Source organism: Aestuariivirga sp. (genome assembly GCF_047600585.1).
Lineage (GTDB): Bacteria > Pseudomonadota > Alphaproteobacteria > Rhizobiales > Aestuariivirgaceae > Aestuariivirga.
This window is the reverse complement of sequence record NZ_JASGKP010000001.1, coordinates 1-115,343: the sequence shown is the minus strand read 5'-3', so window position 1 is coordinate 115,343 and position 115,343 is coordinate 1. Positions and strand designations below refer to the sequence as shown.

The following is a 115,343-nucleotide window of genomic DNA, read 5'->3' as shown; positions in this document are numbered from 1 at the left end:
ACGCCGCAATAGGTCAGCACCACGTCGTCGCGGCTCACCGGCACGCCGGGCAGGATCTGGCGCACGGCATCGAGAAGGTAGTCGGCCTCTTCGGTCGAACAATGGGCGAGGTCCGGATCCTTGCAGGGGATATCGGTCGAACCCACCAGCACGTTGCCGAAGAAGGGATAGATGAGGTTGAAGCGGCCGTCGCTGGTGCCGAAGTAGAGCATGCGGCCCTTGAGTGCCTCGTAGAGCGCGGCATTCTTCACGATGAGGTGCGCGCCCTTGGAGCCGCCCATGTGCTGCGAATTGATGCCCATGCCGGCATTGACCTTGTCGATCCAGGCACCGCCGGCATTGATCACCACATCCGCCGTGACGGCGTGGGTTTCGCCGCTGATCTGGTCCTTGAGGGTGAGCACCTTGCCGTTGGGCCGGCCATCGACAGCCATGTAGGTGCGGAGTGCGCTCGCCGGGTTCGCAGCAAGACCATCCTGCACCAGTTCCATGCCGAGGCGTTCGGCGTGGCTGACGCGGCCCTCGCAATAGACGCCCGCCGCCATCAGGTCCGGCGCCAGCGCGGGATACTCCTGGCGGAGCCGCGCGGTGTTCATGGAATAATGATCCGGCAGCACCTGCACCTTGCGGCTGTAGAAATCATAGATGCGCAAACCGAGTTCGATCAGGATGGCGCCGCGCTTGCGGATCGGCGGGTTGAATCCGAGGAAACCAAGCGCTGCAGGCACAAGCCCCGCGAACCACGAGCGTGACGGGAACACCGTCTCAAGCGCCTTCACGTAATGCGGCGCGTTGCGGAGCAGGCGGTTGCGCTCCATGGCCGATTCCTTCACCAGGCGGAACTCGCGCGTCTCGAGATACTTGATGCCGCCATGGATCAGGCGGGAGGGTGCCGCACTCGCACCCTGGCAAATGTCGCCCTTGTCAATGAGCAGGCAGTCCACGCCTTGCAGGCTGAGATCGCGGAAGGTGCCACAGCCGTTGATGCCGGCCCCGATGATGAGAACGGAGTAATGCTGTTTCAGTGAGGGTGTCTTGGCCATGTCTGCTGCTTCACGTGCTGGTAATGGCCACCTTGATGGCGGAGCCCTGCTCGGCGGTGGCGACGGCGGCCGTAAAGTCTTCGAGCGGGAAGCGGTGGCTGATGAGGGAGGGTGCGTTGATCTTGCCGCTGGCAATGAGATCAAGCGCGAGACCGAACTGGCGGCGGGTGAGGCCGAAAGCCCCCGTCACCACCAGTTCGCTGTAGTGGATGGCGTTGACATCAAGCTCGGCCTGCAGGCCCTTCACGAAGCCGGCGAAGAGCGACACGCGTCCGCGGGGACGAACCATGCGGATGGCATCATTGGCAAGGCCGGGATCACCGATGGCGCAGATCGCCACGTCGACGCCGGCACCACCCGTGAGGGCGCGGACGCGTTCGACGACATTTTCGTCCTGCGGATTGATGACGTGATCGGCGCCCGCTGCGAGGGCAGCCTCGCGGCGGAGCGCGCTCCGCTGGCTGACGATGATCTTGCTGGCGCCCGAGAGCTTGGCGAGCTGCACGTGGAGGAGACCGATCGGCCCTGCCCCCAGCACCGCCACGGTATCGCCCAGCGCAACGCCCACACGCTCCTGCCCGTTGATCACGCAGGAGAGCGGTTCGGCCAGTGCTGCTGCCTCGAAGGAGAGGCCCTGCGGCAGCGGAAAGACATTGCCCGAGGCCACGCCTTGGGCGGGCACGCGCACATAATCGGCGAAGGCGCCGTCGATCTCGTAACCCATGGCGACGAGGTTGCGGCAAAGGTTCTCGGCCCCCCGCGTGCAGGCATCGCAGGAGCCGCAGGCGAAGGCCGGACACACTGCCACGGCCTCGCCCACATGGAACTGGGAATGGCCGCCGGTGTCAGCGATCTCGCCCGAAAATTCGTGGCCGAGGACGGAAGGGTAACGCACGCCGGCGGTCTTGCGGCCGCGCAGGATGCGGATATCGGTGCCGCAGATCGTGGCGGCACGGACCTTGATGAGGAGGTCGCCGGGCGCGAGCGTGGGGGCTGCGACGGTCTCGCAGCCGATCTCGTTCACAGCCTTCAGAACAGCGGCTTTCACAGCATTCTTCCCTGCCAGCAGGCCCCATTATGCCATGACTCGCAATGAACATTTGTATCCTGAAAAGTCAATATGTTTCAGAATAAGGCAGGCCTGCGATCAGCTCATTTCAGCTTGGGAAGCTTCTGTTTCACACGCGTGATCCCTGCCCAGGGATCGGCCGGAAGCTTGCCCGCCTTGAGGATGGCGGGAACCGTGAAGAGCGGGCGTTCACCCTTCAGGTCCGACCACGGAATGGGCATCGCCACAGGTGCGCCGGGCCGTGCCCGCGTCGAATAGGGAGCAACCGCCGTCGCCCCGCGCCCGTTGCGCAGATAGTCGATCAGGATCTTGCCCTTGCGCCGCGCCTTCGAAATCACCGCGGTGTAGTTCTTGGGCGCATCATGGACCATGGCCATGGCGAAGGCCTTGGAGAAATCCTTGACCTCATCCCATGACGCATCTGGCGTGAGCGGCGTCACCACGTGCAATCCCTTGCCGCCCGTGCTCTTCACGAAACTTTCCATGCCGAGGCGCTGCAGGCGGTCCTTCACCTCGAGTGCCGCATCCCGCAACACCGCCCAGGGGATCGAAGGCTCCGGATCGAGATCGAAGATCATCCAGTCCGGCTTTTCCAGATGCGCCACATGCGAACCCCACACATGGATTTCGAGCACATTCATCTGCGCGAGGTGGATGAGGCCGGCGAGATCGTCGATTGCCAGCATCGGCTTCTCGCTCCCCACATCGACGAAGCGCATGTGGTCACTCGTGCCCATCCAGGCGTGCTTGGCGAAGAAGCATTGTCCGCTGGTGCCTTCGGGGCAGCGGAGCAACGCGAGCACGCGGTCCGCCACGTGGGGCAGCATGCGCTCCGCCACGAGCGTGTAGTAGTCGGCCAGCATCTGCTTCGAGACGTTGACGTCGGCCCAGAGCTTCTTGTCAGGATGCGACAGCTTCACATCGGTCACGGCGGCACCCCCTTTCTTCGCCGGGGCCGAGCTTGCCACCGTGGGCTTCGCCTTGGAAGGGAGGGCGGGCTTTGCAGCGGGCTTGCTGGATGTCTTCGGGGCGGGCTCTTCCTCCGGCACATCATGGGGCGGCGCGGCCTGCTCGAGCACGATTTCGGCTGCGGGCTTGTCCTCGCGCAGGCCCTTGATCGCCGCCTGCCGCAGCAACCCTTGTGATGACCAGCCGCGATACTCGATCTCGGCGGCGAGCGTGGGCTTCACCCACACAACACTCTTCCGTGAGGCAGGCGGCACCGTGTTGGAGAAGGCCGGCATCTCGGCGCGCAATCCCTCCAAACGCTCGGCGAGCAAAGCCGCTTCCTTCGCATTCAAGCCCGTTCCGGCGCGGCCCGCGTGAACGAGCTTGCCATTCTCCAGATAGCCGAGCACCAGCGACCCCACGGCGCGCGGCTGCGCTTCCGAGCGCACGAAGCCCACGATGATGAACTCCTGCCGCAGGCTGCACTTGGATTTCTGCCAGTGATCGCCCCGGCCAGAGACGTAAGGCAGATCGGCGCGCTTCGAGACGATGCCCTCAAGGCCCAGGCGGCAGGCTTCCGAGAGAATGTTGCGGCTGGTCTCCTCGCCGATGTGATCGCTGAAGCGGAGCGCGAAGGATGCCGGTGCCGCAGCGATGATCTCCTGCAACACGCGCTTGCGCTCTTCCAGCGTGGCACCCCGCAGGTCCACGCCGTTGCAATGGAGAAGATCGAACATGCAGTAGCTCATGCGGTCGTGGCGTCCGGCCTTGAGGTCGTCCTGCAGGCCGCTGAAGCTGGAATGACCTGACGCATCCTGCACGATGATCTCGCCGTCGATCAGGGCCGCACCCACGGGCAGTTCCTTGAGCCGCCGCACGATCGGCGGGAAGCGGTGCGTCCAGTCCAGACCCTTGCGGGTGAGCAACTGCACCTCGCCACCCTCGAGCCGCGCCTGCATGCGATAGCCGTCGAACTTGATCTCGTGAATCCAGCCCTGACCCTTGGGCGGTGCCGTCACGCTCATGGCAAGGCTCGGGTTGACGAAAGGCGGGAGAATGCCGCCCTTGGCGCCCGCGATGCGCTTCAGGCTCGCGGTACTGGCGACGCTCACGGTTTTCGTCTTGGCGGCGCGGGCCTTGTGGTCGGGGCGCAACTCGCCCTTCGCGAGATCGCTGTTGGCAAGGCCCGATTTCAGCGAGGCGGTTTCCGTCTCGGCGGGCTCGGCCTCGCCTTCGGTGAGCGCGAATTCATCGTTGCCCTTGATGAGAAGCCAGTTGTGGCGCTTGCCCTCGTCCTTCATGCGCACAAGGTTGAAGCGGCCCTTGAGGCGCGTGCCCTCGAGGTTGAACACCAGCTTGCCCGCAGCGAGGTCTTTCGCCGCATCGCCCTCGGGTGTCCAAGTGCCCTGGTCCCAGACGATCATTGTGCCGCCGCCATATTGCCCCTTGGGGATCACCCCCTCCCAGTCGATGTAGCCCGTGGGGTGGTCCTCGGTTTCGACCGCAAGCCGCCGCACGCCGGAGCGCATGCTCGGTCCCTTGGTGACGGCCCAGCTCTTCAGCACACCGCCCAGTTCAAGCCGCAAGTCGAAATGCAGACGCCGCGCATCATGCTTCTGCACAACGAAGCGGTTGCCCGTCTTGTCGCCCGGTGCGGCCGGCGGCTCGGCGGTACGCGAAAAGTCGCGCTTGCGCTGGTAGGTCTTGAGCTCCGCCTTGACGCGTTTCGTCTTCGCGGCCGCCTTCCGCACAGGCTTCTTTGCCGTCTTGCGCGCCGTCACTGCCATGGCTGCTATCCTGCCTTGCGGCTGTGGCTGCGGGCGGGTTTCTTCCGCGCCGGAGAAGACTTGCGCGAGCGCGTCTCGCGCGGTGCATCGTCATCGTCACCCTCAGCCTCTCGCTCCCGCGCACTCTCCTTGGAGCCAAGGCTCTTGCGCAGCGCATCCATGAGATTGATGACATTGCTCGACGCCGGTTCCGGCTCCGGCGTGGCGACAATGCGCTCGCCCTTCGCCTTGCGGGCGATGAGCTTCTTCAATTCGGTTGCGTATTTGTCGGCATAGTCTTCCGGATCGAAGTCACCCGATTTCCGCTCGATCAGTTCGCTGGCAAGATCGACCATCTCCTTGTCCAGCTTGCCGCGCGGCAGATCGGAGAAGAACTCATCGGCTGCCTTCACCTCGTTGGCGTAGCGGAGGCGGTAGAGCACCAAACCGTCACCCAGCGCATTGACGGCAATGAGATGCTCCTTGCCGCCGTGCGTCATCTGGCCCAGGCCGACACGGCCCGTCTTCGCCAGCGCCTCGCGGATCACCATGTAGCCTTCGGCGGAATACTCGTCCGCCGGCACTACATAGTAAGGCTGCTCCACGAACCGGGCGTCCACATCTTCCATGGGCGCGAAGCGGTTGAGCTCGATGGTGCGCTTGCTTTCCAGCTTCACCGCATCGAGTTCCTCGGGGTCGAGGGTGACATAGCGGTCCTTGTCGATCTCGTAGCCTGAGACGATGTCGTCCTTGTCGACCGGCCCCACGCCCTGCACGCTCTTCACGTAGTTGATGCGGCGCCCGGTGGGCTTGTGGATCTGGTTGAAACTGATCTGGGCCTTCTTCTCTTCGGCGTCGAAGAGCTCGATCCCCACGGAGACCAGCGACAACCGCAGGTATCCTTTCCAATAGGCGCGACGTCCTGCCGGCATGGCTTTCCTCACTCGAACGGAATCACAGGTTGAGACCACAGGGAAACGCGGACCCGCTGCGCGAGGTTCCGGAACCCCTGCGCTGTCCGGCTCGTTGTTTGCCAGAGCCGACGTGCCTGCAAGCAAGCCCAACCACGAGGATGCGCGAATGACGGACGGGAAGAACGAAACCCCTGCGGATGAACCGAAGACGGCCCGCGAGGAACGCGCCGACCCGGAGAACCGCGTCCGCCAGGGCGTGACCGGCCACAACGTGCGCTACGTGCTGCTGATCAGCCTCGTCTTGCTGCTGGCCTGCTACTTCATGATCGCCACGTTCTTCGCGGGCGGCTAGCCGTAGAGCGGCGGGCGGGCCGGAATCGCGATGGCTGTGCGCTGCCCGGAGGCGAGCGCCTTCACCCCCGCCTCGGCAATAAGTGTGGCGCACAGGCCATCCCATGCGCTCGCTCCCACCGGCTGCCCCGAAACAATGCTGTTCACCCAGGCCTGGTTCTGGCGGCGGTAGGCCTCCGCGAAGCGTGGCCGCCAGTCGGCGGCATAGGCCGTGCTGTGGCTGAGACGAAGATCAAGCGTGCTGTGGGCCGGTGCCGCCATGGAGACGGCACCCTCCTCGCCCACGATTTCGCCGCGCACGTCGTAGCCGTAGGTGGCGTTGTTGTTGACCTCGATGTTGACGAGCTGCCCCGCCGCCGTTTCGCAGACCATGAAGACGGGCGCCACGCCTCCTTCGGCGCGCGCCACGGCAGGCTGGAAGGCGGTCACGGCGACCAGTTCTTCGCCCAATAGAAATCTTGCAATATCAAACTCATGCGGGGCAGAGTTGGTAATCGCCATGGAGCCCGTGAACCAGGCAGGCGCCGAAACATTGCGGTGGAAGCAGTGGAGCATCATCGCCTTGCCGATGGTGCCCCCGCTGACCGCGTTCCGCATCTCCATGTACGAAGGATCGAAGCGCCGCATGAAGCCCACCTGCACCAGGCGCTTCCCCGCCTTCACCTCGGCAGCGACGATTGTCCGGCATTCCTCGGCCGAAGGTGAGAGCGGCTTTTCGCACAGCACCGGTTTTCCGGCCGAGATGCAGGCGAGCGTCAGGGGACCATGGGTCTGGTCCGGGCTGGCAATCAGTATAGCGTCCACATCATGTGACGCGATCACGGCAAACGGATCGGTTTCAACGCGGCTGCATCCCGCCTTGTCGGCAGCGGCTTTCGCCCGGGCCGGGTCGGCGTCGCAGACCACGGCCAGCTCCGCGCCGTGAAGCTCCCGGCCGATGATCAGGGCGTGATCCGTTCCCATCACCCCTGCCCCGATCAATCCGACGCGAACCGTCATGCCCGTTTCTCCCTTTGCCAAGCAGTTCGCACCGCCGCGTGAAGGGCGTCAAGGCAGGCCCCTTGCCAAGGCAATCGTAATAGTTCAAAAACAATAACGAATGGCAAAACAAGGAAGAGGCACCATGAACCGCAGAACACTCATCTCCCGGATTTCGCGCATCGCTGCCGCAGGCACCCTCTTGCTGACCGCAAGCACCGCCTCCTTCGCCGCCGACAAGGTGACCGTCTTCGCCGCGGCCAGCCTCAAGAACGCCCTCGATGCGGTGAGCGCCCAGTGGACCGCCGACACCAAGAAGGAAACGGCCGTTTCCTATGCGGCAAGCTCGGCGCTCGCCAAGCAGATCCAGGAAGGCGCCCCCGCCGACATCTTCATTTCCGCCGACATGGACTGGATGAACAAGCTCTCCGAGGGCAAGCTCATTGCCGAGGGTTCGGTGGTGAAGCTGCTCGGCAACCAGATCGTTCTCGTCGCTACAGCCGATTCCAAGGCCGAAGCCAAGATCGCCAAGGGCTTCGACCTTGCAGGGCTGCTGGGCGATGGTAAGCTCGCCATGGGTGACGTGAAGGCCGTTCCCGCGGGCAAGTACGGCAAGGCCGCGCTTGAAACGCTGGGGGTATGGTCTTCCGTCGAAGGAAAGGTTGCCATGGCCGAAAACGTGCGGGCCGCATTGAAGCTTGTCGCCACGGGCGAGGCGAAGCTCGGCATCGTCTACACGACCGATGCCAAGGCGGAGAAGGGCGTGAAGGTGCTCGACACCTTCCCGGCGGACTCGCACCCAGAGATCGTCTATCCGGTCGGCCTTGTTGCCGCGTCCAAGAGCGCCGACGCCAAGGACTTCGTCGCCTATCTGCAGGGCGCCAAGGCCCAGGCCATCTTCAAGGATCAGGGCTTCGCGGTTCTGGTGCCTGCCACCAACTGAGCGATGGACTGGCTTTCGCTCAGCCCGGAGGAATGGACTGCCGTCCGGCTCAGCCTGAAAGTCGCCACCGTCGCCATGCTTGCAAGCCTGCCCGTGGCCATTGCGGTGGCCATGCTGCTGGCCCGCCGCGATTTCTGGGGCAAGGCGCTGCTCAACAGCCTCGTGCACCTGCCGCTGGTGCTGCCGCCCGTGGTGACGGGCTATCTCCTGCTCCTCACCTTCGGCAAGCGCGGGATGGTAGGAAGCTTCCTCGCCGAGACGGTGGGCCTTGTCTTCTCCTTCCGCTGGGCGGGTGCAGCACTCGCCTGCGCCGTGATGGGCTTTCCGCTCATGGTGCGGGCGATCCGGCTTTCCATCGAAGCGGTGGACCGCAGGTTGGAAGATGCCGCCGCCACCATGGGTGCAAGCCCGGCCTGGGTCTTCCTCACCGTTACCCTGCCGCTCTCGCTGCCGGGCATCGTCGCGGGCATGATCCTCTGCTTCGCCAAGGCCATGGGCGAATTCGGCGCCACCATCACCTTCGTCTCCAACATTCCGGGTGAAACCCAGACGCTCCCCTCCGCCATCTACTCCTACACGCAAGTGCCGGGCGGCGATGCGAACGCGCTCCGCCTCACGCTCGTCTCGGTGGTGATTTCGGTGGGCGCGCTCATCGTTTCGGAAGTGCTCGCCCGCCGCGTGGCCTCACGGGTTGCGGAATGACGCTTTCGGTTTCCCTGCAGCACCGCTTTCCGGACATGGCGCTTGATGTGGCCTTCACGAGCAGCGGCCGGCTGACCGCGCTCTTCGGTCCCTCCGGCTGCGGCAAGACCTCCGTCGTCAATGCCATCGCCGGCCTGCTGCACCCCGATCAGGCGCGCGTCGCTCTCGACGGGCATGACTTTGCCGATACCGCATCGGGCACATGGGTGCCGCCGCACCGCCGACGCATCGGCTATGTCTTCCAGGATGCGCGCCTCCTCCCCCACCTCACGGTGAAGCAGAACCTGCGCTATGGCCTCTGGTTCACACCTGCCGCGGACCGCTACGCCGACGAGAGCGCCGTCGTCTCGCTGCTCGGCCTTGCGCCCCTGCTCACACGAAAGCCTGCGCATCTCTCGGGTGGCGAGCGCCAGCGCGTCGCCATCGGCCGCGCCCTGTTGCAATCGCCCAGGCTGCTGTTGATGGACGAGCCGCTCGCCTCCCTCGATGAGGCGCGCAAGCTCGAAATCCTGCCCTATATCGAGCGCCTGCGCGACGAGATCAAGGTGCCCATCGTCTATGTGAGCCACGGCGTGAACGAGGTGGCGCGCCTTGCCACCGATGTCGTCCTGATGGCGAAGGGCCGCGTGGTGCAGGCGGGACCGGTGGCCGAGGTGCTGCCGCTTCTTGCAGAGGCTGGAGGAGAGCTGGCACAGGACGCCGGCGTTCTGCTCGAGGCCAGCTTCAAGGCCTATGACGCGGCGAACGATCTCACCACACTCGCCTCTCCTGCAGGCGACATCCGCATTGCGGGCCGCATGGCCGCCTCGGACGGATCATACCGGGTGCATATCCGCGCCGCCGATGTGATGCTGGCAACGGCGCGCCCACAGGACGTGAGCGCCCTCAACATCTTCGAAGGCGTGGTGACCGCCGTCACGGACCTGCCGGGTGCCGCACTGGAGGTCCGGATCAATGCCGGCGGCAGCGTACTCTCGTCCCGCATCACCCGCTTCTCCGGCAACCGCCTGGGAATTGTGCCCGGCAAGGCGGTTTATGCCGTGGTCAAGACCATGTCGGTGCGGCCGCCGGGAAAATAATTCTTGGTCAATCTTTCGCCTTCACGTTGGCGATCTCCTGGCGGAGCGCCTCCATCTGTGCAGATGCAGCACCGGTCGCCGCGAGTTCGATGGCGCGATAGCGCGAGATCAGGGCAAGGCCGAGTGGCGTGAGCGCCGCCCCGCCGCCCTGCTTGCCGCCTGATTTCGGCGTGACGACGGGCTTGCCGAAAATGCCGTTCAGTTCATCGATCAGTTCCCAGGCGCGGCGGTAGGACATGCCGAGCGCCCGGCCGCCCGCGGCAATCGAGCCCAGTGCCGCGATGTGCTCGAGCAATTGGATCTTGCCCGGTCCGATCCTCTGGTCCGGTCCGAAATCGATGCGGATGCTCAGTCGTGCCATGCGTTTCTCCCCCAGCGATGATGCCTCCGTTTCAATTCCCGTGCAAAGCCAACGAAAGACGCAAATTCGGACTGTTTCCGCGTCGCGCTGCATGGACTCGCTTATGCACTTATGAAATAATCTCGCACCAAAGAAAATGACGCGGGAGGAATTGATGAAGACGCGTGCTGCCGTGGCCTTTGCCGCAGGCAAACCCCTTGAGATTGTCGAAGTCGATCTGGAAGGCCCGAAGGCGGGCGAAGTCCTCATCGAGGTGAAGGCGACCGGCATCTGCCACACCGACGAATTCACCCTCTCGGGCGCTGACCCGGAAGGCCTGTTCCCCGCCATTCTCGGCCATGAAGGTGCAGGCGTGGTGATCGACGTCGGCCCCGGCGTCACCTCGGTGAAGAAAGGCGACCACGTCATTCCGCTCTACACCCCGGAATGCCGCCAGTGCCCCTCCTGCCTGTCGCGCAAGACCAATCTCTGCACGGCGATCCGCGCCACCCAGGGCCAGGGCGTGATGCCCGATGGCACCTCGCGTTTCTCCTACAAGGGCCAGAAGATCCACCACTACATGGGCTGCTCCACCTTCGCCAACCACACGGTGCTGCCGGAAATCGCCGTGGCCAAGGTGAACCCCGCCGCCCCCTTCGACAAGATCTGCTACATCGGCTGCGGCGTCACCACCGGCATCGGCGCCGTCATCAACACCGCCAAAGTTGAACAGGGCGCAACGGCCGCGGTCTTCGGCCTGGGCGGCATCGGCCTCAACGTCATCCAGGGCCTGAAGCTGGCGGGCGCCGACATGATCATCGGTGTCGACGTCAACAACAGCAAGAAGGAGTGGGGCACGCGCTTCGGCATGACCCATTTCGTCAATCCGAAGGAGATCGACGGCGACGTCGTTCCCCACATCGTCAACATGACGAAGCGCGGTGCCGACCAGATCGGCGGCGCCGACTACACCTTCGACTGCACCGGCAACGTGAAGGTCATGCGGCAGGCGCTGGAATGCGCCCATCGCGGCTGGGGCCAGTCGATCATCATCGGGGTGGCGGGCGCCGGACAGGAAATCTCGACCCGTCCCTTCCAGCTTGTCACCGGGCGCACCTGGAAAGGCACCGCCTTCGGCGGCGCCCGCGGGCGCACCGATGTTCCCCGCATCGTCGATTGGTACATGGACGGCAAGATCCAGATCGATCCGATGATCACCCACACCATGCCGCTCGAAGACATCAACAAGGCATTCGACCTGATGCACGAGGGCAAGTCGATCAGGAGTGTCGTCATATTCTAACGCATCGTGCGAGCAAGTGGATTCCACTTGCGAAGTAAAGATGCGCACTATCTGGCGCAACTTTTCTCTCTCAAATCGTTCCGATTTGATCGTCCGTTGCGCGAGCTGAGGCCAGTTCAAACCCAGGGAGGTACACATGGCACGCAAGGCGAAGAAGGCAAAGAAGACCGCCAAGAAGGCGGTGAAGAAGGCATCGGCAAAGAAGAGCGCGCCTGCGATTGCGCTCCACCCCGGCATCGACAAGGGCTTCGCCAAGTCGGCGAAGAAGGGTTTTGCCGGCGGCACCCTCACCTGCAATTGCGCCACCGATCCCGTGACGGTGGAAATCTCCTCGCAGAGCGCCCACAACCATGCCTGTGGCTGCACCAAGTGCTGGAAGCCCGAGGGTGCAATCTTCTCGGTCGTGGCTGTGGTGCCGAGCGACAAGGTTGTCGTCACCCAGAACGAGCACAAGCTGAAGGTGGTCGATCCCTCCGCGCTCATCCAGCGACATGCCTGCACCGGCTGCGGCGCCCATCTCCACGGACCGGTGCAGCGCGCCGGCCATCCCTTCAACGGGCTCACCTTCATCCACACCGAACTCTCCAAGGAAAAGGGCTGGTCGCCGCCGGGCTTCGCCGCCTTCGTCTCCTCTGTGATCGAGGGTGGCGTGCCGCCGTCCAAGATGCCGGCAATCCGCAAGCGCCTGAAGCAGCTCGGCCTCGAGCCCTATGACTGCCTCTCGCCCGGCCTGATGGATTATCTGGCGACGGAAGCCGCCAAGAAGTCGGGCGCCTACCGCGAAAGCTGAGCGGGCATCCCGATCGCGCAGTCTTCAGGGGGCGTCATGCCCCCTGATTTCTTTGAGGAAAGACCCGCTTTGGCAAGGCGTCTGGCGCGGTTCTTGCGTAGCACTGTCGGGTAAAACAGTCTGGGGCCGGGGATGGTATCGATCCTTTCGAAGTGTGATGAAAAGCTGAAGCGCAGCTATGGCGCGGGCGAGGTGTTGCTGGGCGAGCGCCAGAGGACGGGGCGGCTCTACGTCCTTGCCTCGGGCACGGTCGAAGTGCTGCGCGGCGAGACGCGCGTGGCCATGATCAGCGATCCCGGCGCCGTCTTCGGCGAGATGTCGATCCTGCTCGACACACCGCACACGGCGACCGTGCGCACCCTCACCCCGTGCGAACTCTACTTCTATGAGGATGCCAGCGCCTTCATGCGCTCTGACCCCGAGATCACCTTTGCCATTGCGGCGCTTCTGGCCCAGCGGCTCAACACCGCCACCACCTATCTCGCTGACCTGAAGCAGCAGTATGCGGGCGCTGGCTCCGGCCTTGCCATGGTGAGCGACGTGCTGGCGAGCCTCGTCAACCAGCCGGCGCGGGCCTATGACCCCGGCTCCGACCGCGAGCCCAACGCCTCATAGCATCATCCATTCCGGCGGGCGCTGCTGGGCGTGCACCGGATGCTTGATCTCACCATCGAGCTTCACCGTCTGGATGCCGGCCATGGAAAGCCACACCGCCTCGTTCACGTCCGTGTTGATGGCGATATGCGCAGGCGGCGCGCCGGCATATTGACCGACATTGAAAACCCATGTTTTTCCGATGCGATCGACCCATGAGCCCGCCCGCGTGAAGGGCGATTGGTGGATGTGGCCCGAGAACACCATGTCGGGCTGGTAGGTGTTGATCCACTCCTGCACCGTCTTGTCGCCGAGCGAGCGCGAGCCCGACCAGCTTGTGGGTGAATCGAACGACGGGGCGTGGTGCACCCAGAACCACTTGCCGCGCACCGCGGCCTTGTCGCGCGCCAGCTGTTCAGCCAGCCGCGCCTGCGCCAAAGGACCATCCCACCAGCGGCAGACACTGAACAGGATGTCGTCAATCTCGAGTGTGCTGTCATCGGCGGGAATGCCGGTGGCGTTCAGGTCTTCCAGCCACTTCGCCGTCTTCTCGCCATGCGCATCACGGCCGTCGAGATCATGATTGCCCGAGCATGTGATGATCCGTGTCTTCTCGCGCAGCATGTCGAGATATTTCGAGATCACCAGGATCTGGGCGCGGCCATCCACCGCCGAGGAAAGATCGATGTGATCGCCGGCAATGATGACGAGATCGTAGCGCGGCGCTTCCGCCAGCAGCCAGTCATACTGCGGGAGCGAGTAGTGAAGATCGGCAACGACGAGAATGCGCATGAAATCCGTCCCCTGCCCCCGCGCGCAGACTGCGAGAGCGGCCCTCTGCGGTCAAGACCGCATGTTGGGCGATCTGGCGGGAAGCGGGCAGGAAGCGCCTGTGTTTTAGGCAATCTGCCTCATTTCGGCGCGCTCCCCCGCATGCGGGCGGCAATCGCCACCAGCATGAGGCCGGGGATGAATACCACCGTGGCGATGGCGGGATAGAGCGGCGAGGAACCGACAGCGATGCCGCTGAAGATGAAGGTGGGCACGGTACGGGTGGAGCCTGCAAGGCTGTAGGTGATGTAGAAATTGCCCCAGCTCAGCAGGAAGGCGAAGATCGCGGCGGAGAAGATGCCGGGCCACAGCAGCGGGATCGTCACATGGCGATAGACCTCCCAGGTGGTGGCGCCGCAATCGCGCGCGGCATCTTCGAGCTGCGCATCGAAATTGTAGACCTGCACCGCCACGATCACCATGACGAAGGGCGTGATGTAGACGATGTGGCCGATGATGGCCGTGACGATACCGGTGTTGAAACCGAACCAGCGCCCCAGCACCGAGAACCACAGCAGAAGCACGATGCCGAGAAGCAGTTGCGGGAAGGCGAGCGGTGCGCCCGTCAGTGCCTGGAAGATGGCCTTGCCGCTGAAGCGGTAGCGCACGGCGACGATCGCCGCCGTCGTTCCCACTGCTGTGGCAATGAGTGTGGCGAAGAAGGCGATCAGCGTGGAGTTCTTGAGGGCCGTGAGGGCGGGCGCGCTGTTCAGCAGTTCGCCATACCATTTGATCGAGATGCCCTCGAAGGGCAGCGTGAGATAGCGCCCTTCCTGCAGCGAGAAGGCGATGAGGGTGAAGATCGGGATGTAGAAGAACAGCAGCACCGCCGCCATCACGCCATAGAGCATGATGTTGATGAGCTTGTCCTGGGCGTGCGCGCTCATCCGCCGAACCCCGAACGCTTCATGTTGAGGACACGGGTGAAGAGCAGGACGAGGAAGACCGAGACGACCATGAGCACGAAGGTGAGTGCCGCCCCCAGCGGCCAGTTCACGCGCGTCTCGAAGGTCTGGCGGATCAGTTCCGCGGTCATCGGCGAGGTGCCGCCGCCAAGCACCTTGGGCTCGAGGAAGACGCCGACACCGAGCAGGAAGATCAGCACGCTTCCCGCCCACAGGCCGGGCTTGCACAGCGGCAGTGTCACTTCCCAGTGAGCCCGCCACTTGCTGGCACCCGCATCATAGGCGGCGAAGATCAGGTTGCGGTCGATGTTGTCGATCGAGAGGTAGAGCGTGAAGATGGCGAAGGGCAGCAGGTTGTAGACCATGCCGAGCAGCGTCGCCCAGTCGGTGAAGAGGAAGGCCACCATTTCCGGCGGAAAACCGAGTGACGAAAGCACGTAGTTGGCGGCGCCCTTCTTGTCGAGAAAGAGCACCCAGCCGAAGGTCTTGAGGGTGGCGTCGGTGATGAAGGCGAAGGTGATGAGGATCTTGATCTCGTTCTCGATCCGCTTGAAGCGCGTGGCAAGCCCGTAGGCGATGGGAAAGGCCAGCACGAGGCAGATCACCACGCAGGCGACCGCCATCACCAGCGTGTGGCCGAGAATGGTCCAGTAGTGCGGCTTCGAGAACACCTCCGTCCAGGTCGCCAGGTCCCAGGTCCAGCGCAGCTGGAAATCCCGCGTGCGCTGGAAGGTGAGGATGAATGTCATGATCAGGGGGGCAACGAAGCACGTCGTCTGCAGCAGCACGCTGGGCAGCGCCTTCCAGAGAAGCTGCGGGTCGCTCCAGGTCCTGCTGACGCCCTGATCCATCAGGCCTCTCCGGCGGGCAGGATCCAGATGTCCTTCTTGCTCCAGCCGAGCCGCACATTCTCGCCCACCTGCATGGGGAGTTGCGATGTGCCCTGGATCTCGATGGCGAGATCCATGCCCTGCGGCGTGTGGGCGCGATACTGCACCGTGCCGCCCTTGGTGAAGACTTCCGTCACCTTGGCATTCACGGCGCAATCGGCCGTGTCCTTGGGGCCGATGCGGCGGATAAGTTCGGGCCGCACGTTCATGAGCGCAGCACCGCTTGCATTTTCCGCAGCAGCATCGGCCGGCAGCGTGCCGGTCGCATCCTCGAACGCGGTGCTGCTGTAGTGAACGGAGCCCACCTTGCGGCCCGTCACCTCCACCGGGAAAAGATTGGTCTCGCCGATGAAGCCCGCAACGAAGGCATCGGCCGGGCGGTAATAGATGTCGGACGGCTCGCCCAATTGCAGGATGCGCCCGGCCCGCATCACGCAGATGCGGTCGGCCAGCATCATCGCTTCTTCGAGGTCGTGGGTCACATGCACGAAGGTGACGCCGAGCGAGCGGTGCAGGCGCTTCAGTTCCGATTGCAGAACCTTCTTCAGCTTCACGTCCAGCGCCGAGAGCGGCTCGTCGAGGAGGAGCAGCTTGGGCGAAGAGATCATCGAGCGGGCCAGCGCCACGCGCTGCTGCTCGCCGCCCGAGAGGGCGCGGGGGAAACGGTCGAGGTAGATGGGCTTCAGTTCCATCAGCGTGAGCATCTCGTTCACGCGGCTGGCGATCTCACCGGGCGCCACCTTGCGGAGCTTCAGGGGAAAACCGATGTTCTCGGCCACCGTCATGTGCGGAAAGAGCGCCAGCTTCTGGAACACCATGCTGGTGGGGCGCTGGGCTGCGGGCACGCCCGCCATGTCGCGGCCGTCGATGCTGATCGTGCCCGAGGTGGCATCCTCGAAGCCTGCGATCTGCTTCAGGAGCGTGGTCTTGCCGCAGCCCGAGGGCCCCACGAGGGCGATGAATTCCCCCTGCCGCACGCTGAGCGACACGCCCTTCAGCGCCTGGTAGGTGCCGTAGTCCTTGTGGATGTCCCGGATATCGAGGATCGGGGCGCTGGTCATCGCTGGTGTCAACCGCCGTTCGAAAATGCAAAGGGGCGGCACGGATGTCGCCCCTCATGCATATTGCACTTACTTGGCCGCAGCCAGTTCTTCCTGCCAGATCGCCAGCATCTCGTCGATGTTGGGGGCGATGCGGTGCATCTGGGAATTGTCCCAGGCGTGCCACATGTAGTCGACCTGCAGGATGTCCTTTTCGTCGGCGGAATAAAGCTCTTCCACCGCCTTGTTGGTGACCACGTTGCAGGTGGAATCGAGGAGCGAGAGGATCTTGCCCGAGTCCTTCGAGACCACATGCTTGAGCAGCTTCTGGGCCAGTTCCGGCTGGTCCGTTTCCTTGAGGATGGCGGTTGCCTCCACCCAGATGATGCCCTGCTTCAGGCCGTTCTTGGGTTCGGGAACGAGGCCCATGATGTTGCGGTGGCCCTGCTTGCGCACCGCCGAGGTGAGGTAGGAACCGGCGCCGATGCAGCCCAGCAGCGAACCATCGAGCAGGCCCTTCTGCGCCTGGGTGAGATCGCCCACGATGGTGCGGGTGTTCTTGAACATGGCGCGCAGCACCTTGCGCACTTCGTCGAGCGCCGCCTGGTCCAGTTCCTCGTACGGATTGATGCCGGCATGGAGCGCCATGGGCAGGATCGGCCAGTCGCCCCAGTCCATCACGCAGATCTTGTCCTTGTTGGCGGGATCGAAGACCGGGTCATAGGTCTTCCACACCTCGGGCTTGGTCACGTCGGTGTTGACGCAGGGTCCCACCCAGCCCCAGCGCGTGGCCACGCCGATGGTCTGGCCGTTGTTGATCAGCGGCTCGAAGGGCGGCTTGAACTGGTCGTAGAAGGTTGCATAGACGTCGGCGTAGTCGTCCGGGTTCAGCTCCATGGCGAGGCCTGCCGGGCCCATGCGGGTGATCCACGGCATGTCGCTCGAGACGAGATCGACCTCGCGCGAGGCGCCCGCCTGCAGCTTGGCGAAGCCGCCGGGGCTGTCGACGATGAGGTCGAAGCCGATCTCGGTGTCGTTCGCCTTGTTGAAGGGATCGATGATGCGCGGGTCGTTGTAGCCTTCCCAGCACATGTAGGTCATTTGCGTGGCGGCACTCGCCTGCCGCGAGTGGGCACCGAGCATGGCAACGCCCGCAGCTGCGGCAGCACCCTTCATGAAGCGGCGGCGGGCAAGGCCTGCCTCGTCCAGCCCCATGGCCTTGATCTGGTTCTGATAATACTTCGGCAGATCGCTGTACCAGGTTTTTGTCATGTCTTTCCTCCCGCGATGATCTTCACCCGAGATTGCGGGATATCCGTCGCACCCGGAATATCCCTTGGGATATATGGCTGGTGGGCGGGCGAAAGCCCCATGAAGGCCGCGAAGAGTTCGCCCTGCGACGAGACCTTGAGCTTGCGGTAGATGTTCTTGCGGTGAACCTTCACCGTGCCCGGGCTGATGTCGAGGCGGAGCGCCACGGACTCTGTCGAATGCCCCTGCAGGATCATGCTGACGATTTCGCGCTCGCGGACCGAGAGGGTCTGGAAGCCGCGCTGGTGCAGGCCGGGAAGCGAGGTGGGAAGCGGCTGCCCCTCTGTTTCCGTTCCGGCATGGTACCAGTGCCTTGAGGACAGGGCCGAAATGGCGGGGCCGATGGCCCGCAGCACCTCCATCTCGCCCCGCGTCACCGGCGGCGAGTCCGTCCAGCGGGCAAAGGAGGTGACGCCGGTGAACCCGCCCGCCATGGGGAAGGCAAAGCCGATCTCCTCGCCGATGCCGGTGCGGCCATAGTGCAGTCGGAAGTACTCGCTGCGGCGGAAGTGGTCGGGCGCAATGTCATGCAGGCGGTGGCAGCCGTCGTGCACGCCGCTGCTCACCAGCTGGTAGAAGGGATCGAGCATGAAGGGCCCCGCCGAATAGTCGACGGCGATCACCTGATGGCGGGGCGCGGTGAGCGTGTCAGCCAGCATCAGTGGCTGTTCGCGGCCCCGGTAGGCGAAGGCCATGATGAAATCGAAGTCGACGAGGCGGCGCACCGCCTCGAGCAGCGCCGGGGGAAATTCCGGTTCCCCCACGGTTCCCGCAAGCAGCGCAATGCCCTTGCTCCATTGTTCCAGCAAAACGAGACGTGCACCCATGGTCCCCGACCTTATCGCTTTGGAGATATGGCCGCAATCGCGCCAGACCCGCTAAGCAGGGTGACGACAACCGGGAGACGACCATGGCCGCCACGATGAAAGCCGCAGTTCTGCATGCCCTCAAGACGCCGCTCACGATCGAGCAGGTGCCGGTGCCGGAACCCGGCCATGGCGACCTTCTGATCAAGGTGACCGCCTGCGGCGTCTGCCACAGCGACTTGCACGCCGTGGACGGCGACTGGACGCCGCCGCCCGTCATTCCCCTCATTCCCGGCCACGAGGTGGCAGGCCGCATCGCCAGGATCGGCGAAGGCGTCACGGGCTTCAAGGTCGGCGACCATGTGGGCGTGCCGTGGATGTATTCCTCCTGCGGCACCTGCGAATTCTGCCTGGGCGGTATGGAAACCATCTGCAAGCAGGCGGAAGCCACGGGCTACACCAAGCCCGGCGGTTATGCGGAATACCTGGTGGCGCCCGCCGCCTATGTGGGCCGCCTGCCGGACGATGCCGATCCTTATGCGCTCGCTCCCATTCTCTGCGCCGGCGTCACCACCTATCGCGGCCTGAAGCGCACGGGCGCGCGCCCCGGCCAGTGGGTGACGATCCTGGGGATCGGCGGCCTCGGCCACATCGCCGTGCAATATGCCAAGGCCATGGGGCTTCGCGTCGCCGCTGTCGATGTGGCAACCGAGAAACTGTCCCTCGCCAAGGCGCTGGGCGCCGAAGTCCTGGTGAACGGCGCCGCCGTCGATGCCGTCGCAGCGATCCAGGAGCAGATCGGCGGCTCCCACGCCGCCGTCGTCACCGCCGTGGCGAGCAAGGCCTTCGAACAGGCGATCCTCATGCTGCGGCCGGGCGGCACGGTGGCCTACATCGGCCTTCCCGGCGGCAAGGCCGACGAGATCCGCACCTCGATCTCGGCCATCACCAACTGGGAGCTTTCGGTGCGCGGCTCCAACGTCGGCACGCGGCAGGACCTGAACGAGGCCATCGCCTTCGCCACCAATGATCAGGTGCGGGCAACGATCCGCAAGATCAAGCTCGAGGACATCAACGCCACGCTGGACGAAATGCGCAAGGGCAAGATCGTCGGCCGTGTCGTCATCGACATGGCAGGCTGAGATCAGTCTTTCAGGGCAGACGAGAGCTTCGCGGCAGCAAGCGACTCGCTGCGGATGGCATCGAGCACCGCCCGGTGCAGATCCTGGAAGGCTTGCGTCGCCACCATGCCGTAGTGGCGCGGGCGCGGCAGATCGACGGGGATCACCGTCTTGATGCGGCCCGGGCGGTTGGTCATGACAGCCACCCGGTCGGAGAGATAGACCGCCTCCTCCACATCATGGGTGATGAACAGCACGGTGAGGCGGTGCTTCTCCCAGATGCCGGTGAGCAGTTCCTGCATGTGATGGCGGGTAAGCGCATCGAGCGCCCCGAAGGGCTCGTCCATCAGCAGCATCTTGGGGCGGTAGCTCAGCGCCCGCGCGATCGCCACGCGCTGCTTCATGCCGCCCGAAAGCTCCGCCGGAAAGGCGTTCTCGAAGCCCTGCAGCCCGACAAGTTCGAGATGTTCCTGTGCCGCATCCCTGAGGGCGGCACCCGCCTGCCCCGCCGCCCGGAGCGCGAATTCCACGTTCTGCTTCGCGGTGAGCCAGGGCAGCAGCGTGTAGCTCTGGAAGACGACGCCGCGGTCGAGGCCGGGGGACGTGATGTCTTCGCCGTCGATGGTGATGCGGCCCTCGCTCTGCTCCTCGAGGCCCGCCGCAATCGAGAGAAGCGTGGACTTGCCGCAGCCTGACGTGCCTACAAGCGAAACGAACTCGTTCTCGCCCACGGTGAGGTCGACGCCCTTCAGCGCCACCGTCTCACCCTGCGAAGAGCGGAAGGTCTTGCCCAGTCCGGCGATCACCAGCTTGTCAGCGGACATCGAGATACCGGAAGAGCTTGCGGCCCGCCCACTTCATCACCTGGTCTGTGGCAAGACCGAGCAGGCCGAGAATGAGGAGATAACCGAAGATGAGATCGGTCTGGAAAAAGCGCTGCGCCGTGGTGATGCGGTAGCCGAGGCCTGACGTCGCGGCGACAAGTTCCGCCACCACCAGCCAGGTCCAGGCCCAGCCGAGGGAAATGCGGAGCGAGTCCCAGATGGCGGGCCAGGCGCTGGGCAACACGATCCGCTGCAGGATGCGCCATTGCGGCATTTGCAGGGTGCGGCCGAGGTTGATGAAGTCGCGCGGCACCGACTTCACATTGTCCATGATGAGCAGCACCTGCTGGAAGAAGGTGCCGATGAAGATGATGAGCAGCTTCTGCACGTCGCCCGTGCCGGCCCAGAGAATGGTGAGCGGCACGAAGGCCACCACGGGCATATAGCGGATGAAATCGACGAAGGGCTCGATCGCCGCTTCCCAGCGCCGGTAACTGCCGATCAGGATGCCGATGGGCATGGCGACGATGGTCGACACGATGAAGCCGAAGGTGATGCGGTAGATGCTCACACCCATGTCGGTCATGAGCTGCCCCGAGTTCCACAATTCGCCGAGCCTTGCCAGCACCTGCAGCGGTGAGGGGAGGAAGAGCGCCCGGATGAGCCCGCCTTCGGTGACGAGCGTCCAAAGAATGGCAAGCCCCGCGAAGACGAGGCCCGCAATCCCGAGGAATTCGGCGGTGGAGATGCGGCGGCCCAGCGCGAAGGCGGGCCGCCTCACCGGTTTGCTTGCCGGCTTACTTGGTTGCGGCATCCACGAACCGGGCGTCGATGGCGGTCGAGAGGTCCACATCCTTCTGCAGGATGCCCGCGGTACGCGCCGCGGCGTGCACTTCCGGCACCACCTTTGTGGTGAAATTTCCGCCCAACTCGCTCTTGTTCTCGGCGAGCGAGTAGTAGACGACGCCGTCGAAGGCGGTCGCCAGTTCTTCCGGCTTGGCGCCCACCGCTTCCGAGATGATGGCGCGGCCACCCGCCGTATCCTTGCGGTAGTCGGCAAGGGCCGCATCCCAGGCCTTGAGCAGCGCCACGATCTGGCCCGGCTTTTCCTTGAGGAATTCCTCGCGCACCACGAAGACGTCGGAGATGAGGCCCGGGTTCTCGCCCGCGCTGTAGATCATCTTCACCGCCTTGTTCTGCTGCATGGCGAGCGTGAGGTAGGGCTCGTAGGTGACGGCCACAGGCACCTTGCCGCCGATGAGAGCGGAGCCGGCGTCGGAGGCAGGCATCGGCACCTTCTCGATGTCGGCGATGGTCATGCCGTTCTGGGTGAGGGCATAGTTGAGGAGGATGTCGCTGGTGGTGCCTTCCTCATAGGCCACCTGCTTGCCCTTGAGGCCCTTGATGTCGGTGACCGAGCCGTCGGAGATCATCGCGTCAGCCGTCTTGGAGACGTCGAGCAGCGCCACGATCTTGAGCGGCAGGCCGGCGGCGATGAAGTTCACGGCCGTGTGGGTGGCGATGTTGCCGCATTGCAGCTGGCCTGCCGCAAGGGCGGCGTTGATGTCGGCGTCGGTGTTGAAGTTGACGATCTCGACATTGCCGAGGCCCTGCGCCTTGAAGAGGTCCTTCTTGGCGGCGATGTGCCACTGGCCGTAACCCAGCCAAGGCTCGATGCCCATCTTGATATCGCCGGCCTCGGGTGCCGTGGGAATGTCGTCGGCGAAGGCCACGCGGGCAAAGGGTGTTGCGGCGGCAAGCGCGGCGGTGCCCTTGAGGAGCGAGCGGCGGGTGGGGGTCCAGTTCATCATGTGCTTCCCTTTTTGGTCTTGCGGTTGAGGTTATCGCTTGAGGATCTTGTCGCGGAGCGGCGAGACGGCATTGGCATGGGCCTCGAAGCCTTCGTAGGTCGCGAGGGCATGGGCGTGGCGCGCAAGCTCGGGATAGCCCTTGCTGGTGACATAGGCGATCGAGTTGCGCTTGAGGAAATCGAACACAGAGACGGCCGACGCCGTCTTGGCCCAGCCGCTCGTGGGCAGCACATGGTTGGGGCCGATGACGAAGTTGCCGAGCGTGGTGGGCGTATGTTCGCCAAGCAGAATCTCGCCCGCATTGGTGATGCGGCCGAGATAGGCGAAGGGTTCCTTCGCAAGGATCTCGAGATGCTCGGCTGCATATTCGTTGCAGAAGGCGATGGCGTCGTCTTCATCACGGGCGAGCACGATGCCGCCGATGGGGCCGCCCAGAACGGTGGAGGAATAGGAGACGCGCTGCTCGCCCATCTTTGCCCAATAGGTGGGAATGGCGGCAAGCGCCTCTTCTGCCACACGGCGGCTCCAGGTGACGAGATAGGCCGAGCTGTCCGGCCCGTGTTCCGCTTCGATCAGAAGATCGAGGCCGGCGAGTGCACCATCAACGGTGTCATCGGCGAAGATGATCACTTCACTCGGGCCCGCGGGCGAGCCCGTGTCGATCACATGCGAGACGAGACGCTTGGCGGCCGCAACCCAGGGGCTGCCGGGGCCGATCACCTTGGCAACCTTCGGCACCGCCTGCGTGCCATAGGCCACAGCGGCAATGCCTTGCGCGCCACCCGCCTTGTAGACGCCCTGCACCCCCGCCATGCGGGCGGCAACGAGCGTGGCATCATCGATCTTTCCGTTGTGGCCGGGCGGGGTGATGATGATCACGTCCTTCACGCCCGCCACCTTTGCCGGAATGGACGTCATCAGGGCGACCGAGGGAAACGCCCCCTTGCCGCGCGGCACGTAGCAGGCGACCGACGGGATCGGCAGCGAGCGGTCACCCGCGAAGGCGCCGGGGCGCACCTCGTGCAGCCACATCTCCTCCGGCATCTGGTCTTCATGGAACTTGCGGATGGAATGCGCGGCAAATTCCATCGCCTCCCGCACGTTGGGGTCGAGCGCCTTTTCGGCGGCCGCGAAATCGGCTTCCGTCGCGGCAATCTCACCCGCCTTCACCGGCGCCTTGTCGAAGTCACGGGCAAAGCGGGCCAGCGCCTCGTCGCCCTCGTTGCGCACCGCCTGGATGATGGGGCGCACCTTGGCTTCGAAATCCGTGAGGTCCGTTTCAGTGCGCTGCTGCAGCTTGCGGCGCTGCTCCGGCGAGAGCTTCGCCAATTCGTGGAAATTGATGGGGCGGGTCATTCAGGGTCCATAATCAAGGCATCCGCCAGCGGGCACCCGGGGAAGGCGCGAGGGCGGACGGATATTGCACTGCATCACAGCACAGGAAAACGCCTGCGCCAAGACCGCATGGGAAGGGGAGCGTTGCGCGCCGTTCGGATCAGGCGACGGCGCGGCTGAGGGCGCAGTGGTTCCAGAGGTCCGAGAGCGCGTGGGCGAGCTTGGCAATGTCCTCATCCGTATGGAACGGCGAGGGCGTGATGCGCAGGCGCTCGGTGCCCTTGGGCACGGTCGGATAGTTGATCGGCTGGATGTAGATCCCGTACTTGTCGGCCAGGATGTCGCTGATCATCTTGCACTTGGCGGCATTGCCCACCATCACCGGCACGATGTGGCTTTCGTTCTCCATCACGGGAATGCCGATGGTGCGGAGCGCGGCGCGCACCTTGGCGACAGCACGGCGCTGGCGCTGGCGCTCCATGTCGCTCTGCTTGAGGTGGGCGACGGCCACGCGCGCACCCACGGCAATTGCCGGCGGCAGTGCTGTGGTGAAGATGAAGCCCGACGCGAAGCTGCGGATGTAGTCGCAGAGTTCCTTGGACGCAGCGATATACCCACCGACCACGCCGAAGGCCTTGCCGAGGGTTGCCTCGATCACGGTGATGCGGTGCATCAGGCCTTCGCGCTCGGCAATGCCGCCGCCGCGCGGGCCATACATGCCCACGGCGTGCACTTCGTCGAGATAGGTCATGGCGCCATACTTGTCGGCGAGATCGCAGATGCCCTTGATGTTGCCGATGTCGCCATCCATCGAATAGACGGATTCGAAGGCAATGAGCTTGGGACGCTCCGGCGGGATTTCCTTGAGGTGGCGCTCAAGGTCGACAAGGTCATTGTGCTTGAAGATGCGGCGCTCGGCGCGGCTATGGCGGATGCCTTCGATCATCGAGGCGTGGTTGCCGGCGTCGGAGAGAACGACGCAATCGGGAATGCCGCTCGCCAGCGTGCCGAGGGCGGCCCAGTTCGAAACGTAGCCCGAGGTGAAGAGCAAGGCGCTCTCCTTGCCGTGGAGGTCGGCGAGTTCCTGCTCGAGCAGCACATGCTCGTGGCTGGTGCCGGAAATGTTGCGGGTGCCGCCGGCGCCGGTGCCGTAGGCGCGCATGGCGGTGCAGATGGCGTCGATCACCTTGGGGTGCTGGCCCATGCCGAGGTAGTCGTTGGCGCACCAGATGGTGACGTCGCGGACCTCGCCGTTCACGTGCTGCTTGGCATGGGGAAAATCACCCGCCTTGCGTTCCAGTTCGGCGAAGACCCGGTAGCGGCCCTCGTCCTTCAGGTGATCCAGTTGAGATGAGAAATAGGCCTGGTGGTCAAAGAAGGTCTTGCTCATGTCAACGTTCCCAGAAGTGGATGGTTGTGATTCTTGTGACGCCCGGCGTCCTTAGACGGGTGCGTCACGGCAGATTTATGGCTGTCCGACAGGGACCAGCGGAACAGCTTTTCGATGGGGAGTGGCAGCATGAGCAGGACGTGCTCAAGGAGGCCAATTGCCGCAAGGGTGGCGGCCATGGTGGCCTCGAAACCCGAGAAGCGGGTAAGAAGAATGTAGATCAGCCCGACCAGTCCGGCCATGGAAAACGGGAACAGCCAGTTCATGTTGCGGCGGCGGAGGAAACCCTTCAGCACATCCATGGAATCCGGCACAAATTCCTCGCTGACGTTGCGAACACCCAGGAATACGTTGAGCCTTGCACTGAGGTGCATCAGCCATAGCATGACAAAACACCACAGGGCCGTCTGGTTGTCTGTGACCCAGATCAAGCCTGCAAGCCCGACGACCAGCAGCTCGTGCCAGAGGTTGGCGGCCACCGCATGGCCGAAATGGGCGGGCCCGGAACAGCCGGCCGGGCAGCGCTGCTTCCGGGGGCCGGTGACATAGCCCATGTAGAGCGCCATCTCCGTCCAGCCCCAGATGAGGAGGCCCGCGGCGAAGCTCATGCCCACCGCCAGCACGGTGGCATCGTCCTGCCACCACCAGACCGCGACAAGCCCGAGCCCGACAAGAAGTGTGGCCGCCGTCATGCTGTACGGGAAGGTGCGGGGCGGCAGGCTGTCGAGAAAGAAGATGACAGCCGTGGAGATGCCCCACAGCAGAACCACAAACAGGATGGCGGCGGCAGTGATCATGGCGTCAATAGCTCGGCGCCAGCCGGATGTTTTCGGGAAGATCGTTCTTCTTTGCCGGGATCATCATCAGCCGCGCGAAGACGAAGCCTGCCTTGAGGCTGGTGCCCAGCTTGGCGAGCTTGCCGGAGAGGCCACCCTTGGCAGCCGCCGCGGCACCCTTGTCCGAAATCTCCAGCAACTGCTCGAGCAGTGCAAAGAACTTCGGATTGTCGATGTCGATCTCCAGCGGGAAGACCTGGCGGGCGATCTCCGAGGTGGTGCGGAAGACCGTGCGCCCGTACTCCTTGGGATCGACGCCGAGCGCCTCGTGGAAATAGGGCCGCTGGTGATCGCGCACATACATGGTGGCGAAAACAGCGAGCAGGAAGAACTTCACCCAGTACTTGTTGATGCCTTCCAGCAGGTGCGGGTTGGCGCGCATCAGCAGGGCAAAGGCCTCGCCATGGCGGAACTCGTCGTTGCACCACTTCTCGAACCACTTGAAGATCGGATGGAAGCGCCGGTCGGGATGCTTCTGCAGGTGGCGGTAGATGGTGATGTAGCGGGCGTAGCCGATCTTCTCCGAGAGATAGGTCGCGTAGAAGATGAATTTGGGCTGGAAGTAGGTGTACTTCTTTGCCTTCGTCAGGAAGCCCAGGTCGACGCCGATGTCGAAGTCCTTCAGCGTGTCGTTGATGAAGCCGGCATGGCGGGATTCATCGCGGCTCATGAACTTGAAGAGTTCGACCATATCGGGGTTGGTGCCGCGCTTGCGCATCTCCGCATAGAGCACGCAGCCCGAAAACTCCGCCGTGAGCGAGCTCACCAGGAAGTCGACGAACTCCTTGCGCAGGCCCGGCTCGAGGTCATCGAGCGAGACCTTGTCCCATTCCTCCGTGCGGCGGAAATGGGTCTTGTTGGGATCGTCGCGCATTTCCTGCAGCAGGCGGTCCCATTCCTCGCGCACCGAAGAGACGTCGATGCGGTCGAGGGCGGCGTAATCGGTGGTGTAGAAGCGCGGGCTGAGAACGGTGCTCGCCGCGGCCATTTCGGTGGTGCTCTTCGCCTTGATGCCGAGTTTCTCGATGGTCATGACAGGCGCTCCTCTGAGAAGGAGAATTCGAGCAGTTCCATGTATTCCAGGTCACCGGTGAGTTCGGTCCACTTGCGTTCCAGCCAGTTGGCCCGGGTGATGGTTGCCTCGCGGCGTTCGCTCCGCGTTTCGCCATAGGGCACGCGGATTTCAGGACCGTGGACGAGAACCTCGTCCCCCGGATTGATCTTCACATCGCCATCCAGCACCACATGGGCTGCAAGGCTCTCGAACGTATTGACGACATTGACGGTGCACATGACGTGTTCGCTCGATTTTACGGCGAAGGGATTCATCATTGACCCTCTCCTTTCTGGTTGGACATGAATGCGGCGAAGACCGCGCTATTGTCGGGGCCATAGGCGTTGAGGACGAGCCTCTTGCCGGTGACCGCGTCAATCAGGTTGAGCTGGCCGGCGCTGTCGGCCTCCAGCCTGAAATCTCCTTGTTCCGGCAGCCCCTTGTGGCGCCGGTCATTGATCAGTGCACGGAACGTCGCGCGGAGGAATGCGCCCTCGCCCGCCTTGAAGACCTGGATGACCTGGCCGGACGTGGCGTTCTTCACGATCACGCTGCCGGCACTTCCGTCTTCCACCTTGATGTCCAGCGAGGACTGCGGAGCACCGGCAGGAACGGTCTCCCCGCCGGTGCTCCCCAGCCGCATCACCGCCACGAGGGCCACGACACCGACGAGCCCCGCGACGATCGCCGCAAAGACCCGTGAGGGAATGATGTCCTGGCTTGTGGTGGAGACGCTCATGATCCTTACTCCGCTGGGACCAGCCGGCCGCCGGCATCGGCAGCCTGCTTGGTTTCACTCGGCATGTGGCCGCCGATCACCTGGGCAAGGCGCGTTGCCACCGCTTCGACATTGGGAATGTCGCGGAAGCAGGGCTGCGGCTTGCTGAAGGCCCAAGGCCTGGCATGGGGCCAGAGCATCAGGTAGGCGAGGCGGACCTTGCCGCCGAGCTTGAAGACGATGTTGCCACGGTTGCCCCCCGTCAGGGCGAAGGACACTCCATCGACCTGGCTGTAGGGAATGTTGATGATGACGGGGAGCGCGATGCCCACCTTCATGATGACCCGCTTGGTGGTCATGGTGTAGTGCGTGGTCCGGGCGCTGATGTAGGACAGCACCAGGATGATGGCGCAGGCCGCAACGGCAAGCCCCACCAGTACCGGCACAGCCTTCAGCGCCTCGTTCCAGCTTGAACCGGAAGCAAGACGCAAACCTGCCTGGCCGGCAATGACCACGGCAAAGTAGATCGCCACCTTGTTGACGTGGAAGGCGTCACGGGCAAGCCGGAACCAGTCCGGCCTGCCTTGCCACACCAGCGTCTCGCCCTCCGGAAGATAATCCGGAAGGCCGGCGGGGATGATGTCGCTCTCGTGGGTCACAGCATCGGTTCCGCACGCTGCGGCGTGGCATAGAGCGTGCCCGCGCCATAGAAGCCGAAGATCTTCTCTTCTTCGAGGCGGGTGACCACATCCGGCTTCTTCGACACCGGAACGGAAGCGAACTGGCTGCCCAGGATCGACTTCACACGCACTTCGCGGGCCGCACCCACCACACGCGCGAGGTTGGCGGGGAGAAGCACATTGCGCTTCTGGCCCTTCTCGCCCGTTTCCACTTCATAGTAGCGGATGAGGTGCTCGGACTGGTCGACCCAGATATCGCAGATCACGCCGCCCTTGGCGCCATCGGCGCCGACGACCGCCATGCCCACCGGATTCGGATCTTCCGGATCGACATAGAAGCCGGGTGCTGCACGCAGCGGCACGAGCTTCGGTGCGCCGCCCAGCGTGAGGTCGGGAACGTCGCGGCGCTCGGCATAGGCGCCGGGGCCGACGCCCGCCGTCATCGGATTGCCGTTGGGAACCAGCGGCGCGCCGGGGAAGTTGGCGGCAGGGGTTGCATTCACGGGACGCAGGTCACGGGGTTCGGCGCGGGGCGCCTGCACCGTGGTGCCATCCTGCAGGAGGAAGCTCTTGGGCGCGGGCACGGGCGGGAAACCCTGGACCGTGATGTGCTGCGAGCGCTCGCTTTCCAGCGGATAGCCCTCGCGCTTGTTTTCGCGGTGGAGGTAGTACACCAGGATCGCGAAGAAGCCGATGAACAGGTAAAGCACCACCTGCGCAAGATCGATGTAGGACGTGAATTGTGTAGTCATGGGTATTCTCCCTTTCAGATCACCCTGGATGTTGAGCGAGGCCGAACTTCCCGGTCCGCAGGTTCAGATTGGTAATGCCACTCACGCGCACCAGCGGTCCCAGTGCGACGAGCGTCACGAAGAGCATCAGGATCTCGGTGTGATAGACGAAGCTGTATCCGGTGGCGGTCTGCTGCAGGGTGTGGCCGAGGTCACCCGCCATGGCGAGTTCGCTGACCGCATCGCGCATGGCGCCGCTGGTGGCGACGGCAAGGCCCGCCGCCGTGGCCTGCACCGCGCCCCAGGCGCCGAGCACAAGTCCTGAGGCCGCCTTGTCGGCGAGTTCCATGGCCGCCGTCAGCATGCCGACGGCGAAGAGGCCGCTGCCGAGGCCGATCGAGGCGGTTGCAAGCCGGAAGAGATTGATGGAGCCCGTGGCCGGCGAGAAGATCACTGCGGCAAAGGCGAAGATGCCGATCACCGCACCCGCCGAGGCGATGCGGCAGGGATCGCTGCCCTGCGACAGCATGCGGGCCGAGAGCGCAAAGCCGATCAGCGTGCCGCAGGCGAGGAGTGCGGTCAGCCACGTCGTCTGGCCGACATTGAGGCCGAAGACTTCACCGCCGAAAGGTTCGAGCAAAATGTCCTGCATGGCAAAGCCGGCGGTGCCGAAGCCCAGCGCCACGAGAAGGCGCATGACGCGCGGCGTGCGCACGAACTGGCCGAAGGCTTCAGAGAATGAGGTGCGCGGATTCTCGGCCGAGGTAACGGTCGGGTTGCGCGGTTCCTGCTTCCACATGGCGATGCAGTTCAGCACCATGGTGGTGAGCGCCACGCCCTGGATGATCTGGATGAGGTGAACCTGGCGGAATTCGCGGAGCAGTACGCCGAAGACGGCGGCACTGCCCATCATGCCAAGAAGCAGCGTGACATAGAGAAGAGCCACCACACGCGGACGGGCCTCTTCGGGGGCGAGATCGTTGGCAAGCGCCAGACCCGCCGTTTGGGTGGTGTGGATGCCCGCACCGACCAGCAGGAAGGCGAGAGCCGCACCCGCATGGCTGATCCAGGCGGGACCGTGGGTGTCACCCGAGAGCAGAATGAGGGCGAAGGGCATGATGGCGAAGCCACCGAACTGCATCATGCTGCCGAACCAGATATAGGGCACGCGCCGCCAGCCCAGCACCGAGCGATGCTCGTCCGACTTGTGGCCGATCAGGGCGCGGAAGGGGGCAAAGAGAAGCGGCAGCGACACCATGATGCCGACGAGCCAGGCGGGCACGCCAAGCTCCACGATCATCACCCGGTTGAGGGTGCCCGTGAGCAGCACCATGGCCATGCCGACCGACACCTGGAAGAGCGAGAGGCGAAGCAGCCGCCCCAAGGGCAACTGGTCCGTCGCGGCATCTGCGAAGGGCAGGAAGCGCGGTCCAAGCTGAATCCAGATGTTGGAGAACTTCTTCATGGCCGGATCAACTCCTGCGCATGGGAAATGTAGAAGCCCGACGAGATGCGGCGGTTGCGGCGCGGCACCATGCCGGTCGCCTTGTGGAGCAGATGGCGGAAGCTTTCGGCCTTCTGCGGCACGATGGCCGGCGAACGGTTGCCGCGCGGGAAGAGCTTACCCACCTTGTGCATGGCTTCGAGCAGCGTGGTGCTGGGCGCGAAAGTGAAGGCGATGGCCGTCTCGGTGCGCTCGGCAAGCTTGGCGAGGCAGGCCACCATGTCGTGCTGTTCGTAGTGGATGACCGAGTCCATCGCCACGCAGAAGTCGAAGCGGCCCAGCTGCGGGCTCGTCATGTCGCCCGCCCGGTAATGGATGCGGGAGAGAAGATGCTGCGGCGTGCGGTCTTCCGCCACCTTCACCAGTTGTGGCGAGAGATCGACCGCCACCACCTCGGCGCCACGCTCGGCAAGTGCCTGCGACATCGCACCCGTGCCGCACCCGGCATCGAGCACGCGTGCACCCTTCAAATCCTCGGGCAGGTAGGAGAGCAACTCGCTCCGCATGGCGTCGCGCCCCGCCCGCACGGTGGCGCGGATCCGCCCCACCGGCATGTCGGAGGTCAGCCGCTTCCAGGCCTCGGCCGCGGTGCGGTCGAAATAGGCCCCGATTTCGGAGCGGCGCTGGTGGTAGGATTCACTCATCAATCAAATCCCAGGAAGTCGAAGATTTCGCGGTCCTTCATCGGCTTGGCATCGAGCGGCTCGACGCCGGCCCAGAGCTGTGCCGCAAGGCGCATGTATTCGTTCTGCACCGCCACGATTTCCGGCGCGTCGCCCATCTCGAAGAGCGTTGCCTTCTTCAGGCGGCTCAGGCGGATGGCATCGAGGTCCGGCAGATGGGCAAGACGCTTCAGTCCCACCACTTCTGCGAAGCGGTCGATCTGGTCGGTGTCCTTGCTGCGGTTGGCGATGAGGCCACCCACACGCACACCGTAGTTCTTGGCCTTTGCCTGGATGGCAGCCACGATGCGGTTCATGGCGAAGATCGAGTCGAAGTCGTTGGCGGTGACGATCACCGAGCGGTGCGAATGCATGAGCGGGGCCGCAAAGCCGCCGCAGACCACGTCGCCCAGCACGTCGAAGATGACGACATCGGTGTCATCAAGAAGGTGATGCTCCTTGAGCAGCTTCACCGTCTGGCCCACGACGTAGCCGCCGCAGCCGGTACCGGCGGGCGGGCCACCCGCTTCGACGCACATCACTCCGTTGTAGCCTTCGAAGACATAGTCTTCCGGGCGGAGTTCTTCCGAATGGAAGTCCACGCCCTCGAGAATGTCGATCACCGTGGGCACGAGCCGCTTGGTGAGGGTGAAGGTCGAGTCATGCTTGGGATCGCAACCGATCTGCAGCACGCGCTTGCCGAGCTTCGAGAAGGCAACGGAGAGATTGGAAGAGGTCGTGCTCTTACCAATGCCGCCCTTGCCGTAAACGGAAAAGACCTTCGCGGTCGAGAGCATCGTTGCCGGGTCCATGTGGACCTGAACGCTGCCTTCACCATCGGGTCGTGTGCGCCGCGTGGGCGTCCGGTCGAGTACCAGTGTCATGCCGCGGCCTCCATGCCGATTCCTTCGAGTTTGTCTTCAAGTTCCTCGCCCGCCCGTTCGAGGGCTTCGAGGGTTGCTGCGTCCGGCTTCCAGTAGTCGCGCCGGTGGGCTTCGAGGAGCCGGTGCACCACCTTCGCTGCCGCCTTCGGATTGAGGTCGGCGAGACGCTGGCGCATCTTCTCGTCAAGAACATATGTCTGGGTGAACTGCTGGTAGACCCACGGTGCCACCTGCCCGGTCGTTGCCGACCAGCCCATGGTGTTGGTGAGATGGCATTCGATGTGGCGCACGCCTTCGTGGCCGTGCTTCAGCATGCCTTCGTACCATTTCGGATTGAGGGCGCGGGTGCGGGTTTCCAGCGCCACCTGATCGGCGAGCGTGCGCACCTGGCCTTTGCCGCGCGTCTGGTCACCGATGTAGACGGGAATGTCCTGGCCGCCCGCCTGCTTGGCGGCGCGGGTGATGCCGCCCAGCGAGTCGAAGTAATGATCGACCGTGGTGATGCCGAGTTCGATTGACTCGAGGTTCTGGTAGGCGAAGTCGACGCCCTTCAGCACCGACTTCATGACACCGGCGTGCGCCTTGGCATGACCGTTACGGCCATGGGCAAAACACTTGCGGGTGGTGAACATGTTGGCCAGCTCTTCCTCCTCGGTCCATGCGCCCGAGTCGATGAGCTGGTTCACGTGGCTGCCATAGGCGCCGTCGGCATTGCTGAAGACGCGGAGGGCCGCCTCTTCCAGCGGAATGTTCGTTTCCGCGGCGAGCGCCAGCGCATGCTTGCGGATGTAGTTGAGCTCGACCGGCTCGTCGGCGCTGGCGGCAAGATAGGCGGCTTCCGCCAGCATCTTGGTCTGCAGCGGCAGGAGATCGCGGAAGATGCCGGAGAGCGTCACCATCACGTCGATGCGCGGGCGGCCGAGATCGGCAAGCGGCAGGAGGCGGGCGCCCGCAAGACGGCCGAAGGAGTCGAAGCGCGGGGCCGCACCCATGAGCGCGAGCGCCTGGGCGATGGGTCCGCCCTCGCTCTTGAGATTGTCGGTGCCCCACAGAACCATGGCCACTGTCTCGGGCATGCTGCCGCCCTGGGCCGCGTGCGTGTCGAGCACGAGGGCCGCCTGACGGGCGCCATCCATCACTGCAAAGGCAGAGGGAATGCGGAAGGGATCGAAGCCGTGGATGTTGCGGCCGGTGGGCAGGATTTCCGGCGTGCGGATCAGGTCGCCGCCGCAGACCGGGCGGATGAAGCGGCCGTCGAGCGCACGGAGGAGTGCCGGCACTTCGTGGTCTTCACGCAGCAGGTCTTCGAGTGCGGCGAGATCGACCTCACGGTCTTCCGAGGCTTCGGCCACATGCTGCAGCAGTTCCTTTCGCTCCTCATCGGAGACCGCTTTGCCCACCACGTGGAGGCCGTGGGGAATGAGCGTGTATTCCAGTTCATGCACCGCATTCACCAGCTTGGAGATGTCGGTTTCGGCGAGATCGACGGCCTTCGCCTGGGAGAGAATGATCTCTTCCAGCACAGGGCGTTCGTGCGAGTTCTCCTCCAGCTGCCGCCAGCGCGTCAGCGAGGACTTGAGTTCCATGAGGCCGCGATAGAGGCCGGCACTCGTCACCGGCGGTGAGAGATAGCTGATCAGCGTTGCGCCGCTGCGCCGCTTGGCGATGGTGCCTTCCGACGGATTGTTGGCGGCATAGAGATAGAAGTTCGGTGTCGAGCCGATCAGGCGGTCCGGCCAACAGGCCGCCGACATACCCACCTGCTTGCCCGGCATGAATTCCAGCGCACCGTGGGTGCCCCAGTGCAGAATGGCATGGGCGCCGAAGTCTTCTCGCACATAGCGGTAGAAAGCAGAGAACGCATGCGTCGGGGCGAAGTCGCGCTCGAAGAGCAGCCGCATCGGGTCGCCCTCGTAGCCGAAGGCGGGCTGGATGCCGACCAGCACGTTGCCGAATTTCTGGCCGAGCACGAGGATGTGCGAGCCGTCGGTCTGCTTGCGGCCGGGGGCAGCGCCCCACTGCTTCTCGATCTCGTCCAGGTATTTCTCGCGGCGCACGTGGTCATCCGCCGAGATGCGAGCGATGACATTGGCGTCCGAGCCGAAATTGCCGGAGTTGCCTTCGAGAATGGAGCGGCGCAGCGCATCGACGTTTTCGGGCAGGTCCACTTGATAGCCCGCCTGCTTCATCGCCTTCAGGGTGTTGAAGAGCGATTCATAAACGGCGAGGAAGGCCGCCGTTCCGGTGGCGCCGGCGTTCGGCGGGAAATTGAAAAGGACCACCGCAACCTTGCGGTCCTTGAGGGCGGTGCGGCGGAGCGCCACCATGTCGGTGAGGCGCGACGCAAGCATTGCGGCCCGTTCCTTGTGCGCCGCCATGGGGCGTTCGCCCCCTGCCCCTTCCTGACGGCCGCCGAAGACCATGGGCGAAATGGCGCCGTCGATCTCGGGCACGGCCACCATCATGGTGGCTTCGATCGGATGAAGGCCGCGCTCCGAGGCTTCCCAGGCGTCGATGCTCTGGAATTCCACGGGCTGGGCGGCGCAATAGGGCACGTCGAGTTCGACGAGCATGTCTTCCGCCGCCTTGGCGTCGTTGTAGGCGGGGCCGCCCACCAGCGAGAAGCCGGTGAGGGAGAGCACGGCATCGACCGCAGCCTTGCCGTCCTTCATGAAGAACTTGCGGATGGCGGGGCGGGCATCGAGGCCTGTGGCAAAGGCGGGCAGAACCGTGAGGCCCTTGGCCTCGAGCGCGGCGATCACGCCATCATAATGTCCGGTATCCTGCGAGAGCACGTAGGAGCGCATGAGCAGCAGGCCCACCGTGCCGGCCTGGCCGGTGCTCTTCGGCAGCGCGGAGACCTGCTCCACCACCTTGCTCTTGCCGCGCGGATGATAAAGCCCGGTCTCGGGATAGCTGCGCGGCGGTTCGTGGGCGAGAGTGTTACGGCCCGGCACATAGCGCGCCACGAGATAGCGGATCAGGTTCTCGACATTCTCTTCCGAGCCTGCGAGCCAGTATTGCATCGAGATGAAGTAGGCGCGCACATCCTGGGCAGGGCCGGGGATGAAGCGGAGGATCTGCGGCACGCGCTTCAGCATCGCCATCTGGCGTTCGCCTGAGGACGCGTTCTCGGACTTGGAGCCCTTCAGCTTCTTGAGCAGCGCCATGAAGCCGCTCTGCTTGGCGCCCATGTCGAAGCGGCCCATGCGCGTGAGGCGGATCGCTTCGCCCGCCGACATGAAGACGGCGAGGGCATCGAGCGAGTCACGCTTGGCTTGCAGGGCCGGAAGCACCGCATTCACATGCTCTTCCATGAACAGCATGTTGGCGATCACGACCTGGGCCGAGGCAATGTCTTCACGGCAGAGCTGCAGGGTTTCGGGCCGCGTCGACCATTCGGACGCAGCATGGAGCGCAAGCTTCACGCCCACCTTGGCGAGGCGCGCATTGATGCGGGAGACGGCGCCGGCCAGGTGATGGTCCAGCGTCACGATCACCACCTTGGTGATGCTACCGGCTGAAGTGGGCTTTGGCATCGTACAGTGTCTCGACAGTGATGTGCGCAAGGCCACGCTCCGCGGCATAGGCCTCGGTGTTGCGGCGCGCCTTCTTGCGCACGAAGAACGGGATCTTCTTCAATTCGTCTTCCGCATCGGGAAGCCAGCTCACCGTGGCGGGAGCAGCCGCAGCGGTGGGCGCGTCCTCCTGCTTGCGGTGGCCCAGGTGCGAAGGGGCAGCCTGTTCATGGAATTCGAAATCATCGCGGAACATGTGGAGCAAGTGCTCCTCAAGCCCCATCATCAGGGGATGGACCCAGGTGTCGAAGATCACGTTGGCGCCTTCGAAGCCCATCTGCGGCGAATAGCGCGCCGGGAAATCCTGCACATGCACGGGTGCGGAAATGACGGCACAGGGCACGCCCAGGCGCTTGGCGATGTGGCGTTCCATCTGCGAGCCCAGCACGAGGTCCGGATGAAGCTCGGCCACCTGCTTTTCCACCTCGAGGTAATCGTCGGTGATCAGGGCTTCGAGGCCGAATTCCTTGGCGAGCTCGCGCATCGGCCGCGCCAGTTCGCGGGAATAGGTGCCGAGACCCACGACGTTGAAGGCGAGTTCGTCGCGGGCGACCTTGGCGGCGGCCATGGCATGGGTGGCATCGCCGAAGATGAAGACGCGCTTGCCGGTGAGATAGGTGGAGTCGACCGAGCGCGAATACCACGGCAGCCGCGCGTTCTGCGCCGAGAGCACCGCCGTTGCATCAACACCGGCGAGAGCAGCCACTTCCGCGATGAAGGCGCGGGTGGCGCCGACACCGATCGGGATCACGGTCGTGAACTTCTGGCCGAAGCTCTTTTCAAGGTAGCGGGCCGCCTGTTCCGAGATTTCAGGATAGAGCGAGACGTTGAACTCCGCTTCGGGGAGACGCGCGATATCGGCGGGGGTGGCGTCCATCGGGGCGGTGACGAGCACGTCGATGCCGAGAGAGGCCAGGATCTTCTTCACTTCCACCACGTCATCGCGGTTGCGGAAGCCGAGTGCCGTGGGGCCAAGGATGTTGCAGGTGCGGGGGCGGCGCGCCTCGACCGGCTTGGCGAGGCCGCGCACCAGGCGATAGAGCGTTTCCGCGGCACCCCAGTTCTCTTTCTTCTGGTAGGCCGGAAGCTCGAGCGGAATGACCGGAATGGGAAGGCCGAGGGCTGCCGCAAGGCCACCGGGGTCGTCCTGGATCAGCTCGGCAGTGCAGCTTGCACCCACGATCATCGCCTGCGGCTTGAAGCGCTCATGGGCGGAAGCGACGCTCATCTTGAAGAGTTCGGCCGTATCGGTGCCGAGGTCGCGGGCCTGAAAGGTGGTGTAGGTGACCGGCGGACGCTGGCCCCGGCGCTCGATCATGGTGAAGAGCAGGTCGGCGTAGGTGTCGCCTTGCGGCGCATGCAGCACATAGTGAAGGCCCTTCATGCCGGTTGCCACGCGCATGGCACCGATGTGGGGCGGTCCTTCATATGTCCAGAGGGTGAGCTGCATGACTTACACCATCAGCCTTTCCCGGCGGTTGAGCGGGCGGGTGAAGAGGCCTGCCAGATCGGCAGCCTGTTCGAAGCCATGCACCGGCGAGAACACCAGTTCGATCGACCACTTGGTGGTGAGGCCCTCGGCTTCCAGCGGGTTGGCAAGGCCGAGACCGCAAACGGTGATGTCGGGGCGGACGGCGCGGCAGCGGTCAAGCTGGAGTTCCACGTCCTGTCCTTCATAAAGCGGCGTGTTGGCCGGAAGCAGCGCCAGTTCCTGCGCCATGTGCTGGGCATGGAGATAGGGCGTGCCCACTTCTTCCAGCACCATGCCGAGTTCGCGCGCCGCGAAACGGGCGAGCGGCACTTCAAGCTGTGAGTCGGGGAAGAAGAAGATGCGCTTGCCCTGCATGCGGGCGCGATGTTCGGCGAGTGCCGCTTCGGCGCGGCGGAAGGCCGGGCCCGTCACCGCTTCAAACAGCTGTTGCGACACGCCAAATTCGGCGGCTGCGGACTGCAGCCAAAGGCGCGTGCCCTCTGCACCGAAGGGGAAAGGTGCAGCAATGATGGCTGCGCCGCGATCTGTCAGCGCTCTTGCCGTATCGCCAAGGAACGGCTGCGCCATAAGGACGCGGGAATTTGCCCCAACTTTAGGCAGCGAGGTGGATTTGCGGCCCGGAAGGAAGGCGCACGGGATGTTCAGCTCACGGAACATGCGCGCGAACTGGTCCTCGACCACATCGGGCAGCGAGCCGGCGATGAGCAGCGATTTCTGCGCGCCCGCATCCGGCAATTCCGCGACGAGGCTGGTGAGGCAGGCGTCCTCGCCCTGCGTGAATGTCGTCTCGATGCCGCTGCCCGAATAATTCAATACACGGACGTTTGGCATGTGCTCGCGGTTGAGGCGCGCGGCCGCCCGCTTGAGGTCGAGCTTGATCACTTCCGAGGGGCAGGAGCCGACGAGGAAGAGCATCTTGATCTCGGGGCGGCGCTCCAGCAGCCGGCCCACCACGCGGTCGAGTTCCTGGTCGACATCGGCGAGGCCCGCGAGGTCGCGCTCCTCGATGATGGCGGTGGCGAAGCGGGGTTCGGCGAAGATCATCACGCCCGCCGCCGACTGGATGAGATGGGCGCAGGTGCGCGAGCCGATGACGAGGAAGAAGGCGTCCTGGATCTTGCGGTGCAGCCAGACGATGCTGGTGAGGCCACAGAACACTTCGCGCTGGCCGCGCTCACGCTTCACCTGGGGAGCGTCGCAGGAGCCGGTCTTGGATTCGGCAAGGATAACAGGACTATTCATGCGCGCACTCCCTGGCGGCCATCGGCCATGGCGGGCTTGGCGCCAAGACGGGCCCGCCGGAGCTTCCACAGGAACTGGGCGGCGTTGATGGCGTAGAGTCCGTAGGCGGAGAGGGCGAGCAGCATGAGTTCATGCTGGCTGAGCGAACCGGTGAGGAGCGCCAGCACATAGGCAGTATGGAGCGCGATCACCACGAAGCTCACCACGTCTTCCCAGAAGAAGGCGGGGGCGAAGAGATATTGTCCGAAGACGTCCTTCTCCCACAGCGAGCCCGTCACCATGATGGTGTAGAGGACGAGGGTCTTGAACAGCACCGAGGCGTTGGCGAAGAAGGCGCCTTCGCCGGTGATCAGTGTACGGACGACAAGGCCGAGACTCGCAAGGAAGACCAGGAACTGGAAGGCGGCAAGGAACCCCTGCACGGCCGTCCATGGCGATGAATCGCGGCGCTGCCGTTGCTCGATCGTATAGAGAGCCTTGCCTTCGGATGATGGTGACAGCCTTCCCATCTTGCCTCCGGGGCCCGCCCTTGTTTCTGGACGTTTCTGCGGACCACGGAGGGAGGTTAACCCCACCCCCGTCCAAGTGTCAACTTTTCTTGACGTCTAACTTACTTGACAGTAGTGTCGTCCCCGGGTTGCAGGTGGCCTGCCTTTTATTCGCTTGACGGTGGAAGTGTCAGGGTGTTCTGTCCGTAACGACATGTGAGAGTGTGGAGACCCGCAAAGGGCCAAGCACTCCGGGAGGTTCAGGCGTTGTCCAACGATCTGCAATGGACCCCGCTCCAGCACCACGATCAGGCCATGGAACGTCTGAAGCCGTTCACTGAGCCCCTTTCGCCCGCTGTTGCCGCTCCAACCGAAAGCCACCTCGAGGAATTTGCCTCGGTCATCGAGAACATCATCGTGCCGCGGCTCCTCATGAGCCACGTCCACAACGCCAATCGCATCACCCTGAAGCGCGCCCGCCTCGACGGCGAAGGCGTCAAGGATTTCATCGAACTGACCATGGACGAAGAGCCCGATGCGGCGATCGGCTTCGTCCAGGGCCTCCTCGACAATGGCGTCGCGTTCCAGGACGTGCTCCTGAAACTGATGGCGCCTGCCGCCCGCGAACTGGGCGAGCGCTGGGCCCATGACTCGACCAATTTTGTGGAAGTGACCCTGGGCGTCGCCCGCATGCACCGCATCCTGCGGGAGTTCGACGGCGTGCCCGAACACATGTGGAGCCAGGTCGGAGCCGGCCGCAGCGTGCTGTTGATGCCGGTGCCGGGCGAACAGCACACCTTCGGCTTGCGCCTCGTCCAGGAATTCCTGCTGCGCGAGAGCTGGTCGGTGATCACCCGCTCCGTACCCAAGGTCGCGGACATCCACAAAATCGTCGCAAAAGGCGAGTTCGATGTGATCGGACTTTCTTTGAGCGGCGAGACCTTGATCGACTCCCTGCGCTCGTCTATCGCAGAAATACGCGACATTACGAAGTCTTCCGGAACGAAGATCCTCATCGGTGGCCAATTGTTCTCGGAACGGCCGGACCTGGTGGAAAGCCTGGGCGCAGATGCATATGCCCCCGACGCTCCATCGACTGTTACCTTGCTTAATCGTTGGGCCTACGAAGCAGCGGCCCCAAGATAAAAAGGAAGTTCGTTCATCATGTCTCTCGGGATCGGCACCCCAGAACTGAAAGGCGAAGCCCTCGCCCAGCAGGATCCGGCAGTGGTTGCCGCCATTTTGGCCGCCGCCGTCGACGTGACAGTTCTGATGACTCCCGATGGCGTGATCTGCGATCACGTGCACACCGGCCCCGAGATGCCGCAGCATCTCTTCACCGGCTGGCCCGGCAAGGCGCTGCGCGACACCGTCACGGTGGAAAGCCGCATCAAGGTCGAGCAGATCATCGACGAAGCCAACACCGGCAAGGCCTCGCGCTGGCGGCAGGTCAATCACCCCATGCGCGACGGCGCGGACGTTCCGGTGATGTACAGCGCCATCAAGGCGGGCCCCAAGGGCCACATCATCGCCATCGGCCGCGACATGAGCACCATGGCGCAGCTTCAGCAGCGCCTGCTCTCCGCCGAACAGGCGGTCGAGGCCGAATACCAGCGCCTGCGCAATGCCGAAACGCGTTTCCGCATGCTGCTGCAATCCGCCTCCGACGCGATCATGATCGCCGAGGCGCGGACCGGAAAGATTGCCGAATACAACGCCAAGGCCGCTTCGCTGCTCGGCCGTTCGGGCAAGCGCATGCAGGGGGCCGAGCTTCTCGAGATGTTCCCCGAAGCCGACCGCGAACCGGTTCGTATTGCGATCGAGAACCTCCGCAATGTCGGCCGCACCGACGACATCGTGCTGCATCCGGATGCGAACCGCCAGCAGGCGCTCGTCTCGCTCAGCATCTTCCGCCAGGAAAACACCCAGTACGTGCTGCTCCGCATGGTGCCCCACATGGTGGGCGATGCCGCGGTGGTGCTGCCCAAGACCCAGTCGAAGGTCGTCAAGATCATCAGCGAAATGCCCGATGGTTTCGTCGTCACCGACACCAACCTCAACATCCTCACGGCCAATGCGGCTTTCCTCGATCTGGTGCAGCTCGGCTCCGAGGAACAGGCGCGCGGCATCTCGCTCGAACGCTGGCTCGGCCGTCAGGGCGTCGATCTCGGCATCGTCGTGGGCCAGCTTCAGGAACGGGGCGAGATCCGCAACTTCCACACCATCGTGCGCGGGCAATACGGCTCGATCGATGACGTGGAGATTTCCGCCGTCGCCGTCATGGACAGCGACTCCCCCTGCTTCGGCTTCTCGCTGCACCGCTTCAGCCGCCAGCGGGTGACCGCCGGCAAGTCCGAAACCGGCCTGCTCCGCTCGGTGGACGAGTTCACCCGTTTGGTGGGCAAGGTGCCGCTCAAGGAACTGGTGCGGGAATCGACCGACATCATCGAGCGCCTGTGCATCGAAGCAGCCCTGCAGATGAACGGCGACAACCGCGCCGGCGCGGCAGAAATGCTCGGCCTGTCGCGGCAGAGCCTCTACATGAAGTTGCACCGCTACGGGATCGATGATCCGTCCTCTGCCGATTAGCGTACTGACAGCTGAAACTGTAAATCTTCGTTGACACTTCGAGGGGCCGGGTCCAATCTTTCCCCATGGACCGTTCTGTGCCCGTTCCTCGTTCGGTGTCGGCTCCGGCGCCGCGGGCCGTACTCGAACTTTTGAAGCCCGTGACCTGGTTTGCCCCCATGTGGGCCTATGGCTGCGGCATCGTTTCCTCAGGCGTTCCCCTCACCAGCCATTTCTGGACCTTTGCCGCGGGCGTGCTGCTCTGCGGCCCCCTCGTCTGCGGCACCTCGCAAGCCGCCAATGACTGGTTCGACCGCCATGTGGATGCGATCAACGAACCGCACCGCCCCATTCCGTCGGGCCGCGTGCCGGGGCAATGGGGCCTGTGGATCGCGATCGGCTGGACGCTGCTGTCGCTCGCCGTCGCGGCAACGCTTGGCACCTGGGTGCTGGTGGCAACCGCCTTCGGACTGATCGCCGCTTGGGCCTACAGCGCGCCGCCCTTCCGCCTGAAGATCAACGGCTGGTGGGGAAACAGCGCCGTCGGCCTTTGCTACGAAGGCCTGCCGTGGTTCACCGCCGTGGCCGCCATGCAGGGCGGCATGCCGCCTGCGGAAATCCTTTGGCTTGCGCTTCTCTATTCGGTGGGTGCGCACGGCATCATGACGCTGAACGACTTCAAGGCCGTCGAAGGCGACCGCCAGATGGGCATCGGGTCGCTTCCCGTCCGCCTCGGCGAACGCCGCGCCGCCCTCCTCGCCTGCGTAGTGATGGCGGTGCCGCAGGTCGTCGTCGCCGCACTCCTCGTGTCTTGGCAACGGCCGCTCTACGCCGGCTTCATCGTGCTCTCGCTTGTGCTGCAGGGCCTCTGCATGATCCGCCTGCTCAAGGACCCCAAGGCCTATGCGCCCTGGTACAACGGCACCGGCGTCACGCTTTATGTTCTCGGCATGATGGCAGCGGCAATCGCCGTGCGTGGAGGTGTGGCATGAGCAAGAATCCGGAAGCAGGCCTAGGCTGGCTCGGCATTGCCCGCCTCGGCCTCGTGCAATCCTCGCTCGGCGCAATCGTTGTTTTGACCACATCAACAATCAACCGCGTGATGATCGTGGAGCTCTCGCTCCTGGCCGTCATTCCGGGCGTTCTGGTGGCCTGGCACTACGCGCTGCAGGTACTCCGCCCACGCTGGGGCCATGGCTCCGATACGGGCGGCACGCGCACCCCCTGGATCATCGGCGGCATGGCGACCCTGGCTGCTGGCGGATTTCTGGCTGCCGCTGCGGTGTGGCTGACCGCACAGAATTTCTGGGCGGGCATGGCCCTTGCCGCAACCGCATTCACACTGATCGGCATCGGTGTGGGTGCTGCCGGCACATCGCTTCTCGTGCTGATGGCCGAAACCGTGGCGCAGACGAGGCGCCCCGCCGCCGCAACCATCGTCTGGACCATGATGATCGTGGGCTTCATCATCACCTCGATCGTCGCCGGAAAGCTGCTCGATCCGTTCAGCCTCACCCGCCTCGTGTGGGTGGCCGGCGCCATCACCGCAACGGCTTTCGTGGTGAGCACGCTCGCCGTCCTCGGCATAGAGAAGAGCCACGCCAAGCCGCGCGCCGCCAAGGCCACGGACACCGCCTTCCGCGAGGCCATCGCCGGCGTGTGGAGCGATGCCGACGCCCGGCGCTTCGCCATCTTCATCTTCATGTCCATGCTGGGCTACAGCGCGCAGGACCTGATCCTCGAACCCTTCGCCGGCCTCGTTTTCCAGATGACGCCGGGTGAAACCACGTCCCTCTCCGGCACGCAGAACAGCGGCGTGCTCACCGGCATGCTGCTGGTGGGCTTTGCCGCAACGCTCTTTGGCAAGGCCAAGGGCCTTGCACTCCGCAACTGGACCATCGCCGGCTGTCTGGGCTCGGCACTCGCCCTGATCGGCCTCGTGGCCGCCGCCCAGGCCGGGCCGGGCTGGCCGCTGAAGCCCACCGTCTTTGCACTGGGCTTCACCAACGGCGTCTTTGCGGTCGCTGCTATCGGTTCGATGTTCAGCGCCGCCGTGGGCGAAAATGCCCGCGAAGGCGTACGCATGGGCCTCTTCGGTGCAGCGCAGGCCATCGCCTTCGGGGCCGGTGGCTTTGCCGGAACGGTTTCCGCCGACATTCTCAAGAGCCTCACCGGATCGAACGCCATCAGCTACGGCAGCGTCTTTGCTGCGGAGGCGGCGCTCTTCATCATCTCCGCCTTCCTCGCCATGAGCATCGGGCAGGCGCGGAGCAAAGCCAATCCGCTGGTGCTTTCGGCCCAGCATGACCTCGGTGGCTGACATGGCATACGACACGAGCAAGAACGCGAACGAGACTTTCGACATCATTGTGGTGGGCGGCGGACCTTCGGGCTCCACGGCCGCGCAGAAGGCAGCCGAAGGCGGCGCCAGGGTGCTGCTGCTCGACCGGGCCGGACGCATCAAGCCCTGCGGCGGCGCCATTCCGCCCCGCCTCATCCGCGACTACGCGATCCCTTCGCACCTGATCGTTGCCCGCATCGATGCGGCCCGCATCGTCTCGCCGTCGGGCCGCCTCGCCCACATGCCTGTCGACGGCAGCTATGTCGGCATGGTGGACCGCGCCGACTTCGATGAATACCTGCGCAGCCGCGCCGCGGAAGCCGGCGCCACGCGGGCGACCGGCACCTACAGCCATTCGAGCCGCGACAGCGACGGCATGCTCCGCATCCACTACACCCTGAAGGACGGCAGCGAGGCCTCACACCGCACCCGCCTTGCCATCGGCGCCGACGGCGCGCTCTCCAAACTCGGCAAGGATCACATCGCAGGCTCGGACCGCACCAATCTCGTCTTCGCCTATCACGAGATCATCGAGCAGCCGGAGACCACCGACACCTATTCACCGGCGCGCTGCGACGTCTATTACAACAGCCGCTATTCCCCCGATTTCTATGCCTGGGTTTTTCCGCACGGGAAGACGGCGAGCATCGGAACCGGCAGTGCCCACAAGGGCTTCGCGCTTCGCGAGGCAGTCGCCCACCTCCGCCACGACATGCACCTCGACGGCACGAAGACAATCCGCAAGGAGGGTGCGCCCATTCCACTGAAGCCGCTGAAGCGCTGGGACAACGGCCGCGATGTTCTGCTCGCCGGCGATGCTGCAGGCGTCGTGGCGCCCGCCTCCGGCGAAGGGATCTACTATGCCATGCTGGGCGGCGAGCTTGCCGCCGAAACGGGGCTTGCCTTCCTGAAGACCGGCGACGCCCGCGTGCTGAAGCAGGCCCGCAAGACCTTCATGCGCGCCCACGGCGTGATCTTCCGCATTCTCGGCATGATGCAGTACTTCTGGTACGGCCACGACAAGCGCCTCGAGCGCTTCGTTACCATGTGCCGCGACAAGGACGTGCAGCGCCTGACCTGGGCCGCCTACACCGAAAAGAAGATGGTGCGCTCCAACCCGCTCGCCCATGTCCGCATCTTCGTCAAGGATGTGGCGCATTTGCTGGGTATCGTGGCGCCATGATCCCACAGGACCCATTCTATGCCGGACTGCTGGGGGGCGCCCTTTTCTGCGTGGTGCTGGCCATCGCCGGCGGCGTGCTGACGCGGATCGGCGACTGGTACCATGCGCTCCGCAAGCCCGCCTGGAAGCCGCCCGACTGGGCCTTCGGACCCATCTGGACCATCGTCTTCTTCTGCCTCACCTTTGCCATTGCCCATTCCTGGGCGGCTGCCTCCCTCACCCAACGCCCGCTCCTGCTCGTTGCGCTTGCCGCCAACGGCCTTCTCAACATCGCCTGGAGCGGCATCTTCTTCATGATGCGCAATCCGCCGCTCGCCTTCATTGAGCTCGTGATTTTCTGGGTCAGCATCGTCACGGTGATCCTGGTGATGAGCGGTATCAGCCGCACCGCCGTGCTCCTCACCCTGCCCTATCTCGCCTGGGTGACCACGGCGGGCGTCCTCAACTACCAGATCGTCAGGTTGAACCGGCCATGAGCATTGCCACGCTGTTCAGTTCCGGTCTTGTCACGCTGGTGATCCTCATCGTCATGGCGGCGGAGCTCTTCATCCTCCGCGACCACCTGAAACAGCTTCCGATGATTGCGACCGGGCTTGGCGCCGGCGCCTCGCTCGTCATGGCGCTGGGGTCGAGCCTGCTCGGCTACACCTGGCACATCATCGCCCTTTTCCTTGCCATCAGCTTCGTCTTTCACATCTTGGAAATCCAGCAATGTCTGCGCCTCGCAAAACGCCTGCCGCACTGACGCCGCTCCGGGGCGGCGCCCACGACATCGAGCAGCGCAAGAAGGACCACATCGACATCATCCTGTCGGGGCAGGCGAAGCATGCGCGGCCCGCAGGCTTCGACGACATCGACTTCGAGCACAACGCCCTTCCCGAGATCAATTTCGCCGAGATTGATCTCTCCACAGAGTTTCTCGGCAAGCCCTTGCGCCTTCCCTTCCTCGCTTCCTCCATGACCGGTGGTCCGCAGCTTGGCGGGCGCATCAACATGTCGATCGCCGAGGCGGCGCAGGAGCTGGGCTTCGCCATGGGCGTGGGCTCGCAGCGGATTGCACTGGGCGGCGGCGTGAACCATGGCCTCGACAAGTCGATCCGCCGGGTGGCGCCGGATATCGCGCTCTATGCCAATCTCGGGGCCGTGCAGCTCGTGCACGGCATGACCGTGGACGATGCCCGCCGCGCCGTGGACCTGATCGAGGCGGATGCCCTGATCCTGCATCTCAACCCCCTGCAGGAAGCCCTGCAGCCGGGCGGTGACCGCAATTGGGCCGGCGTCTCGGCGGCGATTGCCCAATTGTGCGCGGCACTGCCCGTTCCCGTCATCGCCAAGGAAGTGGGGGCGGGCATTTCCGTTCCCGTGGCCCAGCGCCTCTCCGACTATGGCGTGGCGGCCATCGATGTGGCGGGGGCTGGCGGCTCCAGCTGGGCGGCGGTCGAGGGCCGCCGCACCTCGTCCCAGGAAGGCCAGCACCTGGGGGAACTGTTCCGCGACTGGGGGATTCCGACGGCGGCGGCGCTTCACGACATCAGTGAAGTTTTGCCGGACATGCCGCTCATTGCCTCGGGCGGCATCCGTCACGGGCTGGACGGCGCCAAGGCCATCCGCCTGGGGGCAACCCTGGTCGGGCAGGCGGCCGCCCTCTTGCCGGCGGCAACCCAGGGCACCGAGCAGGTGATCCAGCATGTCCGGGAATGGGCGGAAGCCCTCCGGATTGCCTGTTTCGCCACGGGCTCGGCCAGGCTGGACGACCTCCGGCGCGCCCGGCTGCGATGACTTGAGACATTTTTCCCCGAAGACAAAACCTTTGGGACATGCTTTCGTAATGAAATCGGGGTTCTACCCCGTAATGGAGGATTTCAAGAATGAAGAAACTTGCGTTTATGTGCGCAGCCCTGGTGGCCATGGCTGCGCCCGCCTGGGCTGATGGCGATGCCGAAGCCGGGGCGAAGGTCTTCCTCAAGTGCAAGACCTGCCACGAAAACGAAAAGGGCGTGAACCGCGTCGGCCCGACGCTCAAGGGCGTTGTCGGCCGCAAGACCGCTACGGTCGAGGGCTTCAAGTATTCCGACGCCATGGCCAAGAAGGGCGCCGACGGCCAGGTCTGGGATGAACCCACGCTGACCGTGTACCTCAAGGATCCGAAGGCCATGGTGCCCGGCACCAAGATGTCCTTCCCCGGCCTGAAGGATGACGCCGACATTGCCAACGTGATTGCCTACCTCAAGGCCCATCCCTGATCGGATCGGCTTCCGAACGGATAAACGCCCGGTGGTGACACCGGGCGTTTTTGTTTGCCGCGCGAAGCGGGGTACGGCGCACCAAGAAAAAACCTGGCGGACAGAACGAGCGCCAGGTTGCCTGAATTGGGGCAGTTGGGGAGGCCCCGCAGGAGGGTAACGATAACGCTGCGGGGCCGACTTGGGGTGGGTCCGGGGACGTCTAGCGCAACGGGCGATCAAATCGGAACGATTTGAGAGCGGAAAGTTGCGCCAGATACTTGCTTTAACGCATCTCTCGCTTCGCAAGTGGAGCCCACTTGCTCGCACGATGCGTTAGGGCAGCGTGCTCGGAACCGTCATTTCGTAGGGCGCACCGGTGGTGAGGCCGTGCTTGATGCCCCATTCGTACCAGTTGTCGACCACCGTGCCGGTGAGAAGGATGCCGATGCCGCCGGCGATGGGGCAGAGCACCGCGAACCACCAGGCCCAGCGATGGATCGATTCAGCCGTGGCGTTGAAGCCCATGGTCCAGCGCCAGAAGAGGGCGGCGCGTTCCGAGGCGGTGCCACGGTCGACGATCTGTTCGATTTCACGCTCGCCGCCGTAGCGCGACACCGCAAGGATGGTGGCGCCGTGCATGGCGAAGAGGAGAGCCGAGCCATAGAGGAAGGCAATCGAGATCATGTGGAAGGGGTTGTAGAACAGGTTCCCGTAGTTGACCGAGAAGTTGTTCGTCCATTCCAGGTGCGAGAAGATGCCGAAGGGAACCGCTTCGCTGAAGTTGCCCATGAGCAGCGGGCGGATGAAGCCCAGCACCAGGTAAAGCCAGATGGCGGCCGCGAAGGCGTAGGACACATGCGTGCCCATGCCGAGCGCGCGGGCACGGCGATAGGTGCGCGCCCACCACAGCAGGATCGAGGCGGTCAGGAAGAAGCCGGCCATCTGCCACCAGCCGCCCTCCTTCAGGGGGGCAAGGCGGAGGCCGTACTTGGCTTCCGGCGGATTGAGCGTCAGCCAGAAGAAGTTCTTCATGAAGGCCTGCGGCGACCAGTTCACCGAGGCGAGCATGTTCAGGCCGATGATCTCGATCGCAACGAAGCCGCACATGAGGGATGCGACCCCGAGGAAGCCCAGATAGATCGGGCCGATCTGCGCGTCACCGAAGATGCCGAACAGGTGGCTGAAGCGGGGATTGCCCTGGCGGCTGAAGTTGGTGTGCCGCATGGGCACACCCATATCGGCAGGTCCGTGGACCTGTACCCGGGTAAATATGTTCTGATATTCATACATGACGATTGCTCCCGTCAGGACCAGATTGGAATTTGCTGCCACCAGGTCCACCACTCAGGCCAGGAACCGGCGTAGAGAGGTCCGCTGATGATGATGCAGACGATGCTCCAGAACACGGCACTGAGCGCCAGGAAGAGGCCGAGGCGATGGATGCCAAGCGCGCCGATCGAGTAGCCCACGATGTCGCGGAAATACGCGTTCTCGTGTTCGGCGTTCTTCACGGGCTCGCCCTGCTGCGGATTGGTGACCGAGAGGATGAGCGAACCGTGCAGCGCCAGCGCCAGACAGTTCGTGAAGAAGAAGCTGATGGCGATCATGTGCGCCGGGTTATAGTGGAAGTTGGCGTAGGTGTAGCCGGTGTTGGACACCCACTCGAGGTGGCTCATGAAGCCGTAGGGGAAGCCATATCCCCAGGCGCCCATGAGCATCGGGCGGATCACCACCAGGGTAACATAGGCTGCAATCGCAACACCGAAGGCGATGGGAACGTGATAGCCCATGCCAAGTTTGCGGCAGATTTCCACTTCGCGCATCATCCAGGACACGAATGAGCCGATGGCGCAGAAGGTGATGATTTGCCAAAAGCCGCCTTCCTGCATCGGCGCCAGCGCAAGGCCGTACTTGATGTCAGGAGGTGCAATGTTGATTTGCCAGAAGTTCCACGTCGGCCCTTGCGACGCGGCATAGGCGATCAGGGCAACACCGATAAGCGTGAAGAACGCACCGATGACACCGAAGAATCCGACATAGAACGGGCCAACCCAGAAGTCGAAAAGGTCCCCACCGAGCAACGTTCCACCACGGACACGATATTTTCTTTCAAAGCTGAGCATAGCCATGGCCAGTCTCCGGTCTCGTTATCATTATGAATTGGTCACCTGCGGGTGGACCCGCCACCCGCAGGCCATGAGACTCCGCCGTTAGGCGACCATCTCTGATGTTTGCACTTCCAAAGCTGCCGCCTTGCGGGGTCCGTCCAACCAGTTGAAACGGTCCGTAGACAACAGAATGAAATGGATCACGAGAGCCAAGACGAACAGGAAGGTGAACAAAGCCACCAGAGTACGCCTCGGGTCGAACAGAAGCCAAATGCGCCACATGTTCTTTCTCCTTAACCCAGTTCAACCGGGGACTTCATGGTCCCGGGGAGAACGTTTTCAATTTGTGAAGTGGTGTAGCCATTGGGTCCGGGCAGCCACGGACGCCATTGCCATGCGAGGATGTGCGCAATAATCGCAATCACCGTAAAGACAATGAAGCTCGTGACGAAAATGCCATGGAATTCCCTGGCTTCCGCTTCGGTTAAGCCTGACGCGCTGCCAGACCGGTTAGTGTCAGCCATGTGTGTTACCTCCGGCTGGGATCCTTTGAGGGACCCATTCACCTCGGAACTCCCCGAGGCAGGATTTCACGGAGTCTCCCCCGTGAAAGTCGGACCGATCGCGCTTCACATGAAGGCGAACGGAAGACTGTTGTGCGCAGCCGACATGGTCGCGGCGAACACGGAGCGCTTGTCGCGTCCCCAGTTCCACGGCATGGCGCGCTTGAAAACGGTGGCGGCAAAGAAGAAGGGCACTGTCACGGCCATCAGGAGCCTGAACTCCATCTCGCCTTCCCTGTGTTTGTGCTTGCTGCTCATTCTTGTTTTCTCCCATTACTCCACACCCGCCAGGACCTTGCTCGCCTGGCGGACATCTGGTTCTTCCACCCGTGCTGCTGCGGCATTGCGGGCGAAACGTTCGGCGTTGTCGCGAAGCCGCTTGGCGGCGGAAATGCGCACCAGCACAGGCTGCTTCTCGACGAGTTCCTCAAGGGCGGCACGGGCCGCATCGCTCCAGTCCATCATCTTGAGATGAGTGGCGGGCGTCGCCTCGGTCTTGTCCAGCTCGGTGCCGAGCGGAATGATGTTGAACAGCATGTCGAAGAGGCCGTTGCAGACCTCCTGCACGAGATAGGTGGCGCCGGCGTAGCCCATGAAGGGCGTGCCGGTGTGGCGGCGGATGATGGCCCCCGGGAAGGAGGCGGGCACATAGGCGCACTTGGCGCCGGCTTCCGCGGCATACATGCGCTCATTGAAGGAGCCGAACAGCACAAGCGGCGGCTTTTCCTTCACCATCTTGCGGACGGCGGCGTTATCGGTCTTCTTGCCGGCCTCGCGCGAGACGGCGAAATTGCAAGGCAGGCCCATCTCTTCTTCAAGGAAGTGGCGCACGCCGCGGGTGTAGGTCTCGCTCGCCACGATGCCGAAGCTCGCGGTGCCGAAGAAATCCTGGGTGACCGAGCGCCACAGGTCCCACAGCGGCTTGATGGTGGTGTGCTTCTCGCGCTCGATAAACGGTTCGGGATCGATGCCGAGCAGTTCGCCGAGGCTGCGCAGGAACTTCGTCGTGGAGTGAAGTCCGATCGGCGCCTGCAGATAGGGACGGTCGAGGGCTTCGCAGAGCTTGCGGCCGAATTCGCGGTAGAGACAGATGTTCACGTCCGCATTCGCGAGCTTCGGCACTTCGGCGAGGTGGCTGCCGAGCGGGAAGGCCATATTGACCTCGGCCCCGATGCCTTCGACCAAACGGATGATTTCGGCGAGATCGGACGCCGTGTTGAAGGTGCCGTAGATGGGTCCGATGATGTTGACCCGCGGCTTCTCGCCCTCCACCCGCGGCTTGCGCTGGGTGGCGTTCTTCTTCTTGGCGCCGAATTCCGTCCACAGCCACATCAGGGCGCGGTCGGCACTCTGCCACTGGTCCTCGTCGATGGTGCGCGGCAGGAAGCGCTGGATGCCGGTGCCCTGCGGGGTGACGCCGCCGCCGATCATCTCGGCAATCGAGCCCGTCACGACGACGCTGGGAAGGCCGGGATCAAGCGCCTTGTGGGCGCGGCGCATGGCGCCTTCGGTGCCGAGCTTGCCGAGTTCTTCTTCACCGAGGCCGGTGACGACGATCGGAAGTTCGTGCGGCGGCAGCGCATCGGTGTAATGCAGCACGGAAGTCACGGGGAGGTTTTCACAGCCGACCGGACCATCGATGATCACCTGCAGGCCCTTGATCGCGGTGAAGACATACACCGAGCCCCAGTAACCCCCTGCCCTGTCATGATCGAGAACCAGCATGGTCAGGTCCCCACCGATTCTTCGGCCTTGGCCTTGGCGGCCAGCATGCCTGCGTATTTCTTCTTGAAGTCGGGACGGTCGACCGGCACTTCGCGCCAGATGCCTGCCGCATGGCCCGAGCCCACGCCCTCGAAGAAGGCGCTCATCTCGTCGAAGCGATGCTTGTTGCGGATGGCGGCCATCACGACCTGCGCCAGCGAACCGGCACCGGCCGGACCCATCAGGGGCCGCGCCGAAATCAGGTTGGTGAAATAGAGCGCGGGGATCGACAGCGCCTTGGCCTTCTGCACAACGGGTGTCGTGCCGATGGCAAGATCGGGCCGCACGTCGAGGACGGCTTCGATGTCCTGCTCCAGCGAGGCGCGGTACTGCACGTGAGTACCACGCGCTTCGAGCCAGACGCGATCCGCTTCCGACCACGGCGTGCGCGGACAGGCGGTGCCGACGTAAGGCACATCGGCGCCGCTCTCGATCAGCAGGCGTGCCACCAGAAGCTCGGAGCCCTCGTAGCCCGAGACGGTGATGCGGCCCTGGATCGGCTTCTGGGCGAGGGCGCCCTTGATTGCAGGAAGAATGAGGTTCTGCGCCTCGGCGCGCTTTTCACCTGCAACACCGCAGGCCTGGCCGATGGCCTCAAGCCAGGCGGCCGTGCCGTCGTAGCCGACGGGTGCAGAGCCCACCACGCTGCGGCCCGCGGTTTCGAACTCGCGGATGCTGGCGGTGTAGAAGGGATGGATGGCGGCAACAGTGGCGCAATCGAAGGCGGCGAAGAGTTCGCGCCACTCGCGGGTCGGCACCACGGGGCCCGCCGCAAGGCCCATGGGGGCGAGCATGCGGCCGATGATCACCGGATCGGCGGGGAACATCTCGCCCAGCAGCGTGACGGTGGGAAGATCGGATGTGGTCTTGGGCCGCGCCACGGGACCGGTGCGGATCTCGCCCGCCGCATAGCGCAGCATGGCGCCTGCAAGCACGTCTTTGGCTTCTGCGTGGGTCGGCACGCCGAAGCCCGGCACATCGATGCCGATGACGCGGACGCCGTTGATCTCTTTGGGCAAGATCTGCAGCGGCACGCCCGAGGCTGTCGGCACGCAGAGATTGGTGACGATCACCGCATCATAGTCTTCGGGCTTCGCCACCTCGTAGACGGCGTCGCGGATGTCCTCGAAGAGCTTGCCGGTGACGAGTGTTTCCGAGTTGAAGGGCACATAGCCCACGCTCCGCTTCGCACCATAGAAATGCGAGGTGAAGGTGAGGCCGTAAACGCAGCAGGCCGAACCCGAGAGAATGGTGGCGGTGCGGCGCATACGGAGGCCAACGCGCAGGCTGCCGAAGGCCGGGCACATGCTCTGCGGCTGGTCGTGAGGACCGACGGGATAATCTCGCGCGAACTGGTCGAGCACGCCGGCCTTGCCAGCCTTTTCGGCGGCGGCCTTCAGCTCGTCCTTGTTGCTGCAGGCGCCGTCGGCAGGAACAGCCGCAGCAGCTTCGCTGCTTGCGCCCTGCACTTTTCCGGTCCTGTTGAAGATCGTCGCCATCTTTATACCTGGTCGTAAACCACTTCGAGAGACGCCTTCTGGGTGATGACGCCGCCACACATGTCTTCAGCTGTTGCCGGCTGCAGCACCACGTTGCGGCCCACCACGTCGCCCGAGAACAGGCCGAGGAGGCCGTCCTGGCTGAGGGGCTTCGGACGCTGGGGCGGGGCTTCCGCCACGTTCTTTGCAAGTTCCTCGAAGAGCGAACCCCACTCGCCACCGGGCTTGCCGATGATTTCGTAGTTGGCGCTCTTGCGGCGGATGTCGTCGTGCGCCGGGATGGAAGCGAGAACGGGAATGCCCGCTGCTTCGGCGAAGGCATGGGCCTCGCCCGTGCCGTCGTCCTTGTTGACGACGATGCCGGCGACGCCGACGTTGCCGCCCAACTTGCGGAAATATTCGACCGCCGAGCAGACGTTGTTCGCCACATAGAGCGACTGCAGGTCGTTCGAGCCGACGATGATCACCTTCTGGCACATGTCGCGGGCGATCGGCAGGCCGAAGCCGCCGCAGACCACGTCGCCCAGGAAGTCGAGCAGCACGAAGTCGAAGCCCCACTCATGGAAGCCCAGCTTCTCCAGCAGTTCGAAGCCATGGATGATGCCGCGACCGCCGCAGCCGCGGCCCACTTCCGGGCCGCCCAGCTCCATGGCGAAGACGCCGTCGCGCTTGAAGCAGACGTCGCCGATCTTCACGTCTTCACCGGCGAGCTTCTTCTTCGAGGAGGTCTCGATGATGGTGGGGCAGGCCTTGCCGCCGAAGAGCAGCGAGGTGGTGTCGCTCTTGGGATCGCAGCCGATGAGCAGCACGCGCTTGCCCTGCTGCGCCATCATGTAGGAGAGGTTGGCGAGCGTGAAGCTCTTGCCGATGCCGCCCTTGCCATAGATGGCGATGATCTGGGTTTCCTTCTTCACCTCGCCTGTGTGGACGGGATCGGGCTCCTTGGCCGCTTCCGACTTGAGGCGTGCATCAAGCAGCAACTGTGTGTCGACAGCGTTCATTGGAACGTCCTCCAATCGAGCACCATCTTCAGGCAGCCCGGGTGAGTGAATGCGGTTTCATAGGCCACCGGTGCATCGGCAGCGGGGCTGCGGTGCGTGACGAGGCCGTCGAGGGAGAGCTTGCCGGCCGACACGAGGTCCAGCACGGCGGTGAGGTCTGCCTGGTCCCACTGCGCGGCGATGCGGAGCGTTGCCTCGCGCATGAAGGCGGGCGGGAAGACGAAATGCAGCGGCTCGGAATAGAAGCCGGCGAGAACGATTTCGCCGTGGCGGGCGAGATGCTTCATGGCACGGTCGATGATCTGGGTGTCGCCGCTGGCATCGAGGATGCAGCCATAATCGCGGCGCTCGTCGAGGTTCGGCTGCACCACGCGATAGGACTTGGCGCCGCCCATGCGCTGGTCGTCGGTCTCCCAGACGGTGGGCGAACCGCCGAGCGCGATCACGATGCGGGCGGCAAGACGGCCCAGCGCTCCATGGCCGACGATGAGGTCGGGCAGGCGTGCAAGCTTGACGGCGTGATGGGCCGTGGCGGCAAGCGCCAGCATGGTGCCGGACTCGAGCAGGCTCTCATCGATCTTGACGAGCTTGGCCGGGGCCGTTGCGATGCGGCTGGCGGCACCGCCGAAGAGGCCGCGCACCGCGCCATAGCAGCTGGCGCCGGGAACAAAGACGAGATCGCCTTCATGGAGACCCGAATGGCTCGGGGCCCTGCTCACGCGGCCGACGGTTTCGTAGCCGGGGACCAGCGGATAACCCATGCCGGGAAACGCCGGCATGTCTCCTGTCCAGAGCAGACGTTCGGTGCCTGTGCTGATGCCTGAAAAGCAGACGTCCACCAACGCTGACGCCCCATCTGGTGGAATCAGAGGCAGAACCTCGAGAGCTAATCGCCCAGGAGCTGCAAAGACCACTGCAGTGGTATCCATCGCCAGCCTCCGCCCTGTTGACGCTTGTCACTGTGGCAAGACATCTTGGGTGTCAGCTTAACTAGACATTACCTATTGTCAATCTTCTTTTACGCTTTTGATCAGTGGGCGAGCAGGGTCAGGACGCCCGCGATGAGGGGGTTTGGAGTGTCCCATTGCCGCAGCGCGCCAAAGCCGGATTGGGCAGCGATTTGAGCGATTTCTGCCGGGGTGCGCGTACGTCCCTGGGCCATCGCGGTGAAATAGAAATTGAAGTACGCATCAGCGACTTTGCCGCTGCCAGATTGTCCTGACAAAGGTTCAGCGATGAGCAGTGTGGTGCCTGGTTCGACCGCCCGGCGGATGTTGCGGAAGAGGGCCAGCACTGCATCGTCGTCATGGTCGTGGACCACGCGGATGAGGGTCACAAGGTCCATGCCGGCGGGAAGTGAGTCGCTGCGAAAATCACCACCATGCGCCTGAATTAAAGGCAGTGACGATGTGTCAGGGGACCGCGTCACAAGGGCCGCGACGGCGGGCAGATCGAAGAGGTTGAGCGCGAGTTTGGGATACTGTGCCCCGACCGCGCGGAGGAAGGCCCCTGCCCCGCCGCCTACATCCAGCATGCGGCTGTGACGGCTGAAGTCGTAGGCGGCGAGCACCTGTTCCGAGACCGCCCGTTGTGACGCCGCCATGAGCGCCGAGTAGCGCGCCTTGTCGCCGCCGCTGTCGTCATAGGCCCAGTAGCGCTGAAGGTCGCCTGCGGGCTTCGGCGTCTTCAGCAGCGCCACCGGATCGGACAGGTCACGATAGAAATGCTCGTGATGTTCGATGAGCCGCATGATCCAGGGCTGGGCGAAAAGGGCAGCCCCCATCTCTCCGAGGTGAACGGTGCCGCCCGCGCGTTGCAAAAGGCCAAGCGCCTCCGCCCCCTTCACCAGCATCAGGCAGCGATCAGTGGTGAGCCCCGTGGCGCGGGTGAGTTCGGCAAGGCTCGTGCCCTCGCGGCCGACGCGCTCGAAGACCTTCAGCGAGACGCAGGCCGAGAGGATTTGAGAGTATGTGAAACCAGCTACAATATCAAAGAGTTGCTGGGACTTCCTGCGGGCAATCGAGCGCCCGACCGGAAGCTTCTGCACGGCGGAGATGAAGCGCGGATCGGTGAGCAGCCGGTTGCGGAGCCGGATCAGGAACTCAGGCAGCGCCACGATGCAGTTGCTTGGGAACGAGCGCGCGCGACACCGCAACGATCTGGCTGTTGAGCGCATCGCGTCCGGGGCACTCCGGCGTGCTCTGCGTCACCCGCGCCAGAAGATTTTCGAGATGGTGCATGGCGCCCTCGAAGCCGAGCGTGGAGACCATGTTGGGCAGGCCGTTCGCCGCATCCTGTCCGGTGGGCTTGCCGATCTCGCCGGAGATGCCACCCACGTCGCGCAGGTCGTCGGCCACCTGGAAGGCTTCGCCGATCAGCATGCCGCACTGGCGCCAGGGCGCTGCCTCGCGTCCCGCTGCCACCGCGCCCAGCATGGTGCAGGCGGCAAAGAGCGCACCCGTCTTGGCCCGCTGGTAGCGGACGAGATCCATCTTGTCTTCGCACTCCCACGCCTGGCCGGCGCAGATGCCGTTGGGGGCGCCCACCGACTGGGCGATGATGCGGACCATGTCGGGATAGGCCGCCACCACATTGAAGGCTTCCACGATGAGCGCGTCGCCCGCCAGCACCGCAAGGCGCTCGCCATATGCAACGTGTACGGAGGGTTTTCCGCGCCGGTAGGCAGCACCGTCGAAGCAGGGCAGATCATCGTGCACGAGGGAGGCGCAATGCAGCATCTCGATCGCACAGGCGCCGGCAAGGGCCGCGGCCATGTCCGCCTTGCCGCAGGCCTGCGCCACCGCAAGGACGAGCTTCGGACGAACACGCGCACCGCCCGGAAAGATGGCGTACTGCAGCACCTCTGCAAGCCGGGGCGGACAGTCTGAAGAACAGGGAGAAGCCAGCGCACGCGCCAAGGCTTTCTCGAGGGGGTTTTCGGCATCCATGGTGGCGCCTCCCAAATCGACAATTGTCATTGTCATTCGCAAGTGTCATCTTAACCTGACACAATCGAAAGGCCTTGGCAACCACCATGGCAACCGTAGTCATCGGCGCAGGTGCCGGCGGACTGGCCGCCGCAATCGCCCTCGCAGCAGCAGGCGAGGATGTGCTTGTGCTCGAGCGCCAGGCCGGACCGGGCGGCAAGCTGCTGCCCGTGACGCTCGATGGCAGCGCCACCGACACGGGCCCCACGGTCTTCACCATGATGTGGGTGTTCGAACATCTCTTCGGCCTCGCGGGCAAAGACGCGCGTGCGGTCCTGAAGCCTGAGCCGCTCCAAACCCTCGCCCGTCATTTCTGGCAGGGCGGCGCCAATCTCGATCTCTTTGCCGACCGGGAGGAAAGCGCCGATGCCATCGGCCGCTTCGCAGGGGCAACCGAGGCCAAGGGCTATCTCGCCTTCTCCGCCGCCGCGAAGGCCATGCACGACTCGCTGCTTCAACCCTTCCTCAACAGCCAGCGTCCCACACCGTGGGGATTGTCGGCTGCGATGCCGCTCGGCGATCTCTTCAAGATCAATCCCTTCGAGAGCCTGTGGCACGCGCTTGGCCGCTACTTCAAGGACGAGCGCCTGCGGCAGCTCTTCGGCCGTTACGCCACCTATTGCGGCTCGTCGCCCTTCAAGGCCCCGGCAACGCTGATGCTGGTCGCGGATGTGGAGGCAAGTGGCGTCTGGCGCCTGCCCGGCGGCATGGCGGACCTCGCGCGCGCACTGCACGAGACGGCAGTCGCACTTGGCGTCCGCTTTCTGTTCGGCACCGCCGCTGCAAAAATCGAAGCGACGCGGAGCGGCGTCACGGCGGTGATCGACTCAGGCGCAACCCGCCACGCCTGCGATGCCGTGGTGGTGAATGCCGATGCCGCGGCGCTGGCCACCGGCCTCCTGGGTGATGCGATGAAGCCCGCAGCGAAGGTCCTGCAGGCGAAGGAGCGGTCTCTCTCCGCCGTCACCTGGGCGGGCAGGATCGCCCATGACGGCCTTCCCCTCCACCATCACAACGTTTTCTTCTCCGCCGACTACCCGGCTGAATTTGCAGCTCTTTCCACAGGGCCGGCAGCTGATCCCACCATCTATCTCTGCGATCAGGGCGAAGGCCGCAAGCTGGTGCTGGTGAATGCGCCCGCAAACGGCATGGCTGCACCCTCTGATCTCGAAGCCACCGTGCTCCGCAGGCTTCAGGCACAGGGGCTTGGTCTCGATCTTTCTCACGGCGAGATCCTGCGGCGGAGCCCGAAGGACTTTGCCGCGCTTTATCCCGCCACCCACGGCGCGCTTTACGGAAGGGCCTCACACGGATGGATGTCGACGTTCCTCAGGCCTCAGGCCCGCACACATCTTCCCAACCTCTATCTCGCGGGCGGCAGCGTCCATCCGGGGCCGGGCGTGCCGATGGCGACGCTCTCGGGGCTGCGGGCCGCGGAAGCGCTGCTCAGCGACCACGCTTCGACGCGCAGGTTCCGCAGAACGGCTATCGCTGGTGGTACGTCGATGCCCTGAGCGACGACCGCCGCCACGGCCTCACCATCATCGGCTTCGTCGGCAGCGTCTTCTCGCCTTACTACGCGGCGGCGCGCAAACGCGGCGCGGGCGACCCCGGCAACTTCTGCTGCATCAATGTCGCCCTCTACGGCGAGACGCGCCGCTGGGCCATGACCGAACGTGCCGCACGTTTTGTGGATCAATCCAAAGACGCCTTTCACGTCGGACCATCATCGATGGCCTGGGACGAGCGCGGTCTCACCGTGAACATCCACGAGATCTGTTCGCCCATCCCCTTTCCGTTGCGCGGCGAGGTGCGGCTCACGCCGGGCGCGCTCTACGATGCGCCCGTGGCGCTCGATGCGGCGGGGCGGCACCACTGGCGGGCCGTCGCCACGGACGCGCGGATCGAGGTCAACCTCACGGCGCCGAACCTCTCCTGGTCGGGCACCGCCTATCACGACATGAACTGGGGCGAGGAACCGCTGGAAGCGGCCTTCCGCGACTGGACGTGGTCACGCGCCGAAACCGCTGAGGGCACCACGGTGCTTTACGACGTGACCACGGTGGCGAACGAACGCCGCGCCTTCGGCAGGCACTTTGCCAAGGGTGAGGTGAGCGAGCATCCGCTTGCTTCCCATCATGAGCTGCCGCGCGGGCTCTGGGGCATGCGCCGCCCGATCCTCTCGGAGCAGCCGCCGCGGCTGATGCTGAAGCTGGAGGATGCGCCCTTCTACACCCGCAACCATGTGGAGCTGACGCTGGGCGGAAAACCTGTCGATGCCGTGCACGAGAGCCTGTCGCTCACCCGCTTCAGCCATCCGGTGGTGCAGTGGATGCTCCCCTTCCGCATGCCGCGGCGCGGCTAGAAGAACTGCAAATACAGAAGGTTAACGGCCCTTCCTGAGGCTGTAGAGTTCCCACAGGCCCCAGCCGACGACCACGATGGTCACCACGGCAATCTCGAGGGTGATGATCGTTCCGCTGCTCACTGCTTCCGTGCCTCCACTGCCATGAGCATGTCGATGACCCAGCCCATCTGACCGCCCAGGCCTTGATACGGAGACGGTGGCAGCGGGGTTTTCACAACATCGTCAATGAGGAACTGGCCCTCGGGCAGGCAGGGGACTTCGCTTGACCGCGGCAGCGCCGGCACTTCCGCAATGGCGCGGAGGACGAGGGCCGCCTTGCGCCGCCCACCCACCACCGCCCGGCCACGGTGACCCTGGCGCGCGGCGAGGCAACCGATCTCTCGGTAGAGCAGACGGGCCGCATTGATCGAGGCGCGGCAGGAGCGCGGCAGCATGGCGATGCCCGCGCGGGCGCGCATGTAAAGCTGCTCGGCTTCCGTGACGAGGCGGCTCGCGGCATCGGCGGCACAGGCGGCATTGCCGAGCACGTCCTTCGGCGTGCAGCCCTTCTCGCGCAGCCAGTCGCCCGGCACATAGACGCGGCCAAGCTTGGCATCCTCCTCGAGGTCGCGGGCGATGTTGCTCAGCTGCATGGCGACACCGAGGTCGATGGCGCGGGCGAGCGCGTTGGGATTGCGCTGCCCCATGATGAGCGACATCATCACGCCCACCGTGCCCGCCACGCGCACGCCATAGGCGACCACGTCCGAGAGCGTGTCATAGCGGCGGCGGTTCGCGTCCCAGGCAAAGCCTTCGATCAGGGCGTCGGGCACGCTGCGGGGAATGCCGAAGCGGCGCGCCACATCGGCGAAGGCACGGTCGGTCGGCGACTCCACGGGCTCGCCCGCGTAGATCAGGTCAAGCCGCCGCGCCAGTGTCGCCACCGCCTCGGCGGCATTGTCCGAGTGGTCCACCAGATCATCCGCCATGCGGCAGAAGCCATAGAGAGCGCGGGCATATTCGCGGACATTGGCGGGAAGCAGCAGCGAGGCGAGATGGAAGCTGCGCGAGCCCTGCCGGATCATCTGTCGGCAGTGGGCGAGGTCGGCAGGTGTCGCGAAATCAAGGCGCAGCACGGGCAAACACTTCTGCTGGCGGCACCGTGAGATCAAGCACGCGGGCCGAAGAAATCACGCCGGGGACACCCGCACCGGGATGGGTGCCTGCCCCAACAAGGAACAGGTTTTCCAGTTCCTCGCTCTTGTTGTGGGGGCGGAACCAGGCGCTTTGCGTGAGCACCGGCTCCAGGCCGAAGGCCGCCCCCTTGTAGGAGAGGAGGCCGTGCTCGAAGTCATCCGGGGTCATCAGGCGCTGCGAGATGATCTCGGATTCGAAGCCCGGCAACACGGTCTCGTGCAGACGCTGGGCGACGCGCTTGCGGTAGATCTCCTTCTGCTGCGACCAGTCGATCCCGGACTCCTGGTTGGGCACGGGCGACAGCACATAGAAGGCATCGCAGCCCGCGGGCGCAACCGAGGGGTCACTCGCAGAGGGCCGGTGCAGGTAGAGGCTCATGTCGTCGGCCAGCACCTTGCGGTCGAAGATGTCCTTGATCAGGCCGTGATAGCGCGGGCCCATCAGGATGATGTGGTGCGGCACGCTCTCGAAGCGGCGCTTCGTGCCGAAGTACCAGACGAAGAGCGACATGGAATGGCTGGCGCGCTTCATCTTCGCAGGCGTCCAGCGCCGCTGCGCGCCGCCCTGGATAAGCGTGCGATAGGTGTGCGCCGCATCGGCGTTGGAGACGACGATGTTGGCCGGAACGGTTTCGCCCGTCTTCAGCCGCACGCCCGTGGCGCGGCCGTTTTCGTGGGTGATTTCAGCGACTTCAATATTCGGAAGAACGGTGCCGCCCTGGCGCTCGATGAGCTTCACCATCGCCTTGACGATGGCGTGGGTGCCGCCCATGGCCCAGTGCACGCCATGCTTGCGTTCGAGATAGGCGATGAGGCTGTAGACGCTGGTGGTGCGGAAGGGATTTCCGCCGACGAAGAGCGGATGGAAGCTCAGCCCCATGCGGAGCTTGGGATGTTTGACGTGGTGGGCGACATGGCCGTGAACCGAGCGCCACGCCTTGAGCCGGGCCAGGCTGGGGACGAGCTTCACCATGTCCATGAAGGAATTGAAGGGCACATGGCCCAGCTGCTCGAAGCCGATGCGGTAGATCTCCTCGCTCTCGGCCATGAAGCGCGTGTAGCCCTCGACGTCCGAGGGTGAGATACGGGCCACTTCCCTCTTCATCGCCTCCGGATCGCTGCGGCAGGTGAAGGTGTCGCCGTCGTCGAAGCGGATCACATAGAAGGGATCCATGGCCTTCAGTGTCACGTCGCGGTTGAAGTCCTGTCCGGCGAAGCGCCACAGCTCTTCCAGCACGAAGGGTGCGGTGATGATGGTGGGCCCGGCATCGAAGGTGAAGCCATCCTGCTTGTGCACGGTGGCGCGGCCGCCCGGCTGCGGCAAGCGGTCAAGAACCGTGACCCGGTATCCGCGCGCGCCCAGACGGATGGCCGCTGCGAGGCCGCCAAGCCCGGCACCGATCACCACCGCATGAGGCATGGCATGTGATGTCAACATTGCTGGACATTAGACGCCGCAATTGAAGTTGACGCAAGACCTCTCAGTCGTGCAGCGACTTCCTGAAGCGGTGCAGGCCGATGCCGACGGCCAGAAGAGCGACCGGGATCGCGAGTGCGGCCACGAACTCGGGCGTCACGCTGCCCCCCTCTTTCGGCAGGATGCCCTTGGCGGCGTAATAGACGAGGCCGACAATGTAGTAGGTGATCGCCGCCACGGAGAGGCCTTCCACAGTCTGCTGCAGGCGAAGCTGCAGGTTGGCGCGGCGGTCCATGGATTGGAGCAGGCTCTGGTTCTGCTTTTCGCGCGAGACGCTGACGCGGGTGGCCAGCAGCAGCGAGGCCCGCGAGATCCGCTCCGACAGGGCCTGGGCCCGGGCGGAGACGGCACGGCAGGTGGCAATCGCCGGCGAGAAGCGGCGGTCGTTGAATTCGCGGAAGGTCTGGAGGCCCTCGATCCGCTCTTCGCGGAGTTCCTCAATGCGCTGCTGCACGATGTCGTAGTAGGCGTTCGCCGCCGTGAAACGGTACTGATTGTCCGTATACTGACGTTCGACGTCGGCCTCGAGCCGGGTGAGACGGTCGAGAAGCCCGGGCTCCTCCGCCTCGCCTGCCGTCTTCATGGCGCTCATCACTGAAATCAGCTCGTTTTCCGCCGTTCCGAGGAAGGGCGTGAGCTTGCGCGCCATCGGCAGGGCCAGCAGCGCCATCATGCGGTAGGTATCGATTTCAAAGAGACGCTGCACCAGACGGCCGGCCTGCCGGGGCGTCATGTGATGGTCCCAGACCAGAAGGCGGCCGAAGCCATCGGCATGGATGCGGAAATCCGTGTAGGCGCGGCCGGCATGACCCGAGATGGTCGAGCCGATGATGGTGTTGCCGTTGAAATAGGACTCCGCAATTTTCGAGGGTTCCGGCGGCTTGGGGCTGCGGATCACCGTGGCATGGATGGCGGCGATGGTGCGGCCATGCAGGCTCTTCAGCCAGTTCTGGGGAACAAGCGAAATCGCGGGTTCCGAGAAGGGCTTCTTCTCGATGCCTTGCGCAAAGAACGTATAGCGGCAGAATTCGGTATGGCGCTCCCACTTGACGCGGTGCGAGCCGAGGTCGGCCACGAAATGGTTCGCATCGGGGGCGGGCTTCGGCGCGCCGGTGCCTTCCAGCAATTGCGACAGGGCATGAAGATCGTCGCTCCGGCTGCCGGTTCCAACCAGCACCAGATAGGACATGCGCATCGGCGCTTCGAGGCTGTCCGGCGGGCGGGCATGCACCTCGTCATTGAGGGCGCGCCGGTCCGGATGATCCTCGGGCAGAAAGAACACCTGGGGGTTCATGTTTCGAGACCCATGATGATGCCGGCGGCGAGGCGCGGATTTTCTTCGTGAAGCAAGTGCCCGTATCCCCTGTAGTGGAGCGTGACGGCATGACGGCAGCGTGACGCCGCCCTGTCTGCAGAGGCCGGCGGCACCGCCTTGTCGTTGTCTCCGGCAACGAAGATACAGGAGGCTTCAATCCGCGCAAGCGCCTGTTCCATGGTGCTTAAATCCCAGGCAGCCATCATGCCCAGTGCTGCGGCCACATGGTCCGGGTCCTTGAAGAGGCGGAAATAGTGCTCGATGTCTTCGGGGTCTGGCTCGGAACCGGTGTCGCGCAGAAGCCGCTCGACCGTCGACTGGCGCGCCACACCGGAGAGGAGCCGCGGCACGAAGGGATTGAAGGCCACGAACTTGGCGATGGGCGAGAACAGGCTTCCCGCCAGCCCGCCGAAGGGAAAGAAGGCGCCGTTGAACGAGACGAGTGTGGTGGGTGCGATGAGCTTGCGCGAGGCGGCCTCGGCAAGAATGGCCGCACCAGCCGAATGTCCCGCCACGATTTTAGGGGAAAGCCCCAGCGCCTTCATCACCGCCGCCACGCCCGATGCCATGCGCGGCAGGGTGAGATCGCTCGATCCGCGCGAAGTCGTTTGGCCGTGGCCCGGCAGGTCGAGCGCGACAACATGAAAGCGGGCGGAGAGATGAGGGATGACCTTGCGCCAGGAATGCACCGAGGCCGCCGTGCCATGCACCAGCAGCACGGTGGGGCCATCGCCCTCTTCCACCACATGCCAGCGCAAGCCGTCCGCCTGCACGAAATGCTCTTTCGGCTCCGGCGTCGCGATGCGCTCCTGCTCCTGCTCTACGGCAACACTCATTGCGTCAGGGCCCGGAGCGCCTGGTTGACCGGCCGTGCGATGTCATGGGCGCCTGCGCGGGGCATCGGCAGATAGCGGGCACGCATGGCATCCGCCAGAGCCCGGGCATGGTGCTTCGGCTCGGGCGAGACATCGATGACCATGGCATCGATCCCCTCCGCCGCAAGGAGACGAGCACTCGCCATCGTTTCCTCGAGCGCCTTCACCTTGTTGCCTTCGCCTTCGCGCGTGACATTGGCGCGGCCATCGGTGAGCATGATGATGGTGGGCGTGCCGCCGCCGCGCTTCACCTGCAGGGCGAGCGCGAAAACCTGATCGAGTGCCGAGGCAAGCGGCGTTCCGCCACCACCCGGCATGCTGGTAAGTGCCCGCTTTGCCCTCTCAAGCGAGCGCGTGGGCGGCAGCAGCACATCGGCGGTCTTGCTGCGGAAGGAGACGAGCGCCACCTTGTCACGCCGGACGTAACATTCGGCGAGGACGGATTCGACCGCCCCCTTGGCTTCGGCAAGACGCTGGAAAGCGGTGGAGCCGGAGGCATCGACCGCGAAGATGGCGGTGGCCTCGTTGCGCTGCTTGATGCGCGCCACCCGGAAATCATCGCGCAATACCGTGACGCGGTCACTGCCATAGAGCTTGCGCCGTACGGGCTGCCACGGGGCCGCAGTGCGGAGGGTCGCCAGCACGTCAAGCCGCTGGCGGGCGAGCGAGGTGGCACGGCGCTGGCCCGTTTTGCGGCCGCGCTGGCCATTGCCCTTGCGCGGCGCGTTGACCTTCATGTTGCGGCCTGCACCCTTTCGCCCCTGCCCCGACACGAGATCGGCGAGAATATGCTCCGGCAGCGACGCCTTCACCGCTTCCACAATGATCTCGGCATTTTCCGGCTGTTCTGGTAGGGATTGGACCGCCTCCGCCTGAGACTGGCGGTCCTGCGGAGGCGGCTGCTCCGTCTCCTGATCTTCATCAGGAGGCGGGGGCAACTGTTGGGCGCGCGGCGCATAAACAAGCCGCGCGGCCTGTGTCACATCATCTTCACCGACGACGGCAGCACCGCGCAGTGCTGCAAGGGCCCGCGCCACTTCCACCGCCTGGATGGCGGCACGCGGGGCGGCAATCGCCAGCATCATCGCAACATTGACCAACTCATCGATCCAAGCGGGCGCGATCGTCACCCCGGCGAGGAGATTGCGGGCAGCGTAGATGGCATCCGGTGTCCAGACGGCCTCGGCCCGTTCGACCACGCAGAAGGGCAGCCGGTCCATCAGGCGCTGCGCCACCGGTTCATCATCCTCGCGGGTGGTCGTGATGGCCAGAAGCAGGATCGAGCGGCGGTCCAGCGCATCGGCGATGGCGGCGGCACAGGACGGATCAAGACGTTCGGCCCGCCGCAACAGAAGCGTGAGTGGCTCTTCACGATTGAGAAGACCTGGCGAGTGAATGGGCCGGCCCATCGCCAGCGTCTCGGCCAGATCAAGTGCGCCGTTCAAGGCCTCGATGGCAACACTCGCCGGAACCGCATGAACGGGTTGGTCGGGCGCGGCTGCTTTATAAGCCGCAACGAAAGACTCTTCCGCCTCCTCCGAGATGAGTGCACCCCCCATCTCTTCGCCACACAGCGCCAGAAGCCCTGCGGCCCATGTGGCGTCGTTGTGGCGGGTGTCGGTCATGGGCCGAGCACCTCGGTGATGGCACGCTCGATGCGGACGGCAGATCCGGTCTCTTCCAGCGGATTGCGGCGGAGGCGATGACGGAGGGCCGGCAGCGCCATGCGCTTCACATGCGAGAGCGTCACCGCCTTGGCTTTTTCGAAGGCGGCAAGCGCCCGGGCGGCGCGGATCAGCGTCAATTGCCCACGCAGACCGTCCGTCTTGAGCGCAAGGCAGAGGGCCGCGACCTTTTCCTGGATGTCATCGGCAACCGTCACATCCGGCAGGCGCTTGCGGGCGGAGAGGATCTTGCCCTGCAAAGCCTTCTCGTCCTTGTCCCAGGTGGCGGCAAAGCCATTGGCATCGCGCTCGTAGGCCTCACGGCGGCGCACGATTTCAACCCAGGTGGGCACATCCTGCGGGGTGCGGACTTCGACGGAAAGGCCGAAACGGTCCAGCAGCTGCGGGCGAAGCTCGCCCTCTTCCGGGTTGCCGCTGCCGATCAGCACGAAGCGGGCGGGATGGCGGACGCTGAGGCCTTCACGTTCGAACAGGTTCTCGCCCGAGGCCGCCACGTCGAGCAGCAGATCGACAAGATGATCCTCGAGGAGGTTGACCTCATCGATATAGAGATAGCCACGGTTCGCCTTGGCGAGGAGGCCGGGTTCGAAGACCTTTTCACCCCGTGCCAAAGCCCTCTCGAGATCAAGCGCGCCGGCGACACGGTCTTCGGTGGCGCCGAGCGGCAGATCAACGACCGGCACGGGAATGGTCTCGGTCTTGAGCTTGGCACCGGCGGCAAAGGCGGCGCGGCAGGATTCGCACGCCGACTGCGGTGCAGCAGGATCGCAATGATAAGGACAATCCTTGACCGCCTTGATGGCAGGAAGGAGCGCTGCAAATGCACGGACCGTGGTGGACTTGCCGGTGCCGCGGTCACCCATGGCAAGAAGGCCGCCGATCAGCGGATCAACAGCGGTCAGCACAAGGCTCAGCTTCAGATCGGCCTGTCCGGCAATGGCCGAAAACGGAAACACCGCTCGCCGTCCTTGCAGGCTTGCCCTGCTCTCTCGTGTGGCGGTTTCCCGTAGCATGGGGACGTCCTTCCCGAATTTCGCGTCACAGGCTAGGCCCTTCGGCCTCCAAGATCAATCGCTGTCTAGCGGGATTGACACTTGGTCAAAACACCGCAGGAAAGCGAAGACACGGTTTTGCAGGGATAAACTGGCGACCTCCCGCAGAAAAGAATGCCTGTCCTTCAAACTTGACAGTCTTTGACATGGGTCAATGACCCTCTACCGGGAACACCGCAACCTCGCCCGAACAGCTACGGGGAGGGAAACCCATGCATGTCGTACTCGTTCACCCGAACTATCACTCCGGTGGTGCGGAAATTGCCGGCAACTGGCCACCCGCCTGGGCGGCCTATCTCGCAGGCGGGCTGAAGTCGGCCGGCTTCGATAAGGTCACCTTCATCGATGCGATGACCGATGACCTGAGCGACGAGGTTCTGGAACAGAAACTCCGCGATGCAAACCCCGATGTGATCGGCGTCACCTCGATCACGCCTTCCATCTACAAGGCGGAGAATGTTCTCAAGATTGCCGAGCGTGCCATTCCGAAGGCCGTGCGCGTGCTGGGTGGCGTCCATGCCACCTTCATGTTCAAGCAGGTGCTGAGCGAAGCGCCATGGATTGACGTGATCGTGCGCGGCGAGGGCGAGGAGATCTTCGTCAACCTCGTGCGCGCCGTGGATGAAGGCCGCTGGCCCGCCGACCGCGCGGGGATCAAGGGCCTCGCCTACCGTGAGGGTACCGAGATCGTCGCCACCCAGGCCGCACCCACCATCAAGGACTTGGACGGCATCATGCCGGACTGGGACATCCTCACCTGGAGCAAATACATCTACGTGCCGCTCGGCGTGCGCGTCGCCATTCCCAACATGGCCCGCGGTTGCCCCTTCACCTGCTCCTTCTGTTCGCAGTGGAAGTTCTGGCGCGACTATCGCGTGCGCGATCCCAAGAAGGTGGTCGATGAAATCGAGAAGCTCGTCAACGACCACAATGTCGGCTTCTTCATCCTCGCCGACGAGGAACCCACCATCAACAAGAAGAAGTTCACCGAGTTCTGCGAAGAGCTCATTGCCCGCGGCCTGCCCGACAAGGTGAAGTGGGGCATCAACACCCGCGTCACCGACATCTACCGCGACCGTGATGATCTCAAGATGTGGCGCAAGGCGGGTCTCGTGCATGTGAGCCTCGGCACGGAAGCGGCCGCCCAGTTGAAGCTCGACCGCTTCAACAAGGAAACCAAGGTGGCGCAGAACAAGGAAGCGATCCGCCTGCTGCGCGAAGCTGACATCTTCACCGAAGCGCAGTTCATCGTCGGCCTCGACAATGAGACGCCGGAAACGCTGGAAGAAACCTACCGCATGGCCTGGGATTGGCAGCCCGATCTTGCCAACTGGTCCATGTACACGCCGTGGCCCTTCACGCCGCTCTTCCAGGAACTGGGCGACAAGGTGGAGGTCTTCGACTTCTCCAAATACAACTTCGTCACCCCCATCATGAAACCTGACGCCATGGACCGCGCCGAACTGCTCGACCGGGTGATGAACAACTACCGCCGCTTCTACATGAAGAAGGCGCTGTTCCATTACCCGTGGCGCGGCACCGGTTTCCGCCGGCGCTACCTCCTCGGCTGCCTCAAGGCCTTCCTGCGCGCCGGCGTGCAGCGCACCTTCTATGATCTCGGCAAGGTGGGCTATTGGGGCCCGCAATCGAAGAAGAACGTGGACTTCCACTTCGACGGTTCACGCGAAATCGCGCCCGCCCAGATGGAAGACTGGGTGGCGATCAGCGAGCGCAAGATGAAGGCCCGCGAACGCAAGGAAGCGGTGAAGGCGCAACTCGCCAAGGACAAGGCCGGCGAGACCGAAACGGTTCTCGCCTGCGGTGGTGGCGGGCAGATGGATGACGGGGCGTCCCTCCACTGAGGCCGGAATGACCGCCACCATCACGGCCCGCATCGGTCCCAACGCCATCATCCAGATGGGTGAGGCGTTGAGCGCAAGGAAGGAACAGGCCCGCGCCGCACGGATTTACGGGCGTGCCGGGCTTCTCCCCTATCTCGCCCACCCGCCGGAGGCCATGGTGGATGAAGGCGAGGTGGCGCGGCTGTTCAAGGCAGTGAGCGATGAGGCCGACCCGCAGGCGGCCCGGGCCCTCTTTGCCGATGCCGGACGCCGCACCGGACGCTATATCCTTGCCAACCGCATTCCCGCCTTTGCCCGCGCCCTGCTGCCCCGCCTGCCGCGCGCACTCGCCATGCGGATCCTGCTCAAGGCGATCAGCAAGCATGCCTGGACCTTTGCCGGCACGGGCCACGTCACCTATCGGGCGGGATCACCCGCCAGCATCACCATTTCGGAAAATCCGATTGCCACATCCCTTGGCTGCATCTGGCACACCGCCGTGTTCGAGACGATCTTCAGCGCGCTGATCCGTGGCCCGGTGACGGTGCGCGAAACCGGATGCCGCTGTGGCGCCGATCATCACTGCACATTCGAGATTTCGTAAACCCAACAGGATCAGGTCGGGTCGCTTTGCGGGCCGGCGCCAAAGATGCGGAAGCGGTTCTTGCCGCGCCGCTTGCTTTCATAGAGGGCGAGATCGGCGAACTTCACCATCTGGTCGCTTTCGAGGACGGAATGCATCGACATGGAAATGCCGATGCTGGCGCCGACCATCAGATTATGCCCGCCATAAACGATCGGTTGCTGCGTGGCCTGCAGCAGACGCACGGCCAGCTTTTCCGCCGCCTCAACACTGCTCGCCTTGGTCTGGATGACGACGAACTCATCACCGCCGAGCCTCGCCACCATGTCGGTCTCGCGGGCAACGCGCTTGAAGCGCCTGGAAATCTCGCGCAACACCTCGTCGCCCGCATCATGGCCATGCTGGTCATTGATCGGCTTGAAGTTGTCGAGATCGATGTAGTGGAGCGCGAAATGATCGCCGCGGCGGGCGAGCGCAATCGCCTGCTTGAGGCGGTCGAGAAAGAGCGGCCGATTGGCAAGGCCGGTAAGGGAATCCTTGAGGGCAAGTTCGGCCACGCCCTTCTGCATGGCGCGGTTTTCGGTGACATCGATATAGCTGGTGACGAAGCCGCCACCCGGCAGCGGCGTGCCGCGGATTTCAACGACCTGGCCATTGGGCCTGGTGCGCTCGAAGGCGTGGGCCTCGGCCTTCGCCGCAAGGGCCATCTTGCCCGCCACGATCTCTTCCACCTCGCCCGGGCCATATTCGCCGCGCTTTGCGTTGAAGCGGAACAGGTCCTCAAGCGTGAGATTGCTGGCGAAGAGATGCTCGGGATATTGCAGCAGCGAGCGCTGTTGCCGGTTGCAGATGAGGATGTTGAGATCCTTGTCGGTCAGCACGATGCCGCCGGGGAAATTGTCGATCACCGCCTCGAGAAGCCTGATCTTGTCCTTCAAGGCAGCATTCTCGCGCAGCAGAACCTGCTGGCGCGACAGCTTCCTCTTTGGCTTCAACGCAACGTCCATTGCGAATCCTTGGGTGAACAACACTCTCTGCGAGTGTTCGCAAAGCCTTCTTGCGTCAAACTGGTGGTCCGGACATGGTTACCTCTCTGCAAACGCCGGATCGACAACCTTGAAGATCGGTTTGAGGATGTAGCGCAGGAAAGACTTGGCGCCGGTGATGATCTCGGCCGACACGATCATGCCGGGCGTGATATGGGCATTCCCCAGCAGTTTCGAATTCTCGATGGTGACCGTAGCCCTATAGAAGTAATCGCCATTTTCACGCTGGAAAGAGGATGGCGAAACGCTTTCGATGCGCCCCGTCAGCTTCCCGTAGATGGCAGCATCGAAGGCCGTGACCTTCAGCTCGGCCGTATCGCCGACCTTCACGTTGCCGATGTCGTCGGGCCTCACCTGCAATTCCGCAACAAGCGGCACATTGCCGGGAACGATCTTCATGAAGGTGTCGCCGGGCTTGACCACCTCGCCCACCGACTTGAGGCTGACCACCTGGACCGTGCCGTCGACGGGGGCGCGAACCACCAGACGCTCGTAGCGGTCCTTCTGCTTGGCAATCGATTCTTCCGTCTCGTTGATCTCTGCCGAGACCTTGGCCAATTCTTCCGACCAGGTGCGGAGTGCGGTGGCATCGGACGCAGCGAGCATGCTCTGGGCTTCGATCACCGCTTCTCCCGCCGCCTTCTGCTGCGCCTTGGCATTCATCAGCTGGATGCGGGTCTGCTCGAGGGCGGCATTGTCATCAAGGAAAGCGCGGCGTGTCGCAAGGCCCTGCTGCAACAGGGATTCGCGGTCATTGAGCGCGTCGGTCCGGAGCTTCACCATCTTCTCGAGGATGGCAATCTGCTGGGTGGACGTCTCGATCTCGATCTTCTTCTGCTCCATGCGCGAGCGGAGCGTATTGCGTTCGTCATTCCGCTCGTTGGCGCGGGCCACGAGAACAGCCTGCTGCACCGGGTCGAGGCCCGCCAACTCGGCCGGGCCAATCGGGAGATGCTGCTTTTCCCGCTCCAGAAGTTTCCGCAGCTGGGCCTCGGTCTGCTGCAGGTCCTGCAGGCGGACCGTCATCTGACCGAGATCTGCCCCCACCTGCCCGGCGGCAAGACGGATCAGCGGATCGCCGGCGCGCACGGTATCGCCCGCCTTGCGATAGATTTCGGCGACAATGCCGCCTTCATAATGCTGAACGGCGCGCACCTCTCCCTGCGGAATGATCACGCCGGGCGCGATGGCCATTTCGCGGATCGGCGTCACGGCGGCCCAGATCGTCACCGCCACGAGAAGGAGGCTTCCGAAACGGAGGATGAGCCGCTGCACCTCAACGGGACGCGTATCCTCCAGTTCGATCGGCAGGATGTAGGCGGACTTGCCCTGGCTCCTGTCGCTTCTGTTGATCCATGTCGCGAGCATCACGTGTGTATCTCCGCTGCCGGACGGGGGGTTGCGAGCATCATTGCGCTACCCCGCCATCCGTGATTGTTGAGCCAGAAGAACAGGCAGAATTTCTTCAGGACGCCCCTTCGCCACCATCGCGCCGTCGTTCAGGACGACGATCTTGTCCGCCATCTTCATGTGGCTGGGCCGCGCCGTCGTCATGATGACGGTGGATTTGCCGCGCAGGCCGGCAATGATGTTCATCAAGGCCTGATCGCCATCACGGTCGAGATGGTTGGCGGGCTCATCAAGGAACAGCACGGGCGACTTGCGCAGGAACACCTGGGCCAGTGCCAACCGCTGGATGAAGGGCATGGTCATGCTGCGGCGGGCTGAGGAGTTGAGCCTTGTTTCAAGGCCTTCCGGTAGGGCGGGGTCGTCGACGCTGATCCCCACCGCGCCCAGCGCGTAGACCAGCTCATCGTCGGAGGCATCGGGGGCAACCAGCCGCAGATTCTGCGCCACGGTGCCATAGAACATGCTGGGGTCCTGCCCGAGATAGCCCAGCGATTGCCGGACCTCGGTGGTGTCGATCTGCCGAAGGTCGAAATCGTCCAGCCGCACGCTGCCGCTCTGGGGCTGGTAGATGCCGAGCATCAGCTTGAGCAGCGTCGACTTGCCCGCCCCGCTCGGGCCAACCAGTGCGATGATCTCGCCGGGTGCGATATCGAGGGAAACGTTCTTGATCGAAAGCTCGGTGCGGTTCTGGTAGCGGAAGCAGACGCCCGTGAGGCTGAGGCGGCCGACGAAGCCGGAACCCGCCCCTCTCATCCGCCCGGCTTCACGCTCACGCTTCATCTGGATCAGCTTGTCGATCTGGCGAACGGTGGACACCGTCTGCTTGAGGCGGTGGGCCGAGAGGAACACGATCTGGATGGGGCTCAGCACGCGCCACAGCACGGCCATCAGCGCCACGAGGGCACCAAGCGACAGTTGCCCGCTCATCACCTCGACCGCACCCAGTCCGAGGACAAGGGAGCCGGAGATCGACACGCCCGCCTGGGCGATCACCTGCAGCGTGTTGGAAAACTGCTGGCTGGCGAACTTGCTGGTGAGGTACTTCCGGTAGGAATCGATGGCGCGGGTGAGCCAGACGTCTTCGGCATTGTCGGCGCGCACCAGATGGAGACGGGAGCAGATTTCGAGCAGGATGGAATCCGACTTGCTCTTCCAGTCGCCCATGTCGCGCATCTGCTTCGTCAGGATCGAGCTTGTGCCGATGCCGATCAAGGCAAGAATGACGGCGAAGCCCACGGGGATGAAGCCGAGATAGCCGCCGAAGATGAACATCATGGCGAAGAAGATGAAGGTGAAGGGCAGATCGATGAGCGAGGTGGCGAGGCTGCCGCCGAAGATCTCGCGGCCCACCTGGAACTGCTTGAAGCGCGTGAGCTGGGCATTGAGCGGCGCGCCCTCGCTCATGAAAAGCGGCAGTTCCAGCACGGCCTGATAAGCGCCGGTGACGGCGAGCGCATCGAACCTCGCACCCAGCCGCGCGATGTTGGCGCCGCGCCTGCCCCTGAGGCGCATCTCGAGAAAGACGGCGGCGAGACCACCCATGAACAGCATCGCCAGCGTATCGACCGACTTGGTGCCGATCGCCTTGTCATAGACGTACATGACATAGAGTGATGAGGCGAGGCCGAGCACGTTGATGACGAAGCTCTGCCAGAAGACCAGCTTGAGCTGGGTGTAGGACTTGCGCAGGAAGGGCCAGACAAAGCCATCGCGCAGCAGTTCTTCCTGCTGGGCGAAGAGATCGAGCAGGCGCACCGTATAGATGTCGCCCGACAGCTGGCTGCGCTTGACCAGACGCCAATCGCCCACCTTGGGATCGAAGATCTGGGCCGTGTTGGTCTGGATGGCGTTGACCAGCACGAGGTCGCGGTCGGAGGTGATGGCAAGGCACGGACAATACTCGTTCCGCATGCGCTTGGCAGGAATCGGGGTCTTTTCCGTCTCGATGCCGATCCGCTGCAGCACCATGCGCAGCGATTCCACGTCGTTGACCGGCGTATCGTGGGGCATGGCCTCGGCGATCTGGCGGGCCGTGCCCTGCCAGCCGATCGATTCGGCGATGGGAAGAAGACAGGTGAGCAGCCCCGTATCCTTGCGGCCACCCGCCGGCGGCACGACACGGGCAAAGGCGTCGGCGATCCGGCGATGCGCCGCCCGGATCGGATGCTCTTCCTCTCTGTCAAACATCACGCTCAATTGGCCACCTGAATGGGGGAGGGTTGGACGGAAGCGGGAGGTTCGGCAGCTCCTTGCAGCGCGCCGTTCTCCAGCCAGAGTTTCTGGTCGGCAATCGCCGCAAGCGACGGGCGATTGGTGATGACGATGATGGTGGTATAGCCCTTGATGCGCATCAGGCCCTCGATGAGGGCGCGATCACTCTTCATGTCGAGGGCGCCGTTCGCTTCGTCGAGGATGAGCAATCCCGGACGCCGGGCGATGGCGCGGGCAATGGCAATGCGTTGCACGAGGCCTGCAGGGAGTTCTGCCGAGAGCCCTTCCGACATCATGGTCTGGTAGCCCCGGGGCAGGCGGTAGATATCGGCGTCAAGCCCGATCAGGCGGGCCGCCTTCATGGCGAGTTCGACCTCCTCGCCCTTCCGGAACATGGTGATGTTGTCGATGATGGAACCGCGCATGGCGGAGGCGCCCGGCCGCACGATCGAGATGCAGCGCTTCAGGCGGCGGGCCTCGGCACGGGGATCGATGTTGCCGATGCGGATGTCGCCCTCATAGTGGGTGAGATAGCCGCACAGAAGATCCGCCACGGTGGATTTGCCGGAGCCATCGCGCCCCGAGATGGCGACAATGCTTCCGGCAGGGGCAAAGAACGAGGCATCCCGCATGAGGAGCGGGGACGTTTCGGTGTGGCGGAAGGAGACGGCGTTGAAGCGGACCTCAAGTGGCCCGCGCGGCGGATCGAGGCGTTCGTAGTTGGGTGCCGGCGGAAGCTTGAGGAGCGGCTCGGCCTTTTCCACGCCGACCACCACGGACTGCAATTCATTCCACACCGCGATGAGACGGAGCAAGGGCTGGATGGCGCGGCCTGCAAGCATGACACAGCAGGCCAGCGCACCCACCGAAGTGGAGCCATTGATGACGAAAACGGCACCCACCGTGACCGTGACCATCTGCGTCAGGTTCGACAGCAGGCCGGAGAGCGACTGGGTTTCTTCCGAAATCTTGATGGTATCGAAGGACTGTTCCGCCGCGGTCTGCTGCAGGCGCTCGAAGCGGCGCTGCATCTGGCTCTCCATGGCGCTGGCCTTGATGGTGGAGAGGCCGGTCAGGGTTTCAACCAGGAAGTCCTTCACCTTCATGTCTTCAGAGGCGCGTTCGCGGTTGATGTCGCGCATCATCTTGCTGCGCCGATGCACGGTGATGCCGAGCGTGCAGAAAAGAAGAAGGGGAATGGCGGCGAGCCAGCCGCCCACCACCACCATGAGGCTGATGTAGAGGGCGATGAAGGGCAGATCGATGAGCACGAGGCGCGACGGGCTGCCGTGCCACTCCGCGAAATTCATCAGGGCCTGGATACGGTCGAAGTTGCGGCTGGTGGATTCCGATTCCGTGATCCCCGCCGGTGCCGACATGAAACGGCGCAGCACCTCGCGCTGCGTGCGCCAGGCCAGCTTGGTCGAGACCCAGCTCACGATGTGATTGCGGGAAATGCGGAAGACCGCCTCGATGGCGACCGAGAGGATGATCAGGCACACCAAGAGGGTGAGGGACTCGACCGACCTGTGGGGAATGAGCCGGTCATAGACCACCATGATGGCAAGCGGCATGAACAGCGAGAGCGCGCTGATCAGCACCGAGGAGACCGCCACGAAGGGTGAGAGATCGAGACATGCCGAGAGAATGATGGACGACAGCTTTGCGCTGGTGCCCGCCGTCTCGTCCCGCTTTGGCTTGACGCGCCTAGCCATGATCGAGATCCGGACATTCGAGGAATGCGCTGAACGTGACGGCGCAAGCAGCCTCAACCGCCCGGTGCGGAATCGCTTCCGGGTTCAGCTCTGCTGCCAAGTGTTCCAACGCTGCCTGCCGCACACGTCCCCTCGTTCAACCCCAGCACCCACTGCGCGCCGAAGTCGAATGACTTAAGCTATGGGTAACCATGTTTATTGAATATGAGGCCGGAGCCTTACCTGTGCCTTGCGCGGCTAAACCTCTGGCAGGTCTGACAAAAATCAGAAATCTTTAGACAACTTCGTGGTTATCGGGCGAAATCGATAAAAACCTTCGCGTGAAATAACAGAATCTTTTCAATCTCTTTCTAGCCTGAGCGGTGATGGCCTCGGCCCATAGTGAAATGGGGCTTGGCGACATGATGTCATCCATCAGACCGACAGCGCTCGGCGTGTCCGAATTTCCTCAATAAATCCAGTGATCTGATGCATCTCACGGTGGAGATGCCCGGCGGATGGCGCAACGGAAGAGTGTTCTCATGTGGGAGGGAACGCAGCCGTAAAGCGAATCGTACGGGTGATGAAACCAGAAGATGTGGCCAGATTGCGCTAGCGGGCTTCATTATTCATGTCACCCAGTGCAGACGGCGTCACCCCAACACCCGATCTGGAAACCGAGATCGCCGAAGAACTCCGGCGACAGTTGGCGGCTGCACGGACGCAGCAGACCTCTGGTGAAGTGGCGCAGCGGCATGAGACGGTGTTGTCCAACATCATGCTGCCGGGACAAGCGGCGATTGAACCGGGCGAAGCAGTCGAAGCTCACACGGCCTTCACATCAGATGTTCCGGCGGCTGGAAACGAAGCCCCGCCCGCCGCATCTGAGGACGCGACCACCGCAGCCGCTCCGGTCGACGTGCCGAAGGGCACCGAGGCCGACATTGCAACCGCCGGGGATGCGCCGCTGCAGGGGGATTCTTCGGCCGCCACAGCCGGATCGTCATACCTGCCCGCGATGGACGAGGTGGTGTTCAACAAGATGCCGGCCGCTGCCACGCAGTCTAGCGCCAGCGAACCTCAGGCAAATGTCCGTCCGGATGTCACCACGACGGCCGTAAACCCGCCACCGCCGGATGGTCCGGCGGTCAATCATGACCCGACGGCCGGTGACCCGATCGCCAACCAGACAACTGACGAGGACGCAGGGTTCACGTTCCAGATCCCGGCGAGCAGCTTCAGCGATGTCGATGCGGGGGACCACCTCACATACACAGCCACGCTGGCTGATGGTTCGGCCCTGCCCGCCTGGCTGACCTTTGATCCTGCCACACGCACCTTCTCCGGTACGCCGGGGAATGATGATGTCGGCAATATCTCGGTCAAGATCACCGCGACGGATGATGCCGGTGCGTCCGCCACCCAGACCTTCAATGTGACTGTGGCCAACACCAATGACGGCCCCGTCGCCTCCGCCCAGATTGCCGATCAGGCTGCAACTGAGGACTCGGGCTTTGCCTTTACGGTCCCTGCCAACAGCTTCACTGACGTCGATGTCGGTGATCATCTCGCCTATACGGCGACCCTGGCCGATGGTTCCGCGCTTCCGGCATGGCTGACCTTTGACCCGGTCACCCGCACCTTCTCCGGTACGCCGGGGAATGACGATGTCGGCAATATCGCGGTCAAAGTGGTCGCGACTGACGATGCAGGTGCCTCTGCCACGCAGACCTTCACGGTCTCCGTTGCCAATACGAACGACGGCCCCGTCGCTTCGGCCCAGATTGCTGATCAGGCTGCAACCGAGGACTCGGGCTTCAGCTTCCAGGTTCCAGCTGCCTCGTTCAGTGATGTCGATGTCGGCGACCATCTCGCCTACACCGCCACCCTCGCCGATGGCTCGGCACTTCCGGCCTGGCTCACCTTCGATCCGACCACGCGCACCTTCTCCGGTACGCCGGGGAATGATGACGTGGGTCAGGTGTCCGTGAAGGTCTCAGCCACCGATGATGCGGGCGCCTCCGCCACCCAGACCTTCACAGTCTCCGTTGCCAACACCAATGACGGCCCAGTTGCCTCTGCCCAGATTGCTGATCAGGCTGCGACGGAAGATTCCGGCTTTGCCTTTACGGTCCCCGCCAACAGCTTCACCGACGTCGATGTCGGCGATCACCTCGCCTACACCGCGACCCTTTCTGACGGCTCGGCGCTGCCTGCCTGGCTGACCTTTGACCCTGCCACGCGCACATTCTCCGGCACACCGGGGAATGATGACGTCGGCAACATCTCGGTCAAAGTTGTCGCCACCGATGACGCGGGTGCCTCCGCCACCCAGACCTTCACGGTCTCCGTTGCCAACACGAACGACGGTCCTGTGGCCTCGGCCCAGATTGCCGATCAGGCCGCGACGGAAGATGCTGGCTTTGCCTTTACGGTCCCGGCCAACAGCTTCACCGACGTCGATGTCGGTGATCATCTCGCTTACACAGCAACATTGGCCGATGGCTCTGCGCTTCCAGCCTGGCTGACCTTTGATCCGGCCACGCGCACTTTCTCCGGCACGCCGGGGAACGACGATGTGGGCAACATCTCGGTCAAAGTCGTCGCGACTGACGATGCCGGTTCCTCTGCGACCCAGACCTTCACGGTCAATGTTGCGAACACCAACGACGGTCCTGTGGCCTCGGCCCAGATTGCCGATCAGGCCGCGACGGAAGATTCTGGCTTTGCCTTTACGGTGCCTGCCAGCAGCTTTACCGATGTCGATGTCGGCGATCATCTCGCCTACACGGCAACCCTGTCCGATGGCTCGGCCCTGCCCGCCTGGCTGACCTTCGACCCTGCCACCCGCACGTTCTCGGGTACGCCCGGCAATGATGACGTGGGTCAGGTCTCCGTAAAAGTCGTGGCGACCGATGACGCCGGTGCCTCCGCCACCCAGACCTTCACGGTCTCCGTTGCCAACACGAACGACGGTCCTGTGGCCTCGGCCCAGATTGCCGATCAGGCCGCGACGGAAGATTCTGGCTTTGCCTTTACGGTGCCTGCCAGCAGCTTTACCGATGTCGATGTCGGCGATCATCTCGCCTACACGGCAACCCTGTCCGATGGCTCGGCCCTGCCCGACTGGCTGACCTTCGACCCCGCAACCCGCACGTTCACGGGTACACCGGGCAATGACGATGTGGGCAACATCTCGGTCAAGATCACAGCAACCGACGATGCCGGTGCCTCCGCCACCCAGACCTTCACCGTCTCGGTCGCCAATACCAATGATGGCCCCGTTGCCTCCGCCCAGATTGCTGATCAGGCGGCAACTGAGGACTCGGGCTTTAGCTTCCAGGTCCCGTCCAACAGCTTCACCGACGTCGATGTCGGCGACCACCTTGCCTATACCGCCACGCTGGCTGATGGCTCGGCACTGCCCGCCTGGCTGACCTTCGACCCGGCCACGCGCACATTCTCCGGTACGCCGGGGAACGACGATGTCGGCAACATCTCGGTCAAAGTTGTCGCCACCGATGACGCTGGCGCTTCCGCCACGCAGACCTTCACCGTCTCCGTTGCCAACACCAATGATGGCCCTGTCGCCTCGGCCCAGATCGCTGATCAGGCGGCGACGGAAGATTCCGGCTTTGCCTTTACGGTCCCTGCCAACAGCTTCACGGATGTCGATATCGGCGATCACCTCGCATACACGGCAACACTGGCCGATGGTTCGGCACTGCCTGCCTGGCTGACCTTCGATCCCGCCACCCGCACCTTCTCCGGCACGCCGGGGAACGATGACGTCGGTCAGGTGTCCGTGAAGATCACCGCGAGGGATGATGCCGGTGCATCCGCAACGCAGACCTTCACCGTTTCGGTTGCAAACACCAATGACGGCCCTATCGCCTCGGCCCAGATTGCCGATCAGGCCGCGACGGAAGATGCTGGCTTCAACTTCCAGGTGCCTGCCAACAGCTTCACCGACGTCGACGTCGGCGATCATCTTGCCTACACCGCAACCCTTTCCGACGGCTCAGCCCTGCCCGCCTGGCTGACCTTTGATCCCTCTACCCGCACCTTCTCCGGCACGCCGGGGAATGACGATGTGGGTCAGGTGTCCGTGAAGATCACCGCAACGGATGATGCCGGCGCCTCCGCAACCCAGACCTTTACCGTCTCTGTTGCCAACACCAATGACGGCCCTGTGGCCTCGGCCCAGATTGCCGATCAGGCCGCGACGGAAGATTCCGGCTTTGCCTTTACGGTCCCTGCCAACAGCTTCACCGATGTCGATGTTGGTGACCACCTTGCCTACACCGCCACACTGGCTGATGGCTCCGCGCTTCCCGCGTGGCTGACCTTCGACCCCACCACGCGCACTTTCTCCGGCACGCCGGGGAATGATGATGTGGGTCAGGTGTCCGTCAAGATCACCGCGACGGATGACGCCGGTGCCTCCGCCACGCAGACCTTCACGGTCTCGGTTGCGAACACCAATGACGGCCCGGTGGCCTCCGCCCAGATTGCTGACCAGGCTGCAACCGAGGACTCTGGCTTCAGCTTCCAGGTTCCGTCCAACAGCTTCACCGACGTCGATGTCGGCGACCACCTTGCCTATACCGCCACCTTGGCTGATGGCTCTGCCCTCCCGGGCTGGCTGACCTTCGATCCCGCCACGCGCACCTTCTCCGGCACGCCAGGGAATGATGATGTGGGTCAGGTGTCCGTCAAGGTCACCGCAACGGATGATGCTGGCGCCTCAGCCACCCAGACCTTCAATGTGACTGTGGCCAATACCAATGACGGCCCCGTCGCCTCGGCCAAGATCGCTGATCAGGCCGCGACGGAAGATGCTGGCTTCAACTTCCAGGTTCCGGCGAACAGCTTCACCGACGTCGATGTCAGCGATCATCTTGCCTACACCGCGACGCTAGCTGATGGTTCGGCCCTGCCCGCCTGGCTGACCTTCGATCCCGCCACCCGCACCTTCTCCGGCACGCCGGGGAATGACGATGTGGGTCAGGTCTCCGTCAAGGTCACCGCCACCGATGACGCCGGTTCCTCTGCGACCCAGACCTTCACGGTCTCGGTTGCCAACACCAATGACGGTCCTGTCGCCTCGGCCCAGATTGCCGATCAGGTTGCGACGGAAGATTCCGGCTTTGCCTTTACGGTCCCGGCCAACAGCTTCACCGACGTCGATGTCGGCGATCACCTTGCCTACACCGCAACATTGGCCGATGGTTCGGCACTTCCCGCCTGGCTGACCTTTGATCCTGCCACACGCACATTCTCCGGCACCCCGGGGAACGACGATGTGGGTCAGGTCTCCGTAAAAGTCGTGGCGACCGATGACGCCGGTGCCTCGGCCACCCAGACATTCACGGTCTCTGTCGCAAACACAAATGACGGCCCCGCCGCCTCTGCTCAGATCAGTGATCAGGCCGCGACGGAAGATGCCGGCTTCAGCTTCCAGGTCCCTGCCAACAGCTTCACCGACGTCGATGTCGGCGATCACCTTGCCTATACCGCCACTCTCTCAGATGGCTCCGCCCTGCCCGCCTGGCTGACCTTTGACCCCGCCACCCGCACTTTCTCCGGCACGCCGGGGAATGATGATGTGGGCCAGGTCTCCGTGAAGGTGACTGCGACCGATGACGCCGGTGCCTCCGCCACCCAGACCTTCACGGTCTCGGTTGCCAACACCAACGACGCACCGGTCATCACATCCGCGAGCAGCACAAGCGTTCCGGAGAACATCACGGGCGCCGTATACCAGGCAACCGCAACCGACGTAGACGCCGGCGACACCATCACCTACAGCCTGTCGGGCGCAGATGCGGCGCTGTTCAACATCGACGCCGCAACCGGCGCCGTGACGTTCAAATCCTCACCGGACTACGACAACCCTGCGGATGCCGGACAGGACAACATCTACAACGTCACCGTCAACGCGTTCGATGGCAAGGCCACGACAAGCCAGGACGTGGCGATCACCGTCACCAACGTGAACGAGGGCCCGACAGTCACCTCCGCTGCCACAGCAGCATTCGCCGAGAACGGCGCGGGTACCGTATACCAGGCGACTGCCACAGATCCGGATGCCGGTACGACTCTCACCTACTCGATCTCGGGCACCGACGCCGCTCTGTTCAACATCGACGCCGCGACAGGTGCCGTCACTTTCAAGTCGTCTCCGGACTACGAGGCTCCGGCCGACGCAGGGGGCGACAACGTCTATGACATCAAGGTCACGGCCTCTGATGGTTCGCTCACCTCGACCAAGGATGTGGCGATCACCGTCACCAATGTGAACGAAGGCCCGACCGTCACCTCGGGTGCAACGGCGTCCTTCGCCGAGAACGGCACCGGCACCGTTTACCAGGCGACCGCGACCGATCCGGATGCGGGCACAACCTTCACATACTCGATCTCCGGCGCGGACGCTTCGCTGTTCAACATCGATGCCTCCACCGGCGCTGTGACGTTCAAATCTGCTCCGGACTACGAAGCCCCAGCAGATGCCGGCGGCAACAATGTCTATGACATCAAGGTCACGGCTTCGGACGGCACGAACAGCACGACCCAGAATGTCGCCATCACTGTCACCAACGTGAACGAGGGGCCCACGGTCACGTCGGGTTCGGCTGCGACATTCGCAGAGAACGGCGCCGGCACGGTCTATACCGCAACGGCAACCGATCCGGATGCCGGCACGACACTCACCTACTCCATCTCGGGAACGGACGCCGCTCTGTTCAACATCGACTCCGCAACCGGTGCCGTCACCTTCAAGTCAGCCCCGAACTATGAAGCACCCACGGACGCTGGCGCCAACAACGTCTACGACATCAAGGTCACGGCGTCTGACGGCAGCCTGACGTCCACCAAGGACGTGGCCATCAGCGTCACCAACGTGAACGAAGGCCCGTCCATCAGCACCTCCGCGATGTCTCCGGCCCAGTCCGCGGCACCCATGAGCGAAATCACGCTGCGGGTATCAGGTGACATGTACCAGGGCGCGCCACAGATGCGCGTCTCGGTTGATGGCGTCGTCGTCGGCACCTATACGGTCACGGCGGACCATGCCACGGGCACATGGCAAGATGTGAAAATCACCGGTGATTTTGGTACCGCAGGCCCCGGCAACGTGCGGGTGGAATACATCAATGATGCCTGGGGCGGTATCGGCGTTGGCGACCGAAATCTTGTCATCGACAAGATCATTGTCAACGGCACGGCCTTCGAAGCTGAAGCGGCCGACTATCACGTGAACGGCAATGTGCTTCACGGCTCTGAGACCATGGCCTGGCAGGGCTACATGGATTTCCAGACCAGCGGGGCAGCGCCCGGCACCGGCTATACGGTTGCCGAAAACGCCACAGGCCCCGTCGTCTTGGCCCAGGGTACCGATCCCGACGCCGGCACCACGCTCACCTATTCCCTCTCGGGAGAAGATGCTGCCCTCTTCAACATCAACGCGGCAACGGGCGAGATCTCATTCAAGTCCACACCGGACTATGAGGCTGCAGGCGATGCCGGCGCAAACAACGTTTACAATGTTGTTGTGACCACAAGCGATGGCGTGAACTCGGCCTCCGAGAAAGTCGTCATCACGGTCAGCAACGTCAACGAAGGTCCGACTGTCACCTCGGGTGCCACCGCAACCTTCGCCGAGAATGGAACAGGCACCGTCTATACCGCCACGGCGACCGATCCGGATGCCGGCACGACCCTGACCTACTCGATCTCTGGTACCGACGCCGCCCTGTTCAACATCGACGCCACGACGGGCGTAGTGACGTTCAAGTCGGCTCCGAACTACGAAGCTCCGGCGGACGCTGGCGGCAACAATGTCTACGACATCAAGGTCACGGCGTCTGATGGCTCGCTGACCTCGACGAAGGATGTGGCTATCACCGTCACCAACGTGAACGAAGGCCCGACCGTCACTTCGGGTACGACCGCCACGTTTGCCGAAAACGGCACGGGAACGGTTTACACTGCGACCGCCACCGATCCGGATGCAGGCACGAATCTCACCTACTCGATCTCGGGTACGGATGCTGCCCTGTTCAACATCGATTCTTCAACGGGTGTCGTTACCTTCAAGTCGGCTCCGAACTACGAAGCTCCGGCGGACGCTGGCGGCAACAATGTCTACGACATCAAGGTCACGGCGTCTGATGGCTCGCTGACCTCGACGAAGGATGTGGCCATCACCGTCACCAACGTGAACGAAGGCCCGACCGTCACTTCGGGTGCGACGGCGACCTTCGCCGAGAACAGCACTGGGACAGTATACCAGGCGACGGCGACCGATCCGGATGCGGGCACGACCCTGACCTATTCGATCTCCGGCTCCGATGCTGCCCTGTTCAACATCGATTCTTCAACGGGTGTCGTTACCTTCAAGTCCGCCCCGAACTATGAAGCCCCGGCCGATGCAGGTGCCAACAACGTCTACGACATCAAGGTCACGGCTTCGGATGGTTCGCTGACGTCGACGAAGGACGTGGCCATCACCGTCACGAATGTGAACGAAGGCCCGAGCGTCACCTCGGGTGCGACAGCGACGTTTGCCGAGAACGGCACTGGAACCGTCTATCAGGCCACGGCAACCGATCCGGATGCTGGGACAAATCTCACCTATTCAATCTCGGGCACCGATGCTGCGCTCTTCAACATCGATGCCACGACTGGCGTTGTCACCTTCAAGTCAGCTCCCAACTACGAAGCTCCGGCCGATGCCGGCGGCAACAACGTCTATAACATCAAGGTCACGGCCTCGGATGGTTCACTGACGTCCACAAAGGACGTCGCCATCACCGTCACCAACGTCAACGAAGGCCCGACCGTCACCTCCGGTGCGACCGCCTCCTTCGCCGAGAACGGCACCGGGACAGTCTACCAGGCGACGGCGACCGATCCGGATGCAAGCACAACCCTGACCTACTCGATCTCGGGTACCGACGCCGCCCTCTTCAACGTCGACGCGGCAACGGGCGCCGTCACCTTCAAGTCCGCCCCGAACTATGAGGCCCCGGCCGATACCGGCGGCAACAACGTCTATGACATCAAGGTCACGGCCTCCGACGGCAGCCTGACGTCCACAAAGGACGTGGCCATCACTGTCACCAACGTCAATGAAGGCCCGACCGTTACCTCGGGTGCGACGGCGACCTTTGCCGAGAACGGCACCGGGACAGTCTACCAGGCGACGGCGACCGATCCGGATGCGGGCACGACCCTGACCTACTCGATCTCGGGTACCGACGCCGCCCTGTTCAACATCGACTCTGCGACGGGCGTTGTAACATTCAAGTCAGCTCCCAACTATGAAGCCCCGGCCGATGCCGGCGGCAACAACGTCTATGACATCAAGGTCACGGCCTCGGATGGCTCGCTGACCTCGACCAAGGACGTCGCCATCACCGTCACGAATGTGAACGAGGGCCCTACCGTTACCTCCGGTGCGACCGCCTCCTTCGCCGAGAACGGCACTGGAACCGTCTATCAGGCCACGGCGACCGATCCTGACGCCGGGACAAATCTCACCTATTCAATCTCGGGCACCGATGCTGCGCTCTTCAACATCGATGCCACGACTGGCGTTGTAACATTCAAGTCAGCTCCCAACTACGAAGCTCCGACCGACAATGGCGGCAACAACGTCTACGACATCAAGGTCACGGCCTCGGATGGTTCGCTCACCTCGACCAAGGATGTCGCGATCACCGTTACCAACGTCAACGAAGGCCCGACCAGTCTGACTGTGGACGGTCCTCTGTCCGTCGAGGAAACCGTGGCCTCGGGCGGCACCATCGGCACAGCCAATGATCCGGGCAGCACGCAGCCCGTGGTGGCCACACTGTCCAGCACGGACCCGGACTCCGGCGAAACGCTCACCTACTCGCTGGTGGGTGGCGCCACGGATCTCTTCACGGTCCAGGGCAACCAGATCGTCGTCGCCGCCGGGGCAACCCTCGACTACGAAACAGCTCCGACGCACGACGTGACCGTCCGTGTCACCGACTCTGCAGGCAACTTCCTCGACAAGACCGTGACCATTGCGGTCACGAACTATGCGGGCGACTATGCCTCGAAGGATGAGGCCGTCCAGGTCCAGGGCACGTCGGAAGAAGACCGCATTGTCACGGGCGCGGGTAACGACACCATTTTCGGCAGCGCCGGAGCGGATACGATTTCGGCTGGCGCCGGAATGGACACCGTGGACTACTCCAATTCGGAAGGTCCCGTCTCTGTCAACCTCGCCGAAGGCGTGGGCGACGGCGGCGATGCCACGGGCGACCGCTACGAGGGCGTTGAGAACATCGTAGGCACCCGCGGCGACGACAAGCTGGTGGGCGATGACGGCGACAACGTTCTCACCGGCGGGGAGGGTGCAGACTATCTCTCTGGCGGCCGTGGGTTTGACACAGCCGACTACTCCGCCTCCAAGGAAGGCGTGTACGTCAATCTGTCCGAAGGGTTCGGCAAGGGCGGCGACGCCACCGGCGACGTGCTTGAAAGCATCGAGAATGTCATCGGCTCGGCCGGAGACGATACGCTGATCGGCGATGCCGGCGACAACGTTCTCGCAGGCGGACAAGGCGCCGACGTTCTCGTGGGCGGCGAAGGCAATGACACGGCTGATTACTCCACCTCCAAGGAAGGCGTGTATGTCAATCTTGCCGATGGTTATGGCAAGGGCGGCGATGCCAGCGGCGACAAGCTGGAGAGCATCGAGAATGTTCGCGGCTCGGCAAATGACGACATCTTCGTGGGCAGCAGCGCCGACAATGTCATCACCGGCGGCGAGGGCAGCGATACGCTGATCCTGACCGGCAATTATTCCGACTATCTCATCACCTATGATGAAAAGACGCAGGCCTTCACGATCACCGACATGCGCAAGGGCTCGCCCGACGGCACGGATACCGTTAGCCAGGTCGAGAACTTCCAGTTTGCCAATGGCACGATCACGGTGAAGGAACCGGCGGACCTGTTGAACGAAGCACCGACCTTCGTTTCCGGAACGGCCGCAACCGTGGCCGAAAACACGGCCGGCACCGTCTACACGGCCAGCGCCACCGATCCGGACCCGCTCACCACCGTCACCTATTCCCTTTCGGGCAGCGACGCGGCGCTGTTCAACATCGACGCCAACACAGGCGCGGTGACTTTCAAATCCGCGCCCAATTACGAAGCTCCGGCCGATGCGGGCGGCAACAACGTCTACGACATCAATGTGACCGCCTCCGATGGGCGGAACACCACCACCCAGGCTGTGGCAATCACGGTCACCAATGTGAACGAGGGACCGACGGTCACCTCGGGTGCGACCGCGACGTTTGCCGAGAATGGTACAGGCACGGTCTATACCGCAACGGCAACCGATCCGGACGCCGGCACGACCCTGACCTACTCGATCTCGGGTGCCGATGCCGCCCTGTTCACGATCAATGCCAACACGGGTGTTGTCGCCTTCAAGTCTGCGCCGAATTATGAGGCTCCGGCAGATGCCGGCGGCAACAACGTCTATGACATCAAGGTCACGGCTTCTGATGGTTCGCTGACGTCTACGAAGGACGTGGCCATCACCGTCACGAATGTGAACGAAGGCCCGACAGTCACCTCGGGTGCGACAGCCTCCTTCGCGGAGAACGGCACGGGTACGGTCTACACGGTCAAGGGAAGCGATCCGGATGCCGGCACGACCCTGACCTACTCGATCTCCGGCACCGATGCGGGCCTGTTCAACATTGACTCAACGACCGGCGCCATTACCTTCCGCTCTCAACCGGACTACGAGGCCCCCGCGGATGCTGGCGGCAATAACGTCTACGATATCAAGGTCACGGTCTCCGACGGCAGCCTGACATCCACCAAGGACGTGGCGATTACCGTCACGAACGTGAATGAGGCCCCCACGTTGACGTCGGGCACAAAGGTCGGTTTCGCAGAAAACGGCACCGGGACGGCCTACCAGGCAACAGCCACGGATCCTGATGCTGGTACCACGCTGACCTACTCGATCTCGGGTACGGATGCTGCCCTGTTCAACATCGACGCGGCAACGGGCGCCGTCACCTTCAAATCTGCTCCCAACTACGAGGCCCCGGCGGATGCTGGAGCCAACAACGTCTACGACATCAAGGTCACCGCCTCCGACGGCAGCCTGACGTCCACCAAGGATGTCATGATCGTTGTCACCAACGTGAACGAAGGACCAACGGTCACCTCAGGTGCCACCGCAACGTTTGCCGAGAATGGTACAGGCACCGTCTATACCGCAACGGCAACCGATCCGGATGCCGGTACGACCCTGACCTATTCGATCTCGGGCACAGACGCTGCGCTCTTCAACATTGACGCTGCAACGGGCGCCGTCACCTTCAAGTCAGCCCCGAACTATGAAGCTCCGGCCGACGCTGGTGCCAACAACGTCTATGACATCAAGGTCACAGCCTCGGATGGCTCGCTGACGTCCACAAAGGACGTGGCGATTACAGTCACCAACGTCAACGAAGGCCCGACCGTTACCTCGGGTGCGACGGCGACCTTTGCCGAGAACAGCACGGGGACAGTCTACCAGGCGACCGCGACCGATCCGGACGCAGGCACGAATCTCACCTACTCGATCTCGGGTACGGATGCTGCGCTCTTTAACATCGATGCCACGACTGGCGTTGTCACATTCAAGTCAGCTCCCAACTACGAAGCCCCGGCCGATGCCGGTGCAAACAACGTCTATGACATCAAGGTCACGGCCTCGGATGGCAGCCTGACGTCCACAAAGGACGTGGCGATCACCGTCACGAATGTGAACGAAGGCCCGACGGTGACGTCGGGTGCAACGGCCTCCTTCGCCGAGAATGGCACTGGGACCGTGTACCAGGCGACCGCAACCGATCCGGACGCCGGGACCACTCTGACCTACTCGATCTCGGGCACCGACGCCGCGCTATTCAACATCGACGCGACCACGGGTGCAGTGACGTTCAAGTCGGCCCCCAACTACGAAGCGCCTACCGATTCCGGCGCCAACAACGTCTACGACATCAAGGTTACGGCCTCGGATGGCTCGCTGACCTCGACCAAGGACGTCGCCATCACCGTCACGAATGTGAACGAGGGCCCTACTGTTACCTCGGGCGCCACTGCTTCGTTTGCGGAGAATGGTACCGGTACAGTTTACCAGGCGACCGCCACCGATCCGGACGCTGGCACGACCCTGACCTACTCGATCTCCGGCACCGATGCTGCCCTGTTCAACATCGATGCAACGACTGGCGTTGTCACATTCAAGTCAGCTCCCAACTACGAAGCCCCGGCCGATGCCGGCGGCAACAACGTCTATGACATCAAGGTCACAGCCTCCGATGGCAGCCTGACCTCGACCAAGGACGTCGCCATCACCGTCACCAATGTGAACGAAGGCCCGACGGTCACCTCTGGTGCCACGGCCACCTTCGCTGAGAACGGTACCGGCACAGTCTACACCGCCACGGCGACGGACCCAGATGCCGGCACGACCCTGACCTATTCGATCTCAGGAACGGACGCCGCTCTGTTCAATATTGACGCCACCACGGGCGTGGTGACGTTCAAGTCGACTCCGAACTACGAAGCCCCGGCCGATGCCGGTGCAAACAACGTCTATGACATCAAGGTCACAGCCTCCGACGGCAGCCTGACCTCGACCAAGGATGTAGCGATCACCGTCACCAACGTCAACGAGGGTCCGACGGTCACGTCCGGTGCAACGGCCTCGTTCGCCGAGAACGGCACAGGCACGGTCTATACCGCAACGGCAACCGATCCGGACGCTGGGACGACACTCACCTACTCGATCTCCGGTACCGATGCAGCGTTGTTCAATATCAACGCCACAACCGGCGTGGTCACCTTCAAGTCCGCCCCCAACTACGAAGCACCCACGGACGCTGGCGGCAACAACGTCTATGACATCAAGGTCACGGCCTCAGACGGTTCTCTGACCTCGACCAAGGACGTGGCGATCACCGTCACCAACGTCAACGAAGGCCCGACCGTGACCTCGGGTGCAACTGCGACGTTCGCCGAGAACGGCACTGGCACCGTATACCAGGCCACGGCAACCGATCCGGACGCGGGCACGACCCTGACCTACTCGATCTCCGGCACGGATGCTGCTCTGTTCAACATCGACGCCAACACGGGCGTTGTAACCTTCAAGTCCTCTCCAAACTTTGAAGCGCCGGCCGACAACGGCGGCAACAATGTCTATGACATCAAGGTCACTGCCTCGGATGGCAGCCTGACGTCCACAAAGGACGTCGCCATCACCGTCACCAATGTCAACGAGGCGCCCACCGTCACCTCTGCTGCGACGGCAACCTTCGCCGAGAATGGCACCGGAACCGTCTACACCGCCACGGCAACCGACCAGGATGCCGGCACAACCCTGACCTATTCGATCTCCGGCACCGACGCGGCGTTGTTCAACATCAACGCCACCACGGGCGCCGTCACCTTCAAGTCGGCCCCGAACTACGAAGCACCCACGGACGCGGGCGCCAACAACGTCTACGACATCAAGGTCACGGCCTCTGACGGCAGCCTCTCGACCACCAAGGACGTGGCGATCACCGTCACCAACGTGAACGAAGGCCCGACGGTCACCTCCGGTGCGACAGCGACGTTTGCCGAGAACAGCACCGGCACGGTCTATACTGCCACGGCAACCGATCCGGACGCCGGTACGACCCTGACCTACTCGATCTCAGGCACCGACTCTGCCCTCTTCAATATTGACGCCACCACGGGCGCGGTCACCTTCAAGTCGGCTCCGAATTACGAAGCGCCTGCCGACAATGGCGGCAACAATGTCTACGACATCAAGGTCACAGCTTCAGACGGCAGCCTGACGTCCACCAAGGACGTTGCGATCACCGTCACCAATGTCAACGAGGCGCCCACCGTCACCTCTGCTGCGACGGCAACTTTCGCCGAGAACGGCACCGGCACGGTCTACACCGCGACCGCTACCGACCAGGATGCGGGCGCAACCCTCACCTACTCGATCTCCGGAACCGACGCGGCGTTGTTCAACATCAACGCCACGACCGGTGCGGTGACGTTCAAGTCCGCCCCGAACTACGAAGCGCCGACTGACTCGGGCGGCAACAACGTCTACGACATCAAGGTCACGGCCTCGGACGGCAGCCTCTCGACCACCAAGGACGTGGCCATCACCGTCACCAACGTGAACGAAGGCCCGACCAACATCACGGTCAGCGGTTCGCAATCGGTCCAGGAAACCGTCACCTCCGGCGGTACCATCGGCACGGCCTATGATCCGGGCAGCACGCAGCCCGTCGTGGCAACGTTCGCCGCCGTGGATCCGGATGCCGGCGACACCGCGACCTACTCGATTGTCGGCACCTCCAGCCAGTTCGTCATCAGCGGCAACCAGCTCAAGGTCGCCTCCGGCGCCACCTTCGACTATGAAACCACGCCATCCTACACCCTCACCATCCGCGTCACCGACAGCGGCGGCCTGACCTACGACAAGTCCGTCACTGTCAACATTGCCAACTATGCGGGCAGCTACACCGGCACGACGGGAAACGACACCGCCACGGGCACCTCCGAAGAAGACACCATGTCCGGCGGTGATGGCAACGACACGCTGTATGGCGGCGCCGGCAACGACACGATCGACGGCGGCAACGGCAACGACATCATCATCGGTGGCGCCGGCCGTGACACACTGATCGGCGGCGCAGGCATCGACACGGTCGACTACTCCACCTCAACCTCCGGCGTTGCGCTGTCCTTCTCGAACACCAACGGTACAGGTGTTGGCGGCCTCTACACCAACATGGCAGCCGGCGGTTACAGCGGTGACGCCACAGGCGACATATACTCAGGCTTCGAGATCTTTATCGGCACGGACTATGCCGACTATGTCGGTGGCGGCGCCTCCAACATGACCTTCTATCTGGGGGCCGGCAACGACACCTTCGACACCAACGACACCGACACCGCCGCCGATACCATCTATGGCGGTGCGGGCAACGACACGATCTGGGCCGGCCTGGGCAACGACGTCCTGATCGGTGGCGCTGGCGATGACTACCTCAACGGCGAAGGCGGCACCGACACGGCTTCCTACATCGACGCAACTGCGGGTGTGACGGTGAGCCTCGCCATAACATCGGCGCAGAACACCGTGGGCGCCGGCACGGATACTCTGGTCAGCATCGAAAACTTGTATGGATCGACATTCAACGACACCCTGACGGGTGACGGGAACGCCAACGTGATCTCCGGTGATGCCGGCAACGACACCATCTTCGGTGGCGCGGGCAACGACACCATTGACGGCGGCAGCGGTGACGATACGATCCAGGGCGGTTCGGGCGACGATATCCTGACGGGCGGCACTGGCAACGACTGGGTCAGCTACTCCGACGGCAACAGCGTCACGGTGAACCTGAACCTTACCACTGCCCAGAACACGGGCATGGGCAACGACACGTTGAGCGGCTTCGAGAACATCCTCGGCTCCGACGGCAACGATACGCTCACCGGTGACGGCAATGCCAACATCATCTATGGCGGGAAAGGCAACGACACCATTGACGGCGGTGCAGGCGACGACATTCTCAACGGCGGTGATGGCAACGACATTATCACCGGCGGCGCAGGCATCGACACGGTCACATACTTTGATGCCACAAAGGCCGTTATCGTCGACCTCTCTATCACCACGTCGCAGAATACCAGCGGTTCCGGCAACGACACCATCACCGGCGTCGAGAACCTTGTGGGCTCGATCTACAACGACACTCTCACGGGTGACGCCAACGCCAACTCGATCTGGGGTGGCGCGGGCAATGACACCATCAACGGCGGCGACGGCAACGACATCATCAACGGCGGCGCCGGCTCCGACAACCTGACGGGCGGTAACGGCATCGACACCCTGAGCTACGAGGGCAGCTCGGCCGGGGTCACGGTCAACCTGTCCAACAACACGGCCTCCGGCGGCGATGCCCAGGGTGACAGCATCACGGGTTTTGAAAACGTCACGGGCAGCAGCTACAATGACACGCTGACCGCGGCCAGCACGGGCTCCGTCCTCGATGGTGGTGCTGGCAACGACATCCTGCGCGGCGGCAACGGCAATGACACGATCTATGGCGGCGCAGGCGATGACTATGTCTATGCCAGCGGCGGCGTGGATTACCTCGACGGTGGCAGCGGCTCCGACACGATCGACTATTCGGTCGGCACCCAGGACATGACCATCGACCTCAATCAGGGCCTGGGCTACTACACCAGTTATCCTGCAGGTGCAGACAAGTTCTACAATTTCGAGAACTCTGTCGGCGGCAGCGCCAACGACACGCTGATCGGCAACGCCCTCGACAATACGATGAACGGTGGCGCAGGCAACGATACCTTCTTCGGTGGCGCCGGCAACGACACGCTGATCGGCGGCGACGGCTCGGATCTGTTCATCATTCAGGCCGGCCTTGGAAACGACACCGTCATCGGCGGCGCGGGCGCAAGCTGGGTCGATGCCATCGACCTGCGCGATGCCTCCGGCACATCCTATACCGGCGCCTTCCCCTCCGACTGGACGCTGGTGCTGACCTCAGGCTCGGTTGTCTCCACCGGCACGGAAACGATGAACCTCTCGACCGACGCTGCGGGCTACATCCAGCACAGCGACGGCACACACATCGACTTCAGCCAGATCGAACAGATCCGCTGGTAAGCGGGGCCACAGCGAAGGCGCGCGGGAAGCGGCGGCTCGCGCGCCTTCTGCATTTCCGCGATGGAACCAAACCGGCAATGGTGTCGTTCCCTTTCCACCTGAAAGGGAGTGCCCAATGGCAAAGTCACGTAAATCCAAGACCGGTCGCAACCGTACCACCAGCGAAAACAGCCGCAGCACCGGGCGGCAATCCAACGGCTTCTATGACCGCCTGCTCGGCAACGCCGCGTATTTCTCCGGCGCCATCGCCCGCACCGGGCTCGAATATGGCGCAGAGAAAATCCAGTCTCTCGCCGGACTGGCGCGCAACTATTCCGAAGAGCAGGCGAGCACGCCGCATATCCAGGAATACGCCGAACTTGCGGCGGACAGTCTTGACGATCTCGCAAACTATGTTTCGGACACCGACATCGATGTGATGCTCGAGGACGCCCGGGACTTCGCGTACCGTCATCCCTGGGCCGTTGTGAGCGCCGGCCTGATCGGCGGCGTTCTCGCCGCCCAGGTGCTGCGCACTTCCATGGGGAATTCTCCCCGCTCGGCCTCGAGCTGGAACTTCATGGCAACCGAGAAGGCCGGCTCTCGCGGCGGCCGCAGCAACCGCAAGTCCGGCGCACGCAGCGCGAATGGCGGCAGCCCTGCCAATGGCTGATGGCGACGCCGCGGACATGTCCGGTCGCGGACGGCACACAGAGCCGTCCCTTCCCGGCATCTTGCGGCGTCTCTTTCTCAGCACCACGCAATGGCTTGGGGCAGAACTCGCCCAAGGCCGGGATGATGCCAAGGCCGTGCTCCGCAGCATTGTCAAAGGCGCCGTCCTCGGCGTGCTGGGACTGGCCTTCCTCATCGCCGGCCTCATGATGCTGCTGCAAGCGGTTGCCACTCTCGCCGGCACCTATCTCGGCAGCGAGAGTGGTGGACTTGCGATCACCGGCGCAGGCTGCCTGATTCTTGCAGGCCTTGCCGTGCTTTGGGCACGGCAGGCCCTGCGGATCAGGCCGCAGCTCCACAGCATGATCACACGATGGCTGACCGACAAGGAACAGCGATCAAGCAACTGAACCTGAAAAAGGAGTGACCACCATGGAAAGCACCAGCAAGACAGCGAAGAAGAAATCACCCCGCAAGCGCAGCGCCTCGGCGTCGGGCTCCGGCCGCAGCCGCCGCAGTGCGGGCGAAGGCGCGGGCAGCTCGGGCGGCCAGGGCCGCTCGGGTGGCATCAGCGACTGGCTGAGCAAGACCGGCCAGCGTGTGGCCGATGCCCGTTCCAACCTCTCCATGCCGCAGCTCGGCAACATTAAGTCCGCCATGGAGAACCGCCCGATCGTTCTCGGTGCCGTCGGCATCGCCATCGGCATGGTCATCGGCGCGATGCTGCCGTCCATGACCGGCATGATGCATGTGGGCAGCGGTTCCTCACGTTCACGCGCCAGCACGCGTCACTGATGCCCGATAGCCAGCAAGACCCGGCGCCGGAACAGGAAGACAAGCTCCTGCTCCGGCGCATCGCTTTTCTGCTGGGAGGCATCTTCTTCATCGCGCTCATCTACCTGATGTTCGTGGCACGGGAATTTCTCGTTCCGGTGGTGATGTCCGTCCTGATCGCCATCACCTTCCGGCCGGTCATCCGCTGGCTGGCACTGCGTGGGATTGCTCCACCCTTAAGTGCCTTCACCTTCGCGGTCTTTCTCATGCTGGGCGGCCTGACGGCGGGCTACCTGCTGAGCGGACCGGTGGCGGAGTGGGTGGCACAGGCCCCCCAGAATCCAGAGGGACTTCGCCGGAAAGATGCAGGCTTTGACCGAGCCCCTGCGCCGTGTGGCCAAGATCACGGAAACGATCAAGTCCGTCGCCTCGGCCCCTGCGAACGAAGAGGCACAGACCGTGGTCGTGGCGGAACCGGCCATTCCCGCACTGCTCTGGTTCGCGACCTATCCTGCCGGCTACATGATCATGTTCGGCGGTGCCGTTGTGCTCTCCCTCTTCCTGATGGCCTCAGGCAACCTGATCTACGAGCGGATCATTCACGCCATGCCCACCCTCACGGACAAGAAGAAGGCGCTGAGATTGCTGTATGCCGTGGAGCGCGAGGTCTCGGGCTATCTCTTCACTCTCACGGCCATCAACGCCGGCGTCGGCGCGGCGATCGGCCTGGGACTGTGGGCCATCGGCATGAGCAATCCCCTCCTCTGGGGTCTCCTTGCCTTCGTGCTCAACTTCATTCCCTATGCGGGACCCTTGACGGGCGCTTGCCTCGCCGCCGTTTCGGCCGTGGTCACATTCCCGTCCCTGGGCTACGCCCTGCTGGCGCCCGCCATCTACACCATGGTCGTGACAATCGAGAACCAGCTCGTCTCGCCCTATGTGCTGAGCCGCCGGCTTGAGATCAATTCGGTGGCGATCCTGCTGGCCTTCGCCTTCTTCGCCTGGATCTGGGGCATCGGCGGAATCATCGTGTCCGTGCCGCTGCTCGTGACGCTGCGAGTCTTTGCCCTGCACGTGGAGCGGCTGCGGCCTGTGGGCGACTTCCTGTCGGAATCGTCACCAGCGATCCTTTCAGAAGACAGTAGCAGGCCAGCGGCGCAAAGCTCGGTGCAGATGTGACCTAGTGTCCGTATCCGCCGACCACGGGCAGGATCTCACCCGTGATATAACTGGAGCAACATTCCGAAGCGAGGAACACATAGGCCGGCGCCAGTTCTTCCGGCTGCGCCGCACGCTTCATCGGCGTATCGCTGCCGAAGGTGCGGATCTGTTCGTCGTCCTTGTCGGCGGGATTGAGCGGTGTCCACACGGGTCCTGGCGCCACGCAATTGACCCGGATGCCCTTGGGCAAGAGCTGGATCGACAGAGAGCGCGTGAAGGTGTGAATGCCGCCCTTGGTGATGGAGTAGTCGATCAGCTGGCCGCTTCCGTCGAGAGCAGTTACCGAGCCGGTCATGATGATGGAACCGCCATGGGGGAGATGCGGAAGGACAGCCTTCACCATGTTGAAATAGCCGAAGAGGTTGGTTTTCACCGTGCGCTCGAACTGCGCAAGTTCGATGTCCTCGATGGATGCGTTGTGCTGCTGGAAGGCGGCGTTGTTGACCAGGATGTCCACGTGGCCGAAGGCTTCAAGCGCCGTATTGACCACCTTCTCGCAATGCTCCGGTTCTGCCACATCGCCGGCCAGCGAACAGCAGCGGCGCCCTTCGGCTTCGACAAGCCTGCAGGTCTCCTGTGCGTCGGAATCCTCGCAGAGATAGGCAATCACGATGTCTGCGCCCTCCCGCGCAAACAGGACGGCGACTGCCCGGCCAATGCCGGAATCGCCACCGGTGATGATGGCCACCTTGTCCTCGAGTTTCGCCGAACCCAGATACGCGGGCGCTTCGAACATCGGCTTCGGCGTGAGTTCGCTCTCGAAGCCCGGCCGCTCCACATGTTCCTGCGGAAACTCTTGCGGGTATGGGCGCTGTCCGGTCTGGACGGCTTCTTCGTTCTTGTCGTCAGACATGACCACAATCCTCATTCAAGTGATGCACGTATCGAGCGTGAATGCCGGAGACCCGCTTCCCGTTCCGGCTGTGCCGCGAAGCGATCAGCGGAACCATCCCGGCCCTTATCCGTTTCAAACGGAAAAGGAGGTAACCCATGCGCGGAGTCTTGCTTTGGCTGATCGGCATTCCACTGCCCATCATCATCCTGCTCTACCTGTTCCACGTCGTCTGACGCCGGAACAGTTCCCCAGTAACTGGCCCGGACATGTGCCCGGGCCAGTTTTTTCATGCATCAGCGACGGTTTTCCCAACCCTTGCGGGCGGCCTCGGCATGGCCGCGGGAATCACCGAACCAGCCGCCGTGGCCCTGATCGTCGTCATCACGGCCCCGGCCGCCACCGCTGCTGCGGCGGTCATCACCACCACGCGAGCTCGAACGATATCCACCACCGCTTGATCCGCCGCGATCATCGTCACGGCTCTGCCAGCCACGGCGCGAGGCTTCGGAGTGGCCTTCGGGATCGCCGAACCAGCCGCCGTGTCCACCCTGGCCACCACGGCCACCCTGACCGCTGCCCTGGTTGCCGCCCTGACCGCCGCCTTGGCCACCACTGCGGCCGCGACGAGCTGCTTCAGAATGACCTTCGGAATCACCGAACCAGCCACCCTGACCACGGTTGCCACCGCGGCTGCCGCGATCATCGTCGTCGTAGCGCGAGGAACCGCCACCACGCGATGAATAGCTGTCATCGTCATCTTCGTAGCGGGACTGGCTGCGGTAGCCACGATCATCATCCTCGTAGCGGCCGCCACCGCGGTTGCCACCGCGCCGGTCGTCATCGTCATAGCGGCCGCTTCCGCCGCCGCCGCCACGGCTCATGCCACCGCCATAGCCACGGCGGTCATCGTCATCGCGCGAGGACGACTGGTAGCCACCACGGCCGCGGTTGCCGCCACGGTCATCGTCGCTGACGAAACGGCCGTTTTCGTCACGGTCTCGTTCATTCGAATACCTGTTCATCTCTGGATTCTCCTTTGGGTGCGGACACGAAGGCCGGTGACCACTGACACAATACCAGCGGGGCCAGAAGCGAGGCTCCGCCATGCCTTCTCTCGAACAATCTTCACCACGGTTGATTGTTCCCCGACTTCTTCGGCATCACGTCCACCTTCACCCGCAAATGGAAGAAGGCGGCCGGAGGCCGCCTTCAGCACGAAACGTCGCTGTCGAAATGCACCTATGCCGGCTGGGGATTGACCTCCTCCTCGGCGATCTCGGTGAGCTTCTCATCCGCTGCCTTTTCTTCTTCGAGGGTCTTCTCGAAGAGATCGGCCGCATCGTCCTGGCCCAATTGCTCGGCCCAGGCACAGAGCGTGCCGTAACGGGCGATTTCATAATGCTCGACCGCCTGGGCAGAGGCGATGATCGCGGCATCAAGCGTCTGCTTGTCCGTGATCTCGCTCATCACTTCCTCTGCCTCGGCGATAAGGCCTTCGAGGGCTTCGCATTTCTTCGCCTTCGGCGTCTTGCCGAGCAGCTCGAACACCTGTTCGAGCCGCTGCACATGGCCTTCGGTCTCGGTCAGGTGATCCTCGATCGCAGTGCGGAGATCAGGCGCGGTTGCCTTCTTCGCCATGCCGGGAAGCGTCTTCACCAGCTTCTTCTCGACATAGTAGATGTCCTGCAACATGTCCTGAAAGAGGTCTTCAAAACTCTGGATCTTCATGATCAGCTCTCCTCCGCTCTACTGCTTTTTCGATGCTTCAGTGGTCTGCGACTTCGTCTTGCGCTCGCCGCGCCATTTCTCGAACTCGTCGGCGAACTTCTTGCGGCGTTCCTCCTGCCACTGCAGATAGTCGCGATCGATCTCGTCCATCTGCTGGCGGCGCCAGGTTTCGTAGTCGGCGTCATGTTCCGAGGCGTAGCGGTCGCGGGCATTCATGAAGCCGCCACGGCGGCCCCCGCCACGCTCGTCTTCGAAGTCGTCACGACGGCCTCCAACGTCACGGCCTTCGTAGTCTTCTCGGTGACCACGCAGGTTGTCGAAGTCGCGGTCTTCGAACCCTGAGTGGCTGCGGCCACGGCCCTGCTGGCCGTCGCGTTGATAATCACGATTGTTCATGGTGAACCTCTTGCAGATTGCGCTAATGGGAGTTCCGGCGGCGAGGCGCCTTCTCCTGAACTGTGCCTGCTGTGAATTGTTCCGTGAACGTCAGCGGCTGAAATCGGGTGGTGGCGCCATGCCGTCGCCTTCCATCAGCCGGCTCAGCGGGCACGACATAGACCAGGTGAGGCCCTGCGGCTCGTAGGCGATGCGCACATCTCCGGCCACGGCCATCTCGATCATGTTGCCGGTGACGGCGGTGCCATAGCCCTTGCGCGATGGCTTAACGACGGGCGGGCCCATGCTTTCGGTCCAGCTCAATCGGAACGTGGTGGCCTCGACGGGATGAGCCGGCGGATCAAGTTCCCAATGGATCCGCACTTCGCCGTCACTGTTCGATAGCGCACCATATTTGCTGGCATTGGTTGCAAGTTCATGGAGCGCCATGCCCAGAGGCTGCGAGATGGAAGCGCCGACCTGGATCTTGGGGCCCTCGATGAAGATCCGCTTGCCCACCAGATCGGTGAGATGGGCGAGCTGCAATTCGATCAACTGCCGGAGATCGGCACCGCGCCAGGCATTACCGATCAGCAGATCATATCCCGCAGCGAGCGAATGGATGCGCGCCTGGAAGCGCGCGAGAAAATCTTCGGGCTGATAGGCAACCGTGTGGCGCGCAATGCCCATGACCACAGCGAGAAGGTTCTTCTTCCGGTGATTGGACTCGCGCATCAGCATGCGGAGACGCTCTTCGTGGGTCTTGCGGAAAGTGATGTCGAGACAGATGCCCTTCAGGCTGATCAGCTTGCCGCCGTTCTGCCGCTCGGCCTTACCCAGTGTGAGAAGCCACTTCTCGCCCGATTGCGGATGCTGGATGCGATACTCCCGCTCCCAGCGCTCGGCGCCGGACACCATCCTGAACTGCTCGAACTGTTCTCGTACGGCCTGACGGTCTTGAGGGTGAATGGCGGAGAGCCATGTGTCGATCGTCATGGGCTGCTCGGGCAACAGGCCATGGGCTTCCATGAAGCGTTGATCCCAGCTTGTCCTTTGCGCCCGCTCATCCCAGGCCCAGGTGCCGGATTCGGCTGCTTCGAGCGCGAGTTGCAGCCTTTCATCGGTTTCCCGCAGACTTTCACTCCGCTGCTTCACGTTTTCTTCAAGCGAGCGGTTGAGTTCCTTGAGGCGGGACAGCGTTTCTTCATATTGCTGCGCCAGCACCGCCACGAGCAGAGACACCAGCGCCGACACGCCGAGGTAGGATTGCAGGAAGACAACCCGCACCGGCAGGAAGTTTTCGTCCTGCCCGAAGACGCCAAGGCCGTTCGACACGATGATGGTGCCCGTGAGGGTGAGCAGCGCCATGGCGACGGCAGCGCCGGCAAAGCGCGTGCGGATCGCCAGCCACGCCAGCAGCGGCAGGTTGGAATAGGCGAACTGCTGCCAGCCGTACATCGCCGCGATGAAGACGAGGAGCGCGGCAATGATCACCAGCGCCGCCTCCAGCACGCGCAGGCGAGAGAGGTCATTGCGGGCCGCCCACACCCGTTCCGCAACCAGAACAAGGGGCGTGGTCGAAAGTATGCCCGTGGTGTCGCCCAGCCACAGCAGCGCCCAAGCTTCGGCGAAATCATGCTTCTGGGCGATGAAGGCATCCACACTTGCGATCACCGTCGCCCCTGCGACCGGCGCCGCCAGCGCGGAGAGGACGAAGGCGATGCTGTCCCGCAGCGTGTTGACGCGGTCGGGGGTCTGCGCAAGTTTCGCGTAGATGAGGGCACCCGCTGAAACCTCCAGGATGTTGCCGAGGATATAGAGAACTGTGTGCGAAGGCGGATTGCCGAACCAGAGAGCATTGGCAGTCGATTCGCCCAGCGCGCCCGTCAGCAAGAGCCACGGCCATGACGCTCTTGGAGTGACCAGCAGCATGCCCACCATCAGGCCGGCGGGCGGCCAGAAGGTGATGTTGGTGCCGGGAATGATGGAGAACCCCTCACCGACCTTCGCCGCCACCATGTAAGCGGCATAGAGCAGAACGACGAACGTGACGGTGGGGCGGGCGCTCCAAACCTTTTGCCACACAGCCGAAAGATCCTGCCACAGTCTGTCGTAGGGGAAATGCGGCACACTGGCCATCGTCGATGATTCCGTCCTGCCCGTCGCTGGTCCTAGCCCGTGTGGGAATTTTGCCCGCCGCGGCGGAATGAGCCGCAGATCATCCAAAAGCTGAACGCCCCGGTAGCAGAACCCCGCACTCAAACGCATCTCACGGCATTCGGTTCCGGCAGAACTCTGAAAATTCAACGCGGCGGGAACGAGACTGTGACCAAGAGTCCCGCTGCCGGGGAGGTTGCGGGACAGCCGGTCCCAGCGCGCCTATGGTGCCCGCGCGATTTGGCGGGACGGAGAACGGACATGAGCACGATGCAGCAGATGCGGGCCTGGCAGGGGCCAGCGGTTCTGAGCCATGGGTTCCGCCCGTTCTTCTTCCTGGCGGGGCTCTGGGCCGCGTGCGCCATGATCCTCTGGCTTCTCACCCTGACAGGGCATTCCGTTCTGGCCACGGCCTTCGATCCTTTCACGTGGCATGCCCATGAATTCGTCTTCGGTTACGTGACTGCGGTGATCGCAGGCTTTCTGCTGACCGCCGTACCGAACTGGACAGGCGTCTTCCGGTTGTCGGCCGGCCACTTGCGGGCCTTGTTGCACTGTGGCTCGCCGGGCGCGTCGCAGTGGCCGTTTCTGCCAGCATTCCTGCCCTTGCCGTGGCCCTTCTCGACCTGTCGTTCACGACGGCGCTTCTGTTTTTCCTGGGACGCGAAATCCTGATCGGCCGGAACTGGCGCAATCTCCCCGTTCTGGGCTTGCTCACGGTCATCACGCTGGCCAACGGTCTTTTTCATTGGCAGGCAGCACAAGGGGCCAGCACCGGAGACAACATCGGACTCCGCCTCGCCCTCGCCGGCGAGATCATGCTCATCGCCCTGATCGGCGGACGGATTGTGCCCTCCTTCATGCGCAACTGGCTTGTGCAGCGGAAGGCGTCAAGCCTGCCCGAGCCCGCGGGGCCGTTCGATCACGTCTCGCTCCTGATCACGGGCGCCGCTCTCATCAGCTTTGCTGCGGTCCCGGAAGCGGGCGTCACGGCCCTGCTCTGCGCCGTGGCGGGTCTCACGAACCTTGTCCGCCTCTCGCGCTGGCAGGGACAGCAGACCTTGGCCGAGCCGCTCCTCTGGGTGCTTCACGCGGGATATGCGTTTCTGGCCCTGGGTTTTCTCGCCGTTTCAGCCGCCGCCGCAGGTTACATTCCGCTCCCGAGCGCACTCCATGTCTGGCTTGCCGGCGCCATCGGCGTGATGACCGTCGCGGTGATGACCCGGGCGACACGCGGCCACACCGGGCGGGCTCTGACTGCGCCGCCCCTGACCCTTATCGTCTATCTTCTGCTGATCGCATGCGTCGTGTTGCGCCTCGCCGCGGGTCTCTTCCCGTCCTTCACGGATTGGGGCTGGAGTCTCGCAGCATTGGCATGGATCGGCGCGTTCGGCCTCTATCTGCTGGCCTATGGAACCATGCATCTGCGGCCGGCGCAGGCCCGACCGCGCTGACCATCGTCACGCAGGGTCAGGATTCCTTCCGGGAGCCATAGAGCGCCTCCCGCACGATGTTCGTGGAGCTCACCGCATCCTGCGCTGAAACCGACTGCTTCAAGCGGTTGTCAGCCTGCAGTTTCCGCACAACCTCGCGCATGGCTTCCACCGTGGCGATATTGGCCTTGCATTCTTCCACCGGATCGAGCCCCGTCGTATCGGGGAAGGTGTCGAAATAGATGGGACGGTCATACTTGATCTCTTCCAGCACGTAGATGAGCTCGAGCGTCTGCACGGGATGCACCGTGCCCACCATCAGCCCGTCATCGCGCTTGGCATAGCCGTCGTTCAGGTGAACGCCGAACAGCTTCGAGCTGCGCGCCGCCATGGCCACCGCATAGGCCGGCATCTCGTCGGCATAGAGCACATGAGCGAAATCGATCGTGACGCCCACATTCTTCCGCCCCATCTCGCGGATCGCCAGCAAGGTGGTGCCGACATCGGGCATCAAGGCAAAGCTGCGCGGCTCGTTCGGCTTGTACTCGATGCTGACCTCGCACGTCGGCACATGGTCGGCCACCTCCGAGATCGCCTCGAGCGTCTGGTCCCACAGCCGGGCATAGTCGGCCTGGAAGGAGTAGTCGAAACCGTCCTGCCCCATCCACAGCGTCATGAGCGAACCGCCCAGTTCCAGCATCTGGTCGATGCCGCGCTTTGTCTGGTCGATGGCGAGACGGCGAAGCCTGGCATCCGGATTGGTGAAGGCGCCGATCTTGAAGCCGGGATCGCTGTAGTAGCGCATGGCGAAACCATTGACCGCAAGGCCGAGGCCATCGAGATGGCGCTTCATTTCCTTGAGGTCATTGCCTTCGAGATGGTCCGGGAAGTTGAGATCGACAGCGTTGAGTCCCGGCACCGTGGCGGCGCGGGAGAGAAGCCCCAGGACACCGGGAAGTGCTGCAGCACCGCCCGCCTTGTTCTTGAAGGAGTTGAGGCGGGCCGCATACTTGTATGAGCTGGGGAACGATACTTTCGACATGACTGCCTTCAATCAGAACACAAGAGGAAGTTCAAGCTTCGGCGGCTCGCGAAACAAAGGCGGCGGCGGCGCCATTCGCCGTCTTGCAGGCCTCCGGCAATGCCGCGCCGCGCGCCAGCTCACGGGCGAGCACGCCCACAAAGCAGTCGCCCGCACCATGGGTTGATGTGACCTTGACGGGAATGGGCGCAATCCCGGTCACGTCCCCCGCCGCCGTCCGCACCACAAGGCCATCGCCGCCGAGCGTGATGACCGTGGCGGGCGTCAGGCTCCAGCGCGACAGCACGTCCGTTGCCGAGGCCCTGTCGGAGACAGGGCGTCCCGCCAGCATTTCCGCCTCCACCCGGTTGACGATGAGAAGGTCGACAAGATCGAGAAGATCGCGGCCCACGTCACGCGCCGGCGCCGCATTGAGCAGAACCTGCGCGCCCGCCGCCCGCGCCACGGACGCCATGGCGACATTCACCGCATGGGGCACCTCGTTCTGCAGCACCAGCACCCTGGCGCCACCGAGCGCTACCCATTGCGAGGCAAGCGCGCCCGTATCGATCTTGAGATTGGACCCTGAAACGATGACGGCGCCATAGTCGCCATCCTCCTGCACGATGGCCACACTCATGCCGGAACCGGCCGCGTCGTCGACCGAAACACCGCTCACATCAACACCCGCAGTTGTGAGATGGGCGAGCAACGTACGGCCGAATTCATCCCGGCCGATCCGGCCGATCATCGCCGTGCGTGCGCCGGCCCGCGCCGCTTGAACGGCCTGATTGCCGCCCTTGCCGCCGCATACCTGCTTCCAGGCGCTGCCCACCGCCGTCTCGTCGATGCGCGGCAGAGCTTTCGCTTCTACCACGATGTCGAGATGGAGACTGCCGCAGACAATCACATCAAATGCTGGCACATCAAATGCTGGAACATCAAATGCAGGCGCGTCCACGTCAGGCCCTCCGTCACTTCACGATCAGTGAGGGGATGCATGGCACGGCCAGGGGCAGCATGCCAAGTGCGGGCGGGATGCGGCGCAGTCAGTACCCGCCAAAAACAAAAGCGCCGGCTTCAGAAACCGGCGCTCGCACGAAACACCCCGGTGCCAGTACATCCGTGGCTCCCGGGAAAATGTGTTTCAGATCTTGTTAGGCAGCCTTGAGGTTGCCAGCAGACGACTTGCCCGTGCGGCGGTCGGCCACGACGTCGAAGGACAGCTTCTGGCCTTCCTTGAGCGTGGACATGCCGGCCTGTTCGACGGCGCTGATGTGGACGAAAACGTCCTTGGATCCGTCAACCGGGGCAATGAAGCCATAGCCCTTTTCGGTGTTGAACCACTTAACGGTACCTGTTTGCATGAGAGACTCCTAGAGAAATGCAAATGTAGTTGTCCGTACGCGGATAAGGCGCACGGGGTAGGAAGATCGACGTTCTGGTATAGAGGGGGAGCTAATACACTTGCATATGGAGTGCAGAGCCAAGCCAACCGGCCGAAACTCGATATCGCCCATATGGCCCGGGTTCGCCTGTTTTGCAAGGACTTTTCTCGGTCGGGCGTGGCGGGCGCCGGTAAATGATTGTAAACCATAAGCCATGAGTGAAGGACGATCGCCTGAAATCATGGCAAAAAGAGGCCACGGGCGCGTGATGGTGCTTGGCGCCACCGGCACGATCGGGCGAGCCACCGTCAAGGCCCTGGTGGAGCGCGGCCACGATGTTGTGTGCTTCCTGAGAAGGGGCAGCAAGGCCACCCTCCCCGCCACGACGCTCCGCCACGGCGATGTCACCGACCCGCTTTCGCTTGCCCGCGACGGCTTCCGCGGCGAACCGTTCGATGTGCTCCTGTCCTGCATGGCCTCCCGGACCGGGGCGCCAAGGGATGCCTGGGCCATCGACCATCAGGCCCACGTGAACGCCCTCGTCGCCGCCCGCCAGGCGGGCGTCAGCCACATGGTGCTGCTCTCGGCCATCTGCGTGCAGAAGCCGCTCCTCGCCTTCCAGAAGGCCAAGCTTGCCTTCGAGCAGACACTGATCGAGTCCGGCCTCACCTATTCCATCGTCCGGCCAACAGCGTTCTTCAAATCGCTCTCGGGCCAGATTGACCGGGTGAAGGCGGGCAAGCCCTTCCTGGTCTTCGGCGATGGCAGGCTCACCGCCTGCAAGCCCATCAGCGACGCTGATCTCGGGCAGTTCCTCGCCTCATGCCTCGAGGACGATGCCCTGAAAAACCGCATCCTGCCCATCGGCGGGCCGGGCCCCGCGATCACGCCCATGGATCAGGCCGGCATGCTCTTTGAACTTCTCGGCCGCGAGCCCCGTGTCAAACGGGTTCCGGTGGGTTTTCTCGATGGCATCATCCGCGTGCTGTCAGCCATCGGCACGCTCGTCCCGCAGGCGCGGGAAAAGGCGGAGCTTGCCCGCATCGGACGCTACTACGCCACGGAGTCCATGCTGGTGCTGGATCCGGCCACCGGCCGCTATGATGCCGACGCCACGCCCTCCACGGGTCATGATACACTGCGGGACTTCTATGCGGCGGTCCTGCGCGGCGAGAAGACCGTGCAGCGCGGCGACCATGCGGTGTTCTAGCGGCGGTCGAAGATCACGCCCATGGTGAAGATGAAGCAGCCATAGGGACGGAACTCGGAGGTCCGCACCACGGCGAAGCTCTTCTTGGCGGCCTCGTAAAAGGCAAAGCGTTCCAGCCGCTCCATGGGGAACGTCCGCGCTTCGGCCTTGAGAGCAATCTCGTGAACCTCCTGCTGCATCGGCAGAATCTTCTCCGGCTCGCCCACCACCTGCATGCAGGCAACCGGCGAGGGAATGAAATCGTCGAGCGGCATGACCGAGAGCATGACGCGACAGGCAGCGGGCACATCAAGTCCGGGCAGCTCGATGATCTTGCCGGAGGAGGTGTTCTTCGCCACCTCGTGGGCAGGGAAATTGCGGTCAACGACGACGATGGTTTCCCCGTGGCCCATCGATGCAAGGCACCACAGGAGATCCGGACTGAGTTCACTGGCAATGTTCTTGAGCACGCAAAAAGGCCTTTCCTGCTTCGGTTCCGCACCAAAGCAAAAAAGGCCTCATTGTTCAAACCGGACCTTCAGGTCGCTCCGCCGTCTCACGCCAGCGGGCGGTACTCGGTGCGGGCAAGCGCGGTATGACCGCGGTTCACCATGGCAAGATCGATGATCGCCAGTGCGAGCGGGGCAATGAGCAGCCAGACCGGCAGAAGCCACATGGTATTCATGGTATTCTCCTCTCTTGGATGCTGATCCAACTTGCTGACATCCCGAAAGGTTCCGCGTTCAGGAGGGAACCCACTGGCAGAGGCCGCATTCAACTCTCATGTGGCTCAAACTGATTGCGCTCGCCCTCATGGCGCTGATCCTCATTCCAAGCGGCGCTCACCTGTTCGAGTTGCCCGCCAAGATGCAGTTGTCGAACGAGGGTTACTTCGCCGTCCAACAGATCTATGCGGGATGGGCGCTCTTCGCCGTTCCCATCATTGCGGCCATCGGCGCCAACGCCCTGCTCGGCCACCGGTTGAGACGGATCGACCCGACTGCAGCGCGCGCCGCATGGGCGTCTTCCGTCCTCACGGTGATCAGTCTCGTCATCTTCTTCGGACTGGTGTTCCCCGCCAACGGCGCAACGTCGAATTGGACTCAGATTCCCGCAGACTGGAAAGAATTCCGCCTGCGCTGGGAGTATGGTCACGCAGCCATTGCTGTCGTGGTGTTCATCGCCTTGCTACTCACGGGCCGGGCGATCATGTCGCCCCGGCTTCCGCGCTGACCGGCTTTTCCTCCGGCGCGACCGGCACAATGCGGAGAACCCGCAGCGCATTCAGGATCACCGCCACGTCAATGGCTTCCTGCAGCAGCGCGCCTTGCACAGGCGTCAGATAGCCCAGCGATGCGGCCACCATTCCGACGAGTGAAAGACCGATGCCAACGGAGACGCTCTCCAGCGCGATGCGCCGCGCGCCGCGCGCGATCTCAAGACCCGGCACCAGCCGGTCAATATGATCGACGAGAAGAACGACGTCCGCTGCTTCCACGGACGCCGCAGCCCCGCGCGCCCCCATGGCGACGCCGACGTCGGCAGAGGCCAGCGCCGGCGCATCATTGACCCCGTCTCCCACCATCATGACGGGTCCGTTCTTCCGCTCGGAGAGGACCAGCAGCACCTTCTGGTCGGGCGTGAGATCGGCGTGCAGGCCATCGAGTTTGAGCGAGGCCGCCACCTGTTCGGCAACGTCCCGGCGGTCACCGGTGGCGAGCAGGATGCGCTGCACCCCATTCCTGCGCAAGGCCGAGAGCACGCGTCCTGCTCCCGTCCGCAGCGAATCCGCCATATGAATGTAGCCCGCGAGATGGCCATCGACGGCAACTGCCACCAGCACCGAACCGGCCGACGTGGCGATATGGGCACCTGGCGGATGACCCGCATGCCGTGAGACAAAGCCATCTCCACCCACCACGACCTCGCGCCCGTCCACCATGCCGGAGACGCCTTCCCCCGGAAATTCCGATATCTCGGTCGGAACCGCCAGCACCAGCGCCCGCGCCCGCGCCTCCGCAACAAGGGCCTGGGCAATGGGATGCTGCGAAGCCTGGTCGAGCGCTGCAGCAAGCCGCAGGAGTTCGCTTTCCGTCAGGCCGCGCTTGCTTTCGATCCGTGCTATCTGTGGCCGGCCTTCGGTGAGCGTCCCGGTCTTGTCGAGGACGAGAGTCTGGATTCGCGCCATGCTTTCCAGGAACTTGGCGCCCTTGATCAGGACGCCATAGGTCGCCGCACGGGAGAGGCCGGCGACCAGCGCCACGGGAACCGCCAGAATGAGCGGACAGGGTGTCGCCACCACCAGCACGGCCACGGCGCGGATGGGATCACCCGTCAGCCACCATGTGGCGCCGGCCAGAGCCACCGTGACAGCCAGAAAGCCGAGCGACCAGCGATCTGCGAGGCGGGACATGGGCGCCTTCGATTGCTGTGCTGCTTCCACCAGACGGACGATGCCGGCATAGGTGCTGTCCCGCGCAATCCGCGTCGCCAGAAGGTCGAAGGCCTCGCCCGCGTTGGTGGAGCCGCTCATGGCCGAAGCACCATGCGCCATGCGGACCGGCAGGGATTCGCCCGTCAGTGCCGAGGTATCGACAAAGGCGGTTTCGGAGATCACCGTACCATCGACAGGCACCACGTCGCCTTGGCGGATCAGCAGCCTGTCGCCGGGCGCGACATCATCGAGTGCCACCTGTTCAAGCCCGCCGTTGCGATGGCGCGTGGCATGGCGCGGCACACGCGCGAGGAGTTCATGCATGGCGCGGCGGGCCTGGCCTTCGGCATAGCTTTCGAGAAAGCTGCCGCCCGCATACATCACGGCGACAACAGCAGCCGCGAGGGTCTCGCCCGTTGCCAGTGCCGCTGACATGGAGAGGGCCGCGACGATGTCGAGGCCGACTTCACCCTTCAGGAGACTGCGAACGATCTCGAACAGAAGCGCCAGCAGCACCGGCACAACGCCGATGCGCCACACCAGTGTGGCCGTGGCATCCTCACCGAGCCACCAGAACACAAGCCCGCCCGTGAGGCCCGCCAAGGCCACGAAGAGCACGCCTGTCTGAAGCAAATCCCTGCGTTCACCCGTCATAGGAGGAGTCATAGCTGCCACGTGCAGGTGGAGCCAGCGACACCTTCGCCGCAGGAAAGGCTGGTGCGCCGCGGCACGGAAAGGGCTCCGGCACGTGACATGCCGAAGCCCTTCCAGATCAGTCAGCAGCCGGTGTTACCGGTACGGGCTGATGCATTCGCGCACGTCGCCACTGTAGGCCACCCACGTGTTGGTGCGGATGTTATAGGAACGGTAGTGGTCGAGACACCATTGCACATGGCGGCTGTAACCACGGTCACGGTGCACCAACTCGTTGATGATGGCGCCGCCGATCAGCGGCAGGGTCCACCACGGCGTTTCGTACCAGTAGCCGCCGCGGTAGTGGCGGCAATTGCCATTGCGCGATGAGCAGCGACGGCCGTCACGCTTGCGGTCCCAATTGTGACGCATCCGCTTGTCGGCGGCGGGCGTCATCAGCGGAGAGGCTTCATCCATCATGGGAACAGGCATGGGGCTCACCGGCGCCGCCTGGGCACCTGCGAGCGGAAAAACAGCAGCGGCAGCACCAACCAGCGCCGCGTAAATGGTCGGTTTCATGGAACATCCTCCAGATCATTGTCACACAGGTGACTTAATGACTTCGCGCGGGGATGGTTCCCGGGAACGGTGCAGTTTCACACCTTGATCCAGCTCCGCTGCCGCGATGAGGCAAGGGCCGCCTCCACAACCTTCTGGATCTCGTAGGCCTCGCGGAAATCGGGGCCCGCACTCTTGCCCTTTGCGATGCCACCGAGAAACTCCGCCATCTCGATGGTCTTCAGGTCGTTGAAACCGAGTTGATGCCCACCCGCCACGCAGAAGCCGCCGTAGGGTTCGTGCTGCGGCCCTGCTTCGATCTTGGTGAAGCCCATCTGCCGGCTGTCTCCACCTGCCTTGTAGAAATGAAGTTCGTTCAGCCGCTCCTGGGTGAAGACAAGGCTGCCCTTCTCGCCCGTCAGTTCAAATGCGAGCTGCATCTTGCGTCCGGTCTGCACCCAGTTCGCCTCGATCGTTCCGGCACAACCGCGCTCGAACTGCACGAGGAGGCGGGCCACATCATCGACCTCGACGGCCTTCATCTCCGTTGCACCACGGGCGACGGGACGCTTCGAGATGATCGTGCGGATATCGGCATTCACCTCGGCGATGCCGCCCAGCAGGAAGCGCGCCATGCCGATGATGTGCGAGCCGAGATCGGCCACCACGCCCGGACCGCCCGATGGATCGATGCGCCACGTCCACGGGCTCTGCGGATCGTGCATGTAGTCTTCGGCATGGATGCCGCGGAAACCGGTGATCACGCCAAGCTCGCCTGCCGCCACCATGTCCCGCGCCATCTTGAGCAGCGGATTCTTGATGTAGTTGAAGCCGACCTGCGTGCACACACCTTTCGCTTCCGCCGCCTCCACCATCTCGAGGGAGTCGGCAAGGGTAGGCGAGAGCGGCTTCTCGCAATGGACGTGCTTTCCTGCGGCGAGTGCCGCGAGCACCATCTCCTTGTGGAAAGAATTGGGTGTGGTGATCGAGACCACCTGCACAGCCGGATTGGCGATCACCTGCTTCCAATCGGCGGTGGACGTCTCGAAGCCATACTGATGCGCCGCCTTCGCGGCCGCCTCGGCCGTCACATCCGCAACCATCACGAGCCGCGGCACGGGAATGTCCGGAAACGCCGAAAGCGCGGTGCGGTAGGCGATGGCATGGGCCTTGCCCATGAAGCCCGTGCCGATCAAACCAATGCCGAGGTCCTTCATGCCGGTTCCAGTCCTCACACGCCCACGCGCTGCTTCTTGCGCACGTCGGCCTGATATTTCGCGCTCTCGTTCACATCATTGCGCGAGGAGACCTGCGGCACGCCCACATCCCACAGCGCATCACCCGGCGTCCAGGTATAGGCATCGGAGACGATCGAGATCACGGCGGTGCGGTCCTGCGCCTTGGCCCAGTCCATCGCCTGTTCGAGTTCGGCGAGGCTCTCCACCTTGCGGGCCCGCGCTCCCATCGCTTCCGCATGCTTGACGAAATCCACGCTGAAGGGCGGGATTGCCGTCTTGCAGTCCTTGATCAGGTTGTTGAAGCTCGGCGTGCCCTTGAAGTTCTGCAGGCGGTTGATGACGGCGTAACCGCCGTTATCGCAGACGATGATGATCAGCTTGTGGCCCGTCAGCACCGTTGAATAGATGTCCGAGTTCATCAGCATGTAGCTGCCGTCGCCCACCATCACGATCACATCGCGCGTCGGATCGGCCATCTTGGCGCCCCAGCCGCCCGCGATCTCGTAACCCATGCAGGAGAAGCCGAATTCGAGATCGTAGGAGTTCGCGGTCTTGCAGCGCCAGTTCTTCATGGTCTCGCCGGGAAGGCCGCCCGCCGCGGTCAGCATGTAATCGCGCGGCTCCGCTTTCTTGTTCACCACGCCCACGACCTGCGCATAGGTCGGCACCGGCGCATTGGTGGGCTTCTGATAGCCATCCAGAGCCTTGTTCCAGTCGGCCATCAGGTTCACGGCCTTCTTCGTCCACGCCGCATCCGCCTTCCAGCCCTTGAGGGCCGTGGCAAGTTCCTCAACCGTCTCCTTTGCATCACCCACCACCGCGAGTGCGCGATGCTTGGTGGCATCCCAGCGCGCCGCGTTGATGGAGATGAACTTTGCATCGGCCCCGAACACCGTCCACGACCCCGTGGTGAAATCCATGAGCCGCGTGCCGATCGCCACGATCAAGTCCGCCTCCGCAGCGAGCGCATTGGCGGAGGTGGATCCGACGATGCCGATCGGTCCCGCATAGGCGGGATGATCGTGCGGCACGGTGCTCTTGCCTGCAATCGTCTCGGTGATGGGAATGCCATGCTCCACGGCAAAACGGGCAACCACCTCTTCGGCCCCCGAATAGCGCGTGCCGCCACCTGCGATGATGAGTGGCCGCTTGGCGGCCTTGAGCAGCTTGAGCGCCTCTGCCACGCGCTTGCGGTCAGGTCGCGCGCGCGGAATGTCATGCACGGTCTTCTCGAAGAACTTGGCGGGATAGTCCCATGCCACTTCCTGGATGTCCTGCGGCAGGGCGATGAAGGCAGGCCCGCAATCGGCGGGATCGAGCATCACCGCCACCGCCTGCGGCAGTGATGAGAGGATCTGTTCGGGATGCACGATGCGGTCCCAGTAGCGTGTCACCGCCTTGAAGGAGTCGTTCACGTTGATGGTGGGATTTCCGAAGTGCTCCACCTGCTGCATGACGGGATCGGGGCGGCGGTTGACGAAGGTGTCGCCGGAGAGAATGAGGATCGGCAGGCGGTTCGAGTGGGCGACACCGGCAGCCGTCACCATGTTGGTGGCGCCGGGACCGATCGATGAAGTGGCGACCATGATCTGGCGGCGGCGCTTCGCCTTGGCGAAGCCGATGGCTGCCAGCGCCATGGATTGCTCGTTCTGGCCGCGCCAGGTCGGGAAGACATCCTTCACCGCTTCCAGCGCCTCGGAGAGGCAGGTGACATTCCCGTGCCCGAAGATGCCGAACAGACCGGGGAAGAGCGGCACCTCCTCGCCATCCACGATGGTGAACTGGTTGATGAGATAGCGCACCAGGGCCTGCGCCATGGTCAAGCGGATTGTCGGCATGTCAGGTCCTCCCGGAAGGCTTTTCGCCATTTCTGTGGTTTCTATTGTGGCCCCGTGGCGCCTGCAAGCGATATGGCCAAAGACGCGCCCGATCGCCGCACGGCCGGCAGCCGTCTGAAAAAAATTATGTTGCGCCGGGCGGGGAGAGGCAACACAAATCCCGCAGTCGCGGCAGGCACCGCGAAGGCAAAATGACAGGAATGAAAGATGGCGGCTGGATTTCGCGTGCTGGTGGCAGGCAAGGTGCATGAAGCGGGCCTCGCCCTGTTGCGGTCGCGCCCCGGCATCACCGTCGATCTGGTGGAGGCGGTGACGAAGGAGGCCTACGTTCCGCATCTCCCGGAGGCGGATGCCATCCTGATCCGCACCCAACCCATGACCGCCGCCGAGATCGCCATGGCGCCCCGGCTGAAGATCGTCTCGCGCCACGGCGTGGGCTACGACGCGGTCGATGTGGCAACCCTCAATGCCCGCCGCATCCCGCTCGCCATCGTGGGCGACGTAAACTCACGGGCGGTTGCCGAACACACGCTGATGCTGATGCTGTCAGCGGCCCGCCGCACCGTCGCCCATCACCTCGCCGCCACGCAGGGCAACTGGAACGAGCGCAATCGCTTCGATGCCCTGGAACTCGACGGCAAGCGCCTGCTCATCCTCGGCTTCGGCCGCATTGGCCGGAGGGTCGGCGAACTTGCGAAGGCCTTCGGCATGACGGTTGCTGCCTTCGATCCCTTTGTCACGCCCGAACAGATGGCGGCGGCAGGCGCAGAGCCCGAACCCGACATGCCAAAGGCGCTGGCCAAAGCCGACTATGTCACCGTCCACATGCCGGGTGGACAGGGCGCAGTGATCGGATCTGCGGAACTCGCCCACATGAAGCCGGATGCCATCATCATCAATGCGGCCCGGGGCGGCGTGGTCGATGAACTGGCTCTTGATGCCGCCCTCCGCACCCGCCGTCTCCGAGCGGCTGCCCTCGACGTGCTGGTGCAGGAACCGCCGGACCCGGCCCATCCCCTGCTCTCGAACCCTTACGTCACGATCAGTCCGCACAATGCAGGGCTGACCGCCGAATGCGCCATGCGCATGTCGCTCGCCGCCGCCCAGAACATCCTCGATTGCTTCGACGGCAAGCTGAACCCCAAGCTCGTGGTCAACGCCGCCGCCATCGCCTGAACAACAAAACGCCACCCCGTGAGGAGTGGCGTCTCATGATCTTCAGAACGCTCTTACTTGAGCGAGGCTTTCACCTTGTCGACCTCTTCGGCGCTCATTTCGCCCACGGTCTTCACCGCACCGTCCTGGATCCGCCACAGGCGGAATGGACCGGTGATATCGCCGTACTGGTCGAAGGAGATGGGGCCGATCACGCCTTCATAGCGGATGGGCTTGCCTTCCTTGATGAGGCCGAGGGCCTTGGCAAACTCCTCCTTGCCGGCGTGGATGGGCGTGCCGTCCGCCGCCACCACCTGCGGGATCGCCGCCTTGATGGCCGCCGGGTCAGGCTTGCCGGCCTTGGCGATGGCAAGGGCTGCAATCGCGCCCGCGTCATAGGAACGGTCCGCCGCCGGTGCATCGGGCTTGATGCCGCCGGAGAAGGCTTCGTAGTTGGCATAGAAGTACTTGGTCGATTCCGTCTCGGCGGTGCCCGACGAGGTGCCATAGGCATCGTTCAGGTACTGCGCGCCCACGGCCTTGATGAAGTCGTCGGAGTTCATGCCGTCATTGAGCAGGAACTTGGCGGGGCCGCCGCCCGAGATCCATGCGCGGGCGATCGTTGCGCCATCGACCGGATAGCTGATGAGGTAGAGGGCTTCCGGCCCGTCCTTCATGGCAGCACTCGCTTCGGTGGCGTAGCTCGACTGCTTTTCATTGTAGGGCGTGACCGAGGTGATGGTGCCGCCGAGCTTGGTGTAGGCCGCCTCGAATTCCTTCTGCATGTTCACGCCGAAGTCGTTGTTGACGTGAATGATGGCGATCTTCTTCAGGCCCTGGTCGATGGCGTATTTGGCCGCCGCCGTGCCCTGCAGCGCATCCGAGGTGATGGTGCGGAAGAACACGCCGTTGGTCTTGCCTTCACGGCCAAGTGCGGTGAGCGTCGGCGACGACGAGGCGGGCGAGATCTGTGGAATACCGGCGGGTGCCGTCACCGAGTTCAGAATCGCGAGCGACATGGGCGAGATGA

Annotated in this window: 96 protein-coding genes and 1 pseudogene (1 of these 97 running past the window's edge); 30 read left to right on the top strand and 67 right to left on the bottom strand. The window is 63.6% G+C overall.

The genetic code is table 11. The features are described 5' to 3' along the window. From QM801_RS00485 to QM801_RS00470, 4 genes are all read right to left on the bottom strand, one after another. On the bottom strand, nucleotides 1-1,043 hold the 5' portion of the coding sequence (locus tag QM801_RS00485) for a glycerol-3-phosphate dehydrogenase/oxidase (RefSeq protein ID WP_415017250.1). It extends 652 nt beyond the left edge of the window; 1,043 of the gene's 1,695 nt are visible here — the first part of the coding sequence; it begins with the start codon at nucleotides 1,041-1,043; the stop codon falls past the left edge of the window. Nucleotides 1,044-1,053: 10 nt separating this feature from the next. After that, nucleotides 1,054-2,091 (bottom strand): zinc-dependent dehydrogenase, encoded by a 1,038-nt coding sequence (locus QM801_RS00480; protein WP_415017249.1) that lies wholly within the window; start codon nucleotides 2,089-2,091, stop codon nucleotides 1,054-1,056. A gap of 104 nt (nucleotides 2,092-2,195) precedes the next feature. Beyond that, entirely contained in the window at nucleotides 2,196-4,847 is a 2,652-nt protein-coding gene (gene ligD / locus QM801_RS00475) for a DNA ligase D (protein ID WP_415017248.1), read from the bottom strand. Nucleotides 4,848-4,852: 5 nt separating this feature from the next. Then, nucleotides 4,853-5,758 carry a Ku protein gene (locus QM801_RS00470; protein WP_415017247.1) on the bottom strand — a complete coding sequence of 302 codons (906 nt, stop codon included), beginning with the start codon at nucleotides 5,756-5,758 and terminating at the stop codon, nucleotides 4,853-4,855. Nucleotides 5,759-5,906: 148 nt separating this feature from the next. Between QM801_RS00470 and QM801_RS00465 the strand changes: the two genes are divergently transcribed. Next, nucleotides 5,907-6,092, top strand: coding sequence for a hypothetical protein (locus QM801_RS00465; protein WP_415017246.1), 186 nt, complete (start codon nucleotides 5,907-5,909; stop codon nucleotides 6,090-6,092). On the opposite strand, the gene QM801_RS00460 is transcribed toward QM801_RS00465, so the two are convergent. Continuing rightward, nucleotides 6,089-7,090 carry a Gfo/Idh/MocA family protein gene (locus tag QM801_RS00460; protein WP_415017245.1) on the bottom strand — a complete coding sequence of 334 codons (1,002 nt, stop codon included), beginning with the start codon at nucleotides 7,088-7,090 and terminating at the stop codon, nucleotides 6,089-6,091. The two genes, QM801_RS00465 and QM801_RS00460, sit on opposite strands and share 4 nt — an antisense overlap. A gap of 124 nt (nucleotides 7,091-7,214) precedes the next feature. On the opposite strand from QM801_RS00460, the gene modA reads away from it, so the two are divergent. The 3 genes from modA to modC are packed head-to-tail and all read left to right on the top strand — an operon-like array spanning nucleotide 7,215 to nucleotide 9,793. Beyond that, nucleotides 7,215-8,012, top strand: a complete 798-nt coding sequence (modA, locus tag QM801_RS00455) for a molybdate ABC transporter substrate-binding protein (protein ID WP_415017244.1) — start codon at nucleotides 7,215-7,217, stop codon at nucleotides 8,010-8,012. A 3-nt stretch (nucleotides 8,013-8,015) separates the two neighbouring features. Then, the gene (gene modB / locus QM801_RS00450) at nucleotides 8,016-8,714 is read left to right on the top strand and encodes a molybdate ABC transporter permease subunit (RefSeq protein WP_415017243.1); all 699 of its coding nucleotides are present in this window, start codon (nucleotides 8,016-8,018) and stop codon (nucleotides 8,712-8,714) included. Continuing rightward, nucleotides 8,711-9,793 carry a molybdenum ABC transporter ATP-binding protein gene (gene modC / locus QM801_RS00445; RefSeq protein ID WP_415017242.1) on the top strand — a complete coding sequence of 361 codons (1,083 nt, stop codon included), beginning with the start codon at nucleotides 8,711-8,713 and terminating at the stop codon, nucleotides 9,791-9,793. Before modB ends, modC begins: the two co-directional genes overlap by 4 nt. Nucleotides 9,794-9,800: 7 nt before the next feature. Here modC and QM801_RS00440 read toward each other — a convergent pair whose 3' ends face one another. After that, the gene (locus QM801_RS00440; protein WP_415017241.1) at nucleotides 9,801-10,154 is read right to left on the bottom strand and encodes a winged helix-turn-helix domain-containing protein; all 354 of its coding nucleotides are present in this window, start codon (nucleotides 10,152-10,154) and stop codon (nucleotides 9,801-9,803) included. A gap of 154 nt (nucleotides 10,155-10,308) precedes the next feature. Between QM801_RS00440 and QM801_RS00435 the strand changes: the two genes are divergently transcribed. The 3 genes from QM801_RS00435 (at nucleotide 10,309) to QM801_RS00425 (ending at nucleotide 12,841) form a co-directional block, all read left to right on the top strand. Continuing rightward, on the top strand, nucleotides 10,309-11,436 hold the full coding sequence (locus QM801_RS00435; RefSeq protein WP_415017240.1) for an S-(hydroxymethyl)glutathione dehydrogenase/class III alcohol dehydrogenase: 1,128 nt from the start codon (nucleotides 10,309-10,311) through the stop codon (nucleotides 11,434-11,436). A gap of 136 nt (nucleotides 11,437-11,572) precedes the next feature. Beyond that, nucleotides 11,573-12,226, top strand: coding sequence for an S-(hydroxymethyl)glutathione synthase (gene gfa, locus QM801_RS00430; protein ID WP_415017239.1), 654 nt, complete (start codon nucleotides 11,573-11,575; stop codon nucleotides 12,224-12,226). Nucleotides 12,227-12,358: 132 nt separating this feature from the next. Beyond that, nucleotides 12,359-12,841 carry a Crp/Fnr family transcriptional regulator gene (locus tag QM801_RS00425; RefSeq protein WP_415017238.1) on the top strand — a complete coding sequence of 161 codons (483 nt, stop codon included), beginning with the start codon at nucleotides 12,359-12,361 and terminating at the stop codon, nucleotides 12,839-12,841. Here the strand turns inward: QM801_RS00425 and QM801_RS00420 are convergent. The 6 genes from QM801_RS00420 to QM801_RS00395 form a co-directional block, all read right to left on the bottom strand. Beyond that, nucleotides 12,836-13,612: a metallophosphoesterase family protein gene (locus QM801_RS00420; RefSeq protein WP_415017237.1), complete on the bottom strand. Its 777-nt coding sequence runs from the start codon at nucleotides 13,610-13,612 to the stop codon at nucleotides 12,836-12,838. The two genes, QM801_RS00425 and QM801_RS00420, sit on opposite strands and share 6 nt — an antisense overlap. A gap of 119 nt (nucleotides 13,613-13,731) precedes the next feature. Continuing rightward, nucleotides 13,732-14,538, bottom strand: coding sequence for an ABC transporter permease (locus QM801_RS00415; RefSeq protein ID WP_415017236.1), 807 nt, complete (start codon nucleotides 14,536-14,538; stop codon nucleotides 13,732-13,734). Next, nucleotides 14,535-15,407 carry an ABC transporter permease gene (locus QM801_RS00410; RefSeq protein ID WP_415017235.1) on the bottom strand — a complete coding sequence of 291 codons (873 nt, stop codon included), beginning with the start codon at nucleotides 15,405-15,407 and terminating at the stop codon, nucleotides 14,535-14,537. The genes QM801_RS00415 and QM801_RS00410 overlap by 4 nt, the downstream gene beginning before the upstream one ends. Beyond that, nucleotides 15,407-16,507: an ABC transporter ATP-binding protein gene (locus QM801_RS00405; protein WP_415017234.1), complete on the bottom strand. Its 1,101-nt coding sequence runs from the start codon at nucleotides 16,505-16,507 to the stop codon at nucleotides 15,407-15,409. The genes QM801_RS00410 and QM801_RS00405 overlap by 1 nt, the downstream gene beginning before the upstream one ends. A gap of 69 nt (nucleotides 16,508-16,576) precedes the next feature. Continuing rightward, nucleotides 16,577-17,758: an ABC transporter substrate-binding protein gene (locus QM801_RS00400; protein ID WP_415017233.1), complete on the bottom strand. Its 1,182-nt coding sequence runs from the start codon at nucleotides 17,756-17,758 to the stop codon at nucleotides 16,577-16,579. Next, on the bottom strand, nucleotides 17,755-18,624 hold the full coding sequence (locus tag QM801_RS00395) for a helix-turn-helix transcriptional regulator (protein ID WP_415017232.1): 870 nt from the start codon (nucleotides 18,622-18,624) through the stop codon (nucleotides 17,755-17,757). The genes QM801_RS00400 and QM801_RS00395 overlap by 4 nt, the downstream gene beginning before the upstream one ends. 83 nt (nucleotides 18,625-18,707) lie before the next feature. On the opposite strand from QM801_RS00395, the gene QM801_RS00390 reads away from it, so the two are divergent. Next, a complete protein-coding gene (locus QM801_RS00390; RefSeq protein WP_415017231.1) occupies nucleotides 18,708-19,745 on the top strand; it encodes a zinc-dependent alcohol dehydrogenase in 1,038 nt (345 codons plus the stop codon). Between the two features lie 2 nt (nucleotides 19,746-19,747). Here the strand turns inward: QM801_RS00390 and QM801_RS00385 are convergent, their stop codons facing one another. The 18 genes from QM801_RS00385 to bchF form a co-directional block, all read right to left on the bottom strand. Continuing rightward, nucleotides 19,748-20,548 carry an ABC transporter ATP-binding protein gene (locus QM801_RS00385; protein ID WP_415017230.1) on the bottom strand — a complete coding sequence of 267 codons (801 nt, stop codon included), beginning with the start codon at nucleotides 20,546-20,548 and terminating at the stop codon, nucleotides 19,748-19,750. Beyond that, nucleotides 20,538-21,362 (bottom strand): ABC transporter permease, encoded by an 825-nt coding sequence (locus QM801_RS00380; protein ID WP_415017229.1) that lies wholly within the window; start codon nucleotides 21,360-21,362, stop codon nucleotides 20,538-20,540. The genes QM801_RS00385 and QM801_RS00380 overlap by 11 nt, the downstream gene beginning before the upstream one ends. Continuing rightward, nucleotides 21,346-22,359, bottom strand: a complete 1,014-nt coding sequence (locus tag QM801_RS00375; RefSeq protein WP_415017228.1) for an ABC transporter substrate-binding protein — start codon at nucleotides 22,357-22,359, stop codon at nucleotides 21,346-21,348. Before QM801_RS00375 ends, QM801_RS00380 begins: the two co-directional genes overlap by 17 nt. Before the next feature lie 30 nt (nucleotides 22,360-22,389). Continuing rightward, nucleotides 22,390-23,715, bottom strand: coding sequence for a histidinol dehydrogenase (gene hisD, locus QM801_RS00370; RefSeq protein WP_415017227.1), 1,326 nt, complete (start codon nucleotides 23,713-23,715; stop codon nucleotides 22,390-22,392). Between the two features lie 139 nt (nucleotides 23,716-23,854). Next, nucleotides 23,855-25,084 carry a 5-aminolevulinate synthase gene (gene hemA / locus QM801_RS00365; RefSeq protein WP_415017226.1) on the bottom strand — a complete coding sequence of 410 codons (1,230 nt, stop codon included), beginning with the start codon at nucleotides 25,082-25,084 and terminating at the stop codon, nucleotides 23,855-23,857. After that, nucleotides 25,081-25,881, bottom strand: a complete 801-nt coding sequence (gene puhE, locus QM801_RS00360; RefSeq protein WP_415017225.1) for a putative photosynthetic complex assembly protein PuhE — start codon at nucleotides 25,879-25,881, stop codon at nucleotides 25,081-25,083. Before puhE ends, hemA begins: the two co-directional genes overlap by 4 nt. 4 nt (nucleotides 25,882-25,885) lie before the next feature. Continuing rightward, nucleotides 25,886-26,953 carry a magnesium-protoporphyrin IX monomethyl ester (oxidative) cyclase gene (acsF, locus tag QM801_RS00355; protein WP_415017224.1) on the bottom strand — a complete coding sequence of 356 codons (1,068 nt, stop codon included), beginning with the start codon at nucleotides 26,951-26,953 and terminating at the stop codon, nucleotides 25,886-25,888. After that, nucleotides 26,950-27,252, bottom strand: a complete 303-nt coding sequence (locus tag QM801_RS00350) for a hypothetical protein (protein WP_415017223.1) — start codon at nucleotides 27,250-27,252, stop codon at nucleotides 26,950-26,952. The genes acsF and QM801_RS00350 overlap by 4 nt, the downstream gene beginning before the upstream one ends. Next, complete coding sequence (gene puhC / locus QM801_RS00345) at nucleotides 27,249-27,713, bottom strand: photosynthetic complex assembly protein PuhC (RefSeq protein WP_415017222.1); 465 nt, start codon at nucleotides 27,711-27,713, stop codon at nucleotides 27,249-27,251. Before puhC ends, QM801_RS00350 begins: the two co-directional genes overlap by 4 nt. Before the next feature lie 5 nt (nucleotides 27,714-27,718). Then, complete coding sequence (gene puhB, locus QM801_RS00340; protein WP_415017221.1) at nucleotides 27,719-28,351, bottom strand: photosynthetic complex putative assembly protein PuhB; 633 nt, start codon at nucleotides 28,349-28,351, stop codon at nucleotides 27,719-27,721. Further along, nucleotides 28,348-29,124, bottom strand: a complete 777-nt coding sequence (puhA, locus tag QM801_RS00335) for a photosynthetic reaction center subunit H (protein WP_415017220.1) — start codon at nucleotides 29,122-29,124, stop codon at nucleotides 28,348-28,350. Before puhA ends, puhB begins: the two co-directional genes overlap by 4 nt. 19 nt (nucleotides 29,125-29,143) lie before the next feature. Then, complete coding sequence (locus QM801_RS00330) at nucleotides 29,144-30,568, bottom strand: BCD family MFS transporter (RefSeq protein ID WP_415017219.1); 1,425 nt, start codon at nucleotides 30,566-30,568, stop codon at nucleotides 29,144-29,146. Beyond that, nucleotides 30,565-31,251 carry a magnesium protoporphyrin IX methyltransferase gene (bchM, locus tag QM801_RS00325; protein WP_415017218.1) on the bottom strand — a complete coding sequence of 229 codons (687 nt, stop codon included), beginning with the start codon at nucleotides 31,249-31,251 and terminating at the stop codon, nucleotides 30,565-30,567. Before bchM ends, QM801_RS00330 begins: the two co-directional genes overlap by 4 nt. Continuing rightward, a complete protein-coding gene (gene bchL, locus QM801_RS00320) occupies nucleotides 31,251-32,153 on the bottom strand; it encodes a ferredoxin:protochlorophyllide reductase (ATP-dependent) iron-sulfur ATP-binding protein (protein ID WP_415017217.1) in 903 nt (300 codons plus the stop codon). The genes bchM and bchL overlap by 1 nt, the downstream gene beginning before the upstream one ends. Further along, a complete protein-coding gene (locus QM801_RS00315; protein WP_415017216.1) occupies nucleotides 32,150-35,692 on the bottom strand; it encodes a magnesium chelatase subunit H in 3,543 nt (1,180 codons plus the stop codon). Before QM801_RS00315 ends, bchL begins: the two co-directional genes overlap by 4 nt. After that, nucleotides 35,667-37,181: a ferredoxin:protochlorophyllide reductase (ATP-dependent) subunit B gene (gene bchB, locus QM801_RS00310; protein ID WP_415017215.1), complete on the bottom strand. Its 1,515-nt coding sequence runs from the start codon at nucleotides 37,179-37,181 to the stop codon at nucleotides 35,667-35,669. Before bchB ends, QM801_RS00315 begins: the two co-directional genes overlap by 26 nt. A 3-nt stretch (nucleotides 37,182-37,184) precedes the next feature. Next, nucleotides 37,185-38,465 carry a ferredoxin:protochlorophyllide reductase (ATP-dependent) subunit N gene (locus QM801_RS00305; RefSeq protein WP_415017214.1) on the bottom strand — a complete coding sequence of 427 codons (1,281 nt, stop codon included), beginning with the start codon at nucleotides 38,463-38,465 and terminating at the stop codon, nucleotides 37,185-37,187. Beyond that, nucleotides 38,462-38,974: a 2-vinyl bacteriochlorophyllide hydratase gene (gene bchF / locus QM801_RS00300; protein ID WP_415017213.1), complete on the bottom strand. Its 513-nt coding sequence runs from the start codon at nucleotides 38,972-38,974 to the stop codon at nucleotides 38,462-38,464. The genes QM801_RS00305 and bchF overlap by 4 nt, the downstream gene beginning before the upstream one ends. Nucleotides 38,975-39,220: 246 nt before the next feature. Here bchF and QM801_RS00295 point away from each other — a divergent pair, with 246 nt between their 5' ends. From QM801_RS00295 to QM801_RS00255, 9 genes are all read left to right on the top strand, one after another. After that, complete coding sequence (locus QM801_RS00295; protein WP_415017212.1) at nucleotides 39,221-40,099, top strand: B12-binding domain-containing protein; 879 nt, start codon at nucleotides 39,221-39,223, stop codon at nucleotides 40,097-40,099. Nucleotides 40,100-40,117: 18 nt separating this feature from the next. Next, nucleotides 40,118-41,542 (top strand): transcriptional regulator PpsR, encoded by a 1,425-nt coding sequence (ppsR, locus tag QM801_RS00290; RefSeq protein WP_415017211.1) that lies wholly within the window; start codon nucleotides 40,118-40,120, stop codon nucleotides 41,540-41,542. A gap of 95 nt (nucleotides 41,543-41,637) precedes the next feature. Next, the gene (gene chlG, locus QM801_RS00285; RefSeq protein ID WP_415020867.1) at nucleotides 41,638-42,513 is read left to right on the top strand and encodes a chlorophyll synthase ChlG; all 876 of its coding nucleotides are present in this window, start codon (nucleotides 41,638-41,640) and stop codon (nucleotides 42,511-42,513) included. Next, nucleotides 42,510-43,841: a BCD family MFS transporter gene (locus QM801_RS00280; protein WP_415017210.1), complete on the top strand. Its 1,332-nt coding sequence runs from the start codon at nucleotides 42,510-42,512 to the stop codon at nucleotides 43,839-43,841. The genes chlG and QM801_RS00280 overlap by 4 nt, the downstream gene beginning before the upstream one ends. Nucleotide 43,842: 1 nt before the next feature. After that, the gene (locus QM801_RS00275) at nucleotides 43,843-45,045 is read left to right on the top strand and encodes a geranylgeranyl diphosphate reductase (RefSeq protein ID WP_415017209.1); all 1,203 of its coding nucleotides are present in this window, start codon (nucleotides 43,843-43,845) and stop codon (nucleotides 45,043-45,045) included. Next, complete coding sequence (locus QM801_RS00270; protein WP_415017208.1) at nucleotides 45,042-45,521, top strand: TspO/MBR family protein; 480 nt, start codon at nucleotides 45,042-45,044, stop codon at nucleotides 45,519-45,521. The genes QM801_RS00275 and QM801_RS00270 overlap by 4 nt, the downstream gene beginning before the upstream one ends. Continuing rightward, nucleotides 45,518-45,790: a hypothetical protein gene (locus QM801_RS00265; RefSeq protein WP_415017207.1), complete on the top strand. Its 273-nt coding sequence runs from the start codon at nucleotides 45,518-45,520 to the stop codon at nucleotides 45,788-45,790. The genes QM801_RS00270 and QM801_RS00265 overlap by 4 nt, the downstream gene beginning before the upstream one ends. After that, a complete protein-coding gene (fni, locus tag QM801_RS00260; RefSeq protein WP_415017206.1) occupies nucleotides 45,757-46,824 on the top strand; it encodes a type 2 isopentenyl-diphosphate Delta-isomerase in 1,068 nt (355 codons plus the stop codon). The genes QM801_RS00265 and fni overlap by 34 nt, the downstream gene beginning before the upstream one ends. An 89-nt stretch (nucleotides 46,825-46,913) precedes the next feature. Next, nucleotides 46,914-47,288 carry a c-type cytochrome gene (locus tag QM801_RS00255; RefSeq protein WP_415017205.1) on the top strand — a complete coding sequence of 125 codons (375 nt, stop codon included), beginning with the start codon at nucleotides 46,914-46,916 and terminating at the stop codon, nucleotides 47,286-47,288. A gap of 315 nt (nucleotides 47,289-47,603) precedes the next feature. On the opposite strand, the gene pufM is transcribed toward QM801_RS00255, so the two are convergent. The 11 genes from pufM to QM801_RS00200 all read right to left on the bottom strand — a co-directional run bounded on the left by pufM (nucleotide 47,604) and on the right by QM801_RS00200 (nucleotide 57,189). Next, complete coding sequence (gene pufM, locus QM801_RS00250) at nucleotides 47,604-48,560, bottom strand: photosynthetic reaction center subunit M (RefSeq protein ID WP_415017204.1); 957 nt, start codon at nucleotides 48,558-48,560, stop codon at nucleotides 47,604-47,606. Between the two features lie 14 nt (nucleotides 48,561-48,574). Beyond that, nucleotides 48,575-49,399: a photosynthetic reaction center subunit L gene (gene pufL, locus QM801_RS00245; protein WP_415017203.1), complete on the bottom strand. Its 825-nt coding sequence runs from the start codon at nucleotides 49,397-49,399 to the stop codon at nucleotides 48,575-48,577. 81 nt (nucleotides 49,400-49,480) lie between these two features. Then, the gene (gene pufA, locus QM801_RS00240; protein ID WP_415017202.1) at nucleotides 49,481-49,660 is read right to left on the bottom strand and encodes a light-harvesting antenna LH1, alpha subunit; all 180 of its coding nucleotides are present in this window, start codon (nucleotides 49,658-49,660) and stop codon (nucleotides 49,481-49,483) included. A gap of 11 nt (nucleotides 49,661-49,671) precedes the next feature. Beyond that, entirely contained in the window at nucleotides 49,672-49,902 is a 231-nt protein-coding gene (pufB, locus tag QM801_RS00235; protein ID WP_415017201.1) for a light-harvesting antenna LH1, beta subunit, read from the bottom strand. 105 nt (nucleotides 49,903-50,007) lie between these two features. Continuing rightward, entirely contained in the window at nucleotides 50,008-50,199 is a 192-nt protein-coding gene (locus QM801_RS00230) for a hypothetical protein (protein WP_415017200.1), read from the bottom strand. A gap of 15 nt (nucleotides 50,200-50,214) precedes the next feature. Next, nucleotides 50,215-51,666 carry a chlorophyllide a reductase subunit Z gene (gene bchZ / locus QM801_RS00225; RefSeq protein WP_415017199.1) on the bottom strand — a complete coding sequence of 484 codons (1,452 nt, stop codon included), beginning with the start codon at nucleotides 51,664-51,666 and terminating at the stop codon, nucleotides 50,215-50,217. 2 nt (nucleotides 51,667-51,668) lie between these two features. Beyond that, nucleotides 51,669-53,204, bottom strand: a complete 1,536-nt coding sequence (bchY, locus tag QM801_RS00220) for a chlorophyllide a reductase subunit Y (RefSeq protein ID WP_415017198.1) — start codon at nucleotides 53,202-53,204, stop codon at nucleotides 51,669-51,671. A gap of 2 nt (nucleotides 53,205-53,206) precedes the next feature. Further along, on the bottom strand, nucleotides 53,207-54,205 hold the full coding sequence (locus QM801_RS00215; RefSeq protein WP_415017197.1) for a chlorophyllide a reductase iron protein subunit X: 999 nt from the start codon (nucleotides 54,203-54,205) through the stop codon (nucleotides 53,207-53,209). Further along, the gene (gene bchC, locus QM801_RS00210) at nucleotides 54,202-55,134 is read right to left on the bottom strand and encodes a chlorophyll synthesis pathway protein BchC (protein ID WP_415017196.1); all 933 of its coding nucleotides are present in this window, start codon (nucleotides 55,132-55,134) and stop codon (nucleotides 54,202-54,204) included. The genes QM801_RS00215 and bchC overlap by 4 nt, the downstream gene beginning before the upstream one ends. Before the next feature lie 101 nt (nucleotides 55,135-55,235). Continuing rightward, a complete protein-coding gene (locus QM801_RS00205; protein WP_415017195.1) occupies nucleotides 55,236-56,321 on the bottom strand; it encodes a methyltransferase in 1,086 nt (361 codons plus the stop codon). Continuing rightward, entirely contained in the window at nucleotides 56,308-57,189 is an 882-nt protein-coding gene (locus QM801_RS00200; protein WP_415017194.1) for a polyprenyl synthetase family protein, read from the bottom strand. The genes QM801_RS00205 and QM801_RS00200 overlap by 14 nt, the downstream gene beginning before the upstream one ends. A gap of 50 nt (nucleotides 57,190-57,239) precedes the next feature. Between QM801_RS00200 and QM801_RS00195 the strand changes: the two genes are divergently transcribed. After that, nucleotides 57,240-58,706, top strand: a complete 1,467-nt coding sequence (locus tag QM801_RS00195; protein WP_415017193.1) for a phytoene desaturase family protein — start codon at nucleotides 57,240-57,242, stop codon at nucleotides 58,704-58,706. A 218-nt stretch (nucleotides 58,707-58,924) separates the two neighbouring features. Then, on the top strand, nucleotides 58,925-59,557 hold the full coding sequence (locus QM801_RS00190; protein WP_415017192.1) for a hydratase: 633 nt from the start codon (nucleotides 58,925-58,927) through the stop codon (nucleotides 59,555-59,557). 119 nt (nucleotides 59,558-59,676) lie between these two features. Here QM801_RS00190 and QM801_RS00185 read toward each other — a convergent pair whose 3' ends face one another. From QM801_RS00185 to bchI, 6 genes are read right to left on the bottom strand one after another with little or no spacing between them, the layout of a single operon-like run. Beyond that, nucleotides 59,677-60,675 (bottom strand): phytoene/squalene synthase family protein, encoded by a 999-nt coding sequence (locus tag QM801_RS00185; protein ID WP_415017191.1) that lies wholly within the window; start codon nucleotides 60,673-60,675, stop codon nucleotides 59,677-59,679. Next, nucleotides 60,662-62,173: a phytoene desaturase family protein gene (crtI, locus tag QM801_RS00180; RefSeq protein WP_415017190.1), complete on the bottom strand. Its 1,512-nt coding sequence runs from the start codon at nucleotides 62,171-62,173 to the stop codon at nucleotides 60,662-60,664. Before crtI ends, QM801_RS00185 begins: the two co-directional genes overlap by 14 nt. A gap of 43 nt (nucleotides 62,174-62,216) precedes the next feature. Further along, entirely contained in the window at nucleotides 62,217-63,506 is a 1,290-nt protein-coding gene (locus QM801_RS00175) for a DUF3422 family protein (RefSeq protein ID WP_415017189.1), read from the bottom strand. Further along, a complete protein-coding gene (gene bchO / locus QM801_RS00170; protein WP_415017188.1) occupies nucleotides 63,503-64,363 on the bottom strand; it encodes an alpha/beta fold hydrolase BchO in 861 nt (286 codons plus the stop codon). The genes QM801_RS00175 and bchO overlap by 4 nt, the downstream gene beginning before the upstream one ends. Beyond that, the gene (locus QM801_RS00165; protein ID WP_415017187.1) at nucleotides 64,360-66,027 is read right to left on the bottom strand and encodes a VWA domain-containing protein; all 1,668 of its coding nucleotides are present in this window, start codon (nucleotides 66,025-66,027) and stop codon (nucleotides 64,360-64,362) included. Before QM801_RS00165 ends, bchO begins: the two co-directional genes overlap by 4 nt. After that, nucleotides 66,024-67,100, bottom strand: a complete 1,077-nt coding sequence (bchI, locus tag QM801_RS00160) for a magnesium chelatase ATPase subunit I (protein ID WP_415017186.1) — start codon at nucleotides 67,098-67,100, stop codon at nucleotides 66,024-66,026. Before bchI ends, QM801_RS00165 begins: the two co-directional genes overlap by 4 nt. Nucleotides 67,101-67,351: 251 nt before the next feature. Between bchI and bchE the strand changes: the two genes are divergently transcribed. Together bchE and bchJ are read left to right on the top strand one after the other, a co-directional pair. Next, nucleotides 67,352-69,001, top strand: coding sequence for a magnesium-protoporphyrin IX monomethyl ester anaerobic oxidative cyclase (bchE, locus tag QM801_RS00155; RefSeq protein ID WP_415017185.1), 1,650 nt, complete (start codon nucleotides 67,352-67,354; stop codon nucleotides 68,999-69,001). Nucleotides 69,002-69,008: 7 nt separating this feature from the next. Further along, nucleotides 69,009-69,584, top strand: coding sequence for a bacteriochlorophyll 4-vinyl reductase (gene bchJ / locus QM801_RS00150; protein WP_415017184.1), 576 nt, complete (start codon nucleotides 69,009-69,011; stop codon nucleotides 69,582-69,584). An 11-nt stretch (nucleotides 69,585-69,595) separates the two neighbouring features. Here the strand turns inward: bchJ and QM801_RS00145 are convergent, their stop codons facing one another. The 4 genes from QM801_RS00145 to QM801_RS00130 form a co-directional block, all read right to left on the bottom strand. After that, nucleotides 69,596-70,570 (bottom strand): diguanylate cyclase domain-containing protein, encoded by a 975-nt coding sequence (locus QM801_RS00145; protein WP_415017183.1) that lies wholly within the window; start codon nucleotides 70,568-70,570, stop codon nucleotides 69,596-69,598. 78 nt (nucleotides 70,571-70,648) lie between these two features. After that, nucleotides 70,649-71,977 (bottom strand): HlyD family type I secretion periplasmic adaptor subunit, encoded by a 1,329-nt coding sequence (locus QM801_RS00140; RefSeq protein ID WP_415020866.1) that lies wholly within the window; start codon nucleotides 71,975-71,977, stop codon nucleotides 70,649-70,651. Between the two features lie 48 nt (nucleotides 71,978-72,025). Then, nucleotides 72,026-74,206 (bottom strand): peptidase domain-containing ABC transporter, encoded by a 2,181-nt coding sequence (locus QM801_RS00135; RefSeq protein WP_415020865.1) that lies wholly within the window; start codon nucleotides 74,204-74,206, stop codon nucleotides 72,026-72,028. Nucleotides 74,207-74,211: 5 nt separating this feature from the next. Continuing rightward, nucleotides 74,212-75,945, bottom strand: coding sequence for a peptidase domain-containing ABC transporter (locus QM801_RS00130; RefSeq protein WP_415017182.1), 1,734 nt, complete (start codon nucleotides 75,943-75,945; stop codon nucleotides 74,212-74,214). A 610-nt stretch (nucleotides 75,946-76,555) separates the two neighbouring features. Here QM801_RS00130 and QM801_RS00125 point away from each other — a divergent pair. The 5 genes from QM801_RS00125 to QM801_RS00105 all read left to right on the top strand — a co-directional run bounded on the left by QM801_RS00125 (nucleotide 76,556) and on the right by QM801_RS00105 (nucleotide 96,289). After that, complete coding sequence (locus QM801_RS00125; protein ID WP_415017181.1) at nucleotides 76,556-93,685, top strand: putative Ig domain-containing protein; 17,130 nt, start codon at nucleotides 76,556-76,558, stop codon at nucleotides 93,683-93,685. Nucleotides 93,686-93,800: 115 nt separating this feature from the next. Then, nucleotides 93,801-94,337, top strand: a complete 537-nt coding sequence (locus tag QM801_RS00120) for a hypothetical protein (protein WP_415017180.1) — start codon at nucleotides 93,801-93,803, stop codon at nucleotides 94,335-94,337. Then, complete coding sequence (locus QM801_RS00115) at nucleotides 94,330-94,746, top strand: phage holin family protein (RefSeq protein WP_415017179.1); 417 nt, start codon at nucleotides 94,330-94,332, stop codon at nucleotides 94,744-94,746. The genes QM801_RS00120 and QM801_RS00115 overlap by 8 nt, the downstream gene beginning before the upstream one ends. A 22-nt stretch (nucleotides 94,747-94,768) precedes the next feature. Next, nucleotides 94,769-95,131, top strand: a complete 363-nt coding sequence (locus QM801_RS00110) for a hypothetical protein (protein ID WP_415017178.1) — start codon at nucleotides 94,769-94,771, stop codon at nucleotides 95,129-95,131. Nucleotides 95,132-95,473: 342 nt separating this feature from the next. Then, nucleotides 95,474-96,289, top strand: a complete 816-nt coding sequence (locus QM801_RS00105; RefSeq protein WP_415017177.1) for an AI-2E family transporter — start codon at nucleotides 95,474-95,476, stop codon at nucleotides 96,287-96,289. Between the two features lies 1 nt (nucleotide 96,290). Here QM801_RS00105 and QM801_RS00100 read toward each other — a convergent pair whose 3' ends face one another. The 6 genes from QM801_RS00100 to QM801_RS00075 form a co-directional block, all read right to left on the bottom strand. Continuing rightward, nucleotides 96,291-97,184, bottom strand: coding sequence for an SDR family oxidoreductase (locus QM801_RS00100; RefSeq protein WP_415017176.1), 894 nt, complete (start codon nucleotides 97,182-97,184; stop codon nucleotides 96,291-96,293). Between the two features lie 11 nt (nucleotides 97,185-97,195). Continuing rightward, complete coding sequence (locus QM801_RS00095; RefSeq protein WP_415017175.1) at nucleotides 97,196-97,456, bottom strand: hypothetical protein; 261 nt, start codon at nucleotides 97,454-97,456, stop codon at nucleotides 97,196-97,198. Nucleotides 97,457-97,459: 3 nt separating this feature from the next. Continuing rightward, complete coding sequence (locus tag QM801_RS00090; RefSeq protein ID WP_415017174.1) at nucleotides 97,460-98,188, bottom strand: hypothetical protein; 729 nt, start codon at nucleotides 98,186-98,188, stop codon at nucleotides 97,460-97,462. A 217-nt stretch (nucleotides 98,189-98,405) separates the two neighbouring features. Next, nucleotides 98,406-98,894, bottom strand: a complete 489-nt coding sequence (locus QM801_RS00085; RefSeq protein WP_415017173.1) for a ferritin-like domain-containing protein — start codon at nucleotides 98,892-98,894, stop codon at nucleotides 98,406-98,408. A gap of 18 nt (nucleotides 98,895-98,912) precedes the next feature. Then, entirely contained in the window at nucleotides 98,913-99,290 is a 378-nt protein-coding gene (locus tag QM801_RS00080) for a hypothetical protein (protein ID WP_415017172.1), read from the bottom strand. A gap of 90 nt (nucleotides 99,291-99,380) precedes the next feature. Next, nucleotides 99,381-101,408 (bottom strand): MASE1 domain-containing protein, encoded by a 2,028-nt coding sequence (locus QM801_RS00075; RefSeq protein WP_415017171.1) that lies wholly within the window; start codon nucleotides 101,406-101,408, stop codon nucleotides 99,381-99,383. Between the two features lie 279 nt (nucleotides 101,409-101,687). Here QM801_RS00075 and QM801_RS00070 point away from each other — a divergent pair. Beyond that, nucleotides 101,688-102,880, top strand: a pseudogene (locus tag QM801_RS00070) (NnrS family protein). Nucleotides 102,881-102,896: 16 nt separating this feature from the next. Here the strand turns inward: QM801_RS00070 and QM801_RS00065 are convergent. The 3 genes from QM801_RS00065 to QM801_RS00055 all read right to left on the bottom strand — a co-directional run bounded on the left by QM801_RS00065 (nucleotide 102,897) and on the right by QM801_RS00055 (nucleotide 105,247). Beyond that, entirely contained in the window at nucleotides 102,897-103,901 is a 1,005-nt protein-coding gene (locus QM801_RS00065; protein ID WP_415017170.1) for a TIM barrel protein, read from the bottom strand. A 31-nt stretch (nucleotides 103,902-103,932) separates the two neighbouring features. Further along, a complete protein-coding gene (locus tag QM801_RS00060; RefSeq protein WP_415017169.1) occupies nucleotides 103,933-104,841 on the bottom strand; it encodes a PfkB family carbohydrate kinase in 909 nt (302 codons plus the stop codon). Between the two features lie 196 nt (nucleotides 104,842-105,037). Further along, entirely contained in the window at nucleotides 105,038-105,247 is a 210-nt protein-coding gene (locus tag QM801_RS00055) for a cold-shock protein (RefSeq protein WP_415017168.1), read from the bottom strand. Between the two features lie 292 nt (nucleotides 105,248-105,539). On the opposite strand from QM801_RS00055, the gene QM801_RS00050 reads away from it, so the two are divergent. Further along, entirely contained in the window at nucleotides 105,540-106,478 is a 939-nt protein-coding gene (locus tag QM801_RS00050) for an NAD(P)H-binding protein (protein WP_415020864.1), read from the top strand. Here the strand turns inward: QM801_RS00050 and QM801_RS00045 are convergent. Together QM801_RS00045 and QM801_RS00040 are read right to left on the bottom strand one after the other, a co-directional pair. Beyond that, nucleotides 106,475-106,927, bottom strand: coding sequence for an RbsD/FucU family protein (locus QM801_RS00045; protein ID WP_415017167.1), 453 nt, complete (start codon nucleotides 106,925-106,927; stop codon nucleotides 106,475-106,477). The genes QM801_RS00050 and QM801_RS00045 overlap by 4 nt on opposite strands. A gap of 86 nt (nucleotides 106,928-107,013) precedes the next feature. After that, entirely contained in the window at nucleotides 107,014-107,142 is a 129-nt protein-coding gene (locus QM801_RS00040; protein ID WP_415017166.1) for a hypothetical protein, read from the bottom strand. A 98-nt stretch (nucleotides 107,143-107,240) separates the two neighbouring features. Here QM801_RS00040 and QM801_RS00035 point away from each other — a divergent pair, with 98 nt between their 5' ends. Next, a complete protein-coding gene (locus QM801_RS00035) occupies nucleotides 107,241-107,690 on the top strand; it encodes a DUF1772 domain-containing protein (protein ID WP_415017165.1) in 450 nt (149 codons plus the stop codon). On the opposite strand, the gene QM801_RS00030 is transcribed toward QM801_RS00035, so the two are convergent. From QM801_RS00030 to iolD, 4 genes are all read right to left on the bottom strand, one after another. Beyond that, nucleotides 107,665-109,545, bottom strand: a complete 1,881-nt coding sequence (locus QM801_RS00030) for a heavy metal translocating P-type ATPase (RefSeq protein ID WP_415017164.1) — start codon at nucleotides 109,543-109,545, stop codon at nucleotides 107,665-107,667. The genes QM801_RS00035 and QM801_RS00030 overlap by 26 nt on opposite strands. Before the next feature lie 135 nt (nucleotides 109,546-109,680). Continuing rightward, nucleotides 109,681-110,103 (bottom strand): BA14K family protein, encoded by a 423-nt coding sequence (locus QM801_RS00025; RefSeq protein ID WP_415017163.1) that lies wholly within the window; start codon nucleotides 110,101-110,103, stop codon nucleotides 109,681-109,683. Between the two features lie 77 nt (nucleotides 110,104-110,180). Continuing rightward, the gene (locus QM801_RS00020; RefSeq protein ID WP_415017162.1) at nucleotides 110,181-111,299 is read right to left on the bottom strand and encodes a Gfo/Idh/MocA family protein; all 1,119 of its coding nucleotides are present in this window, start codon (nucleotides 111,297-111,299) and stop codon (nucleotides 110,181-110,183) included. Nucleotides 111,300-111,313: 14 nt separating this feature from the next. Next, complete coding sequence (gene iolD, locus QM801_RS00015; protein WP_415017161.1) at nucleotides 111,314-113,158, bottom strand: 3D-(3,5/4)-trihydroxycyclohexane-1,2-dione acylhydrolase (decyclizing); 1,845 nt, start codon at nucleotides 113,156-113,158, stop codon at nucleotides 111,314-111,316. Between the two features lie 207 nt (nucleotides 113,159-113,365). On the opposite strand from iolD, the gene QM801_RS00010 reads away from it, so the two are divergent. Continuing rightward, nucleotides 113,366-114,334, top strand: coding sequence for a hydroxyacid dehydrogenase (locus tag QM801_RS00010; protein ID WP_415017160.1), 969 nt, complete (start codon nucleotides 113,366-113,368; stop codon nucleotides 114,332-114,334). Between the two features lie 53 nt (nucleotides 114,335-114,387). On the opposite strand, the gene QM801_RS00005 is transcribed toward QM801_RS00010, so the two are convergent. Beyond that, on the bottom strand, nucleotides 114,388-115,343 hold a 956-nt coding region (locus QM801_RS00005), incomplete at its 5' end, for an ABC transporter substrate-binding protein (protein WP_415017159.1).

What these genes read in the sequence shown, in the direction of transcription:
- QM801_RS00280 (WP_415017210.1), top strand. Translation starts at nt 42,510, where the DNA reads ATGAGCAAGAATCCGGAAGCAGGCCTAGGCTGGCTCGGCATTGCCCGC.
- QM801_RS00415 (WP_415017236.1), bottom strand. Translation starts at nt 14,538, where the DNA reads ATGAGCGCGCACGCCCAGGACAAGCTCATCAACATCATGCTCTATGGC.
- bchZ (WP_415017199.1), bottom strand. Translation starts at nt 51,666, where the DNA reads ATGCTGGTTCTCGATCATGACAGGGCAGGGGGTTACTGGGGCTCGGTG.
- crtI (WP_415017190.1), bottom strand. Translation starts at nt 62,173, where the DNA reads ATGTTGACATCACATGCCATGCCTCATGCGGTGGTGATCGGTGCCGGG.
- gfa (WP_415017239.1), top strand. Translation starts at nt 11,573, where the DNA reads ATGGCACGCAAGGCGAAGAAGGCAAAGAAGACCGCCAAGAAGGCGGTG.
- hisD (WP_415017227.1), bottom strand. Translation starts at nt 23,715, where the DNA reads ATGACCCGCCCCATCAATTTCCACGAATTGGCGAAGCTCTCGCCGGAG.
- QM801_RS00165 (WP_415017187.1), bottom strand. Translation starts at nt 66,027, where the DNA reads ATGACCGACACCCGCCACAACGACGCCACATGGGCCGCAGGGCTTCTG.
- QM801_RS00035 (WP_415017165.1), top strand. Translation starts at nt 107,241, where the DNA reads ATGTGGCTCAAACTGATTGCGCTCGCCCTCATGGCGCTGATCCTCATT.
- hemA (WP_415017226.1), bottom strand. Translation starts at nt 25,084, where the DNA reads ATGAGCAAGACCTTCTTTGACCACCAGGCCTATTTCTCATCTCAACTG.
- bchO (WP_415017188.1), bottom strand. Translation starts at nt 64,363, where the DNA reads ATGAGTGTTGCCGTAGAGCAGGAGCAGGAGCGCATCGCGACGCCGGAG.
- QM801_RS00395 (WP_415017232.1), bottom strand. Translation starts at nt 18,624, where the DNA reads ATGGGTGCACGTCTCGTTTTGCTGGAACAATGGAGCAAGGGCATTGCG.
- bchJ (WP_415017184.1), top strand. Translation starts at nt 69,009, where the DNA reads ATGACCGCCACCATCACGGCCCGCATCGGTCCCAACGCCATCATCCAG.
- QM801_RS00470 (WP_415017247.1), bottom strand. Translation starts at nt 5,758, where the DNA reads ATGCCGGCAGGACGTCGCGCCTATTGGAAAGGATACCTGCGGTTGTCG.
- QM801_RS00255 (WP_415017205.1), top strand. Translation starts at nt 46,914, where the DNA reads ATGAAGAAACTTGCGTTTATGTGCGCAGCCCTGGTGGCCATGGCTGCG.
- pufB (WP_415017201.1), bottom strand. Translation starts at nt 49,902, where the DNA reads ATGGCTGACACTAACCGGTCTGGCAGCGCGTCAGGCTTAACCGAAGCG.
- bchF (WP_415017213.1), bottom strand. Translation starts at nt 38,974, where the DNA reads ATGGGAAGGCTGTCACCATCATCCGAAGGCAAGGCTCTCTATACGATC.
- puhC (WP_415017222.1), bottom strand. Translation starts at nt 27,713, where the DNA reads ATGAGCGTCTCCACCACAAGCCAGGACATCATTCCCTCACGGGTCTTT.
- QM801_RS00055 (WP_415017168.1), bottom strand. Translation starts at nt 105,247, where the DNA reads ATGCAAACAGGTACCGTTAAGTGGTTCAACACCGAAAAGGGCTATGGC.
- QM801_RS00390 (WP_415017231.1), top strand. Translation starts at nt 18,708, where the DNA reads ATGGCCGCCACGATGAAAGCCGCAGTTCTGCATGCCCTCAAGACGCCG.
- bchB (WP_415017215.1), bottom strand. Translation starts at nt 37,181, where the DNA reads ATGCAGCTCACCCTCTGGACATATGAAGGACCGCCCCACATCGGTGCC.
- fni (WP_415017206.1), top strand. Translation starts at nt 45,757, where the DNA reads ATGTCTGCGCCTCGCAAAACGCCTGCCGCACTGACGCCGCTCCGGGGC.
- bchE (WP_415017185.1), top strand. Translation starts at nt 67,352, where the DNA reads ATGCATGTCGTACTCGTTCACCCGAACTATCACTCCGGTGGTGCGGAA.
- QM801_RS00215 (WP_415017197.1), bottom strand. Translation starts at nt 54,205, where the DNA reads ATGAACGCTGTCGACACACAGTTGCTGCTTGATGCACGCCTCAAGTCG.
- QM801_RS00075 (WP_415017171.1), bottom strand. Translation starts at nt 101,408, where the DNA reads ATGGCCAGTGTGCCGCATTTCCCCTACGACAGACTGTGGCAGGATCTT.
- pufL (WP_415017203.1), bottom strand. Translation starts at nt 49,399, where the DNA reads ATGGCTATGCTCAGCTTTGAAAGAAAATATCGTGTCCGTGGTGGAACG.
- QM801_RS00270 (WP_415017208.1), top strand. Translation starts at nt 45,042, where the DNA reads ATGATCCCACAGGACCCATTCTATGCCGGACTGCTGGGGGGCGCCCTT.
- QM801_RS00100 (WP_415017176.1), bottom strand. Translation starts at nt 97,184, where the DNA reads ATGTCTGACGACAAGAACGAAGAAGCCGTCCAGACCGGACAGCGCCCA.
- QM801_RS00200 (WP_415017194.1), bottom strand. Translation starts at nt 57,189, where the DNA reads ATGACAATGACAATTGTCGATTTGGGAGGCGCCACCATGGATGCCGAA.
- QM801_RS00410 (WP_415017235.1), bottom strand. Translation starts at nt 15,407, where the DNA reads ATGGATCAGGGCGTCAGCAGGACCTGGAGCGACCCGCAGCTTCTCTGG.
- QM801_RS00120 (WP_415017180.1), top strand. Translation starts at nt 93,801, where the DNA reads ATGGCAAAGTCACGTAAATCCAAGACCGGTCGCAACCGTACCACCAGC.
- QM801_RS00115 (WP_415017179.1), top strand. Translation starts at nt 94,330, where the DNA reads ATGGCTGATGGCGACGCCGCGGACATGTCCGGTCGCGGACGGCACACA.
- QM801_RS00230 (WP_415017200.1), bottom strand. Translation starts at nt 50,199, where the DNA reads ATGAGCAGCAAGCACAAACACAGGGAAGGCGAGATGGAGTTCAGGCTC.
- QM801_RS00010 (WP_415017160.1), top strand. Translation starts at nt 113,366, where the DNA reads ATGGCGGCTGGATTTCGCGTGCTGGTGGCAGGCAAGGTGCATGAAGCG.
- QM801_RS00175 (WP_415017189.1), bottom strand. Translation starts at nt 63,506, where the DNA reads ATGAACCCCCAGGTGTTCTTTCTGCCCGAGGATCATCCGGACCGGCGC.
- QM801_RS00110 (WP_415017178.1), top strand. Translation starts at nt 94,769, where the DNA reads ATGGAAAGCACCAGCAAGACAGCGAAGAAGAAATCACCCCGCAAGCGC.
- iolD (WP_415017161.1), bottom strand. Translation starts at nt 113,158, where the DNA reads ATGCCGACAATCCGCTTGACCATGGCGCAGGCCCTGGTGCGCTATCTC.
- bchC (WP_415017196.1), bottom strand. Translation starts at nt 55,134, where the DNA reads ATGGATACCACTGCAGTGGTCTTTGCAGCTCCTGGGCGATTAGCTCTC.
- bchI (WP_415017186.1), bottom strand. Translation starts at nt 67,100, where the DNA reads ATGCTACGGGAAACCGCCACACGAGAGAGCAGGGCAAGCCTGCAAGGA.
- QM801_RS00375 (WP_415017228.1), bottom strand. Translation starts at nt 22,359, where the DNA reads ATGATGAACTGGACCCCCACCCGCCGCTCGCTCCTCAAGGGCACCGCC.
- acsF (WP_415017224.1), bottom strand. Translation starts at nt 26,953, where the DNA reads ATGACCATCGAGAAACTCGGCATCAAGGCGAAGAGCACCACCGAAATG.
- QM801_RS00145 (WP_415017183.1), bottom strand. Translation starts at nt 70,570, where the DNA reads ATGGACGTTGCGTTGAAGCCAAAGAGGAAGCTGTCGCGCCAGCAGGTT.
- QM801_RS00125 (WP_415017181.1), top strand. Translation starts at nt 76,556, where the DNA reads ATGTCACCCAGTGCAGACGGCGTCACCCCAACACCCGATCTGGAAACC.
- QM801_RS00030 (WP_415017164.1), bottom strand. Translation starts at nt 109,545, where the DNA reads ATGACGGGTGAACGCAGGGATTTGCTTCAGACAGGCGTGCTCTTCGTG.
- ligD (WP_415017248.1), bottom strand. Translation starts at nt 4,847, where the DNA reads ATGGCAGTGACGGCGCGCAAGACGGCAAAGAAGCCTGTGCGGAAGGCG.
- QM801_RS00440 (WP_415017241.1), bottom strand. Translation starts at nt 10,154, where the DNA reads ATGGCACGACTGAGCATCCGCATCGATTTCGGACCGGACCAGAGGATC.
- QM801_RS00095 (WP_415017175.1), bottom strand. Translation starts at nt 97,456, where the DNA reads ATGAAAAAACTGGCCCGGGCACATGTCCGGGCCAGTTACTGGGGAACT.
- QM801_RS00380 (WP_415017229.1), bottom strand. Translation starts at nt 21,362, where the DNA reads ATGCCGCAACCAAGTAAGCCGGCAAGCAAACCGGTGAGGCGGCCCGCC.
- QM801_RS00315 (WP_415017216.1), bottom strand. Translation starts at nt 35,692, where the DNA reads ATGCCAAAGCCCACTTCAGCCGGTAGCATCACCAAGGTGGTGATCGTG.
- modB (WP_415017243.1), top strand. Translation starts at nt 8,016, where the DNA reads ATGGACTGGCTTTCGCTCAGCCCGGAGGAATGGACTGCCGTCCGGCTC.
- QM801_RS00130 (WP_415017182.1), bottom strand. Translation starts at nt 75,945, where the DNA reads ATGGCTAGGCGCGTCAAGCCAAAGCGGGACGAGACGGCGGGCACCAGC.
- QM801_RS00420 (WP_415017237.1), bottom strand. Translation starts at nt 13,612, where the DNA reads ATGCGCATTCTCGTCGTTGCCGATCTTCACTACTCGCTCCCGCAGTAT.
- QM801_RS00020 (WP_415017162.1), bottom strand. Translation starts at nt 111,299, where the DNA reads ATGAAGGACCTCGGCATTGGTTTGATCGGCACGGGCTTCATGGGCAAG.
- pufM (WP_415017204.1), bottom strand. Translation starts at nt 48,560, where the DNA reads ATGTATGAATATCAGAACATATTTACCCGGGTACAGGTCCACGGACCT.
- bchY (WP_415017198.1), bottom strand. Translation starts at nt 53,204, where the DNA reads ATGGCGACGATCTTCAACAGGACCGGAAAAGTGCAGGGCGCAAGCAGC.
- QM801_RS00040 (WP_415017166.1), bottom strand. Translation starts at nt 107,142, where the DNA reads ATGAATACCATGTGGCTTCTGCCGGTCTGGCTGCTCATTGCCCCGCTC.
- QM801_RS00460 (WP_415017245.1), bottom strand. Translation starts at nt 7,090, where the DNA reads ATGACGGTTCGCGTCGGATTGATCGGGGCAGGGGTGATGGGAACGGAT.
- QM801_RS00385 (WP_415017230.1), bottom strand. Translation starts at nt 20,548, where the DNA reads ATGTCCGCTGACAAGCTGGTGATCGCCGGACTGGGCAAGACCTTCCGC.
- modA (WP_415017244.1), top strand. Translation starts at nt 7,215, where the DNA reads ATGAACCGCAGAACACTCATCTCCCGGATTTCGCGCATCGCTGCCGCA.
- QM801_RS00425 (WP_415017238.1), top strand. Translation starts at nt 12,359, where the DNA reads ATGGTATCGATCCTTTCGAAGTGTGATGAAAAGCTGAAGCGCAGCTAT.
- QM801_RS00195 (WP_415017193.1), top strand. Translation starts at nt 57,240, where the DNA reads ATGGCAACCGTAGTCATCGGCGCAGGTGCCGGCGGACTGGCCGCCGCA.
- QM801_RS00405 (WP_415017234.1), bottom strand. Translation starts at nt 16,507, where the DNA reads ATGACCAGCGCCCCGATCCTCGATATCCGGGACATCCACAAGGACTAC.
- QM801_RS00275 (WP_415017209.1), top strand. Translation starts at nt 43,843, where the DNA reads ATGGCATACGACACGAGCAAGAACGCGAACGAGACTTTCGACATCATT.
- puhE (WP_415017225.1), bottom strand. Translation starts at nt 25,881, where the DNA reads ATGATCACTGCCGCCGCCATCCTGTTTGTGGTTCTGCTGTGGGGCATC.
- QM801_RS00400 (WP_415017233.1), bottom strand. Translation starts at nt 17,758, where the DNA reads ATGACAAAAACCTGGTACAGCGATCTGCCGAAGTATTATCAGAACCAG.
- modC (WP_415017242.1), top strand. Translation starts at nt 8,711, where the DNA reads ATGACGCTTTCGGTTTCCCTGCAGCACCGCTTTCCGGACATGGCGCTT.
- QM801_RS00265 (WP_415017207.1), top strand. Translation starts at nt 45,518, where the DNA reads ATGAGCATTGCCACGCTGTTCAGTTCCGGTCTTGTCACGCTGGTGATC.
- QM801_RS00350 (WP_415017223.1), bottom strand. Translation starts at nt 27,252, where the DNA reads ATGATGAATCCCTTCGCCGTAAAATCGAGCGAACACGTCATGTGCACC.
- QM801_RS00090 (WP_415017174.1), bottom strand. Translation starts at nt 98,188, where the DNA reads ATGAACAGGTATTCGAATGAACGAGACCGTGACGAAAACGGCCGTTTC.
- QM801_RS00080 (WP_415017172.1), bottom strand. Translation starts at nt 99,290, where the DNA reads ATGAACAATCGTGATTATCAACGCGACGGCCAGCAGGGCCGTGGCCGC.
- QM801_RS00065 (WP_415017170.1), bottom strand. Translation starts at nt 103,901, where the DNA reads ATGTCGAAAGTATCGTTCCCCAGCTCATACAAGTATGCGGCCCGCCTC.
- QM801_RS00140 (WP_415020866.1), bottom strand. Translation starts at nt 71,977, where the DNA reads ATGCTCGCGACATGGATCAACAGAAGCGACAGGAGCCAGGGCAAGTCC.
- QM801_RS00085 (WP_415017173.1), bottom strand. Translation starts at nt 98,894, where the DNA reads ATGAAGATCCAGAGTTTTGAAGACCTCTTTCAGGACATGTTGCAGGAC.
- QM801_RS00330 (WP_415017219.1), bottom strand. Translation starts at nt 30,568, where the DNA reads ATGAAGAAGTTCTCCAACATCTGGATTCAGCTTGGACCGCGCTTCCTG.
- QM801_RS00190 (WP_415017192.1), top strand. Translation starts at nt 58,925, where the DNA reads ATGGCCTGGGACGAGCGCGGTCTCACCGTGAACATCCACGAGATCTGT.
- bchL (WP_415017217.1), bottom strand. Translation starts at nt 32,153, where the DNA reads ATGACACTGGTACTCGACCGGACGCCCACGCGGCGCACACGACCCGAT.
- puhA (WP_415017220.1), bottom strand. Translation starts at nt 29,124, where the DNA reads ATGACTACACAATTCACGTCCTACATCGATCTTGCGCAGGTGGTGCTT.
- pufA (WP_415017202.1), bottom strand. Translation starts at nt 49,660, where the DNA reads ATGTGGCGCATTTGGCTTCTGTTCGACCCGAGGCGTACTCTGGTGGCT.
- ppsR (WP_415017211.1), top strand. Translation starts at nt 40,118, where the DNA reads ATGTCTCTCGGGATCGGCACCCCAGAACTGAAAGGCGAAGCCCTCGCC.
- QM801_RS00435 (WP_415017240.1), top strand. Translation starts at nt 10,309, where the DNA reads ATGAAGACGCGTGCTGCCGTGGCCTTTGCCGCAGGCAAACCCCTTGAG.
- QM801_RS00025 (WP_415017163.1), bottom strand. Translation starts at nt 110,103, where the DNA reads ATGAAACCGACCATTTACGCGGCGCTGGTTGGTGCTGCCGCTGCTGTT.
- QM801_RS00105 (WP_415017177.1), top strand. Translation starts at nt 95,474, where the DNA reads ATGCAGGCTTTGACCGAGCCCCTGCGCCGTGTGGCCAAGATCACGGAA.
- QM801_RS00305 (WP_415017214.1), bottom strand. Translation starts at nt 38,465, where the DNA reads ATGAATAGTCCTGTTATCCTTGCCGAATCCAAGACCGGCTCCTGCGAC.
- bchM (WP_415017218.1), bottom strand. Translation starts at nt 31,251, where the DNA reads ATGAGTGAATCCTACCACCAGCGCCGCTCCGAAATCGGGGCCTATTTC.
- QM801_RS00465 (WP_415017246.1), top strand. Translation starts at nt 5,907, where the DNA reads ATGACGGACGGGAAGAACGAAACCCCTGCGGATGAACCGAAGACGGCC.
- QM801_RS00135 (WP_415020865.1), bottom strand. Translation starts at nt 74,206, where the DNA reads ATGTTTGACAGAGAGGAAGAGCATCCGATCCGGGCGGCGCATCGCCGG.